Source organism: Simplicispira sp. 125 (genome assembly GCF_003096555.1).
Taxonomy (GTDB): Bacteria; Pseudomonadota; Gammaproteobacteria; order Burkholderiales; family Burkholderiaceae_C; genus Simplicispira.
The window spans coordinates 2,552,474-2,664,700 of sequence record NZ_QEKM01000001.1 but is presented as its reverse complement, the minus strand read 5'-3'; the positions used below and the strand labels follow the sequence as shown (position 1 = coordinate 2,664,700).

General features: G+C 64.6%; 104 protein-coding genes and 2 pseudogenes (2 of these 106 only partly in view). 51 read left to right on the top strand and 55 right to left on the bottom strand.

Features of this window, described 5'->3' with window-relative positions:
* From C8D04_RS12455 to C8D04_RS12440, 4 genes are all read left to right on the top strand, one after another.
* A protein-coding gene (locus C8D04_RS12455; RefSeq protein ID WP_199563002.1) for an alpha/beta hydrolase crosses the window boundary here: on the top strand, positions 1-144 show its 3' portion. It extends 1,116 nt beyond the left edge of the window; the window shows 144 of its 1,260 coding nt (coding positions 1,117-1,260); the start codon falls outside the window, past its left edge; the stop codon is at positions 142-144.
* Positions 145-201: 57 nt separating this feature from the next.
* On the top strand, positions 202-1,137 hold the full coding sequence (locus tag C8D04_RS12450) for an exopolyphosphatase (protein WP_116005140.1): 936 nt from the start codon (positions 202-204) through the stop codon (positions 1,135-1,137).
* Between the two features lie 206 nt (positions 1,138-1,343).
* The gene (gene htpG, locus C8D04_RS12445) at positions 1,344-3,317 is read left to right on the top strand and encodes a molecular chaperone HtpG (protein WP_116005139.1); all 1,974 of its coding nucleotides are present in this window, start codon (positions 1,344-1,346) and stop codon (positions 3,315-3,317) included.
* Between the two features lie 305 nt (positions 3,318-3,622).
* Complete coding sequence (locus tag C8D04_RS12440; protein ID WP_116005138.1) at positions 3,623-3,994, top strand: hypothetical protein; 372 nt, start codon at positions 3,623-3,625, stop codon at positions 3,992-3,994.
* A gap of 110 nt (positions 3,995-4,104) precedes the next feature.
* Here the strand turns inward: C8D04_RS12440 and C8D04_RS12435 are convergent, their stop codons facing one another.
* Positions 4,105-4,416, bottom strand: coding sequence for a hypothetical protein (locus C8D04_RS12435; RefSeq protein WP_116005137.1), 312 nt, complete (start codon positions 4,414-4,416; stop codon positions 4,105-4,107).
* Between the two features lie 154 nt (positions 4,417-4,570).
* Here C8D04_RS12435 and C8D04_RS12430 point away from each other — a divergent pair, with 154 nt between their 5' ends.
* A complete protein-coding gene (locus tag C8D04_RS12430; protein ID WP_116005136.1) occupies positions 4,571-5,365 on the top strand; it encodes a Crp/Fnr family transcriptional regulator in 795 nt (264 codons plus the stop codon).
* On the opposite strand, the gene C8D04_RS19200 is transcribed toward C8D04_RS12430, so the two are convergent.
* From C8D04_RS19200 to C8D04_RS12400, 6 genes are all read right to left on the bottom strand, one after another.
* Positions 5,268-5,516, bottom strand: a complete 249-nt coding sequence (locus C8D04_RS19200) for a hypothetical protein (protein ID WP_347708423.1) — start codon at positions 5,514-5,516, stop codon at positions 5,268-5,270. The genes C8D04_RS12430 and C8D04_RS19200 overlap by 98 nt on opposite strands.
* A gap of 138 nt (positions 5,517-5,654) precedes the next feature.
* Positions 5,655-5,963: a hypothetical protein gene (locus tag C8D04_RS12420; protein ID WP_116005134.1), complete on the bottom strand. Its 309-nt coding sequence runs from the start codon at positions 5,961-5,963 to the stop codon at positions 5,655-5,657.
* A 99-nt stretch (positions 5,964-6,062) separates the two neighbouring features.
* Positions 6,063-8,894: a response regulator gene (locus C8D04_RS12415; protein ID WP_116005133.1), complete on the bottom strand. Its 2,832-nt coding sequence runs from the start codon at positions 8,892-8,894 to the stop codon at positions 6,063-6,065.
* Positions 8,891-10,249, bottom strand: a complete 1,359-nt coding sequence (locus tag C8D04_RS12410) for an ABC transporter substrate-binding protein (RefSeq protein WP_233521167.1) — start codon at positions 10,247-10,249, stop codon at positions 8,891-8,893. Before C8D04_RS12410 ends, C8D04_RS12415 begins: the two co-directional genes overlap by 4 nt.
* On the bottom strand, positions 10,246-10,929 hold the full coding sequence (locus C8D04_RS12405) for a response regulator transcription factor (RefSeq protein WP_116005131.1): 684 nt from the start codon (positions 10,927-10,929) through the stop codon (positions 10,246-10,248). The genes C8D04_RS12410 and C8D04_RS12405 overlap by 4 nt, the downstream gene beginning before the upstream one ends.
* Positions 10,930-11,041: 112 nt before the next feature.
* The gene (locus tag C8D04_RS12400; RefSeq protein WP_116006171.1) at positions 11,042-12,082 is read right to left on the bottom strand and encodes a serine/threonine protein kinase; all 1,041 of its coding nucleotides are present in this window, start codon (positions 12,080-12,082) and stop codon (positions 11,042-11,044) included.
* Between the two features lie 90 nt (positions 12,083-12,172).
* On the opposite strand from C8D04_RS12400, the gene C8D04_RS12395 reads away from it, so the two are divergent.
* Positions 12,173-13,747: a methyl-accepting chemotaxis protein gene (locus tag C8D04_RS12395; RefSeq protein WP_116005130.1), complete on the top strand. Its 1,575-nt coding sequence runs from the start codon at positions 12,173-12,175 to the stop codon at positions 13,745-13,747.
* 37 nt (positions 13,748-13,784) lie between these two features.
* Here the strand turns inward: C8D04_RS12395 and C8D04_RS12390 are convergent, their stop codons facing one another.
* The 4 genes from C8D04_RS12390 to C8D04_RS12375 form a co-directional block, all read right to left on the bottom strand.
* The gene (locus tag C8D04_RS12390) at positions 13,785-14,876 is read right to left on the bottom strand and encodes a DUF2855 family protein (RefSeq protein ID WP_116005129.1); all 1,092 of its coding nucleotides are present in this window, start codon (positions 14,874-14,876) and stop codon (positions 13,785-13,787) included.
* A gap of 65 nt (positions 14,877-14,941) precedes the next feature.
* On the bottom strand, positions 14,942-15,358 hold the full coding sequence (locus tag C8D04_RS12385; protein WP_116005128.1) for an organic hydroperoxide resistance protein: 417 nt from the start codon (positions 15,356-15,358) through the stop codon (positions 14,942-14,944).
* A 49-nt stretch (positions 15,359-15,407) separates the two neighbouring features.
* Positions 15,408-15,866: a MarR family transcriptional regulator gene (locus tag C8D04_RS12380; protein ID WP_116005127.1), complete on the bottom strand. Its 459-nt coding sequence runs from the start codon at positions 15,864-15,866 to the stop codon at positions 15,408-15,410.
* A 210-nt stretch (positions 15,867-16,076) separates the two neighbouring features.
* Complete coding sequence (locus C8D04_RS12375) at positions 16,077-16,925, bottom strand: 3-hydroxybutyryl-CoA dehydrogenase (RefSeq protein WP_116005126.1); 849 nt, start codon at positions 16,923-16,925, stop codon at positions 16,077-16,079.
* A gap of 114 nt (positions 16,926-17,039) precedes the next feature.
* On the opposite strand from C8D04_RS12375, the gene C8D04_RS12370 reads away from it, so the two are divergent.
* Positions 17,040-18,635: a choline dehydrogenase gene (locus C8D04_RS12370; RefSeq protein ID WP_116005125.1), complete on the top strand. Its 1,596-nt coding sequence runs from the start codon at positions 17,040-17,042 to the stop codon at positions 18,633-18,635.
* Positions 18,636-18,701: 66 nt separating this feature from the next.
* Here C8D04_RS12370 and C8D04_RS12365 read toward each other — a convergent pair whose 3' ends face one another.
* Positions 18,702-19,538: an ABC transporter permease gene (locus C8D04_RS12365; protein WP_116005124.1), complete on the bottom strand. Its 837-nt coding sequence runs from the start codon at positions 19,536-19,538 to the stop codon at positions 18,702-18,704.
* Positions 19,539-19,660: 122 nt separating this feature from the next.
* Here C8D04_RS12365 and purT point away from each other — a divergent pair, with 122 nt between their 5' ends.
* The gene (gene purT / locus C8D04_RS12360) at positions 19,661-20,878 is read left to right on the top strand and encodes a formate-dependent phosphoribosylglycinamide formyltransferase (RefSeq protein ID WP_116005123.1); all 1,218 of its coding nucleotides are present in this window, start codon (positions 19,661-19,663) and stop codon (positions 20,876-20,878) included.
* Between the two features lie 21 nt (positions 20,879-20,899).
* On the opposite strand, the pseudogene C8D04_RS12355 reads toward purT, so the two are convergent.
* A pseudogene (locus C8D04_RS12355) lies at positions 20,900-21,425 on the bottom strand (transposase); the annotation flags it as partial.
* Positions 21,426-21,646: 221 nt separating this feature from the next.
* Between C8D04_RS12355 and C8D04_RS12350 the strand changes: the two are divergent.
* Positions 21,647-22,051, top strand: coding sequence for a carboxylesterase family protein (locus tag C8D04_RS12350; RefSeq protein WP_133243635.1), 405 nt, complete (start codon positions 21,647-21,649; stop codon positions 22,049-22,051).
* Between the two features lie 75 nt (positions 22,052-22,126).
* On the opposite strand, the gene C8D04_RS12345 is transcribed toward C8D04_RS12350, so the two are convergent.
* A complete protein-coding gene (locus tag C8D04_RS12345; protein ID WP_116005121.1) occupies positions 22,127-24,064 on the bottom strand; it encodes a GAF domain-containing protein in 1,938 nt (645 codons plus the stop codon).
* Between the two features lie 172 nt (positions 24,065-24,236).
* On the opposite strand from C8D04_RS12345, the gene C8D04_RS12340 reads away from it, so the two are divergent.
* From C8D04_RS12340 to C8D04_RS12295, 10 genes are read left to right on the top strand one after another with little or no spacing between them, the layout of a single operon-like run.
* Entirely contained in the window at positions 24,237-25,028 is a 792-nt protein-coding gene (locus C8D04_RS12340) for an SDR family oxidoreductase (RefSeq protein ID WP_116005120.1), read from the top strand.
* A 27-nt stretch (positions 25,029-25,055) separates the two neighbouring features.
* On the top strand, positions 25,056-26,291 hold the full coding sequence (locus C8D04_RS12335) for a branched-chain amino acid ABC transporter substrate-binding protein (protein WP_116005119.1): 1,236 nt from the start codon (positions 25,056-25,058) through the stop codon (positions 26,289-26,291).
* 3 nt (positions 26,292-26,294) lie between these two features.
* Positions 26,295-27,236: a branched-chain amino acid ABC transporter permease gene (locus tag C8D04_RS12330; protein WP_116005118.1), complete on the top strand. Its 942-nt coding sequence runs from the start codon at positions 26,295-26,297 to the stop codon at positions 27,234-27,236.
* A 9-nt stretch (positions 27,237-27,245) separates the two neighbouring features.
* Positions 27,246-28,472 carry a branched-chain amino acid ABC transporter permease gene (locus tag C8D04_RS12325; RefSeq protein ID WP_116005117.1) on the top strand — a complete coding sequence of 409 codons (1,227 nt, stop codon included), beginning with the start codon at positions 27,246-27,248 and terminating at the stop codon, positions 28,470-28,472.
* Positions 28,469-29,224, top strand: coding sequence for an ABC transporter ATP-binding protein (locus C8D04_RS12320; RefSeq protein ID WP_116005116.1), 756 nt, complete (start codon positions 28,469-28,471; stop codon positions 29,222-29,224). Before C8D04_RS12325 ends, C8D04_RS12320 begins: the two co-directional genes overlap by 4 nt.
* Positions 29,221-29,931: an ABC transporter ATP-binding protein gene (locus C8D04_RS12315; RefSeq protein WP_116005115.1), complete on the top strand. Its 711-nt coding sequence runs from the start codon at positions 29,221-29,223 to the stop codon at positions 29,929-29,931. Before C8D04_RS12320 ends, C8D04_RS12315 begins: the two co-directional genes overlap by 4 nt.
* Positions 29,932-29,942: 11 nt before the next feature.
* Positions 29,943-30,875, top strand: a complete 933-nt coding sequence (locus C8D04_RS12310; protein WP_116005114.1) for a 3-keto-5-aminohexanoate cleavage protein — start codon at positions 29,943-29,945, stop codon at positions 30,873-30,875.
* 20 nt (positions 30,876-30,895) lie between these two features.
* Positions 30,896-31,801, top strand: a complete 906-nt coding sequence (locus C8D04_RS12305; protein WP_116005113.1) for an SDR family NAD(P)-dependent oxidoreductase — start codon at positions 30,896-30,898, stop codon at positions 31,799-31,801.
* On the top strand, positions 31,798-32,553 hold the full coding sequence (locus tag C8D04_RS12300; RefSeq protein WP_116005112.1) for an SDR family oxidoreductase: 756 nt from the start codon (positions 31,798-31,800) through the stop codon (positions 32,551-32,553). Before C8D04_RS12305 ends, C8D04_RS12300 begins: the two co-directional genes overlap by 4 nt.
* A gap of 42 nt (positions 32,554-32,595) precedes the next feature.
* A complete protein-coding gene (locus tag C8D04_RS12295; protein WP_116005111.1) occupies positions 32,596-34,278 on the top strand; it encodes a tannase/feruloyl esterase family alpha/beta hydrolase in 1,683 nt (560 codons plus the stop codon).
* A gap of 215 nt (positions 34,279-34,493) precedes the next feature.
* Here the strand turns inward: C8D04_RS12295 and C8D04_RS12290 are convergent, their stop codons facing one another.
* From C8D04_RS12290 to C8D04_RS12280, 3 genes are all read right to left on the bottom strand, one after another.
* Entirely contained in the window at positions 34,494-35,450 is a 957-nt protein-coding gene (locus C8D04_RS12290) for an ATP-binding cassette domain-containing protein (protein WP_233521166.1), read from the bottom strand.
* A 65-nt stretch (positions 35,451-35,515) separates the two neighbouring features.
* Complete coding sequence (locus C8D04_RS12285) at positions 35,516-36,997, bottom strand: AMP nucleosidase (RefSeq protein ID WP_116005110.1); 1,482 nt, start codon at positions 36,995-36,997, stop codon at positions 35,516-35,518.
* A gap of 4 nt (positions 36,998-37,001) precedes the next feature.
* The gene (locus tag C8D04_RS12280) at positions 37,002-39,089 is read right to left on the bottom strand and encodes a bifunctional diguanylate cyclase/phosphodiesterase (RefSeq protein WP_116005109.1); all 2,088 of its coding nucleotides are present in this window, start codon (positions 39,087-39,089) and stop codon (positions 37,002-37,004) included.
* A gap of 156 nt (positions 39,090-39,245) precedes the next feature.
* On the opposite strand from C8D04_RS12280, the gene C8D04_RS12275 reads away from it, so the two are divergent.
* Together C8D04_RS12275 and dbpA are read left to right on the top strand one after the other, a co-directional pair.
* Complete coding sequence (locus tag C8D04_RS12275; RefSeq protein ID WP_116005108.1) at positions 39,246-40,517, top strand: DUF4010 domain-containing protein; 1,272 nt, start codon at positions 39,246-39,248, stop codon at positions 40,515-40,517.
* A 146-nt stretch (positions 40,518-40,663) separates the two neighbouring features.
* Complete coding sequence (gene dbpA / locus C8D04_RS12270; RefSeq protein WP_116005107.1) at positions 40,664-42,082, top strand: ATP-dependent RNA helicase DbpA; 1,419 nt, start codon at positions 40,664-40,666, stop codon at positions 42,080-42,082.
* A 65-nt stretch (positions 42,083-42,147) separates the two neighbouring features.
* Here dbpA and C8D04_RS12265 read toward each other — a convergent pair whose 3' ends face one another.
* The 4 genes from C8D04_RS12265 to C8D04_RS12250 all read right to left on the bottom strand — a co-directional run bounded on the left by C8D04_RS12265 (position 42,148) and on the right by C8D04_RS12250 (position 45,738).
* Entirely contained in the window at positions 42,148-42,825 is a 678-nt protein-coding gene (locus C8D04_RS12265; RefSeq protein ID WP_199563057.1) for an ankyrin repeat domain-containing protein, read from the bottom strand.
* 200 nt (positions 42,826-43,025) lie between these two features.
* Complete coding sequence (locus C8D04_RS12260) at positions 43,026-43,517, bottom strand: heme-binding protein (RefSeq protein WP_116005105.1); 492 nt, start codon at positions 43,515-43,517, stop codon at positions 43,026-43,028.
* Positions 43,518-43,657: 140 nt separating this feature from the next.
* Positions 43,658-44,251, bottom strand: coding sequence for a response regulator (locus C8D04_RS12255; protein ID WP_116005104.1), 594 nt, complete (start codon positions 44,249-44,251; stop codon positions 43,658-43,660).
* A complete protein-coding gene (locus tag C8D04_RS12250) occupies positions 44,248-45,738 on the bottom strand; it encodes an ATP-binding protein (RefSeq protein ID WP_116005103.1) in 1,491 nt (496 codons plus the stop codon). Before C8D04_RS12250 ends, C8D04_RS12255 begins: the two co-directional genes overlap by 4 nt.
* A gap of 340 nt (positions 45,739-46,078) precedes the next feature.
* Here C8D04_RS12250 and dtd point away from each other — a divergent pair, with 340 nt between their 5' ends.
* On the top strand, positions 46,079-46,531 hold the full coding sequence (gene dtd, locus C8D04_RS12240) for a D-aminoacyl-tRNA deacylase (protein ID WP_116005101.1): 453 nt from the start codon (positions 46,079-46,081) through the stop codon (positions 46,529-46,531).
* 61 nt (positions 46,532-46,592) lie between these two features.
* Here dtd and C8D04_RS12235 read toward each other — a convergent pair whose 3' ends face one another.
* From C8D04_RS12235 to C8D04_RS12220, 3 genes are all read right to left on the bottom strand, one after another.
* Positions 46,593-47,333 (bottom strand): sulfite exporter TauE/SafE family protein, encoded by a 741-nt coding sequence (locus tag C8D04_RS12235; protein WP_116005100.1) that lies wholly within the window; start codon positions 47,331-47,333, stop codon positions 46,593-46,595.
* 404 nt (positions 47,334-47,737) lie between these two features.
* Positions 47,738-48,196: an rRNA maturation RNase YbeY gene (gene ybeY / locus C8D04_RS12225; RefSeq protein ID WP_116005099.1), complete on the bottom strand. Its 459-nt coding sequence runs from the start codon at positions 48,194-48,196 to the stop codon at positions 47,738-47,740.
* 60 nt (positions 48,197-48,256) lie between these two features.
* Positions 48,257-49,210 carry a PhoH family protein gene (locus tag C8D04_RS12220; RefSeq protein WP_116005098.1) on the bottom strand — a complete coding sequence of 318 codons (954 nt, stop codon included), beginning with the start codon at positions 49,208-49,210 and terminating at the stop codon, positions 48,257-48,259.
* Positions 49,211-49,256: 46 nt separating this feature from the next.
* Here C8D04_RS12220 and ruvA point away from each other — a divergent pair, with 46 nt between their 5' ends.
* Together ruvA and C8D04_RS12210 are read left to right on the top strand one after the other, a co-directional pair.
* Positions 49,257-49,832, top strand: a complete 576-nt coding sequence (gene ruvA / locus C8D04_RS12215) for a Holliday junction branch migration protein RuvA (RefSeq protein ID WP_116005097.1) — start codon at positions 49,257-49,259, stop codon at positions 49,830-49,832.
* 23 nt (positions 49,833-49,855) lie between these two features.
* Entirely contained in the window at positions 49,856-51,376 is a 1,521-nt protein-coding gene (locus C8D04_RS12210; RefSeq protein ID WP_233521165.1) for a trypsin-like peptidase domain-containing protein, read from the top strand.
* A 55-nt stretch (positions 51,377-51,431) separates the two neighbouring features.
* On the opposite strand, the gene C8D04_RS18595 is transcribed toward C8D04_RS12210, so the two are convergent.
* The gene (locus tag C8D04_RS18595; RefSeq protein WP_133243634.1) at positions 51,432-52,001 is read right to left on the bottom strand and encodes a hypothetical protein; all 570 of its coding nucleotides are present in this window, start codon (positions 51,999-52,001) and stop codon (positions 51,432-51,434) included.
* A 194-nt stretch (positions 52,002-52,195) separates the two neighbouring features.
* Between C8D04_RS18595 and ruvB the strand changes: the two genes are divergently transcribed.
* From ruvB to C8D04_RS12190, 4 genes are read left to right on the top strand one after another with little or no spacing between them, the layout of a single operon-like run.
* Positions 52,196-53,266, top strand: coding sequence for a Holliday junction branch migration DNA helicase RuvB (ruvB, locus tag C8D04_RS12205; protein WP_116005095.1), 1,071 nt, complete (start codon positions 52,196-52,198; stop codon positions 53,264-53,266).
* Entirely contained in the window at positions 53,263-54,546 is a 1,284-nt protein-coding gene (locus C8D04_RS12200) for an efflux RND transporter periplasmic adaptor subunit (protein ID WP_116005094.1), read from the top strand. Before ruvB ends, C8D04_RS12200 begins: the two co-directional genes overlap by 4 nt.
* Positions 54,547-54,551: 5 nt before the next feature.
* Positions 54,552-55,778, top strand: a complete 1,227-nt coding sequence (locus C8D04_RS12195; RefSeq protein ID WP_116005093.1) for an FtsX-like permease family protein — start codon at positions 54,552-54,554, stop codon at positions 55,776-55,778.
* 8 nt (positions 55,779-55,786) lie between these two features.
* Complete coding sequence (locus C8D04_RS12190) at positions 55,787-56,557, top strand: ABC transporter ATP-binding protein (RefSeq protein WP_116005092.1); 771 nt, start codon at positions 55,787-55,789, stop codon at positions 56,555-56,557.
* 87 nt (positions 56,558-56,644) lie between these two features.
* Here the strand turns inward: C8D04_RS12190 and mgtA are convergent.
* The 8 genes and pseudogenes from mgtA to C8D04_RS12145 all read right to left on the bottom strand — a co-directional run bounded on the left by mgtA (position 56,645) and on the right by C8D04_RS12145 (position 66,212).
* Positions 56,645-59,378 (bottom strand): annotated as a pseudogene (mgtA, locus tag C8D04_RS12185) (magnesium-translocating P-type ATPase).
* A 336-nt stretch (positions 59,379-59,714) separates the two neighbouring features.
* On the bottom strand, positions 59,715-61,268 hold the full coding sequence (locus C8D04_RS12175; RefSeq protein ID WP_233521258.1) for a nitrite reductase: 1,554 nt from the start codon (positions 61,266-61,268) through the stop codon (positions 59,715-59,717).
* Between the two features lie 61 nt (positions 61,269-61,329).
* Complete coding sequence (nirJ, locus tag C8D04_RS12170; RefSeq protein WP_116005088.1) at positions 61,330-62,589, bottom strand: heme d1 biosynthesis radical SAM protein NirJ; 1,260 nt, start codon at positions 62,587-62,589, stop codon at positions 61,330-61,332.
* A 3-nt stretch (positions 62,590-62,592) separates the two neighbouring features.
* On the bottom strand, positions 62,593-63,156 hold the full coding sequence (locus C8D04_RS12165) for an AsnC family transcriptional regulator (RefSeq protein WP_116005087.1): 564 nt from the start codon (positions 63,154-63,156) through the stop codon (positions 62,593-62,595).
* Positions 63,146-63,616 carry an Lrp/AsnC family transcriptional regulator gene (locus C8D04_RS12160; RefSeq protein ID WP_116005086.1) on the bottom strand — a complete coding sequence of 157 codons (471 nt, stop codon included), beginning with the start codon at positions 63,614-63,616 and terminating at the stop codon, positions 63,146-63,148. The genes C8D04_RS12165 and C8D04_RS12160 overlap by 11 nt, the downstream gene beginning before the upstream one ends.
* Positions 63,600-64,631: an Lrp/AsnC family transcriptional regulator gene (locus C8D04_RS12155; RefSeq protein ID WP_116005085.1), complete on the bottom strand. Its 1,032-nt coding sequence runs from the start codon at positions 64,629-64,631 to the stop codon at positions 63,600-63,602. Before C8D04_RS12155 ends, C8D04_RS12160 begins: the two co-directional genes overlap by 17 nt.
* A 1-nt stretch (position 64,632) precedes the next feature.
* Positions 64,633-65,811, bottom strand: a complete 1,179-nt coding sequence (locus C8D04_RS12150) for a cytochrome D1 domain-containing protein (RefSeq protein WP_116005084.1) — start codon at positions 65,809-65,811, stop codon at positions 64,633-64,635.
* Positions 65,808-66,212, bottom strand: coding sequence for a cytochrome c (locus C8D04_RS12145; RefSeq protein ID WP_116006169.1), 405 nt, complete (start codon positions 66,210-66,212; stop codon positions 65,808-65,810). Before C8D04_RS12145 ends, C8D04_RS12150 begins: the two co-directional genes overlap by 4 nt.
* 115 nt (positions 66,213-66,327) lie before the next feature.
* On the opposite strand from C8D04_RS12145, the gene cobA reads away from it, so the two are divergent.
* On the top strand, positions 66,328-67,182 hold the full coding sequence (gene cobA, locus C8D04_RS12140; protein ID WP_116005083.1) for a uroporphyrinogen-III C-methyltransferase: 855 nt from the start codon (positions 66,328-66,330) through the stop codon (positions 67,180-67,182).
* Here the strand turns inward: cobA and C8D04_RS12135 are convergent.
* Entirely contained in the window at positions 67,179-68,102 is a 924-nt protein-coding gene (locus tag C8D04_RS12135) for a LysR family transcriptional regulator (RefSeq protein WP_116005082.1), read from the bottom strand. The two genes, cobA and C8D04_RS12135, sit on opposite strands and share 4 nt — an antisense overlap.
* Before the next feature lie 182 nt (positions 68,103-68,284).
* Between C8D04_RS12135 and C8D04_RS12130 the strand changes: the two genes are divergently transcribed.
* The 6 genes from C8D04_RS12130 (at position 68,285) to maiA (ending at position 73,645) form a co-directional block, all read left to right on the top strand.
* Complete coding sequence (locus tag C8D04_RS12130; protein ID WP_116005081.1) at positions 68,285-68,821, top strand: VOC family protein; 537 nt, start codon at positions 68,285-68,287, stop codon at positions 68,819-68,821.
* A gap of 40 nt (positions 68,822-68,861) precedes the next feature.
* Positions 68,862-69,419, top strand: a complete 558-nt coding sequence (locus C8D04_RS12125) for a TRAP transporter small permease (RefSeq protein WP_116005080.1) — start codon at positions 68,862-68,864, stop codon at positions 69,417-69,419.
* Positions 69,416-70,693: a TRAP transporter large permease subunit gene (locus C8D04_RS12120; protein ID WP_116005079.1), complete on the top strand. Its 1,278-nt coding sequence runs from the start codon at positions 69,416-69,418 to the stop codon at positions 70,691-70,693. Before C8D04_RS12125 ends, C8D04_RS12120 begins: the two co-directional genes overlap by 4 nt.
* Before the next feature lie 42 nt (positions 70,694-70,735).
* Positions 70,736-71,734, top strand: a complete 999-nt coding sequence (locus C8D04_RS12115) for a TRAP transporter substrate-binding protein (protein ID WP_116005078.1) — start codon at positions 70,736-70,738, stop codon at positions 71,732-71,734.
* 226 nt (positions 71,735-71,960) lie between these two features.
* On the top strand, positions 71,961-72,983 hold the full coding sequence (locus C8D04_RS12110) for a fumarylacetoacetate hydrolase family protein (RefSeq protein WP_116005077.1): 1,023 nt from the start codon (positions 71,961-71,963) through the stop codon (positions 72,981-72,983).
* Between the two features lie 14 nt (positions 72,984-72,997).
* Positions 72,998-73,645, top strand: a complete 648-nt coding sequence (gene maiA / locus C8D04_RS12105) for a maleylacetoacetate isomerase (protein WP_116005076.1) — start codon at positions 72,998-73,000, stop codon at positions 73,643-73,645.
* A gap of 9 nt (positions 73,646-73,654) precedes the next feature.
* On the opposite strand, the gene C8D04_RS12100 is transcribed toward maiA, so the two are convergent.
* From C8D04_RS12100 to C8D04_RS12065, 8 genes are read right to left on the bottom strand one after another with little or no spacing between them, the layout of a single operon-like run.
* On the bottom strand, positions 73,655-74,524 hold the full coding sequence (locus tag C8D04_RS12100) for a lysoplasmalogenase (protein WP_116005075.1): 870 nt from the start codon (positions 74,522-74,524) through the stop codon (positions 73,655-73,657).
* Between the two features lie 49 nt (positions 74,525-74,573).
* Entirely contained in the window at positions 74,574-75,743 is a 1,170-nt protein-coding gene (locus C8D04_RS12095; protein WP_116005074.1) for a DSD1 family PLP-dependent enzyme, read from the bottom strand.
* On the bottom strand, positions 75,727-76,365 hold the full coding sequence (locus tag C8D04_RS12090) for a histidine phosphatase family protein (RefSeq protein ID WP_116005073.1): 639 nt from the start codon (positions 76,363-76,365) through the stop codon (positions 75,727-75,729). Before C8D04_RS12090 ends, C8D04_RS12095 begins: the two co-directional genes overlap by 17 nt.
* A 1-nt stretch (position 76,366) precedes the next feature.
* Positions 76,367-76,966, bottom strand: coding sequence for a DUF4136 domain-containing protein (locus C8D04_RS12085; RefSeq protein ID WP_116005072.1), 600 nt, complete (start codon positions 76,964-76,966; stop codon positions 76,367-76,369).
* 53 nt (positions 76,967-77,019) lie between these two features.
* Positions 77,020-77,928, bottom strand: a complete 909-nt coding sequence (gene ttcA / locus C8D04_RS12080) for a tRNA 2-thiocytidine(32) synthetase TtcA (protein WP_116006168.1) — start codon at positions 77,926-77,928, stop codon at positions 77,020-77,022.
* A gap of 47 nt (positions 77,929-77,975) precedes the next feature.
* Positions 77,976-78,350 carry a dihydroneopterin aldolase gene (locus C8D04_RS12075; protein WP_116005071.1) on the bottom strand — a complete coding sequence of 125 codons (375 nt, stop codon included), beginning with the start codon at positions 78,348-78,350 and terminating at the stop codon, positions 77,976-77,978.
* On the bottom strand, positions 78,347-78,775 hold the full coding sequence (locus tag C8D04_RS12070) for a dihydroneopterin aldolase (protein ID WP_116005070.1): 429 nt from the start codon (positions 78,773-78,775) through the stop codon (positions 78,347-78,349). Before C8D04_RS12070 ends, C8D04_RS12075 begins: the two co-directional genes overlap by 4 nt.
* The gene (locus C8D04_RS12065; protein ID WP_116005069.1) at positions 78,772-79,590 is read right to left on the bottom strand and encodes an SDR family NAD(P)-dependent oxidoreductase; all 819 of its coding nucleotides are present in this window, start codon (positions 79,588-79,590) and stop codon (positions 78,772-78,774) included. The genes C8D04_RS12070 and C8D04_RS12065 overlap by 4 nt, the downstream gene beginning before the upstream one ends.
* A gap of 9 nt (positions 79,591-79,599) precedes the next feature.
* Between C8D04_RS12065 and C8D04_RS12060 the strand changes: the two genes are divergently transcribed.
* From C8D04_RS12060 to trxC, 3 genes are all read left to right on the top strand, one after another.
* A complete protein-coding gene (locus C8D04_RS12060) occupies positions 79,600-80,733 on the top strand; it encodes an SAM-dependent methyltransferase (RefSeq protein ID WP_116005068.1) in 1,134 nt (377 codons plus the stop codon).
* Positions 80,734-80,751: 18 nt separating this feature from the next.
* On the top strand, positions 80,752-80,946 hold the full coding sequence (locus tag C8D04_RS12055) for a DUF2905 domain-containing protein (RefSeq protein ID WP_024813073.1): 195 nt from the start codon (positions 80,752-80,754) through the stop codon (positions 80,944-80,946).
* Positions 80,947-81,019: 73 nt separating this feature from the next.
* Positions 81,020-81,454: a thioredoxin TrxC gene (gene trxC, locus C8D04_RS12050; RefSeq protein WP_116005067.1), complete on the top strand. Its 435-nt coding sequence runs from the start codon at positions 81,020-81,022 to the stop codon at positions 81,452-81,454.
* A gap of 97 nt (positions 81,455-81,551) precedes the next feature.
* Here trxC and C8D04_RS12045 read toward each other — a convergent pair whose 3' ends face one another.
* The 3 genes from C8D04_RS12045 to C8D04_RS12035 form a co-directional block, all read right to left on the bottom strand.
* Entirely contained in the window at positions 81,552-82,676 is a 1,125-nt protein-coding gene (locus C8D04_RS12045; protein ID WP_233521256.1) for a YncE family protein, read from the bottom strand.
* A gap of 155 nt (positions 82,677-82,831) precedes the next feature.
* A complete protein-coding gene (locus tag C8D04_RS12040) occupies positions 82,832-83,662 on the bottom strand; it encodes a creatininase family protein (protein ID WP_233521164.1) in 831 nt (276 codons plus the stop codon).
* Between the two features lie 213 nt (positions 83,663-83,875).
* Entirely contained in the window at positions 83,876-85,114 is a 1,239-nt protein-coding gene (locus C8D04_RS12035) for a multifunctional CCA addition/repair protein (RefSeq protein ID WP_116005065.1), read from the bottom strand.
* Between the two features lie 61 nt (positions 85,115-85,175).
* Here C8D04_RS12035 and C8D04_RS12030 point away from each other — a divergent pair, with 61 nt between their 5' ends.
* Complete coding sequence (locus tag C8D04_RS12030; protein WP_116005064.1) at positions 85,176-85,634, top strand: hypothetical protein; 459 nt, start codon at positions 85,176-85,178, stop codon at positions 85,632-85,634.
* A gap of 8 nt (positions 85,635-85,642) precedes the next feature.
* Here the strand turns inward: C8D04_RS12030 and C8D04_RS12025 are convergent, their stop codons facing one another.
* The 3 genes from C8D04_RS12025 to C8D04_RS12015 form a co-directional block, all read right to left on the bottom strand.
* Complete coding sequence (locus C8D04_RS12025) at positions 85,643-86,326, bottom strand: glutathione S-transferase family protein (RefSeq protein WP_116005063.1); 684 nt, start codon at positions 86,324-86,326, stop codon at positions 85,643-85,645.
* 109 nt (positions 86,327-86,435) lie between these two features.
* Entirely contained in the window at positions 86,436-88,118 is a 1,683-nt protein-coding gene (locus C8D04_RS12020; protein WP_116005062.1) for an isovaleryl-CoA dehydrogenase, read from the bottom strand.
* A complete protein-coding gene (locus C8D04_RS12015; RefSeq protein ID WP_116005061.1) occupies positions 88,115-89,014 on the bottom strand; it encodes a PaaX family transcriptional regulator C-terminal domain-containing protein in 900 nt (299 codons plus the stop codon). The genes C8D04_RS12020 and C8D04_RS12015 overlap by 4 nt, the downstream gene beginning before the upstream one ends.
* Before the next feature lie 373 nt (positions 89,015-89,387).
* Between C8D04_RS12015 and C8D04_RS12010 the strand changes: the two genes are divergently transcribed.
* Positions 89,388-89,921, top strand: coding sequence for a DUF924 family protein (locus tag C8D04_RS12010; protein ID WP_116005060.1), 534 nt, complete (start codon positions 89,388-89,390; stop codon positions 89,919-89,921).
* A gap of 59 nt (positions 89,922-89,980) precedes the next feature.
* Here the strand turns inward: C8D04_RS12010 and C8D04_RS12005 are convergent, their stop codons facing one another.
* Positions 89,981-90,553 carry a 5-formyltetrahydrofolate cyclo-ligase gene (locus C8D04_RS12005; RefSeq protein ID WP_116005059.1) on the bottom strand — a complete coding sequence of 191 codons (573 nt, stop codon included), beginning with the start codon at positions 90,551-90,553 and terminating at the stop codon, positions 89,981-89,983.
* A gap of 14 nt (positions 90,554-90,567) precedes the next feature.
* Here C8D04_RS12005 and C8D04_RS12000 point away from each other — a divergent pair, with 14 nt between their 5' ends.
* Together C8D04_RS12000 and C8D04_RS11995 are read left to right on the top strand one after the other, a co-directional pair.
* The gene (locus C8D04_RS12000; protein WP_116005058.1) at positions 90,568-92,550 is read left to right on the top strand and encodes a lytic transglycosylase domain-containing protein; all 1,983 of its coding nucleotides are present in this window, start codon (positions 90,568-90,570) and stop codon (positions 92,548-92,550) included.
* A 120-nt stretch (positions 92,551-92,670) separates the two neighbouring features.
* Positions 92,671-93,360: a glutathione S-transferase gene (locus C8D04_RS11995; RefSeq protein WP_199563000.1), complete on the top strand. Its 690-nt coding sequence runs from the start codon at positions 92,671-92,673 to the stop codon at positions 93,358-93,360.
* 31 nt (positions 93,361-93,391) lie between these two features.
* On the opposite strand, the gene C8D04_RS11990 is transcribed toward C8D04_RS11995, so the two are convergent.
* The 3 genes from C8D04_RS11990 to C8D04_RS11980 all read right to left on the bottom strand — a co-directional run bounded on the left by C8D04_RS11990 (position 93,392) and on the right by C8D04_RS11980 (position 96,905).
* Positions 93,392-94,321, bottom strand: a complete 930-nt coding sequence (locus C8D04_RS11990; RefSeq protein WP_116005056.1) for an MBL fold metallo-hydrolase — start codon at positions 94,319-94,321, stop codon at positions 93,392-93,394.
* Between the two features lie 91 nt (positions 94,322-94,412).
* Complete coding sequence (locus C8D04_RS11985) at positions 94,413-96,098, bottom strand: AMP-binding protein (RefSeq protein ID WP_116005055.1); 1,686 nt, start codon at positions 96,096-96,098, stop codon at positions 94,413-94,415.
* A gap of 69 nt (positions 96,099-96,167) precedes the next feature.
* Positions 96,168-96,905: a hypothetical protein gene (locus tag C8D04_RS11980; RefSeq protein WP_116005054.1), complete on the bottom strand. Its 738-nt coding sequence runs from the start codon at positions 96,903-96,905 to the stop codon at positions 96,168-96,170.
* Between the two features lie 53 nt (positions 96,906-96,958).
* Between C8D04_RS11980 and C8D04_RS11975 the strand changes: the two genes are divergently transcribed.
* Positions 96,959-97,849, top strand: coding sequence for an alpha/beta fold hydrolase (locus C8D04_RS11975; RefSeq protein WP_116005053.1), 891 nt, complete (start codon positions 96,959-96,961; stop codon positions 97,847-97,849).
* Positions 97,850-97,871: 22 nt separating this feature from the next.
* Here C8D04_RS11975 and C8D04_RS11970 read toward each other — a convergent pair whose 3' ends face one another.
* The 3 genes from C8D04_RS11970 to C8D04_RS11960 are packed head-to-tail and all read right to left on the bottom strand — an operon-like array spanning position 97,872 to position 100,525.
* Positions 97,872-98,756: a LysR substrate-binding domain-containing protein gene (locus C8D04_RS11970; RefSeq protein ID WP_116005052.1), complete on the bottom strand. Its 885-nt coding sequence runs from the start codon at positions 98,754-98,756 to the stop codon at positions 97,872-97,874.
* A 29-nt stretch (positions 98,757-98,785) separates the two neighbouring features.
* Positions 98,786-99,637: a formyltetrahydrofolate deformylase gene (gene purU, locus C8D04_RS11965; RefSeq protein WP_116005051.1), complete on the bottom strand. Its 852-nt coding sequence runs from the start codon at positions 99,635-99,637 to the stop codon at positions 98,786-98,788.
* Positions 99,638-99,676: 39 nt separating this feature from the next.
* Entirely contained in the window at positions 99,677-100,525 is an 849-nt protein-coding gene (locus C8D04_RS11960; RefSeq protein ID WP_116006166.1) for a ChaN family lipoprotein, read from the bottom strand.
* 66 nt (positions 100,526-100,591) lie between these two features.
* Here C8D04_RS11960 and C8D04_RS11955 point away from each other — a divergent pair, with 66 nt between their 5' ends.
* The 8 genes from C8D04_RS11955 to narI form a co-directional block, all read left to right on the top strand.
* On the top strand, positions 100,592-102,511 hold the full coding sequence (locus tag C8D04_RS11955; RefSeq protein ID WP_116005050.1) for a type IV pili methyl-accepting chemotaxis transducer N-terminal domain-containing protein: 1,920 nt from the start codon (positions 100,592-100,594) through the stop codon (positions 102,509-102,511).
* A 1-nt stretch (position 102,512) separates the two neighbouring features.
* The gene (locus C8D04_RS11950) at positions 102,513-103,187 is read left to right on the top strand and encodes a response regulator transcription factor (protein ID WP_116006165.1); all 675 of its coding nucleotides are present in this window, start codon (positions 102,513-102,515) and stop codon (positions 103,185-103,187) included.
* 148 nt (positions 103,188-103,335) lie between these two features.
* On the top strand, positions 103,336-104,628 hold the full coding sequence (locus C8D04_RS11945) for a nitrate/nitrite transporter (protein WP_116005049.1): 1,293 nt from the start codon (positions 103,336-103,338) through the stop codon (positions 104,626-104,628).
* A gap of 22 nt (positions 104,629-104,650) precedes the next feature.
* Positions 104,651-106,063, top strand: coding sequence for an MFS transporter (locus tag C8D04_RS11940; protein WP_116005048.1), 1,413 nt, complete (start codon positions 104,651-104,653; stop codon positions 106,061-106,063).
* A 34-nt stretch (positions 106,064-106,097) separates the two neighbouring features.
* Positions 106,098-109,889, top strand: coding sequence for a nitrate reductase subunit alpha (locus C8D04_RS11935; RefSeq protein ID WP_116005047.1), 3,792 nt, complete (start codon positions 106,098-106,100; stop codon positions 109,887-109,889).
* A 25-nt stretch (positions 109,890-109,914) separates the two neighbouring features.
* Entirely contained in the window at positions 109,915-111,438 is a 1,524-nt protein-coding gene (gene narH, locus C8D04_RS11930; protein ID WP_116005046.1) for a nitrate reductase subunit beta, read from the top strand.
* A gap of 9 nt (positions 111,439-111,447) precedes the next feature.
* A complete protein-coding gene (gene narJ, locus C8D04_RS11925; protein WP_116005045.1) occupies positions 111,448-112,140 on the top strand; it encodes a nitrate reductase molybdenum cofactor assembly chaperone in 693 nt (230 codons plus the stop codon).
* Positions 112,137-112,227 carry the 5' end (the start) of a respiratory nitrate reductase subunit gamma gene (narI, locus tag C8D04_RS11920; RefSeq protein WP_116005044.1) on the top strand. It continues 635 nt past the right edge of the window, so the window shows 91 of its 726 coding nt (coding positions 1-91); its start codon is at positions 112,137-112,139; the stop codon falls past the right edge of the window. Before narJ ends, narI begins: the two co-directional genes overlap by 4 nt.

Sequence of the window (112,227 nt, the reverse complement as noted above, 5' to 3'; positions counted from 1 at the left end):
CGCAGTGCGCTGGGCCAGCACGATCAGGCCGAGCGCACGCTGGAGTTTCCCAAAACCCACCAGCACGTGGTGTATGGCGTAGGCCATATGGCGCTGTTAGAGGATGCCCAGGTAGCGCAGCAGCTGGTGCGCTGGTTCAGTTGATGCGCCGTGCGGCAGCGTTACCATGTGTGTCTGTCGAATGTGCAACAAGGAGATAGCGTGGGTAACAATAAATACCGTCTGGTGACGCGCAGCGACTTTGATGGCCTGGTGTGCGCCGTGTTGTTGAACGAACTGGACCTGATCGACGAGATCACCTTCGTGCACCCGAAGGACATGCAGGACGGCAAGATCGCCATCACCGAGCGCGACATCACCACCAACCTGCCCTACGTGCCGGGCGCGCACCTGGTGTTTGACCACCACGAATCCGAGACGGTGCGCAACGCGGGGCGCCGCGATGTGAACCACATCATTGAAGCGCATGCGCCGTCGGCGGCGCGCGTGGTCTACAACCACTACGGCGGCAAGGCGGCTTTTCCGCGCATCACCGACGAGATGATGGCGGCTGTCGACCAGGCTGATTCGGCCCAGTATTCGCGGGACGACATCCTCGACCCGCAGGGCTGGGTGCTGCTGAACTACCTGATGGATTCGCGCACTGGCCTGGGGCGTTTTAGGGAGTTCCGCATCAGCAACTACGCGCTGATGATGGACCTGATCCAATACTGCCGCGACCACACGATTGCGCAAATTTTGCAGCTACCCGACGTGCAGGAGCGCGTAGCGCTGTACCGCGACCATGCGGCCCGGGCCAAGGAGCAAATCCTGCAATGCGCCACGCAGATTGGCAACCTGGTGGTGCTGGACTTGCGGCCCGAGGAGACCATTTGGGCGACCAACCGCTTCATGATCTACGCGCTGTTCCCCACGGCCAACATCTCTATCCACGTGATGTGGGGCCTGCAAAAGCAAAATACGGTACTGGCCGTAGGCAAATCCATTCTGGACCGCAGCAGCAAGACGCACGTCGGTAACCTGATGCTCGAGTTTGGCGGCGGGGGCCATGCTGCGGCAGGCACCTGCCAGTTGGCCAACGACAGGGCCGATGGCATGCTGCAAATGCTGGTCCGGCGCATCAACATGGATGGTTAAGAATAGTAGGAAAATTGGGCGCTAACGCTTATCCAGCAAGCGCAAGCAGCTATCAAATTTGTTTTTCTATTGCGTGGTGCCCAGCGCACAGCCACCGCTTGAAACCCGGCCTGCCCGCCCATAAATACAGGCCTGCAGGCACATCTCCTTTGCGGGGGGCTGTGCCTTCGTCCTCTTTTTCATCGTCGTTTCGTCAACAAATCCGTATGAGCAAACAAACCCTGTCCTTCCAGGCCGAAGTGGCCCAACTGCTGCACCTGGTCACGCATTCGTTGTATTCGAACCCCGAAATCTTCGTGCGCGAGTTGATCTCCAATGCGTCCGATGCCTGCGACAAGTTGCGCTTTGAGGCACTGGACAAGCCCGCGCTGTACGAAGACGCGCCCAATCTGGAAGTGCGCGTGTCTTTCGACAAAGATGCCAAGACACTCACCATCCAGGACAACGGCATTGGCATGAGCGCGCAGGAGGCCATTGACCACCTGGGCACTATTGCCAAGAGCGGCACCAAGGATTTCATGGGCAAGCTCACCGGCGACCAAAAAGCAGACGCGCAGCTCATCGGCCAGTTCGGCGTGGGTTTCTATTCGGGCTTCATCGTCGCCGACAAGATCACCGTGGAGTCACGCCGTGCCGGTTTGCCTGCCAATGAAGGCGTGCGCTGGGTCAGCGGCGGCAGCGGCGATTTCGAGGTCGAGTCAATGGACCGGCCCGCACGCGGCACCAGCGTCATCCTGCATTTGCGGGACGACGCCGAGGAATACCTCAACGCCTGGAAGCTCAAGAGCGTCATCGCCAAGTATTCCGACCACATCAGCCTGCCCATCCTGATGGAAAAGGAAGAGTGGAAAGACGGTGAGCTCCTCATCCCCGGTGACGAAAACGGCGGCCGCCAGCCCGGCGCCATGGTCAAGACCGGCGAGTGGGAGGCCGTCAACAAGGCCAGCGCGTTGTGGACGCGGCCCAAGAAGGACATCACGGACGAGCAGTACCAGGACTTCTACAAGGCCATCTCGCACGACTTCGAGAACCCGCTGACCTGGGCGCACAACCGCGTCGAGGGCAACACCGAATACACGCAACTGCTCTACATCCCGGCCAAGGCGCCATTCGACCTGTGGAACCGCGACAAGAAGGCCGGTATCAAGCTCTACGTCAAGCGCGTCTTCATCATGGACGACGCCGAGGCGCTGATGCCCAGCTACCTGCGCTTCGTCAAGGGCGTGATCGATTCGAGCGACCTGCCGCTCAACGTCAGCCGCGAGCTGCTGCAGGAAAGCCGCGACGTGCGCGCCATCCGCGAAGGCAGCACCAAGCGCGTGCTCTCCATGCTGGAAGACCTGGCCAAGCACGACAAGCACGAAGCCGCAACGGGTGACGATGCCGTCACCGACGTGGTGGACGCCGACGACAAGGCCAAGGAAGGCAAGTACACCGCGTTCTACGCCGAGTTCGGCGCCGTGCTCAAGGAAGGCCTGGGTGAAGACTTCGGCAACCGCGAGCGCCTGGCCAAGCTGCTGCGCTTTGCCAGCACCACCAGCGACAGCGTGAGCGTGGGCTTTGCCGACTACAAGGCGCGCATGAAGGAAGGCCAGGAGGCCATCTACTACATCACCGCCGACAGCCTGGCTGCCGCCAAGAACAGCCCGCAGCTCGAAGTCTTCAAGAAGAAGGGCATCGAAGTGCTCCTGATGACCGACCGCGTGGACGAGTGGGCGCTGAACTACCTGCACGACTTTGACGGCACGCCGCTGCAAAGCGTGGCCAAGGGCGCGGTCGACCTCGGCAAGCTGCAGGACGAAGCCGAGAAGAAGGCAGCCGAGGAAGCCGCCGAGCAGTTCAAGCCCATGCTCGCCAAGCTCAAGGAAGCCCTGAAAGACAAGGCCGAAGACGTGCGCGTGACCACCCGCCTCGTCGACTCGCCCGCCTGCCTGGTGGTGCAGGACGACGGCATGAGCACGCAGCTCGCCCGCATGCTCAAGCAGGCCGGCCAGAAGGCCCCCGAAACCAAACCGGTGCTGGAGGTGAACGCCGAGCACCCGCTGGTGAAGAAGCTCGATGGCAGCGTGCACTTCCACGACCTGGCCCACATCCTGTTCGACCAGGCCCTGCTGGCCGAAGGTGGCTTGCCGGAAGACCCGGCGGCTTACGTCAAGCGGGTGAATGCGCTGCTGGTGTGATGGTGGCGAAAATAGCTTGAAGCGATTGTCAGGCAAGCGCTAAGCGCTATTGAATAGATAGCAAAAAAATCCCGGTAGAGCCTTGGCTTTGCCGGGATTTTTGTTGCGGCGGTGACGCCGCTGCATCCGGGGCGACCCGTTGATCCCTGCCTGGACCGGCATCCATGAGCGGCTTGGCGATGTCTTCGTTTGCTGCGCGTGGGGGGATGCCGGGTGTGGATACCAGCGCGCTCCCGACCGGGGTTGGGCGATGATGCGTACATTGCGTCACACACGGTCTTGCCTGACGGGCCAGCCCGAACCCTATGCGCCTTGTTCTCTGGATGGGTGTCGTCTACAACGCCGCCATCGCACTCATGCTCATGTTCCCATCGACGCTGGGCGCCATGGCAGCGCTTCCACCGATCGGGTCCGATTTCTATCGCTGGATGCTGACGTACTTCGTTGTGCTCTTCTGCGCAACGTACGCCTGGCTGGCGCTGTCTCCCACGATTTCTCGGTCCCTTATCGCGCTGGCCGCCATCGGAAAGACGGGCGCGTTCCTCATTGCATTGCTGTGCCTGCTTCGTGGGGATATTCCGCTCAAAGCCTTCGGCGTCTCCGTCGGAGATCTGGGCTTTGCCATCTACTTCCTCTACTGGCTTCGCTCAACTGCAAAGGTGCCGCTCAAGGCATAGGCAGCCGGGGAATCGGCGAAATGGGTCGACTTTGCGCGGCAGCCCAAGCCCGTCCGCAAGCCAGGTTTTCCATCGGTGTTCAGCGGCCTCGTCAGCGTGCCAGCGGATGTTCAGGCGCGCTGTTCGCGGGCCTGGGGCAGGATGCGGGCATGCACCATGTCGCGCTCGGTCGGGTGGGCGCTGATGAGTTCCAGCAGGGCGCCTGCGGGCAACTCCAGGGACTTGCGCCGGTCTTTCTTGACCGGAATGGTGCGCCAGCCTGAAAGCACCATCCAGTTCCACAGATCGCGCGGAATCGGCTGGTTGACCGCCATCTTCACATCTTTGCGGATGATGAACGCGCCCACGGGCGGCACAGGACCGGCCGACGGCGCGCGGCGTTGCTGGCGGATGGAAAAGACGGTGCGCAGAAGATCTTTCATGGGCGGATGCCGACCGTTGCAGCGCCGGTGAAAAAGCGCCCCACGGTCAGTTATGTTAAACAGTGGTATTCACATACCAATCCGATGTACTGGGCGATACTACCGCCGTGGGCCATGGGTTGTCCCCCTCCATCGAATGTCAAAACCCTTCCCCATGGTCCGTTCCAAAAGCGCCTCGGTGCCCGCCAAACCAGAGCCGCAGCACAATCATCTTCTGGCGGCCTTGTCGCCGGACGTTCAAGGCCGTCTGTTTCCGCACCTGGAACTGGTTCCGCTGCCGTTGCGCGCGGTTTTGTATGAATCGCGGCGCGCGATGCGCCATGTCTACTTTCCCACCGATTCGATCGTCTCCATGCAGTATCTGATGGAGAACGGGGCGTCCACCGCAATCTCGGTGGTGGGCAACGAGGGCCTGCTCGGCATCACCCTGTTTCTGGGCGGCGAGAGCACACCGAGCCGCTCGGTGGTGCAGAGCGCCGGGTACGCCTACCGACTTCCCAGGACGCGGGTGAAGGAAGAGTTCAACCGCCATGGCCAGCTGCTCATGCTGATGCTGCGATACACGCAGGCGCTGATCACGCAAATCTCGCAGACCGCCGTGTGCAACCGGCACCATTCGATCGACCAGCAGCTCTGCCGGTGGCTCCTGCTGTCGATGGATCGCCTGTCCCACAACCACCTGACAATGACACAGGAGTTCATCGGCAACATGCTCGGCGTGCGCCGCGAAGGCGTCACCCAGGCCGCGCTGAAACTGCAGCAGCTCGGCGTGATCTCTTATTCGCGCGGATTGATCAAGGTGCTGGACCGGCCGAAACTGGAAAAGCTGAGCTGCGAGTGCTACAGCGTGGTCAAGAAAGAAACCGAACTGCTGCTGAACTACATGCCGCAGCGCCAGGTGATAAAAAATGCCGACGCCATCCCCACGGCGACGCTGGAAACCGCATAGGCGGCGTGAGGGGGTGCGCGCGCATCGGCATGCCCCAGCGCTGGCCGCCCGACAGCAGCACCGACAGGTTCTGCACGGCCGGGCCGATGCGGGCGTTATCCAGATCTACACCCTGCGGGCCGCCGCGCCCCATGCATTGAGCGGCGTCCACTGGGTTGTTGCCTGGGTGGCAGTCTCCGTGCAGGCGCAGCAGCGAGGTATTTTTAGATGGCTGCTTTCGCTTATTGTGCAAGCGTTGGTAGCTATTAAAAATATAGCTATGTATTGCTGGGCATTGGAGAGCTGCGTTTCAGGATGCCGGTGTGGTGGTGCGCAGTATGCGAGCGTGCAGCGCTTCGCGCTCGCTTGGTGCTGCGTCGAGCAGCTCCTTCATCGTGCGTGCTGGCAGCTCTATGCTCTGGCGTCGATCGTTGGCCACAGGCACGTTGCGCCAGCCCGACAACACCATCCAATCCCACAGTTCGCGCGGCATTGGGTGGGTGATTTGCATTTTGAGGCCGCGGCACATGATGGACGACCCCACCGGCGGCAAAGGGCCAACGGGCGGCGCCTGTCGCTTGGTGCGGATGGAAAACAACGTGCGCAGCTTGTCTTTCATGGGGCATCGTCCTGTTTCGGTGTCGTGGTTGCTTCGCTGTGCCGTGCTACAGCACTGTCTGCGGCCTCGCGCCTGGACACAAATGATTTGGAAACAGAATCAGGTGTTCACTGCGGGCCGATGACTGAAAACTTGCTTTTCATTGTGGACTTTTAGGGCGGCCAAGTCCATACGTGCGTGCTTCAAGAACGCTGTGATGGCGATCCGCGCACCCGCTTCATCGCGTTGCTCGGCAAGTGTGCTCAGTTGGTGTGCGAGATCCCCCAATTGAGTCAGGCCGAAGCTGCCTGCGCTGCCACTCAGGTCATGGGCGTCTTGGGCGAGAGACCCCCATTCGAGGGAATGCGCGTGCGTGGTCAGCGCTTCGATGCGTGCAAGACGCCGTTCGCAATCCTGCAAGAAATCTACCATGAGTGTGTTCGTACGAACCGGGCCCAAAGTTTCGTGCAATTCAACGAGCCTGTCGACATCAACGCGAACGAGCGGGGCTGGAGCAGGCGATTTCGGGAGCTGTACCCAGCGCCGCATGCAGCACCACAAGGTTTCCTCAAGCAAAGGTTTAGACAGATGGTCTTGCATTCCTGCAGCGCGGGTACGTGCAATGTCGTCGTCGCTGACATTGGCGGTTAATGCAATGATGGGCAGTTGCGCAAAGCGCGGGTTCTGACGCAGCGCGGTGGTTGCCGTCAAGCCATCCATGATGGGCATTTGCATGTCCATCAACACCAGGGCATACGTGTCCTCCGATGCGGCCTCCAGCATGGCGATTGCCTGCGTACCATCGCAGGCTTCATCGACCAAAATGCCGCCCACTTCTAGCATGCCATGGGCAACGGCCCGATTGAGCTCGTTGTCGTCCACTAGAAGTACGCGGGCGCCTCGCGCGAATTGCGTGCTGCGGTAGGGGCTGTGCATCGGCCGGTCGACCACTTCAGTGCCTGCATTTGCTGGTGCGGGCGTGTGCGCTGGCATTACATCAACGCGCGCCGTGAACCAGAAAGTGCTGCCAGTGCCGACGGTGCTGCTCACGCCTGCCGCGCCGCCCATCAGCTCAGCGAGCTGTCGGGAAATGAACAGGCCCAATCCGGAGCCCCCGAAGCGGCGCGTGATCGACGAGTCGCCCTGTTCGAACGCAGTGAACAACGACGCTTGATCGCGCTCGTCAATACCCATGCCGGTGTCAGTGACCTGGCAGCGCAGGAAGACACCTGAGGCACTATTTTCCACCGTGTCCAGCAGAAGGGTGATGTCACCGGTCTGGGTGAACTTGATAGCGTTGTTCAAGTAATTTATCGCTATCTGGCTCATACGCTGCGGGTCGCCACGCACACGTTCAGGCGTCGTTGGTGCAAGGTGCACTTGCAGGTTCAGGCCTTTCGCCTGCGCCTCGGGGCAGAACAATTCCTCGAGATCGGTCAGCCATTCACGCGGTGCGAAAGCTTCCGCTTCCAGAGCCATCTTGCCAGCCTCGATCTTCGAGATATCGAGCACGTCGTTGACGATGCTCAGCAGATGCCGACCTGCGCGCAAGGTTTTCTTGATGCGCTCGCGCTGCGGCTCTTCGGACTCATAGCGAAGCGCAAGCTGGGTCATGCCCAGCATGGCATTGAGAGGGGTTCGGATTTCGTGGCTCATCGTCGCTAGAAAGCGCGCTTTGTCTTCTGCGGCTTTCTCTGCAATGTTTTTGGCGCGCGTCAGCGCTTGCCCATGCTCTTTTTGTTCGGTCACGTCCAGCCAGACGCCGTTGAAGAGTGCTCCGCCATTGGGCGTACGGCGCGCCGTGGCAAGCGTCTGGAGCCACCGTGTCTTGCCGTCGTGCGTGGTTTGTGTGTCGAAATTGAGCGGTACGAGCGTGTTCACGCTGTGTACAAAAGCTGCATGGGCTTTGCGCACTTCGGGGCCACTGGCGTACAAGAATTCATGCCCCGCAGGTTCCTCTGTCTGCGTTAACTCAGCGGTGGTTCTACCGTGCAGCTGCGCGGCCTTTTCGCTGGCAAAAAGAATTCGACGCAAACCATCCGGGGCCATTTGCATCTGAAACACCGCCCCCGGTATCGCACTGATTAAATCGACCAGTTGCTCCGAGAGCCGCCGCGCTTGTGCGCTGGCAGCGACCTCGATAGTCAGTCGGTCCTCTCGTTGCATTGAGCGCTGGAAAACTTGCAGCGCCTTGGCCATCTGGCCTACCTCGTCGTCTCGGTCGTGAAAGGCGATGGTGTCGTCGTAGTGGCGCTGGCTCATTCTCTCCATCGTGTGCGTTAGCTTTGAAATGGGCCGCGACATCTGTGTGATCGCCATATGCAAGGCCAAGGGGATGACCAGCACAAGAGAGCCCAAAATCGCAAGCGCGGTAACCACGATAGTGCGCGCGGTCTGTTCGCTGGATTGAGCAGCGGCCGTCTCGAAATCAGAGATGGCGCCTTCCCGTAAGTCGTCCATATTGGCGCGTATGGTGCCTAGTGCGGGTTCGAATTCACGGTGGATGATCTGCAGCGCCCGGTCGCCGCGCCAGCGGGCAGCGGCCGAGATGACCTCTGCTGCGGACTCGAAAAGTCGTTGCGATTGCGCTGCAATGCTACGGATGTCTTCAATTTTGGTAGGTAGCACCTCTTCCAGAAGGAGCAGCTGTGCATCGTATTGACTCTGGGTGGCATGCAATTGCCTCAGCGAGGCCAGCATGCGGAGTTCGTCTGGTTCGGTGAGTACCTTGTAGGCAAGGCGGCTCGCACTGTCCAGATGCCGCGCCGCTTCAGCGATGGTCAAAGCACCTTGCGCTTCGTGCGCTATCAGACTCCGATAGCGCTGGTTCACGGCCTGCATGTTGTACAGCGCATAGGCGGTAGCGAGCACTGCGATGAGTCCCATGAGGCCCATCAGTACAAGGATTTTGCTGGCGAAGTGGAGGTCGGAAAATCGAAGGCGGCGTTTCATGGAATCCCCCTTTTCGCGCTGGCCGCTGGCGTTTCATAAAGCGCCTTGCGCAGTGCGACAGCTGCAGACTCATCACTCAGTGCGCCGCGCAGGTGCTTTGTCACCACCTGGTAAATCGCAGTTTTGACGGCTGCAGGGTTGGCATTGCCCATGGCGATTGAGCCTAGTACTGTGCGTCGCATATTCGAAGCGCGCAAGCCTGCTATGGCACGCTTGCCACAGGCATTGAATGGCTCTGGCGACACGTCGACACGGGCGGGTGCCGCACCGGAGCGCACATTGACCTGTTCTTGCAAGTCAGGCGACATCAACAAGGAGGCCAGCGCTTCCACGCCATTTTTTCCAGCGGTGGGTTCACGGAAAAAAATGTATTGATCGGCGTTGAAAAGGAACATGCCTTGCGTGTCTGGAAAGCGCCAGCAAGCATATTCGCGTCCAGGCACCATTCCGCGCGCTGTGAATTCCCCATTCACCCATGTGCCCTGTGCTTGCATCAGAGCCTTGCCGGTGCGCACCATTTCGCTGGCTTCGTCCCAGCTTCTGCGTTGAGAGCCAGGGTCGACATAGCGCGAAAGCGTGCGAATCCGCGCGAAGACCAAGGTGGCTTGCTCCTGTGTCAGGGTTTCGGGGATCAGTTCCACAAATGCTTTTCGGTATGTGGATGCACCCAGAGCGCCCGCGGCCACCAGCTCAAAAAGCAGCGTGTGCTCCCACTGCTCGCGGCCAATCGCAAGCGGCACGACGCCCGCACGACGTGCTTTTTCAAGGAGCACCACCAGGTCGGAGAAGGTGTCCGGGGGCGTGGTGACGCCCAAACTTGTGGCCAATGGCTGGTTCACCCACAGCCAGTTGGTGGAATGGGTATTAAAGGGCGCAGCCACCCAGTGCCCGCCGTACTTGGAGAGGTGCTGGATTTCCATCGGCACCACAGCATCCCATTCTTCCCGGCGAGCGATGTCGTTCAGATTGGCCAGCAGGCCGCGGGCAGCCCATGCGTGGATGTCATGGCCAATCATTTGCGCGGCAGTGGGTGTTTTCCCTGAGCGAACGCGCTGATCGAGCACCTTGGTGTACCTGTCGGTGCCGCTGCCAGCGGTTGATGACTCCGTCCATCCGAGTCCCTTGGATTGCGCGGTGTCGCGGATGACATCCAGGCTGGCGCGCTCGCCGCCGGACACCCACCAGTGAAACAAGTCGACCTGGGGTCGGGCAGGTTGAGCTGATACAGCACTTCCCCAGAGGAGCAGCAAGGACATCCCGAAAAAGCGTGCCAGGGAAATCTGGATTGCAACGGTAACGCCTGCTTGCCCTGGTACACGCAGGCAAGGCAAGGTCTGCTCGACAGGGGATTTCATTCGTTTTTTTCGAGCCGGTAACCCACGCCGTAGACGGCCATTAGTTGGTAACCCGTCTCATCGCCCATTTTCAGTTTGCTGCGCAGGCGCGAGACATGCGTATCGATGGTGCGTGAAGGCACATCGTGAATCTGGCCCCAGACGAGCTCGCGCAAATGGTCGCGCGAAAGCAGACGCCCGCAGTTCTGAAACAGTACCAGTGCCAGTGCATATTCGCGATCGGTCAATTCGATCGGCGTGTCATTGAGCGAAGCGATGCGCAAGGTCTCGTTGAAACCGTAGCAGCCGAACACCAGTCCGGCTTGTGAAGACTCTGGGTAGGCGCGCCGCAGCAGTGCTTTGATACGGGCGGAAAATTCGCCGACACGGATCGGCTTGCTCATGAAGTCGTCCGCGCCACTGGCCAGTGCTTCCACGATGTCTTGCTCATCATTGCGCCTGGTGACGAACAGGATGGGCATCGCTGGGCCGGTGAGCAGTCGTGCAGCGCGCACGACTTCCGGTCCGTCCAGGTCTGGGAGGTGCCAATCCACCACCAGCAGATCATAGGTTTCACGCCGGAGCGCTTGGAGCAATTGTTCACCGGTTTCAAACGGATGACACAAGTGCCCCATTCCGTCCGTGAGGGCCTTCATTAAGTCCCGAACGAGGAAGTCGTCGTCGACTATCGCAATGCGCATGAGAAAGGAAAGGTAAGGGAATGGGTTAGCAACGGTCTAAGCACACAATCAAAAGTTGTCGCAGCTGCGTGGACTGGATTCTGGCAGACCGCTACTGCGGTACGAGGGGGCGTCATGCTGCCAGCGGCGCCTCTTGCATCGCCTCGATCTGCTCGTGCAGCATGTCGACCTGTCCGCGCCAGTAGTCGCTGGAGCCAAACCAGGGAAAGTTGATGGGGAAGATCGGGTCTTGCCAGCGCCGGGCCAGCCAGGCGCTGTAGTGGATCAGACGGAGGGTGCGCAGGGGTTCGATCAGGGCCAGCTCGCGCCGGTCGAAAGGGCGGAACTGTTCGTAGCCGTCGAGCAGAGCGCCGAGCTGGTGGGTACGCTGGCGCCGGTCGCCTGACAGCAGCATCCACAGGTCTTGCACGGCCGGGCCCATGCGGGCGTCGTCCAGGTCTACAAAATGCGGGCCGCCACGGCCCCATTCGTCGAGCGGCGTCCACAGAATGTTGCCGGGGTGGCAGTCGCCGTGCAGGCGCAGCAGCGTGGCTTTATTTAGATCAAATTGGCCTGCAGCGCTTTCTGGTTGGGCGCTAACAGCTATTAAATCAAGAGCGGTATTGCAGGCGTCGCGCCAGGCCGACTGCACGTCCAGCGGGATCAGGTTGTGCTCCAGCAGCCAGTCGCGCGGCTCGGTGCCGAACTGTGGCAGATCGAGCGTGGGCCGTGCGGCGAAGGGACGGGCGGCGCCCACGGTATGGATGCGCGCCAGAAAGCGGCCGATCCATTCGAGCACTTCAAAGTCGTCCAGCTCGGGCTGGCGTCCGCCGCGCCAGGGGCTGACCGAGAACTGGAAGCCGCCATGCGGGTGCAGCGTGCGGCCGCCCAGCACCAGGGGGCCCACGGCGGGCACCTCGGCGGCCATCAGTTCGGCGGCGAAGGCGTGCTCTTCCAGGATTTGCGCCTCGCTCCAGCGGCCCGGGCGGTAGAACTTGGCCACGACGCGGCTACCGTCCTCCAGCGTGACCTGGTACACACGGTTCTCGTAGGACGACAGCGCCATCAGCCGCCCGTCGCCGTACAGGCCCACGCTGGCCAGCGCGTCGAGCACCACGTCGGGGGTGAGGGTGGCAAAGGGGTGGAGAGGCGCGGCGTCGGTGGTGGGGTGCATCAGGAGATTGTCGCTGGCCCACAGCATCTCAAGCCATGCCATACTTTTGACATGTGGTTACAAGTTTTGTCCTGACACAAGGGGGCCTGTATGGCATTGAGCATCAAAACCAAAATATGGCTGCCGGCCATTGCAGTGAGTATCGGTTTGGTACTCATGGCCACCGCTTCGGCGCTGCGCACGGTGCAGTCGCAGGCCATCACGGTCAAAGAGCAGTCCGACCAGCAAAGCAAGCTGGAGCTTGCGTCGCGCTGGCGCGGTCTGGTCGAGGCGCAGGCGCTGCGCACGCTGGGGGCGGCGCTGGCGGCCGATGAAACCTCGGCCGCCCTGCTGCAGGGCGGGCAGGAGCAGGCGCAGCAGGAACTCACCCAGGTGCAGTCGGCATTGGGCGCTTTGCTCACCGACACAAACGAGCGTGCGGCACTGGAAGCCGCAAACACCCAGGCGCAGGCGCTGAAGGCTTCCCTGGAGGCCGCGCAAAAGCTCAAGGCCGGGGGCGATGTGGTCGCGTTGCAGGCGCACATTCGTGACGACACCCAGGGCAAGCTCAAGGCCCTGCAGGGCGCACAACAAGACATGGTGCGCCTGACCGAGCGCGGCGCCACAGAGCTGCGCGACAAGGCGGGCAACGAGCGGCTGAAAACCGTGTGGGGCGTGGCGGGCATCATGGCCATCATCGTCCTGGCCGTGTGCATCGGCACACGGTTGGTGCAGCGCAGTGTGACCGAACCCCTGGCCGATATCGTGCAGGTGGCACGCGCCATTGGCGAGGGTGATTTGACGGCGCACATTGGCGCCGACCGCCAGGACGAAATGGGCGAGGTGCTGCGCGCGCTGGCGCAGATGTCGCATTCGCTGGCAGAGCTGGTGGGTCAGGTGCAGCGTTCGGCGGGCAGCATCGGCGCTGCCAGCGTGGAAATTGCCCATGGGAACCACGACCTGTCCGACCGCACGGAGGCCACGGCGTCCCACCTGCAGCGCGCATCGTCCACGCTGGACCACCTCAGCGGTGTGGTGGGCCAGTCGGCTGCGTCGGCCCGCGAGGCCAATGCGCTGGCGGCTTCGGCCTACTCGGTGGCGCAAAGCGGGGGGCAATCGGTGAGCGAAGTGGTGCAGACCATGCACCGCATCGACAGCTCGTCCAAGAAAATCGTGGACATCATTGCCGTCATCGACGGCATTGCGTTCCAGACCAACATCCTGGCGCTGAATGCGGCCGTGGAAGCGGCCCGCGCCGGTGAGCAGGGGCGGGGGTTTGCCGTGGTGGCCAGCGAAGTGCGCTCGCTGGCCGGGCGCTCGGCAGAGGCCGCGCGCGAGGTCAAGGCACTGATCTCCGCCTCGGTCGAAAACGTGGAAGCCGGTACGGCCCTGGTGGACCGCGCGGGGCAGACCATGCAGGAGATCGTGCAATCGGTGCAGCGCGTCAGCGGCATCATTGGGGAAATCACCGCCAGCACCGCCGAGCAAAGCAGTGACATGCAGCTGGTGAACTCCGCCGTGGGCGAACTGGAGCAGATGACCCAGCAGAACGCCGCCCTGGTGGAGCAAAGCGCCGCGGCTGCCGGTGCCATGAGCGAACAGGCGGCGGTGCTTGAACGCCTGGTGGGGCGCTTCAAGCTGGCCGATGCGCCATTGGCGTCACGGCCACGTTTAACGGCGGGCTAGGCCCTCCGTATCCGTGCCGCAGCGCAGCGGCGGCGGATCAGGGCTGCATGCTGGCGATGTGGCCCGTGCGCGGGTCGCTCTGCCCGCGCAGCAGTTCCAGGAACAGCGCCTGCGTGGCCTGCGGCCCCTGGTGCTGCTGCACGGTGATCCAGGGTTGGGGCGGTGCCTGCACGGCGCTGCTGAAGGATTGCCAGGCGGCCACCAGCCGGTCGTTCAGGCCCTGCACGCCCCATTCGCCCGTGCGCTTCTTCACCTGCGCGGGGGCGAAAAACATCACCGGGCGTGGGCCGGGCAGTTGCCCGGCGCCACCCAGGTCGCCCACATGGCTGGCGCCCACGGCGCAGCTGTAGGCGAGCTGGGTGAAGTGCTGGTGGATGCGCTGGCGCAGCGCCACGCTGCCCGCAAAGTCGATGTAGACGCAAGGAGCGTCGGCGGCGAGCTGCTCCAGGTCTTCGTAGGCCACCACGCGGTGGTAGCAGCCCAGGCTTTCACAAAACGCCTGGTTGGCTTGGGACGTGAGGCCGATCACCTGCACGCCTGCGCGCTGCGCGAGCTGGAAGGCCGTGCCGTAAGCGGTCTTGCTCGAGGCGCTCGACAGCAGCAGCGTGCCCGCGCCGTAGAAGTCCTGGTCGGCCAGAAAGTCGTCGATCAGCCAAGAGGTGATGAACAGCGGGCGCAGCAGGGCCTGGATGTCTTCGGTGTCGGGGCGGTAAAACGGGTCGGCGCCGCAGCGCAGGTAATGGTTGTAGACGGCGTGCAGCCCGGCGCGGTGTGTGGCGCCGTCGCTGAACCCCGTGCTAGACGCCTTGTGGGGTTGAAGCACCGCCTCGGTTGCCATCGGCCAGTAGCCGTAGAGCCGCTCGCCCACGGCCACCTCGGGGTGCAAGGATTCGGCCACCGTGCCAAAGCCCCACACCGGCACGATGCCCCAGCCCGGCTCGCCGGAGGGGAAGAACTGCCAGTACTGCAGCATTTCGCCCATGGCAGCGTAGGTGATGTTGTTGGCGGTCAGCGCAAAGCGCTCGACCTGCACGCGCACCTGGCCGTCGGCCAGCGGGGCGTGTTCGGTGCTGCGCAGGGTGGTGGTGGCCAGGGCGTCCTGGCGCACGAGGAGGGTGGTGGTATTCATGCGGGGACGGTAGAGCAAGCGGCCCGCAGGCTCAAGCCCGGCGGGCCGCCTGCGCGACACCAGGGTCAGGCCAGGGTCAGCGTCACGTCGATGTTGCCGCGCGTGGCGTTGGAGTAGGGGCAGACCTTGTGGGCGGCGTCTACCAGCGCCTGGGCTGCGGCGCGTTCCATGCCCGGCAGGTTCACGGTCATGCGCACGGCGATGCCATAGCCGCCGGTGATGGGGCCGAGGTCCACTTCGGCGTCCACGGCCACGTCTTGCGGAATCGTGATTTTCTGCATGCCGCCCACCGCCTTGAGCGCGCCGATGAAGCAGGCCGAGTAGCCGGCGGCAAACAACTGCTCAGGGTTGGTGCCGGTGCCCGCAGTGCCGGGCGAGGACAGCTTCACATCCAGGCGCCCGTCGTCGGTGCGCGAGGCGCCGTCGCGGCCTCCGGTGGTGTGGGCGCGGGCGGTGTACAGAACTTTGTCGAGGGTGGTCATGGTGCTTGCCTTTCGGGTGGGTGCCCCGGACTGGGGCGGGAGGAAAACTTCAGGGTTGGAGGCTGTCGCGCAGTGTCTGGAGCTGGTGCGTGAGCGCCTGCACCTCGCTCAGCGGCAGGTGGCTGTGCGCCAGGATGCAGGCCGGGATGGACTCGGCCTGCGCACGCAGGGCCTGCCCGGCACTGGTGAGGGCGATGCGCACCCGGCGCTCGTCCTGCGGGTCGCGCTGGCGTTGCACCAGGCCAGCGGCCTCCATGCGTTTGAGCAGCGGGGTGAGGGTGCCCGAGTCCAGGCTCAGGCGCTCGCCCAGTTCCGACACGGTGGGGCTGTCCTGCTCCCACAGCACCAGCATCGCCAGGTATTGCGGATATGTCAGGCCGATGGCGTCGAGCAGCGGCTTGTAAAGCTTGGTCATGGCCAGCGAGGCCGAATACAGCGCAAAGCACAACTGGTGGTCCAGTTGCAGGGCGGCCGGGCTGGGGCTGGCGGGGGGTGCTGGCGACATCATGGGTAGAATTATTGTGCACAATTAAATTGTGTGCATTTAAATGGTCTAATTCCCTGCTATGGCCAGGGAATTGGGCGAAAAAAAGCGCCCCGTGAGGCGCTCTGCTTGCAAGTGAGGTTATGAAACTGGGTTATCCAGTGTGCCCATGCGGCTCCCGCGACGCATCAAACTGGCGCGTTCCAGGCGAGGCCTGCAGGGCCTCAGGGGGTGTCAGTACCGATAAACGCCCTGGCCCGTCTTGCGGCCCAGGCGGCCCGCGGCGACCATTTCACGCAGCAGCGGACAAGCGCGGTACTTGCTGTCGCCAAACTCCTGCAGGTACACATCCATCACGGCCAGGCACACGTCCAGGCCCACCATGTCGGCCAGGGCCAGCGGGCCGATGGGCTGGTTGCAGCCCAGCTTCATGCCGGCGTCGATGTCTTCGGGCGTGGCCAGACCTTCGGCCAGCACGAAGAAGGCCTCGTTGATCATGGGCACCAGAATGCGGTTGACCACGAAGCCGGGGGCGTTCTTCACGGTGATGGGGCTCTTGCCCAGCGCCAGGGCCATGGCCTTCACCGCGTCGTGCGTGGCGTCGCTGGTCTGCAGGCCGCGGATGATTTCCACCAGCGCCATCATGGGCACGGGGTTGAAGAAGTGCATGCCGATGAACTTGTCGGCGCGGCTGGTGGCGGCGGCCAGCTTGGTGATGGAGATCGACGAGGTGTTCGACGCAATGATCACGTCGGGGCCAACGATGCCGTCTACCTGCTTGAGGATCTTGAGCTTGAGTTCGTAGTTCTCGGTGGCTGCCTCGATGACAAGCTGCGCGGCCTTGAGGTCGTCGTAGCTGGTGGAGGTCTTGATGCGCGCCAGGGCCGTGTCCTTGTCGGCCTGGGTCATCTTTTCCTTCTTGATCAGGCGGTCCAGGCTGCCGGAGACGGTGGCCAGGCCCTTCTGGACTGCGGCGTCTGAAATATCGACCATGACGACGTTGATGCCCGAGACCGCGCAGGCCTGCGCAATGCCGTTGCCCATGGTGCCTGCGCCGATGATGCCTATTGTCTTGATATCCATATAGTGAAACCTCTTCAAAGTGAAACAGACCCGGGAATCGTATCGGTATTTGCCCGCAGCTTCGAGTAAGGTGGTGACAGGGCAGCCAACCAAGGCGGCCAGGGGAAGACAGGCATGTTTGATTACATCGTTGTAGGGGGGGGCTCGGCCGGCAGCGTGCTGGCAGGGCGTTTGAGCGAAGACCCGGCGGTGCGCGTCTGCCTGCTGGAGGCGGGCCCTGCCGACAAAAGCGTGCTCATCCACTGCCCGGCAGGTCTGGCCGTGATGGCCAAGTACGAACTCAACGGCTGGGGCCAGAACACCACGCCGCAGCCCGGCCTGAACGGGCGCCGGGGCTACCAGCCGCGCGGCAAGGTGCTGGGCGGGTCGAGCTCGATCAACGCGATGATTTATGCGCGCGGCCAGAGCGCCGACTATGACTTCTGGGCCGCGCAGGGCAACCCCGGCTGGGGTTGGAGCGATGTGCTGCCGTATTTCAAGCGGGCCGAAAACAACGAGCGCGGCGCCGACGCCTGGCACGGCACGGGCGGCCCGCTGAATGTGGCCGACCTGCGCTCCCCCAACCCGTTCAGCCAGGTCTTTGTCGATGCCGGGGTGCAGGCCGGACACGCGCACAACCCCGACTTCAACGGCGCCTCGCAAGAAGGCGTAGGGCTGTACCAGGTTACCCACCGCAATGGCGAGCGCTTCAGCGCTGCCAAGGCCTACCTCACGCCGCACCTGGCGCGCCCCAATCTGCAGGTGATCACGGGGGCGCATGCCACGCGCATCCTGGTGGAAAACCGCCGCGCCGTAGGCGTGGAATACCGCCAGGGCGGCGCCGTGCAACAGCTGCGCTGCAACCGCGAGGTGCTGCTCAGTGCCGGTGCGCTGCTCTCGCCCCAACTGCTCATGCTCTCGGGTATTGGCCCGGGCGACGAACTGCGGCGCCACGGCGTCGAAGTGCTGCACGATCTGCCCGGCGTGGGAGCGCACCTGCACGACCACCCCGACGTGGTGCAGGTGATGGATGCGCCCCGCCTGACCGATCTGTTCGGTCTGTCGCTGCCGGGCCTGGGTCATCTGTGGAACGGTGTGCGCGAATGGCGCAGCCGCCGCACCGGCATGCTGACCACCAACTTTGCCGAAGCTGGGGGCTTCATCCGCAGCCAGCCGTCCGAGCCCGCGCCCGATGTGCAACTGCACTTTGTGATTGGCAAGCTGGTGGACCATGGGCGCAAGACCGTGCTGGGCCATGGCTACTCGTGCCATGTCTGCCTGCTGCAACCCGTGAGCCGGGGCCGCGTGGGCCTGGCCAGCAACAACCCGCTGGACCTGCCGTTGGTCGATCCCAACTTTCTGGGCGAGCGGGCCGACATGGATCGCATGGTGCATGGCTTTCGGCGCATGCGCGAGATCCTGGCGCAACCTGCGCTGGCGCAGTTTGGTGCGCGTGAATTGCCCTCATCGGCTGCCGCGCAGACGGATGTCGAGATCGAGCAGTTCATTCGCCGCTATGCCGACACCATCTACCACCCCGTGGGCAGCTGCCGCATGGGGCCCGGGCCCATGGATGTGGTGGATGCGGCGCTGCGTGTGCACGGCATGCAGGGGCTGCGGGTGGTCGATGCATCCATCATGCCGCGCATCGTCAGCGGCAACACCAACGCGCCGACCATCATGCTGGCCGAGAAGGCCGTGGACATGCTGCGGGCCGCCAGCAGAAAATAATGATGAAATCAGGCTGAAGCGCTTTACTGGTAAGCGCTGAAAGCTATATTTTTAATAGCGTCCCGGTCAAGCACGAAAGCGCTTGCGCGTCAAGGCCAGCGCCACCCAGTAGGCCGCCACGGTGGTGCCCAGCATCACCAGGCTGTGGCGCAGCGGCTGCTGGGGCCACTGGTCCATGAAGAGCGGGCGCACCAGCTCCACGGCGTTGGTCAGCGGTAGCCAGTCGGAGATGGCGCGCACCAGCGGCGGGAGCTGCTCACGCGGGAAGAAAACGCCCGAGAGGAACATCATCGGCGTGAGAACCAGCGTGAAGTAATAGGTGAAGAAGTCGTAGCCCTTGGCCAGCGCATTGAAGATCAGCGCAATGCTGGAGAACATGATGCCCACGCACAGCAGCACGGGCCAGGCCACCAGCAGCTTGGGCGAGTGGCTGATGCCCAGCGCCAGCATCACGCCCAGGATGGCCGTGACGGTGAACAGCGCCTTGAACGCCGCCCACAGCATCTCGGCCAGCAGCACGTCGTCCAGCCCCACGGGGGTGTTCATGATGCCTTCCCAGGTTTTTTGCACATGCATGCGCGAGAAGGCCGAGTACAGCGCCTCGAAGCTCGCGGCATTCATGGCACTCATGCAAATGGAACCGCTGGCCAGGAACAGGATGTAGGGCACCTGCGTGCCGTTGACCGACAGCTCCCCGACCAGCGCGCCCATACCGTAGCCAAAGGCCACCAGCCACATCAGCGGCTCGGCAATGTTGCCCACCAAGCTGGGAATGGCCAGCTTGCGCCAGACCAGCAGGTTGCGCAGGAACACCGGCCAGCAGCGGCTGGAAAGGCTGGGTGCGCGCCATACAGAGGGAGGGGGAGCCGCAGTGTGGGGTGCTTGTGGAAGTGCGGTGGGCATGTGCATATTGTGCGGTGTCGGCGGGTCGCCGGACAGCCCTCGGCACCCTCCAGCGACCATGGCTTACAGTCACTGTCAGCCCGTCATTTCCATTTTCATCCTCTTTTCTGAATAGCCCTGCCATGACCATCCTTGGAACCCCCCTGTCGCCCCACGCCACCAAAGTCATGCTGCTGGGCTCGGGCGAGCTGGGCAAGGAAGTGCTGATCGCGCTGCAGCGCCTGGGCGTGGAAACCATTGCCGTGGACCGCTACGAGCACGCGCCCGGCCAGCAGGTGGCGCACCACAGCCGCACCATCACCATGAGTGACCCGGCACAGCTCAAGGCCCTGATCGAGGCCGAGCGCCCCCACCTCGTGGTGCCCGAGATCGAGGCCATCGCCACACCCATGCTCGAAGAGCTGGAGGCCGCGGGCACGGTGCGCGTGATCCCCACGGCCCGCGCCGCGCGACTGACGATGGACCGCGAAGGCATCCGCGTGCTGGCTGGCGAAACGCTGGGCCTGCCCACCAGCCCCTACCAATTTTGTGATTCGCTGGCCGAACTGCAAGCCGCCATTGATGGTGTGGGCGGGGCCGCAGGCATCGGTTACCCCTGCATCGTCAAGCCCGTGATGAGCAGCTCGGGCAAAGGCCAGAGCAAGATCGACAGCCCGGCCGACATTCAGAAAGCTTGGGACTTCGCCATGGCCGGCGGCCGCGTAAGCCATGGCCGTGTGATCGTCGAGGGCTTCATCGACTTCGACTATGAAATCACGCTGCTCACCGTGCGTTCCCTCGGGGCCGATGGCCAGGTGGAAACGCATTTCTGCGCACCCATCGGCCACCTGCAGGTCAGCGGCGACTATGTCGAAAGCTGGCAGCCCCACCCCATGCACCCCGCCGCGCTGGAGAAGTCGCGCCAGATCGCCAAGGCCGTCACCGAGAACCTGGGCGGCCAGGGGTTGTTTGGCGTGGAGTTGTTCGTGAAGGGCGAGCAGGTCTGGTTCAGCGAGGTCAGCCCGCGCCCGCACGACACCGGCCTGGTCACGCTGTGCACGCAGCATCAGAGCGAATTTGAATTGCACGCCCGCGCCATTCTGGGTCTGCCGGTGGACACCAGCCTGCGCAACCCCGGCGCCAGCGCCGTCATCTACGGCGGCGTGGAGGCCGTGGGCATCGTTTTCGACGGCGTGGATGAAGCCCTGCGCGTGCCCGGCACCGACCTGCGCCTGTTTGGCAAACCCGAGAGCTTCACCCAACGCCGCATGGGCGTGGCGCTGGCGCGGGCGGGTGACGTGGAGACGGCGCGGGGCAACGCCAAGCGGGCGGCCGGCAAGGTCAAGCCGCGCCGGGCGTGATCTGAGAATTTGCGTTCAATCGGCCTTGATCTTTTCCACTTGATCTATCAGCGCGTCAACGGGGTTGTTTTGCTTGTCCAGCTCTTTGCTCTTGCCCGGGCACATCGCTGTGTGCCACGTCACGCACGCCCTGGCATCTGGGCGCTTGTTCACGCCTTGATGGCCCGCATCACACAACCCGTCTTTTTCCTCTCCGCGCAGCAAGCTGTTGCCCTCTACAACGTCCGCTACGTTGCCCGAAGTACCGATAACGGTGTGCACCAATCCCGAGTCTGTATCCACACCAATGTGGACCTCCATGCCAAAGTGCCATTCATTGCCCTTTTGGCTGGAGTGCATCTCTGGGTCGCGCTTTCTGTCCTTGTTCTTGGTGGAACTGGGCGCTGCAATCAAGGTGGCGTCCACCGCAGTGCCTGCCTTGAGTAGCAAGCCCTGGGCTGCCAGCAGATCGTTGACGGTGGCAGAGAATCTGCTCGGCCAACTCCCGGTAGATCGGGGTGTCAAAGAAGGCCGCTTCTATCGCCAGATCTGACACGATGAACCGCTGCTACTGAGATGGACCGCTGCTACTGAGATGGACCCGATGCCACCTTCGCAGGAAACTGAGCGTCTTTCACCATCTGTGAAAATGGATGGTTCATCATGGAAATCGACATTCTGGGCATCGATCTGGCTAAGCGGATATTCCAGCTGCACCTCTGGACCTAGTGGCTGCCAACCCGATTCCCGATGGGTGCATGGCGCCTGCGGATCCCATCGGCGCCACCCGTGCTGGCCGATACGTCAAAGTGCCGGTGTTGGCGGGCAGCACGCGCGACGAAAGCAAACTTTTCCCTGGCCTGCTGGCGATGCGGCCAGCCCGATGTCTGCACTACCAGTTTCGACTGGGATGAGCTGCCGTCGTCTTTTGACAATGCCTATGGCGCGGCTCACAGTTTTGACTTGCCGTCCATCTTCGGCAATTTCGGGCCTTCGCTCTACTCGACCATCCCGTTCAGCCGGGTGAACAGGGCGGGCCGACTCGACCTGTCGGCACAGATGATGCAAAGCATCGGCAGCTTCGCGCGCGACGGAGACCCCAACAGCGCCAGCCTGGGTTCTGTCTGGCCCGCATGGCCACGTTCGCTGGTCTTTGATTCGAACCTTGAAGCGGCACGGCTGGCGGTGGAATGAACCTGGACATGTGCAGTGGGGCATCACGGCCTCGGAGACCACTGCTCACGAACGCGTCGTTGCGGGAACGACCGTTCATGAACGGAGGCTCCAGAGCCGCAAAGCAACATGGATCTCCAGGGCGCGGGTCGCATGGCCCAGGTGCCCTAGCAAGCCTTCGATGGTGGCCAGCCGCTGGCGCACCGTGTTGACGTGGATGTCCAGGCGCTGCGCGGTGGTCCTGGCGTTCTGGTTGCAGTCGAAGAAGCACAGCAGAGTGGCGGCCAGTGCCGTGTGGCGCTTGCGATCGTGCTGGATCAATGGACCGATGCTGGCCTCGAGAAACTGTTCCAGGCTGCTGGCGTCGTGGGTCTCGAACAGCGTGGAGTACAAGGCCAGCTCGTTCTGGCTGATGAACTGTTCCTGTAGACCCAGGCGACGCAGAATGCCCATCGATCGCTTGATCGTCGCAAACACTGCGGGCAGTTCGGCCGGCGACGTCATAGGCCGCGAGACCACGCCGCGGTATGCCTTGCCCACTTCGCGGTGTATCCACTGCGACAGCACCTGCCGCAGTTCCAGTGCGCGGGTGGTGCAACACAGAACGACCACGATGCCATCGATGTCGTCGATCAGGCAGGGCCGGCTCTCCGGCATCTGGAGCAACCGCCGAGAGACGAAACCGGCACTCGGCCCATTGAGCTCGATCATCATGAGTGAGAGGGGTTGCGTGAGATCCAGACCGAACCGTTCGGCCCGGTTGCGCAATACGGCCAGCTCATCTTGTCGCGGTGAGACCAGTGCACGCATCAAGGCCGACATGTCGCGGTGGTTGCTGGCCTCCTGGCGTTCCTGGGACAGCAGCACGATACCGATCACGCTCGAACTGCGCTCGAAAGTGCGCTCGGCCACCTCTTCCAGCGGCTTCTGGTGGAACAGCACGATGGCGCCCAGCGCATCGTCGCCGCCGATCACCGGCATGACGCGGCAGATTTCCCCATCGGCTTCGTAGGCCTGGGCAGAACGCCCGGTCAGGCGCGCCTGGCGCAGGGCGCGCGCCAGGTCGGCGCTGCGCTCGCCATGAGGTTGGTAGCGTTGCGCGGCGGTGCCGTCATAACCTTCGGCCACGCCCTGGCTGATGACCTGGTTGACTTCGTCCAGCACCAGCAGGCTGCCGCCCAGCAGGCCTGCCACCGCCTGACACAGGGTAGCCAGCGAGGCACCGCGTGCCAGCAGCAGGGTGATTTCCTCGTGCGCGTCGGCTGCGGCCTGGACTCCCCGCACATGGCGTTCCAGTTCAGAACGCGCCTCGTCTGCCTTGCCCAGCGCCATGTTGATGCGCTCGAAGTCGCGTGCGTTTTTCAGCGCCACAGCGCCGTGGGTGGCCAGCGTACGCAGGATGGCGATGTTTTGTGTGGTGTGGACGCGGGGGTAGCGGTCGGCCGCGAACAGCAGACCGATCACTTCGTCCTGCCAGATCACTGGCACCCCTACCAGCGCGCAAATGCCCTCGACGCGAAAAACGTCGTCGAACCGGGGATCGTGGTTGAAGCGCGTGTCATGCAGGTAGTCGGGTGTGGTGAACGGCATGCGGGTGGACATCACCACACTGGCAACGCCTCTGTCGCTGCGTATGGACATCGCCATCGAACTGCGCGTCAGCCCCCCCTCGGAGGTCAATGCTTGGAAAACGCCACGGGTATCGTCCAGTTCGGAGATCCAAGCCATGTCGGAGCCCAGCAGCCGACGTGTTCGGTCCACGATGGCCGCGAGCAGGCTGGCCAGTTCCAGCTGTTCAGAGAGATCCTGCGCCGACTCCATCAACGCCACCATGCCCTGCTCGCGTTGCTGCAGCACCTCCATGCGGTTGCGCACGGCCATGGCCATGCGCACCGTTTCGATCAGGCTTGCCTTGTCGGGACGACCCGCCGGCAAGGCTTCGGCTTGGGCCAACTGTTGAGCGAAGTCTTCCGCAGGGGCGGCCCGGTGCAACAGCTCAATCAAGGTGTTCGCGATCAAAGGTGTGGGTTTCAAGGCGACTCCTGTGCCGAAGGCCAAGGGTATCAGAGCTAGGCCTTGCTGATGTGCCCGCGGTATGTGATGTCGCTACATAACAATGGGCCTTCTTGTGTGTGCATAACACATGGTTCGCGGCGGATCGATTGCGGACACTGCCTTCAGTTCCCTGATTGCTCATCGATTCCCCATGGCCCTTCACGACTCTCTTCGCCCCGTTCCCGACCTGCGCGTACTGGTGACCGCCGGGGCCAATGGCATTGGCGCCGCCGTCGCACGTGCCTTCCATGCCGCGGGGGCGCAGGTACACGTCTGCGACATCGATCGCGCCGCGTTGGATCGCTTGTTGAAGGAGACGCCCGGTCTCACCGGGACGCCCGCAGACGCTTCCGTGTCTTCCGACGTGGACACCGTGTTCGAAGGCGTCCGTAATCACCTGGGCGGTCTGGACGTGCTGGTGAGCAACGCCGGGATTGCAGGCCCCACCGCGCCCATCGATGAGATCGAGCCCGCACACTGGGCGCGGACCCTGGCGGTCAACCTGGACAGCCAGTTCCACTTTGCCCGCCGCGCGGTGCCCCTGCTCAAAGCGTCCAGCGCGAACCCGTGCCTCATCGCCATGGGCTCGGTCGCGGGCCGTTTGGGCTATGCCTACCGTACGCCTTATGCGGCCAGCAAGTGGGCCATCGTGGGTATGACCAAATCGCTGGCCATTGAACTCGGACCACAAGGCGTCCGGGTTAACGCCATCCTGCCTGGCGTTGTCGAGGGCGCCCGCATGGACAGCGTGATCGCGGCGCGCGCCTCGTCCCTCGGCATCAGCGCCGAAGCGATGCGCCAACAGTACCTGGACAAGATTTCACTGCGCCGCATGGTCACCGCCGACGACGTCGCGGCGACAGCGCTGTTCCTGAGTTCGCCGGGCGCGCGCAACCTGACGGGTCAGGTGATCAGCGTGGACGGCAACGTCGAGTACCTCTAGCCCCCCAACCACAACAGGAGACAAACCATGACTTCTTTTCGCCTTGCCGCTGTTCCTGCGGCCCTGCTGATCGCCTCGGCTGCGCAAGCCACCACGGTCAAGATCGGCATGCTGGAAACCCTCTCGGGTCCGCAGGCATCGACGGGACAGACGTTCCGTGCAGGCGTGCGCTTCGCCATCGACAAGATGAATGCGGCTGGCGGCTGGAACGGTCAGCCGGTGCAACTGGTCGAGTACGACAACCAAGGGGGGCCCGCCGGTGCCTCGGACAAGCTCAAGGCCGCCATCGCCGACGGCGTGCAGATCGTGGTGCAGGGCGCGTCTTCCGCGATTGGCGGACAGATCACCGAAGACGTGCGCAAGCACAACCTGCGCAATCCCGGCAAGGAAATCGTCTACATCAACGTCGGCGCAGAGGCCCTGGAGCTGACGGGAGAAAAGTGCAACTTCCACCACTTCCGCGTGGCCCCCAACGCCCAGGTGCGCACCAAGGTGCTGGTGAAGGGCATGAAGGAGGCCAATGCACTGGGCAAGAAGGTCTACGCCATCAACCAGAACTACTCCTGGGGCCAGGACATGGAGGCCGCCATCGTCGATAACGCTGCGGCGGGTGGCTACCAGGTGGTGGAGAAGGCCCTGCACGACACCAACAAGATCCAGGACTTTGCACCTTACATTGCCAAGATCAGCAGCTCGGGCGCCGAGACGGTGATCACCGGCAACTGGTCCAACGATCTGCTGTTGATGATGAAGGCGGCCAAGGGCGCGGGCCTCAAGGCCGCGTTCGGCACGGTGTTCCTGGATCAGCCGGGCAACATCAGCAACGCGGGTGACACAGCCCTGGGCCACTTCATCGTGCACGCCTTCAATGGGGAGGCGGGCGGTGCCGACGGTGAGCGCTTCGTGGCGGACTTCTCCGCCAAGATGGGCCGCCCGCCCGTGTTCGTCGAACCGCAGACCGTGTTCGGCATGGACATGGTGGCCGATGCCTTGCGGCGCACCAAGCCCGAGGGGGGCAAGCTCAACGTGAATGCCTTCGCCCGCGCGATGGAGACGGTGCGAATCAAGACCCCGATGGGCGAGGCCAGCATGCGCGCCGCGGACCACCAGATCCTGATGCCGCTGGTGGTGTCCACCGTGTCGAAGGATGCCCGCTTCAAGGTGGACGGCACGGACATGGGCTTCAAGCCGGTGAAGGTCTTCAGTGCCGAAGAAGCCGCCATGCCCGTGCAGCCCAGCTGCAAGATGCAACGGCCGTCCTGAACCATGGATACTTTGCTGTTCTCACTGCTCAACGGCGTCGTCTACGGGCTGCTGCTGTTCATGGTGTCGGCCGGGCTGACGCTGGTGTTCGGAATGATGGGGGTGCTCAACTTCGCCCATGCGTCGTTCTACATGCTCGGCGCGTACTTTGCCTACACGCTGCAAGGACTGCTGGGCTTTGGCCTAGCGGTCGTGGTGGCCACATTGCTGGCCGGCGGCGTCGGCGCGGTGGTGGAGCGATTCTTCCTGCGGCGTGTCCATCACCACGGCCACGCGCATGAGCTGCTGCTCACCTTCGGACTGTCGTTCATCGTGGCCGAGACGATCAAGCTCCTGTTCGGCAACTTCCCGGTCAACTACCAGGTTCCCGCAGTGCTCGACGGCCCGGCCTTCTCACTCGGCGGGCAGCAGTACCCTCTTTACCGGCTGTTGATGGGCGGCGTGGCGCTGGTGATGTTTGCGCTGCTCTACCTGCTGCTGACACGAACCCGCGTGGGCATCATCGTGCGTTCGGCCATCTACCGGCCGCGCATGGTCGAGGCGCTGGGGCACAACGTGCAGTTCGTGTTCATGGGGGTCTTCGGCGTGGGGGCGGCATTGGCGGGGCTGGCTGGTGCGATTGCCGGCGCGTTCTACACCACCAACCCGAACATGGCGCTGGAGATCGGCGTGATGGTCTTCGTCGTCGTCGTCGTCGGTGGCCTGGGCTCGCTCGGCGGCGCCATGGTGGCCTCCTTGCTGATCGGCTTGCTCACCTCCCTGGCTGTCGGCATCGACCGCAGTCTCGCCGACCTGTTGGCTTTCGTGGGCGTGGGAGGCTGGGCCCAAGGGGTAGGTGGTCTGCTCACGCTCAAGTTGTCCAGCCTGGCATCCACGCTGCCATTTGCCTTGATGTTGCTCGTCCTGTTGCTGCGGCCGCAGGGTTTGATGGGCTACAAAACCTGATCGTTCGTAATGCGTACCTCAACCTCTTTCTTGTTGGGCGGCGTGGCCTTGCTCGCGGCTTTGCCGGTCCTGTTGTCGGCAGGGCTGCTCAATGCCGCCGTGCAGATGTTGATCGCCGCCCTGTTCGCCAGCGCCTACAGCCTGTTGGCAGGCCGCGCCGGGATGCTTTCCTTCGGACACGCGGCCTACTTCGGCGTGGGCGCTTTTGCCACCGTCCATGCCATGAACGCGCTCGGCGGCACTGGCTTGCTACCCACGCCGTTGATGCCGTTGGTCGGAGCCGTTGCGGGGCTTGCGTTCGGCGTGGTGGCGGGGTGGTTCGCCACCCAGCGCAGCGGCACGGCGTTTGCCATGATCACGCTGGCCATCGCCGAGTTGCTGCACTCGCTCGCCCCGCAGCTCAAAGGCCTCTTCGGCGGTGAATCGGGTATCTCTGCCATGCGGATGCCAGCATGGGGCTTCACCTTTGGGTCCACCACCCAGGTGTATTACCTCACGCTGGTCTGGGTCCTGATCTCCCTCTTGCTCTTGCATTTCCACACGCGGACACCGGCAGGCCGTCTGACGCTGGGGCTGCGCGAGAACAGCCACCGCCTGCGCTTCCTGGGCTATGACGTGCACCTGCTCAGCGTGTCGGCCTTCGCCATCTCCGGCCTTTTCTCCGGGGTGGCAGGCGGTCTGCAGGTGCTGGCCAACGAAGCCGCCAACTATGTGGTCTTCGATCCGAGCGTGTCGGCCAGCGTGGTGCTCAACAGCTATATCGGTGGCGTCGGCGTGTTCCTGGGGCCTGCGCTGGGCGCCGCGCTCATGAGCTTCTTCGGATATGCCGTGTCGGACAAAACCCAGGCGTGGCTGCTCTACCAAGGCGTGCTTTTTGTGCTGGTCATGATGTTCATGCCGCAAGGCCTGGTCGGCCTGTGGGACGCCGCGGCAGCCCGCGTGCGCCGGCTTGGCGCGGCGCGCGCGGTGCCCTTGCTATTCGCCTGGCTCGTCGCGGCCCTGCTGTTGACTGCTGGTGCAGTATTCCTGATCGAACTGCTGCAGCGCCTGTGCTCGCAGGAGTATCGCGCGCTCGCCGCGCAAGCGGCGGCGCTGCCTCCCGTGACCATGTTGAAGGAAACGTGGGAAGTGACCCGCGTCACCACCTGGGCCTGGCCATTGGGCTTGCTGACCCTGGGCGGCGGCTTGCTGGCTTTCGCAAACAAGCGACTGAAAACCACGGAGGAACACACATGAACGCGCCCATCCTCCAGCTTCGAGGGCTGTGCAAGTCGTTTGGCGACACCGAGATCATTCGAGGCGTGGACCTCGACGTGGCAAGCGGCGAGCGCCGCGCCTTGATCGGTCCCAATGGCGCTGGAAAATCGACCTTGTTCCATCTGATCTCGGGCAACCTCGGCGCCACCGCCGGAACGGTCGCCTTTGAGGGGTGCGACATCACCGGCTGGGCGCCACAGCGCGTGAACCGGCTGGGGCTCGCGCGATCCTTCCAGATCACCAACATCTTTCCCAAGCTGACGGTGTTCGAAAACGTCCGCCTGGCGGTGATGCGTCAGCATCCGCAGCCGACCGCCTTTTGGCGCCGGGTCGACCGGTTGCCCGCAGTGCGCGAGGCCACGGAGCGATTGCTCGAGCAGGTGCGCCTGCACACCCGCTCCGCCACCCTCGCAGGCGGCCTCAGCTATTCCGAACAGCGGTCGTTGGAGATCGCCATGACAGTGGCGTCGGACCCCCAGCTCATCCTGCTCGACGAGCCCATGGCGGGCATGTCGAGCGAAGAGACCGACTACACGCTGCATCTGATCCGCGAGGTCACCGCCGGCCGAGCGCTGCTGATCGTAGAACACGACATGGACGTTGTCTTCAAGCTGGCCGACCGCATCAGCGTGCTCGTGTATGGCCAGGTGATTGCTACCGGAACTCCTGAGGAGATCCGTCAGCACCGGGGCGTGCGGGAGGCCTATCTGGGCGAGGAGGTCGCCGCATGAACAGCTTGCTTCAGGTGGAAGACCTGCACGCCTATTACGGCAAGAGCCACATCCTGCAGGGCGTGGGCTTTGGGGTGGGCGAAGGGGAGGTGCTGAGCCTGTTGGGCCGCAACGGGTCGGGGCGGTCCACCACGCTCAAGGCCCTGATGGGCCTGGTTCCGCCCAGCCGGGGCAGCGTGCGCCTGGCGGGTCAGGAGATGGCCGGATCCCCGCCCAGCCGGATCTGCCGCGCGGGCCTGGCTTACGTGCCCGAGGAGCGCGAGGTGTTCGCCAATCTCACGGTGGACGAGAACCTGCGGATGGGTGAGCAACCTGCTGTCCCCGGCGCGCCGCGCTGGACGGTGCAGCAGATGTTCGACTACTTCCCCCGGCTCAAGGAGCGGCGCCACACGCGCGCCGGAAGCTTGTCGGGCGGCGAGCAGCAGATGCTCACCATCTGCCGCTCCCTCCTGGGCAACCCACGGGTCATCCTCATCGATGAACCGACCGAAGGGCTCGCGCCCATGATCGTGGCCCAGGTCGGCGAGTGCATCCGCGACATGCGGGCCCAGGGAGTTTCCGTGGTCCTGGTGGAGCAAAAGCTCGCCATCGCGCTCAAGGTGTCCGACCGCGTTTGCGTGATGGGCCATGGCCGCATCGTGTTCGAGGGCACGCCCGCCCAACTGCAATCCGACCCAGGCCTGCTCGCGCAGTGGCTGGCCGTCTAAGGAATTCCCGCATGTCCGACAAAGTCATCATCTCCTGCGCGGTCACCGGCTCGGTGCATACGCCCACCATGTCGCCCTACCTGGCGATCACGCCCGAACAGATCGCCGAGCAGGCCATCGAGGCATCCGAAGCCGGCGCCGCCATCCTGCACCTGCACGCACGCGATCCCGGTGACGGGCGGCCCACCCCGGACCCGACGATCTTTGACCGGTTCGTGCCGCGCATCAAGGCCGCCACCGACGCCATCATCAACATCACCACGGGCGGCAGCACCCGCATGACGCTGGCCGAGCGGCTTGCCTACCCGTTGCAGGCGGCGCCCGAGATGTGCTCGCTCAACATGGGGTCCATGAATTTCTCCATTCACCCCGTCGTGCGCAAGATCTCGCAGTGGCAGCACGCATGGGAGCAGCCCTACGTGGAAGGCATGGAGGACCTGATCTTTCGCAACACCTTCGCCGACATCAAGCACATCTTGCAGGTGCTGGGCCGCGAGCGCGGGACGCGGTTCGAGTTCGAGTGCTACGACATGGGTCATCTCTACACCCTGGCCCATTTCCGCGACGAGGGGTTGATCGATGGCCCCATCTTCCTGCAGTGCATCTTCGGAATCCTGGGTGGCCTGGGCGCCGATCCGGAGAACCTCGTCGCCATGCGCACCACGGCCGATCGCCTGTTCGGTCGGGACGGCTACCGCTTCTCTGTGCTGGGAGCCGGGCGCCACCAGATGCCGCTGCTGACCATGGCCGCGGTGATGGGCGGCAACGTGCGTGTCGGGCTGGAAGACAGCCTCTATCTGGGCAAAGGCCAGCTGGCGACCAGTTGCGCCGAGCAGGTGCGCAAGATCCGCCGCATTCTTGATGAACTGTCCCTCGACGTCGCGTCACCCGCCGAGGTCCGAACCATGCTGGCGCTCAAAGGCGCCAATGCCGTCAACTTCTGACCCACCCACCCACACCCACTATGAAAAAACTTCTTCTTCAAGATCGCGTCGCCATCGTCACAGGCGCGGGCGGGGGCCTCGGCCGTGCGCATGCGCTGGAATTGGCCCGCCAGGGTGCGCGCGTTGTCGTCAATGACCTGGATGGTTCCGACCATGGCGCCGCTGCGCAGACCGTCGTGGCCGAGATTCGTGCGCTGGGAGGCGAAGCGCTCGTGCACCTCGGTGACGTCACGCAGCCTGATGAGATGGAGCAGATGGCGGCACAGGCCCTCAACGCGTGGGGGCGCATCGACATCCTCATCAACAATGCCGGCATCCTGCGCGACAGGACCTTTGCCAAGATGGCGCTGGAAGACTTCCGCCGGGTGCTGGAGGTGCACGTGATGGGGGCGGTCCATGCCACCCGGGCGGTTTGGGCGCAGATGCAGGAGCAGCACTACGGCCGCATCGTGATGACCACCTCGTCCTCGGGGCTCTACGGCAATTTCGGCCAGGCCAACTACGGTGCCGCCAAGATGGCGCTGGTCGGTCTCATGCAGACCCTTGCACTCGAGGGTGCCAAGCGAAACATCCGCGTCAATTGCCTGGCCCCATCGGCCGCGACCGGAATGACCGACGGCGTGTTGCCGCCCGACGCGCTCGCCCGGCTCACGCCAGAACAGGTCAGCCCGGCACTGATTCCCCTGGTCTGCGAAGATGCTCCCAGCCGCACCATCCTGCTGGCCGGTGCGGGGAGCTTCGAGGCCGCACACATCACCATGACGCGCGGCATCCACATCGCTGGCCAGGCGGGTGTAGCCGAGCAGTTACACAGGCGTCTGTCGGAGGTCCAGAACCGCATCGGGGAACGTGTGCCAGAGTCAGGCTGGGAGCAGTACCAGCATGAGCTGAGCAAGGGCCAGTTCGTCTTGGAGGGTGTGGCATGACTGGCGCGCTGCAAGGGCAGGTAGCCTGGATCACTGGGGCCGGTTCCGGCATTGGCTTGGCCGCGGCCCGTGCGCTCGCTAGCGCGGGTGCCACGGTGGTGCTGTCCGGCCGGCGGCCGGACCCACTGGAGGCCGCTGCTGCGCACATCCGCGCCACGGGCGGGGTGGCCGAGGTCGCCGCGCTGGACGTGACGGACGCCGAGGCCGTGGCGGCGACGGCCTCGCAGATTCTGCAGCGGCATGGCAATCGCATGGATGTGCTGGTGAACTGCGCGGGTACCAACACCCCTGAACGGTTCTGGCGTGACCAGTCTGCCAAGGGCTGGCGCCAAGTCATCGCGACCAACATGGACAGCATTTTCTACACCACATACGCGGTGCTGCCCGCGATGCGCGCGCGCCGCAGTGGGCTGGTGATCAATGTGTCGTCGTGGGCCGGCGTCCATCACCCCAAGCTCACCGGGCCGGCCTACAACGGCAGCAAGCACGCCGTGGTCGCGATGACCGAGACCATCAACATGGAAGACGGCGTGCATGGCATACGCGCCTGCAGCCTGTGCCCTGCCGAGGTGGCCACCCCCATTCTCGACACGCGGCCCACGCCGCCAACGGCGGAGGAGAGGGCCCGCATGCTGCAGCCGGACGATGTGGGGCGCGCCATCCGCTTCATGGCCGAGCTGCCTGCCGGTGTGTGCATCAACCAGCTTGTCATCAGCCCCACCTGGAACCGCTTCTACATCAACGACCTGTGAGGCCTGTTCCGTTCGCGAATTCCCAACCCAGGAGACGATGTGATGCCAAAGAAGAAGATATTGTTCGCAACAGGCTACCTGGCGGTTCTGTTGGCGACCGCTGACCGGGCCCATGCACAGCCGCAGGCATGCGCAGAGATGCTGGCGGCGGCCATTCCGTCGACCGCCATCGGCCTGCCGAGCGGCGACGGAAAGGTGACCGAAGTGGCGGTCGTTCCGGCCGCCGGATCGAATGCGTCTGCCACGCCCGCGCACTGCCGTGTCACAGGTACCCTGGCGCCGGTCAACCCGCAGGCGCCGGCGATCACTTTTCGCTTGGCATTGCCCGTCGCTTGGAACGGAAAGGTGATGATGTTCGGTGGCGGCGGCTTCGATGGCATGCTTCCCAACGTGGCGGGCAACGTGCCGGCGGGGCCGACGGACCAGCCCACACCCCTGGGGCGCGGCTACGCGACGTTCGGCAGCGATGCGGGCCATCAGGCCAACGCTTCCGGCTCGCTGGACGGGCGGTTCCTCCAAAATGACGAAGCGGTGCGCAACTTCGGCGGCGAGGCGCTCAAGAAGACGCGCGACGCGGCCCTGTTCCTGATCAGCCGACACTACGCGCAAGGCAAGCCGCAAAAGGCTTATTTCGCTGGCGGGTCCACCGGCGGGCGGGAAGCGCTCTCGCTGGCGCAGCGCTGGCCGGACGACTGGGACGGCATCATCGCCTGGTATCCCGCATGGAATCAACTGTCCGCCATGCTGGGCGGACACCGTGTCAGCCGTGCCCTGGCGCAAAAGGGGGCCTACCCCAACCCCGCCAAGCGCGCAGTGCTGCACCGTGCTGTCCTGGAGACCTGCGACTTGCTGGATGGTGTGGCCGACGGCGTGGTCAGCAACCAGACGCGTTGCAACGCACGCTTTGATCCAACGGTGGCGCGCGTCGCGGGTTCTCCCTTGCGCTGCCCCAACGGCATCGACGCCGGTGACACCTGCCTTTCCGATGCGCAGATCGCCGCGCTGACCACCATGAACACCGCTGCGCGGTTCAACTTTTTCCTGGCCAGCGGCTCGACGAGCTATCCCGGCTACAACGTCTGGGGCGCGTCACTCGGCGCTGCGGGCGGGTCGTCGCCCGTGCATCCCATCGAGACCTTCCTCAACCTGGGAACCGAGCAGCCAGCGATGCCCGTGCCTTCCGGGGCACCCTACATCACCAAGCAACTGGACCAGATGATCAAGCTGGGCGTCACACGGGACCTGGCATTCGACTCGCTGACGTTGGACCCGGAGAACCCTGGCCCCTGGGCTTCCCGCCTCAGCGCTTTCAGCACCATGCTGGATGTCGGTTCGGACCTCACGGCCTTTGCCGCTCGGGGAGGTAAGTTGCTGCTCGCGCATGGGGTATCGGACGTGCTGGTGAGCGCCCGGGCGACCGCGCAGTATTACCAGCGCCTGCAGGCGCAGATGGGAGCTTCCCGGGTGGATTCGTTTGCACGCTATTACGAAGTGCCTGGTTACGGCCACGCGGTCAGTACTGTGTTCAACGCCACCTGGGATTCATTGAGCGCGTTGGAAAACTGGGTGGAGAAAGGCATTGCGCCCAAGGACCAGGTAACCACCGATACGGTCGGCGTTCCCGGTCGCAAGCGCCCCCTGTGCGAATATCCCACGTGGCCCCGGTACCGTGGCGCGGGGGACGTGAATGCTGCGGAGTCTTACGGCTGTTCCACGGACTTCTGAGCCGGGGGCCAAAGAAAAATGGACCTGCCAAATGTCGTTCAAGTATTCCTTCGACAACCGAGTCCAAGGTCTTGAACTCAGTAGGCCACCTCGCGGGTCTCCACGATAATAGTGACTTTAGACTTGAATTTACCCTTGCCCTGTATGCGCTATCAGCTATAAATTGAGGAGCGTTTGCAGGCCCGGTGCACAACGCTCCCTCCCCTTGCACGCCCTCACTCCCGGATCTGCCGCCCCGTGAGCTTGAGGAACAGGTCCTCCAGATTGGCCGGCCGGTGCAATGTGCGCAGGTGGCCGTGCTGGCCCAGCGCCTGCAGCAGCGGCTGGGCGTTCTGGGTGTAGAAAAACACGGTCTCGCCACTGACTTCCACGCGCGCGGCCAGGGCGCGCAGCGCGGGGTCTTCGGCCATCTGGACGGCGCCCACGCCAAACACTTCCACCACATCGGGCTCCAGGTGCTGGGCGATCAGCGCGCGCGGGGCGCCTTCGGCGATCTTGCGGCCGTGGTCCAGCACCAGCAGGCGCGAGCACAGGCGCTCGGCCTCGTCCATGAAGTGGGTGGTCAGCAAAATCGACGTGCCCTGCTGCAGCAGCAGTTGCAGCCGCTCCCACATCAGGTGGCGCGCCTGCGGGTCTAGGCCGGTGGTGGGTTCATCGAGCAGCAGCAAGCGCGGGTTGTTGACGAGGGCCCGTGCCAGCGACAGGCGCCGCTTCATGCCGCCCGACAGCTCGCCGGGCTTGGCATCGGCCTTGGCGGTGAGGGCGGCAAACTCCAGCAACTGGGGCACGCGCTCGTCCATCACCTTGCCATTGAGGCCAAAGTAGCGGCCGAACACGCGCAGGTTTTCGGCACAGGTGAAGTCCGGGTCCAGGGTGTCGAACTGCGTGACCACGCCCCACCGGGCCTTGATGGCCAGCGCATCGCGCGGCATCTGCAGGGGCGCGGCGCCTGGCTGCGGCGTGAAGTGCACCGTGCCGCCATCGGGGGCCGTGAGGCCCAGGCACATGCGGATGGTGGTGGTCTTGCCCGCGCCGTTGGGGCCGATGACGCCCAGGCATTCGCCAGGGGCGATGGCAAACGACACGTTGTCCACCACCGGGGTGTCGCCATACGATTTGCGCAGGCCGATCACGTCGAGCAGGGGCGTCTGCGGGGGAGAAGTTTCAGGCAAAAAAAGGCCTCTCACGCTCGATTGGTCTACGGGTTTAGCTCTAAAAACAGGAGCAAATGCGGCGCCTACTGGAAAGCCACTTCGGCAAAACTGCGCAGCTTGCGGCTGTGCAGACGCTGCACGCCACCCTCGCGCAAAATTTCGATGGCGCGCATGCCGATACGCAGGTGCTGATCGACCCGCTCGCGGTAGAAGTGGTTGGCCATGCCGGGCAGCTTGATCTCACCGTGCAGGGGCTTGTCGCTCACGCACAGCAGCGTGCCGTAGGGCACCCGAAAGCGAAAGCCGTTGGCTGCGATGGTGGCGCTTTCCATGTCCAGCGCCACGGCGCGGCTTTGGCTGAAGCGCCGCTGGGGCAGGTTGTCGGGCAGCAGCTCCCAGTTGCGGTTGTCGGTGCTGGCCACGGTGCCGGTGCGCATGATGTGCTTGAGTTCGCTGCGGCCCAGTTGCGTGACGTCGGCCACGGCTTGCTCCAGGGCCACCTGGATTTCGGCCAGTGCGGGAATGGGCACCCACAGCGGTAGTTCTTCATCCAGCACATGGTCTTCGCGCACATAGGCGTGGGCCAGCACGTAGTCGCCCAACTGCTGGCTGTTGCGCAGGCCGGCGCAGTGGCCCAGCATCATCCAGGCGTGCGGGCGCAGCACGGCGATGTGGTCGGTGATGGTCTTGGCGTTGGACGGGCCGACCCCGATGTTGACCATGGTGATGCCGCTGCGGTCGGCCCGCATGAGGTGGTAGGCGGGCATTTGCGGCAGGCGCGGCAGTGGTGCGCCCAGCGCGTCGCCTGGCTGCTCGGGCAGGCCCACGCGGCGCGTGACCACGTTGCCGGGTTCCACAAAGGCGACGTATTCGCTGTCCGGGCGCGCCATCTCGGCGTGGCCCAGGCGCACGAATTCATCAATGTAGAACTGGTAATTGGTGAACAGCACGAAGTTCTGGAACCACTCGGGCGCCGTGCCCGTGTAGTGGCGCAGGCGGTGCAGCGAATAGTCCACGCGCGGCGCGGTGAAAAGCGCCAGGGGCTGCGCTTCGCCGGGGCGGTGCTGGTAGGTGCCATTGGCGATGCCGTCGTCCATGGCGGCCAGGTCGGGCAGGTCGAACAGGTCACGCATCAGCATGCGCCGCTCGGGTGAGAGCTGGCCCTCGACATGGTCGTGCTCGGCAAACGAGAAGTGGATGGGAATAGGGTGGGCGCTGGTGCCCACTTCCAGCTCTACGCCATGGCTCTGGCGCAGCAGGCGGAACTGCTCGTGGTAATAGTCGCCAAACAGGTCGGGCCGCGTGAGCGTGGTTTCGAAATGGCCCGGTCCCTCGACAAACCCATAAGCCAGCTTGCTGGCCGACCGAGCCACCGTGGTGGTGTGCACGCGCACAAAGGGGTAGAAGGCGCGTACCGGGGCTGGTGGTGTCTGCCCGGCTACAAACTCCTGCATGGTGCTGCGCAGATGGTCTATTTGCTGCTGGTAGATGCGCTGCACCTGGGACAGTGCGCTGGCAGGATCGGTGTGGCGGGTGGGTGCAATGAAATGGGGGGTTTGGGGCATGTGCCTATTGTCCATGTCCTGGATGGCTTTTTTGTTGCAGCCAGGCGTGCGTGGCGGCGGCATCCAGTGCGGCAGACACCACGTAGCCCTGGATCAGGTCGCAGCCCAAGCTGCGCAGCATGTCGCTTTGTGCAGGGGTTTCCACGCCCTCGGCCACTGTTTTGAGTTGCAGGCTGCGGGCCATCTGGATGATGGCGGTAATGATGGCTTCGTCGTCGGTGTTGCCGGGCGTGTCGACGACAAATGAGCGGTCGATCTTGAGTTTGTCGATCGGGTAGCGCTTGAGGTAGGCCAGCGAGGAATAGCCGGTGCCGAAGTCGTCGATGGAAATCCCCACGCCCAGGGCCTTGATGGCTTTGAGGGTGTCCAGTATTTGGCCGGCCTGGTGCATCAGCACCGATTCGGTCAGCTCGATTTCCAGGAAGCGTGGGGGCAGGCCTGTGGCCTGCAGCGCGGCGGCGATGTCGGCCGCCATGTCGCGCTGGCGGAATTCGAGCGCCGACAGATTCACGGCCATGGGCACCAGGGCCAGGCCTTCGTCTTGCCAGGCCTTGAGCTGGCGGCAGGCCTCGTGCATGACCCAGTGGCCGATCGGGGCGATGAGCCCGCGCGATTCAGCGAAGGCAATGAACTCGACCGGACTGACCAGGCCGCGCACCGGGTGTTGCCAGCGCACCAGGGCCTCTATGCCCTGGAGGCTGCCGTCGGCCAGGCTGACCTGGGGCTGGTAATGCAGCACAAAAGCGTTGTGGGCGATGGCCTCGCGCAACATGCGCTCTTGCTGCAGTACCTCCATGGCCCGGCTTTCCATGCCTGGCTGGTAGCGCTGGCGGTTGCCGCGCCCGCTTTCTTTGGCGTGGTACATGGCGGCGTCGGCATTGCGTAGCAGGGCGTCGCCCGTTTCGCCATCGTCCGGGTACAGGCTGACGCCGATGGATGGCGACATGGTGACGAGCTGCTGGTTCAGCGTGAAGGCGCCGTGCATGCTTTCGAGCAACCGGTCGGCCATGCGCAGGGCGCTGTCAGCATCGAGTGCGTTGGCCAGCACCACAACGAATTCGTCGCCGCTGAGCCGTGCCACCATGCCAGCCTCTCCTACGCATTGGCTCAGGCGCTGGGCCACCTCGCGCAGCAACTGGTCGCCTGCGTGGTGGCCCAGCGAGTCGTTCACTGTCTTGAAATGGTCCAGGTCGACAAACAGCACGGCGGCGTGGCCCTGGCGCTGGCGGGCCTGGTCAACAACCCTGCCCAACTGCTCCATCAGGTGGCGCCGGTTGGGCAGCTCGGTGAGGGTGTCGTGCAGGGCCAGGAAGGCCTCGCGCTCCTGTGCCCGTTTGCGTGCCGTGATGTCGCGCAGGATGACGATGCGGTAGTCCCCGTGCAGTTCCGGCATGGTTTTGCCCACGGCTTCGACCGGGATCGTGCGGCCGTCTTTATGGCGAAAACTCACTTCGTAAGGGTCCTCGCGTCCGCTGCGGGTGTATTCCAGCGCCACGGGGCGATATTCCGGGCTGATGAAATGGAAGATCGACAGGCCCAGAACCTCGTGCAGCGCATAGCCGGTCAAACGGGTCAGGGCTTCGTTGCCGTCGGAGATGAGGCCGTCGCGGTGGAAGACGATGGCTTCGTGCGTGGCATCGGAAAACTTGCGCATGCGCTCTTCGGTCTGCCGCATCGCCTGGTCGGCGCGCCAGCGCTCGGTGATGTCGGTGATCAGCACGAAACAGCCCACCGGCTCGGGCGTGCTGGCCATGTGCGGGATCAGGTGCACCTCAATCATGCGTATTTCGCCGTTGGGCAGCGTCTGCTCGCGGGTGTACTTCACGCGCTCGCCGCGCTTGCTGCGCTCTACATAGGGCGCAATGGCCAGCCATGCGCGGGTGCCAATGGCTTCCTCCACGGACCGGTTCAGCATCGATTCGGGGGTTTGGCCGTGGTATGCGGCATAGCCCTGGTTGGCGAATCGGCAGAGCAGGCTGGGCAGCTCGAAATAAGCCATCAATGCCGGCACGGAATCCGCGATCAGGCGCAGCAGCGAATCGCTGGGTTCAGCCTGGGTGGCGGAGGGTGCATCGATGGATGGGGAGTGCATAAGAGCCGCTGGTTACAAAGGTTTATAGCCGATTGCCCGCAGGAGTGGATAGGTGCAAATCAGGAGAGTGCGGTTTTCAGACGGGCCCTGCGGCCGCGTCGGTCGAGGTTTCTGGCAGCATCGGGGTGCAACAACAACCAGGGGAGGAAGGCGCGCATGCTGGGAGCCGAGAACTTATTCGCCGCCATGGCCACGCTGGCCAGTGCGCTGGGTTGCGGATTGTTGATGGGGGTTGAGCGTGAGCGCCGCAAGGGAGAGGAGCCGTTTCGCGCCCTGGCCGGGGTGCGTTCGTTTGCCCTGGCCTCGCTGGCCGGGGCGGTTGCGGCGCTCATGGACTCCATGGCGCTGGTGGTTGTTGGGGCGGCCTTCATTGCGGCCCTGGGCTTGGCGGCCTATGCCCGCGACCGCTCGGAGTTCCCCGGTGTGACCACGGAAATCGCCCTGTTTCTGGCCTACCTGATTGGCGTGTTGTGCGTGCACAACCCGGTGCTGGCTGCCGGGCTGGCGGTGGTGGTGACCGGCTTGCTGGCGGCGCGCGAAGGCTTGCACCAGTTTGCCCGCCACTGGCTGCAGCCCGGTGAGGTGCGCAGCGGCCTGGTGCTGGCGGCGCTGGTGTTGTTGGTCGCCCCGCTGGTGCCCGATGGGCCACTGTGGCAGGGCCTGCTGCATCCGCAAGCGGTGGTGCGCCTGCTGCTGGTGCTGCTGGTGATCCAGTCGCTGGCGCATGTGGGCCGGCGCTTGCTGCAGGCCCGCCAGGCGATGGCCTTGTCGGCGCTGGCGTCGGGTTTTGTGTCCAGCACGGCCACCATCGGCAGCTTGGGCATGGAGGTGCGCGCAGGGCGGGTTCAGGCGCGTGACCAGGCCGGTGCCGCCGTGCTGTCGTGCGCGGCGACCATGGCACAGATGGTGGTGGTGGCGGCGACCGTGCAGCCCGACTGGCTGGCGCTGCTGTGGTTGCCGGCCCTGGCCGGTGCGGTGACCGCCGTTGCCTGGAGTTGGTGGTGGGCACGCAACAACACAACGCGCACCGATGCGGGCGAGAGCGCGGCGGGGCTTCCCCAGTTGCCTCCCGATACGGCCATGTTCAAGCTGCGCGATGCGGCCATGATCGTGCTGCTGCTCACCACCATGCAGATGGCGGTGCAGTGGCTGACACAGTGGCTGGGCGATACCGGCATGCTGTTGGGCACCTTGCTGGCGGCGTTGGCCGATGTGCGTGCCGCGACCGCAGCGGTACTGCTGCGCGGTGGGCCGGAGAGTGCAGCGGCTACCGCTATTCAAACGGCACTGATGGCCGCCTTGCTGCTGCATGCCTGCAGCAAATGCGTGGTGGCGCTGGTCAGTGGTGGCCGCCAATACGCTCTGGCCGTGGCGCCGGGCATCGTGGCCCATACCTTGGCGTTTGTGGGTGTGCTGGCGGTTGTCTGATTCCATTTCTAAATCATCCGTGTCGTTGTTGCTTCGCCTTGCCGTGCTACAGCACTGTCTGCGGCTTCGCGCCTAGACACGAATGATTTGGAAACAGAATGACGTTTTGCGCAGGTGTTGGAAGGGCCGCACCGGATAATCGGGGCATGACGTCCCCCTCCCCCCAAGCCAGTGCGGCATTCAGCACCCTGGCCCTGAACCCCGCCACCCTCGAAAACTTGCAGCAACTGGGGTACACCCGGATGACCCCCATCCAGGCGGCCAGCCTGCCGCCCGCGCTGCTGGGCAAAGACCTGATCGCCCAGGCCAGCACCGGCAGCGGCAAGACCGCCGCCTTCGGCCTGGCCCTGCTGACGCGGCTGAACCCGCGCCGCTTTGCCGTGCAGGCGCTGGTGCTGTGCCCCACGCGCGAGCTGGCCGACCAGGTGGCCACCGAAATCCGCCGCCTGGCACGCGCCGAGGAAAACATCAAGGTCGTGACCCTGTGCGGCGGCGTGCCGCTGCGCGGCCAGATGTTGAGCCTGGAGCATGGCGCGCACATTGTGGTGGGTACGCCCGGCCGCGTGATGGACCACCTGGAGCGTGGCCACCTGACGCTCGAAGCCCTCAACACCCTGGTGCTCGACGAAGCCGACCGCATGCTCGACATGGGCTTCTTCGACGACATCGCCACCGTGGCGCGCCAGTGCCCGAAAGAGCGCCAGACCCTGCTGTTCTCGGCCACTTACCCGGAAGGCATCGCCAAGCTGAGCCAGCAGTTCATGAAGAGCCCGCAGCAGATCACGGTGCAGGCGCAGCACAGCGCGACCAAAATTGAGCAGCGCTGGTACGAAGTGAAGGAGAGCGAGCGCCTGCACGCGGTGTCGCTGCTGCTGGGCCATTTCCGGCCCGAGTCGTCCATCGCGTTCTGCAACACCAAGCAGCAGTGCCGCGACCTCGTTGGCGTGCTGCAGGCGCAGGGCTACAGCGCGCTGGCCTTGTTTGGTGAACTGGAGCAGCGCGAGCGCGACCAGGTGCTGGTGCGCTTTTCCAACCGCAGCTGCTCGGTGCTGGTGGCCACCGACGTGGCGGCGCGCGGGCTCGATATTGCCGACCTGGCCGCCGTCATCAACGTGGACGTGACGCCCGACCCTGAGGTGCACATCCACCGCATCGGCCGCACTGGCCGGGGCGACGCCGAGGGCCTGGCGCTGAATCTGGCCAGCATGGACGAGATGGGCAGCGTGGGCAAGATCGAGCAGCTGCAGGGCCGCGAATCGCGCTGGTACCCGCTGGCCGAACTCACGCCCACCGGCAGCGGCCCGCTGCTGCCGCCCATGGCCACGCTGCAGATCATCGGCGGGCGCAAGGAGAAGATCCGCGCGGGCGATGTGCTGGGCGCGCTCACCGGCGACATGGGCTTCACGCGCGAGCAGGTCGGCAAGATCAACGTGAACGACTTTTCCACCTACGTGGCGGTGGACCGCGCCATCGCGGCCCAGGCCGTGCAGCGCCTCAACAGCGGCCGCGTGAAGGGCAAGAGCGTCAAGGCGCGGTGGGTAACCGAGGGCGAAAATTTTGAATGAAATCGGCCTTTGGCGCTTTCCCATCAAGCGCTAGCAGCTATTGATTCAGTAGCGTCTTCGTGCCATCACGGGCGCGCGCTGGCCGCTTCCAGCATCTTCACCATGGCCGCGTAGCCGCGCTGGCGCGCGAGCTGCAGCGGCGTGTTGCCGTGGCGGTCGGCGAGCCGGGTGCTGGCGCCCGCGTCCAGCAGCGCCTGGAGCGTGGCCTGGTGGCGCGCGCCGCCGTCGCCGAGCACGATGGACTCGATCAGCGCCGTCCAGTGCAGGTTGTTCACATGGTCCAGCGGCGCGCCGGCCGCGATGAGCTGGCGCACCACGCCCACATGCCCCAGGTGGGCGGCGGCGATCAGCGCCGTGCCGTCGTAGCGGCTGGTCACTTGCCTGGCGCTGGCGCCCAGCTGCAGCAGCAGGCGCAGCGTGTCCTCGTCATCGGCCACGGCGGCGATGGTGACCGCGTCGTAGCGGTCGTTTTCCAGCAGGTCGAGCGCCGCGCCGGCCTGGGCCAGCAGGCGCACCGCCTCGCGCTGGCGCGCGAAGGTGGCCACGTGCAGCGGCGTGCGCCCGTAGGCATCGCGTGCGTTCACGTCAGGCCGACCGGCCAGCAGCCGCTGCAGTGCGGCCGTGTCGCCACGCGCGGCGGCGGCGTGCAGGCCCTGGTAGGCGGCGATCTCGCTGGCCGTGGGCGGCACCTGGGCTTGTGCCAGCGGCGTCAGCAGCAGTGCGGCGGTCAGTGCCAGCGGCAAGGTAGGGCATCGAAACACGGCATATTCCTCTCAATTCATCATCCCTGTGCTGCACAGGATTTGCGGCCTTGGCTACTGGCGCTGCCCAGGCCAGTGGCCACCGCGCAAGGGCCGCCCCGCCGCGCTGGTGGCGTCCCCCTTCCGCATCGCGCAGCGATGCCAGAGAAGGGGGAAGGCGCGTAGCGCCACAGGGGGTTGTTTCACTTCAGTTGGTCCTGGACCTTGGCAATGGCCGCCATGGCGCACTGCTCGTCCAGGTGGCCGCCGGGCGCGCCGCCCACGCCCACGGCGCCGATGACCTCGTTGCCCACCTTCACCGGCACGCCGCCGCCCAGCAGCAGGTAGCCGGGGATCTGGCCCAGGTTGGCCGCGGCGGGGTTCTTCTGCGCACCTTCCATGATGGCCTGCGTGGTGTTCTTGGCCGAGGCCGAGGTATAGGCCTTGAGGCGGCTGGCCTCCAGCGTGTGCGGGCCGGCGTTGTCGGCGCGCTGCACGGCGCGCACGGTACCGGCGCGGTCGACCACGGTGGCCGTCACGTTGTAGCCGCCGGCGGTGCAGGCGGCCACGGTGTGCGCGGCGATCTGGTTGGCCAGGTCGAGCGACATGTTGCGCTCGGTGCGCACGCCTTCGGCGCTGGCGACCGTGGCGATGAAGGCGAGGGCGATGGCGGTGGTCTTGAAGGCGTGGTGCATGGCGTTCTCCGGTGTGTGTGCTTCGGCGCCACCCGTTGCGGCGCCGTGGGAGCACTGTAGAAAAAGCCGCCACGCCGCGCCATGCGGACGGCTACGCGCGCGGCTCCGTAGAACTACGGAGCCCGCGCTGGGCGGGTGCCTTATTCCACCAGCGCGGCGTAGCGCCGGATGAGCTGGGCCAGCGAGTCCACGCCGAGCTTGGCGAACAGGTTGGCGCGGTGCGTCTCCACCGTGCGCGGCGAGAGGGTGAGCGCGCGGCCGATCTCCTTGTTCGTCAGCCCCTCGACGATCAGGCCCAGCACCTCGCGTTCGCGCGCCGAGAGCTGGGCGTGGCGCTCGCGCGAGCGCACATGCTGGCGCACGGCGTTCTGCAGGGCCTCGATGAGCACTTCGTCGTGCACCGGCTTTTCGAGGAACTCGGCCGCCCCGGCCTTGAAGGCGCGGCGGCACATATCCACCGTGCCGTGGCCGGTGAGCAGGACCACGGGCTGGTCCGCGCCCTGGGCCTGCAATTGCTCCAGCACGGTCAGGCCGCTGGTGCCGGGCATGCGTACATCAAGCACGATGGCGCCGATGCTGGCGCGGTCGAACCCGGCCAGGAAGGCCTGCGGGTCGGCCCAGGCCTGCACGCGCAGGCCCACGGTGGCGATGAGCAGGCCCAGGCCCTCGCGCACGGCGGCATCGTCGTCCACGAGGTGGATGAGGGGCGAGAGGGAGGAGGCGCTGTCGTTCATGGCATGGGCGTGGCGGCGGGCAGTAGGAGCACGAAGGCCGCGCCCCGGCCGTTGCCGGGGGCGAGCTGGAGGCTGGCGCCCATGGCCTGGGCCAGGCTTTCGCACAGCGGCAGGCCCAGGCCGAGGCCGCCCGCGCGCGTGGTGTAGAAAGGTTCGAACAGGTGCTCGCGCACCTCGGGTGGGATGCCGGGACCGTGGTCGCGCACCGTGAGCTGCACCTGGCTGGGGGTGGGTGTGCTCAGGTGCAGTTCCAGTCGGCGCTCGGCGGCAGGCACCTGCTCCAGCGCCTGCAGCGCGTTCACCACGAGGTTGTGCACGATCTGCTGCAGCGCCACGGTCTCGGCGAGTACGGCGGGCAGGTTGGGCTCGGCGTGCACCTCGGGCACCACGGCGCGGGCGCGGCATTCGGGCTCCAGCAGGTGCAGCGCGTCGTGCACGGCGGCGGGCAGCTGCAGCTGCAGCGGCTGCGCCTGGCCGGCGAGGTCGGGGCGCTCGACCATGCGGCGCAGCCGGCCCACCACGTCGGAGGCGCGGCGGGCCTGTTCCACCGCGCGGGCCATGGCGGTGCGGGCGGTGTCCAGGTCGGGCGGGTCGTCGCCCAGCAGGCGCTGTGCGGCCTGCGTGCCTGACAGCAGCGCGGTGAGGGGCTGATTGAGTTCGTGCGCCATGCCGGCGGCGAGTTCGCCCAGGGTGTTCAGGCGCGCTACCTGGCCCAGGCGCAGCAGTTCCTCGGCGCGCCGGCGTGCCACGCGGTGGCGCCACAGCGCGCGCCCGGCCACGGCGGCGGCGGCCGTCGCCGCGCACCAGCCCAGCATGGCGAGCCAGGGCAGTTCGCCCCAGCCGACCACGCGCAGCGCCACCACGTCGAGCGGCTGGCTCGGCGAGGCCAGGGTCTTGCGGAATCCGTAGACCCAGCCGTGCTCCGGCGTGCGGCCGGGCTGCACGGTGAAGGCCTGGCCGGCGTGCTCCAGCGTCACGCGCACGGGGCTGGCGGCGCGGTCCATGGGCCACTCGTCGCGGGGCACGGTGGCCTGCAGGTCGATGTGCAGCGCGTAACTCGCGGGTGTGCTGGCCAGCACCAGGTGGTAGCGCCCGGCGGCCAGATCGGGGCGGGCCAGCGCGGCGTGGCCGGTGGCGCGCGAGGCGGCCTCGGCGGCGTCCAGCCCGGGCGTGGCGGCGGGCCAGGCGCCGTTGGCCGGTCTGCGCAGAACATCGAGGATCTGCGGGTACACCGAGGGCAGGCGTGGCAGCGCGGCGTCGGCGCCACCCTGCTCGGGCGCGGGCGGCTGCAGCAGCGCCAGGGTGGAGAGGATGGCGTCGTGCTGCACCGCACGCTGGCTCAGCAGGCGGTGGACGATGCGTGCGTCCGTCTCGAACGCCGCCTGCAGTTGCTGCAGCCGCGCATGCGCCAGCCACCCGGCGCCCACAGCGGCGACCAGGATGCAGGCCAGCGCGGCGGCGGTGCGGCGGTGCCATGCCTTGTTCATGGCGGTGATTCTGGCACGGGGTGGGGTTGCGGGTCTGGTGTAATCCGGGGCCATGTCTTCCACAGAATCTTCCACGCGCCCCTGGCTCACGCAGGCCCATCTGCTGCGCGCCACCATTGAGCTGCTGCCCACCGATGTGGAAGCCCATTTCGACGACCTGAAGGATGTGTGATGCGACGCCCCCTGAGGCGCTGCGCGCCTTCCCCCCGCTCTCGTATCGCTGCGCGATACGGGCAGGGGAATGCTCCCAGCGCGGCGGGGCGGCCCTTGCGCGGGAGCCCTGGCCTGGGCCGCGCCGGTGTCATCCGCCGGGTGACACACTGAACGATGGAGCACTGAAATGATCGCTGTTTTGCAAAGGGTGCGCGAGGCGCGCGTGGACGTGGCGGGCGAGACCGTGGGCGCCATCGGTGCGGGCCTGCTGGCGCTGGTGTGCGCCGAACGCGGCGATACCGAGGCTGAGGCCGACCGGCTGCTGGCCAAAATGCTCAAACTGCGCATCTTCAGCGACGATGCCGGCAAGATGAACCGCAGCGTGCAGGACATCGGGGGTGGCCTGCTGCTGGTCAGCCAGTTCACCCTGGCAGCGGATACCACCACCGGCAACCGCCCAGGCTTTTCGCAGGCCGCAGCCCCCGAAGACGGGCGCAGGCTGTTCGACTACTTCGTTGCCCAGGCCCGCGCTGCCCACCCCGTGGTGCAGACCGGGCGCTTTGCCACCGAGATGCAGGTGCACCTGGTCAATGACGGGCCGGTGACGATACCGCTGCGCATGGCTCCAGCGGGTGTTTGAATGAAAAAAGATAGCTTCTCACGCTTGTCCTATAAGCGCTAGAAGCTATTTTTGCTGGAAGTTACTGGCGATAAAAAAAGATCGCCGTCATCACCAGCCCGGTGAGCACGATACCCCCGCGCAGCCAGGGCGCGGGGATGCGCCGGGCCACGCGGGCGCCGCCGTAGCCGCCCAGCGTGGCGGCCACCATCATCATCAGCGCCTGGGGCCACAGCACAACGCCGCCTGCGGCGTAAATAGCCACGGCAATGGCGGTGAGCAGGGCCGAGACCCAGTTTTTGAGCCCGTTCATGGCGTTGAGATTGGTTTGCCCCAGCAGCCCGAACAGTGCCAGCAGCAAGATGCCCAGCCCGCCGTTGAAGTAGCCCCCATAGGCGGCGACGATGAGCACGCCAGCCGTGGCCTTGGCGGTGGACGGCTTGCCGCCCGCCGTCCATTCGCGCAGCTTGGGCCCCAGGACAAACAGCAGCGTCGCAGCCAGCAGCAGCCAGGGCACGATGATCGAGAACATGTCGTTGGATGTGACCAGCAGCAGCCCCGCGCCCGCTGCACCCCCGATGAGCGAGAGCAGCACCAGGCGCAGCATGGAGAGTCCCGGCGGCGGCTGCGTGTCTTCCCGAAATCCCCAGGCCCCCGCCGCGTAGCCCGGCAGCAGCGCCACGGTACCGGTGGCGTTGGCCACCACAGGGGGCACGCCGGTGAATACCAGCGCGGGCAGCGTCAGAAAGCTGCCGCCTCCGGCAACGGCATTGAGGGCACCGGCGACGAAGGCGGCGGTGAGGAGCAGAACGGTGTCGTACATGGAGGTTGTGGCGAAAGGGGCCGTCTTGGGTCGTTTGGGTGCATATTAGGTGTAAAACGACACAATATCTCGACCTATTAATAGCAAATAAGGTTGTATTGCTATGTGAGAACGTGTTCAATGTCTTTTGGTAGATCGCATTGGAGTGCAATCGGGATGAGTGGGTGGCCCAGATGCGCCGCATGGGCTCGTGCCCATGCCAGCAGATGGGGCGCCCAATCGCCCGATTTCACTCCAACCCTTGGGGCAAGTGCCTTTTCGGGCGGTCTGCGGCGTTGCAGCGCTTGTCCATAGCCGGGCTATGGACGGCGCACTGCGCCTTGCATCCCATCCCGAAAAGGTACTTGTGCGACTCCAAAAGACATTGAACACGTTCTGAGGGATGGTGCCATTGCCGCGCTGTGTTAGGCGGCATAAGGGTCGGCAAACCCCAGTTCCTGCAGGATGGCTGTCTCGTAGGCCTCCATCTCCTGCGCGTCCTGCTCGCTGGCTTCGTGGTCCCAGCCCTGGGCGTGCAGCGTGCCGTGCACCAGCAGGTGGGCGTAGTGTTCCTCCAGGCTCTTGTTCTGCTCGCGCGCCTCGCGCTCGACCACGGGGGCGCAGAGCACCAGGTCGGCGGTGACCACGGGCTCCTGGGTGTAGTCGAAGGTGAGCACGTTGGTGGCGTAATCCTTGTGCCGGTAGTCGCGGTTGAGCTGGCGGCCTTCCTCCTCATCGACGATGCGCACGGTGATCTCGGCGTCCAGTGCCAGGGCGTGGCGAATCCAGCGCGTGACCTTGTGGCGCGGCAGTGCAGCGCGGTGTGCGGCGACGTCGTCAAAACGGCCGAACTGCAGCGACAGGGTGAGTTGATTAAGTGTCATTCTGGCCTCTGGCGCCCTATATGCAAGCGCATACAGCTATGAAAAATGTAGTAATCGAATTCAGGTGCGTGGCGCTGGGCGGGTGCGCTGGGCATCGTAGGCATCGACAATGCGAGCGACCAGCGGGTGGCGTACCACGTCGGCACTGGTAAAGCGCGTGACGGCAATGCCCTTGACGCGCTTGAGCACGCGCTCGCCGTCGATGAGGCCGCTCATGGCGCCCTTGGGCAGGTCGATCTGGCTCACGTCACCCGTGACCACGGCCTTGGCGCCAAAGCCGAGGCGGGTGAGGAACATCTTCATCTGCTCGGGCGTGGTGTTCTGCGCTTCGTCGAGGATGACGAAAGCGTTGTTCAGCGTGCGCCCGCGCATGAAGGCCAGCGGGGCAATCTCGAGCGCGTTGCGCTCGAATGCCTTTTGCACTTTGTCATAGCCCATCAGGTCGTACAGTGCGTCGTACAGCGGGCGCAGATACGGGTCCACCTTCTGCGCCAGGTCGCCGGGCAGAAAGCCCAGGCGTTCGCCCGCCTCCACGGCGGGGCGGGTGAGCACGATGCGCTGCACGGCGCTGCGCTCCAGTGCATCGACCGCGCAGGCCACGGCCAGATAGGTCTTGCCCGTGCCGGCCGGACCAATACCGAAGGTGATGTCGTGCGTGGCGATGTTGTCCAGGTACAGGGCCTGTGTGGGCGTGCGCGCCCGCAGGTCGGCGCGGCGCGTGGCCAGCGGGGAAGGGGCGGTTTCGCTTTCGGCGGTGATGGCGCCATCGCCTGCCAGCATGAGCTGCAGGTGCTCTTCGGTGATGGGGCGCTCGGCCATCTCGTACACCGCCTGCAGCACCTCCAGGGCCTGCGTAGCGCGGGACTTGGGGCCATCCACCTTGAACTGCTCGTGCCGGTGGGCAATACTGACCTGAAGCGCAGCTTCGATCGTGCGCAAGTGGCTATCGGCAGGCCCGCACAGGTGCGTGAGGCGGGTGTTGTTGTGGGGAGTGAAGGTGTGGCGCAGGATCACGTTGATAATTCCGTCGGAATGCGCCGAACGGCGACAAAGGACTTCAATGATAGGCAAATTGACCGGCACCCTGCTGGAGAAGAACCCGCCCGAGGTGCTGGTGGATTGCGCGGGCGTGGGCTACGAGGTGCAGGTGCCCATGAGCACCTTCTATAACCTGCCTGCCGTGGGGCAGCAGGTGGGCCTGCTTACGCAATTCATCGTGCGCGAGGATGCGCAGTTGCTGTACGGCTTTGGCACCGCTACGGAGCGCGCGGCGTTCCGCGAGCTGATCAAGATATCGGGCGTAGGCCCGCGCACGGCGCTGGCCATTCTGAGCGGCATGGGTGTGCAGGATCTGGCGCAGGCGATCACGCTGCAGGAGGCCGGTCGCCTGGTCAAGGTGCCGGGCATCGGCAAGAAGACCGCAGAGCGCCTGCTGCTCGAGCTCAAGGGCAAGCTGGGGGCTGAGATGGATGGTGTGCGTACGCACGCAGGCACGCAAGCGCAGGCCGATATTCTCCAGGCCTTGCTGGCGCTGGGCTACAACGACAAAGAAGCGGCCGCCGCGCTCAAGGCTTTGCCAGGTGATGTGGGAGTGAGCGAGGGGATCAAGCTGGCGCTGAAGGCGTTGGCGAAATAATGGCAATAACGGGACGAAAAATGATGAATAACTGGAAACGTGCGGGTTCCGCGGCCGTTGCATTTTTGGTGGCCGCACTGGTCGGTTGTGGCGGTAGCTTTGAGGGGGCGGAGCCTCCATCAGCGACGGTGCTGCGGGTCGAGGGGCGGTCAATGTCGGAGCCGGGGGCTGCCTTGCCCTCCATGGTCAAGTCCCGCGAGGCGGTCTTGGTGACGACGACAAGCCGCGTGATGCTGGGGCCGCTGGAAGCGTCTAAAAGCTTGGTGTCGACGGAGTGGGGGCGGCAATTGGTAGGCGTAGGGCGCGATATTGGGGTGACCAGTACGCCGGACCAGACCCTGCAGCATCTGCGCTGGAATAGAACCCCTGCAGGGGGGCAGGTTGCGGCGGTCAGTTTCACCGCACAGGATGCGAAAGGTCTGCGCTTGGGAGTACAGATAGACGCCCTTCCTGGTGCTGCCAAACTGCGCATCTACAGCCAGGAGCGCAACAGCATCGTCTTCCAGATCACGGGGGAGGAGTTGTTGCAGCGTATCCAGGGCAATGTCAATGCAGGAGACAGCAGTAAAGAAGCGCGGACTTGGTGGACTCCCGATTTGGGTTCGGAAGAGGTGACTTTGGAAGTCGAATTACCAGTGAACGTGGATACTTCGGCACTCAAAATTTCTGTGCCGCGCTTGTCGCATATCTTTAGTGAGCTAAATTTGCTTGGCGAGCCGGAAGGGCAGGCCAAAATCAATGAATCTGCTGACTGCCATCTGGATGCGACTTGTGATGACACCTATGCCAATCAGCGAAATGCAGTTGCACGAATGCTGTTCAACAATGGGGGGCGTACTTATTTGTGCACAGGTACGCTGCTTAACGACTTCAAAAATTCAGGGATCCCGTACTTTTTAAGTGCAAGCCATTGCATCTCGAACCAGACAGTGGCATCGACGATCCAAACAGATTGGTTTTATCGCTCGCCAAGCTGTAACAGCCGGTCGCTGTCGAGTGCTAGCAGCAAGCGCTATAACGGTGCTGTGTTGCTGAGTGCCAGCAACAGCACAGATGTATCTTTAATGCGATTGAATGATGCCCCACCGGCGGGCGCCTTTTTTGCCGGCTGGGATGCTTCGCTTGGAGAGTCGGCAACAGGGGCGGCGGTTGCCGGTTTGCACCATCCCCGTGGAGATTTGCTGAAAATCAGCAAGGGGCGTGTGCTTGGCCAGATCGGGTGCACCACGACAGGGGACACCCAGTTCAGTTGCAGTGGTACGAGCGGCAACTTTCAGCGCGTAGCTTGGAGCCAGGGATCAACTGAGGGGGGCAGCAGTGGCTCGGCACTGTTTTCGGGCGACAGGCGCCATGTGATTGGAACGCTGTATGGCGGCGCGGCTTCTTGCACAGCCATGGGTACATCGTTTGATGTGTATGGCCGTTTTGACGTGGCCTACAACGAAAATCTTAGTCAATGGCTTGGTGGTTCTGCCAGTGACAGCAATACGTCCCGAGCACTCGAAAGTATTTTGAAAATACTTCGAGTCTCAAGCATGAGTTAAGATTTTTGTGGAGCGATGGTACAAAATTAGCTTATTAATTTCGCACTGTCGTGAATTATTCTGTAGGTGCTATCTTCTGTTGCATAGAAACTAATTTTTGCAATAAAAATGATTCGCTGGTAGATGTGCTGCGAACTCCCTGTATTTTGGATGTGATATCAGTAATGGAGACACTGACGCCTTTGAGGCTGCTGGAGCTGACTTCTTTAGAATAAGCACACACAGCATCTCCGGGTGAGAAAAGTAACAGCAGCGCAGAGTCTGTGGAACGTCCCGGGGTTCTTCCGAGTGTCCCGGCGTACAGATTTGCGAGATCGGCGCCGTTGGTAACGGGTTCATTATTGAGATACCCTGTGCCTCGCCAATCTCCATTTGAATAGCTAATTCTGGATCTCAATGAATCTACATGCAGTGTTGGGTTGGAATCGGGTCCGGTGGATTCGGAATACGCCACAAGAACCTTGAAACCCTCATAAGTTGGGCCACCATTCGCGATGATGGTGCAGGCGATGGCTTCCTGATTGGTGGATTGCAGTGAAGTGCTGCTGATGTTCAGGAGATCGGCATGTGCTGACATTGTAGAAAATGCAGCGATGCAAGTGTAAAAGATATTTTTATATTTCATAATATAACGTCCTCTCTCTGTTGGGTTTATAAGCGCAGCGGAATTTGTGAATATGATCGATGGTCTTCCGCCAAGGTTATATTACAAAAAATTACGTTCGTACAAGTAGGTGAATTCCCGTACCAAAGTATTTTTCCTTGCGCAGAGACATGTTTTTGCGTAGACGAATATTTCCAATTTAATTTTCTGGCGCCGTGACCATCCAAACCGACGACTTCGCCCCCGCTCCCCCCAAGCGCATGGTGTCTGCAGCGCCCACTTCGCCGCAAGAAGAGGCCATCGAGCGTGCGCTGCGGCCCAAGCTGATGCAGGAATACGTGGGCCAGGCCAAGGCGCGTGAGCAACTGGAGATTTTCATTGGTGCGGCGCGCCACCGGGGTGAGGCGCTGGACCACGTGCTGCTGTTTGGCCCGCCGGGGCTGGGCAAGACGACGCTCTCGCACATCATTGCAGCCGAGCTGGGCGTGAACCTGCGCCAGACCAGCGGGCCGGTGCTTGAAAAGCCCAAGGACCTCGCGGCGTTGCTGACCAACCTGGAGAAGAACGACGTTCTGTTCATTGACGAGATCCACCGGCTCTCGCCCGTGGTCGAGGAAATCCTCTATCCGGCGCTGGAGGACTACCAGATCGACATCATGATCGGCGAAGGCCCGGCGGCGCGCTCCATCAAGCTCGATCTGCAGCCCTTCACCCTGGTGGGCGCTACCACAAGGGCGGGCATGCTGACCAACCCGCTGCGCGACCGTTTTGGCATTGTGGCGCGGCTGGAGTTTTATACGCCCGAGGAGCTGGCCCGCATTGTCACGCGCAGTGCGACCCTGCTGGGCACGCCCATGGACCCCGAAGGGGGCGTCGAGCTGGCGCGTCGCTCCCGGGGCACGCCGCGCATTGCCAACCGGCTGCTGCGCCGCGTGCGGGACTATGCGCAGGTCAAGGGTACCGGGCGCATTACGCTGGACATGGCGAACCGTGCGCTGGCCATGCTCGATGTCGATCCGCAGGGCTTTGACGTGATGGACCGCAAACTCCTGGAGGCCGTGATCCACCGCTTTGACGGCGGCCCCGTGGGGCTGGACAACATTGCCGCCAGCATTGGCGAAGAGGCGGGCACCATCGAAGATGTGATCGAGCCCTACCTGATCCAGCAAGGATTTCTGCAGCGCACGCCCCGCGGGCGTATTGCCACCCTTGCTGCGTACCGGCACCTCGGTGTTGCAGCGCCACAGCGGGCCGACGGTTTGTTCGACGCTGGGGCGGCCAAGTGACGCTGCCTCGGCGTGGACTCTGGCTTGGCGCGGCTTTGCTGCTCGGCGCATCGGTGCTGGCGGGCTCCACCTGGCTGCGCGGACCGCAGGTGGATGTGATCGAGGTGCGGCGTGCGCCATTGGTGCGTACCCTGCAGTTTTCAGCGCGGGTGGCCACGCTATCGCGTGTGGATGTGGGCAGCACCGTCACCGGCCGGGTGGCCGAAGTGCGCGTGTTGGAAGGCGCCGCCGTGCGCGCGGGCGACGTGCTGGTGCAACTGGAAGACCAGGAATGGCGCGCCGCACTGGCGCAGGCGCAGGCGGCGGAAAGTCAGGCGCGGGCGCACCTGACCGGCTTGCGCAGCAGCGCACGCACGGCGACCCGTGCGGCGCTGGCGCAGGCACAGGCCACGCAGCGCGCGGCCCAGGCGGTGCTGGTGCGTGCGCAGCAGCTCGTGGCCCAGGGTTTCTACAGCGCCGCGCAGCTCGACGAAGCAAGCCGCGCAGCCACTGTGGCGCAGGAGCAGGTGCGCAGCGCCAGTGCCCAGGTGCAGGCCAATGCCGAGGGGGGTACCGACATGGCCCAGGCGCAGGCCCAGCTGGATGTGGCCCGGGCCGCCACTGTCGCGGCGCAGGCGCGCCTCGCACAGGCCACGCTGCGCGCCCCTACCGATGCCCGTGTGCTGCAGCGCGAAGTGGAGCCGGGGCAGATCGTGCAGCCCGGCAAAGCGTTGTTGGGTTTGGCGCTGGTCGGTCCGATACAGCTCGTCGCCCAGGTGGATGAACGCTTCCTGGATCAGTTGCGGCCTGGCCAGAGTGCCGCCGTGTTGGCCGACGCCTTTCCTGGGCAACGCTTTGCGGCGCGGGTGCTCAGTCTGGCTCCTGCAGTGGATGCGCAGCGCGGCGCCATCGAGGTGGAATTTGCACTCGCCGGAGAAGCACCGGCGTTTCTGCGTGAAGACATGACGCTTTCCGTCGAGGTGGAAACCGCCCGGATGGACGCCGCGCTGGTGCTGCCGCAATCAGCCCTGCGTGCGCCAGCGCAGGGTGATCGGGCCGAGGTGCTGGTGGCGCAGGACGGCCGTGCGCTTGTGCGCAGTGTGCGCCTGGGTCTGCGCACTTTGGGCGCTTTGGAAGTGCAGGATGGACTGGCCGAGGGCGATGTGGTGCTGCAAAGTGGCGGTACGGCGGCCGGTGCGCGCGTGCGCCCCCATGTGGTTGACTGGCGCCCCGCTGCGGTACCGCTGGCAACCAAGGCCGAAGATGCCGGGGGCGCCATGGCCAACGCCATGGGGCGCTGAAGCCCATGCTGCGCTGGCCCGGTTTCGAGCTCCGCGTAGCGCTGCGCTTTCTGCGCGAGGGCCGCATGCAGACGGTGCTGATCATTGTGGGCGTGGCCGCGGGTGTGGCGGTGATTGCCTATATCTCGGCGCTGATCAATGGCCTGCAGTCCAACACCCTGGCCAAGACGCTGGGCGCGCAGGCGCACATCACGCTCAAGGCCCCCGACGATCTGGTCTTGCCCGCTGCTTTGGCGCCAGCGGGGACCACGGTGCTCAGCGAAACCCAGCCGCGTGCCCAGCGCCTGCGCTCGGTCGCCAACTGGCAGGCGCTGGTACCGCTCCTTGAGAACCTGCCCAATGTGGCCGGGGTTTCGCCCATGGTCTCGGGCGCGGGGTTGGCGCTGCGTGGCGAAGCGGTGCAGGCCATTGCGCTCATGGGCGTAGACCTGGACCGCTATGACCGCGTCGTGGGCCTGCGCAGCAAGGTGGTGAGCGGCACGGCCCGGCTGGAGCCGGGCGAGTCCATCCTGGGCCGCGAGCTGGCGCAGGACTTGGGCGTGCGTGTGGGCGACCGGCTCACGGTGCAGACCGGTCAGCGCAGCGAGTCGCTGCGCGTCACCGCCTTGGTGGACCTGGGCGTGAAGGACTTGAACCGCCGCACCGTCATCGTGCCGCTGCGCGCCGGGCAAAACCTGCTGGCGCTGCCCGGCGGCGCCACCAGCCTCGACCTGACGCTGGGCGACGTTTGGGTGGCGCAGGTGATGGCGCGCAATCTGCGCGCACAGTTCCCCTACAAGATCGAGAGCTGGCAGGAGAGCAATGCCCAGCTTGTCTCTGCGCTCAACGCCCAGTCCATCAGTACCAGCATCATCCGCGGCGTGGTGCTGGCCGTGGTGGTGTTGGGCATCGCCAGCGTGCTGGTGGTTTCCGTCGTGCAAAAGCGCCGTGAAATCGGCATCCTGCGTGCCATGGGCGCAACCCGCGGACAGGTCATGCGGGTGTTTCTGGTGCAGGGCGCCGTGGTAGGCGCAGTCGGCTCTCTGCTGGGGTTGCTGCTCGCCGTGGCGCTCATCTTCGTCTTCACCCGTTTTGTGCGTGGGTCCGACGGTTTGCCGCTGTTTTCCATTGGCCTGCCGCTTGGCACGGCGCTGCAGGTTGCAGTGATTGCCACCGTGTGCGGCGTGGTGGCCGCCATTGCCCCCGCACGCAGCGCCTCCCGGCTGGACCCGGCGCAGGCCATCCGTATCTGAGAGCCCGCATGGCCGCGCCGTCCAAAACCGATGCGCTGATTGCGCTCTCCGGCATCAAGAAGAGCTACAACATCGGCCGTCCGAGCGAAGCCGAGGTGCTGCACGGGCTGGACTTGCAGGTGGCGGTGGGTGAATTTATTGCGTTGATGGGCCCCTCGGGGTCCGGCAAGAGCACGCTGCTGAACATCCTGGGCCTGCTGGAGCCCGCCACCGCAGGCGAGTACCACTTGCAGGGCACAGCAGTGCAAAACCTGCAGGATGCAGAGTTGACCTTGTTGCGGCGGCATACGCTGGGCTTCGTGTTCCAGTTCCACCACCTGCTCCCGGCTTTCTCGGCACTGGAGAATGTGACGCTGCCTGCGCTGATGGGAGAGGGTCGGGTGAGCAAAGAGCAGCGTGAGCGTGCTCGCAGCTTGCTGGACGCCGTGGGCCTGGCCCATGCCATGGACAAGCGGCCAGGAGAACTCTCGGGCGGCATGCAGCAGCGCGTTGCGATTGCCCGTGCCCTGGTGCTCAATCCGCCGCTGGTGCTGGCCGACGAGCCCACCGGCAACCTCGATACCGCATCGTCGGCCGAGGTGTTTGCGCTGCTGCGCCGTATCCATGAAGAGCGCGGCACCACCTTCATCGTGGTCACGCACGACCCGCGTCTGGCGGCGCGCTGCGACCGGTTGGTGGAACTGGTAGACGGCAAGATCGCGCGCGACGAAACCATTGCCGAGGGCGTGGAGCCTGTCCCCAGCGTTCCTCCAGCGTTGCACCCGTCAACGGTTGCTTGAATGGAAATCAAAAAAGTGAGCTAACAGCGCTTGCTGCATAAGCGTTAGAGGCTAATTTGAGTAAATATTTACTTTGCGCGCCGCGCCTCATTGCCAGCCAAAGCGGCGGATGTAAATGCGCTTGAGTGCCGTCGCCAGCACCGCATAGCCCAGCAAGATGGCGACCAGCCAACCAAAGAAAGGCAGCGGCAGCGCCTGCAGCTTGAAGTATTCGGCCAGCGGCCCCATGGGCAGAAAGACGCCCGCGGCCATCACCGCCAGCGTCATGCCCAGCAGCGGCCAGGCGGCGCGGCTCTGGATGAAGGGCAGTTTGGGTGTGCGGATCATGTGCACGATCAGCGTCTGTGTGAGCAACCCGACGACGAACCAGCCCGACTGGAACAGCGTTTGCTGCGCCTGCGTCTGGGCCTGGAACACCCACCACATCAGCGCGAAGGTGAGGATGTCGAACACCGAGCTGATCGGCCCGAAGAACACCATGAAGCGCCCCAGGTCCTGCGGGTTCCAGCGCAGCGGCTGGCGCACCAGCTCATCATCGACGTTGTCGAAGGGAATGGCAATCTGCGAGATGTCGTACAGCAGGTTCTGCACCAGCAACTGCAGCGGCAGCATGGGCAAAAAGGGCAGGAACGCACTGGCCACCAGCACCGAGAACACGTTGCCGAAGTTCGAGCTGGCCGTCATGCGGATGTACTTGAGCATGTTGCTGAAGGTCTTGCGCCCTTCCACCACGCCCTCGTTCAGCACCATCAGGCTTTTCTCCAGCAGGATGATGTCGGCCGCTTCCTTGGCGATGTCGACCGCGCTGTCCACGCTGATGCCGATGTCGGCGGCGCGCAGCGCGGGCGCGTCGTTGATGCCGTCGCCCATGAAGCCGACGATGTGGCCGTTGGCGCGCAGCGCGCGCACGATGCGCTCCTTGTGCAGCGGCGTGAGCTTGGCAAACAGGTGGTGCTGCTCCACCAGCAGGTGCAGGCCAGGTTCGTCCAGGTCTTCGATCTGCGCGCCCAGCACCACGCTATCGACGTTCAAACCCACATCGCGGCAGACCTTGGCGGCCACCCGATCGTTGTCGCCGGTCAGCACCTTCACGGCCACACCGTGTGCGGCCAGCGCCCGCAGGGCGGGGGCGGCCGATTCCTTGGGTGGATCGAGGAAAGCGATGTAGCCGGCCAGGACCAGGTCGGACTCGTCGGCAATGCTGTACACGCTCTTGTGCGGCGGCACCTCTTTCATCGCCACGGCCACCACGCGCAGGCCCTCATGGTTGAGCGCACCGGTCACCTCCTGCACGCGCGCCAGCATGGCTGCGTCCAGTGGCTGCACCTGGCCGTCGGCGTCCTGGATATGGGTGCAGATGGCCAGCATCTCCTCGACGGCACCCTTGCAGATCAGCTCGTGGTGGTGCTCGCGCTCAGACACCACGACCGACATGCGCCGCCGCTCGAAGTCGAATGGAATCTCATCGACCTTGCGGTAGTCCTGCGCCAGGCGCAACTCGGTCTGCAGCTCCACATGGTCGAGCACGGCGCGGTCCAGAAGGTTCTTCAGCCCGGTCTGGTAGTGGCTGTTGAGGAAGGCGAACTTGAGCACTTCGTCGGACGGGGAACCAAACACATTGGTGTGGCGTTCGAGCACGATCTTGTCCTGCGTCAGCGTGCCGGTCTTGTCGGTGCATAGCACATCCATGGCGCCAAAATTCTGGATCGCGTCGAGTCGCTTGACCACCACCTTCTTGCGTGACAGCAGCACGGCGCCCTTGGCCAGGGTCGAGGTGACGATCATCGGCAGCATCTCGGGTGTCAGGCCCACGGCCACCGAGAGCGCAAACAAAAAGGCCTCGGCCCAGTCGCCCTTGGTGTAACCGTTGATGAGAAAAACGATGGGCACCATGACCAACGCGAAACGGATCAGTATCCAGCTGACGCTGTTGACCCCCGCCTGGAAAGCCGTGGGCGCGCGGTCGGTGGCGGAGACGCGCGTGGCGATGGTGCCAAAGTAGGTGTTGTTGCCGGTGGCCAGCACCAACGCTGTTGCCGCCCCCGAGACGATATTGGTACCCATGAACACCAGGTTGGCGGCGTCCAGCACGCCGTCCTCGGGGGTGGCCGCAGCGGCTGCAGTGGCATGTTTCTCGACAGGCAGCGACTCGCCCGTCATGGCGGCCTGGCTGGCGAACAGGTCCTTGGATGCCAGTACACGGCAGTCGGCCGGAATCATGTCGCCGGCCGACAGCACAATCAGGTCGCCCGGTACCAGCTGGGTGATGGGTATCTCGTGCTGTGCGCTGGTGCTGCCTGCGCGGTCGTCGTCGCTGCGGCGCAGCACGGTGGCGGTGTTGCTGACCAGGGCCTTGAGCCGCTCGGCCGCGCGGTGCGAGCGACCCTCTTGCACAAAGCGCATCAGCGTGGACAGCATCACCATGCTGCCGATCACCACCGTGGCCTTCATGTCATCGGTGAGCCAGGAGATCAGGGCCAGCGCTGTCAGTAGCAGGTTGAACGGGTTCTGGTAGCAGTGCCACAGATGCAGCCAGGCGGGCAGGGGCTTTTCATGTTCGACCTCGTTGGGCCCCGCGCGCGCGGATGGTTTCGGCTTCGTCCTGTGTGAGACCGGTGTCGCGGCTGCCCATGCGGGCCAACAGCGTGGCAGCGTCGTCCTCGCTGGCCTGGCGTAGCGAGGACGACAACCCGGGTGGCGCCGGCACGGCTTGGCCGTGCGTCTCCAGCGACTCGAGCATCAGGCGCCGCCGGAAATGCCGTAGCGCGCGACGACTGCGCAGGAAAAGTGCGAACTGGGCTTTGAAGAATTGCGGGGCCATCTTTATCCGTTGCGGAGCAGCAATCGTCGCGGCCGGGCGGGTTCTCGGCTTGCAGGCGTGGCGGCAAAAAGCATGAGCGCTTCAAGCAGAGTATCACCGTGGTGCAAGCAAACGCTGGAATGTTGAAAGCCATGCGCGGCCCCGCAAGCTGCCGACCGCCCGCGCACGAAACGTTATCGGTCAGAAGCTGGTGTGCGGGTCTTCACTGAACGACCGGTCACTGCCTGCGTGGGTCGTTTGAATTCCTGAATAGATAGCTGCTAACGCTTGATGGACGGGCCTTAGAGCCTGTTTTATTGAAATTCTGAGCGGCCGGACGAAGCCCCGGCAAAATGCTCAGTGCGACGTGCCTTCCGAGCGGGTGATCTTGTTCCACACGTTGTATTTGCCCACAGGCTTGTTCATGGGCAGGCGCTTGACCTCTTTGAGCGTTTGCGCGTCGAACACGATGATCGCGCCGTCGCCCTCCCACACACTCACCAGGGCATAGCGGCCATCCTTGGTGAATTCGGTGTGCGCCAGCGTGCGGCCAGGTTCGCGCAGGCTCGCAACGGGCGCCAAAGTTTTCTTGTCGATCAGCGTCAGCGTGTCTTTGGACTTGGGATCCATCATCGAATCTGCCCAGGCATAGGGCGTGTTCTCGTGGCTGCGGATAAAGAAACCGGGGCCGGGCGTGGGAATGGTCTTGACGGTTTTCCAGGTCTTCATGTCGATCACGTCGATGGCGCCGTCCTTCAGGTTGGGGCTGGCCAGCACGGTGGTGCCGTTCCACGCAAACGTGATGCCCGAGCCCAGGTGCGGCATGCCTGCAATCGGCAGCTCGGCGATCTTGCGGCGCACGTCCAGGTTGACAACCTGCGCCGTGGGCGCGCCCCCGGCCGCACCCGGCTTGGGGCGCGTGGAGCCGAGCACGTTTTTGTAGCTCTGGTCGAAGAAGAAGTCGTCCAGCGGCTCGTCCAGCGGTGTGCGGCGCACGTTCTGGTAGCCTGTTTTGGCGATGGCCTCGCCCATCTTGTAGTCGTGCACCAGACCGTCGTAAATCGGGCCGGCCTTGGGGTCGTAGGAGATTTCCCAGACCTCGGGGATGTCCTTGAGCGCCAGCACAAAACTGTGGCGCGGCGCTGCGTCGTACACCGCCGAGACGCGCGAGGCGCTCTTGCCATCGAGCGTGGTGGCGTCGAAGCGCTTGACGAGCTGCAGGTCCGCGTCGAACAGTACGGCGGTGCGCGGCAGATAGTTGGCCGCCATGACCCAGCGCCCGTCGCCGCTGACGGCCACGTTGCGCATGTTCAGCCCGGCGCGCACCTCGGCCACCACGGTAAGGTTCCACAGGTCGTACTTGGTGATCCAGCCGTCGCGCGAGCCAAAAAACACAAAGCGCCCGTCGGGCGTGAATTTGGGGCCGCCGTGCAGCGCGTAGCGGCTGGCAAAGCGGTGGATGACCTCGAAGCGGTCGCCGTCGAGCACCGAGACATGGTGGTCGCCGCCCTCCACCACCAGAAAGATGTTCATCGGGTCGGCCTTCCAGGCCGGCCGGGCCGGAAGATCGCGCGCGCCTGCGGTCTCGGTGCGCGAGGCGCGAATGTCGTTGTCGCTCCAGGCCGGGGCCGGGGTCACGGGTTGGTACACCCAGGCGGCCAGGGCCGTCACTTCGGCGGCGGACAGGGTGTCGGCAAAGCCCGGCATTTGCGTGGCCGGGCGGCCTTGCTGGATCACGCGCAGGGCCTCGGGCTTGCGCAGCCGCTCCAGGCTCTCAGGCAACAGCGCCGGGCCCATGCCACCGGTGCGCTGCGTGCCATGGCAGCTGGCGCAGTGCATGGCGTAGAGCGCAGCGGCGTCCACGGGCGCGGTGGTGGCAGGCGCCTGGGCTTGGGCCATGTCCGCGCCCATCCACAGCAGCCCGGCGCCCAGGGCCATGCGGGCGGCGGTCGCTATCCAGTGGTGCAGGGCCTTACGCATTTTCAGCCTCCACACGGATGTCGATGGTGCGGCGGCGGTGGCCAAAGGGCGTGAGGGTCACGCGCTGTGCATCGCTGCCGGCCTCCAGCCCGATCTCGTCGTCGCGCAGGTAGCAGCCGGGGTCCTCGGCCCAGGCGTCGCCCGTAAGCTGCTGGGCGCGCACGCGGGTGTTCCCGCCGCATACGTCAAAGTAGTGGCACTGCGCGCAGCGCCCGCCCACGGGGCGCGGGTGCGCCTTGAGGCCGGCCATCAGCGGCTCGGAGGTGTCGGGCCAGATGGCCGAGAAGGGCCGCTGGCGCACATTGCCCAGGTCGTGGTGCCACCACATGGTGTCGGGGTGCACGCTGCCCAGGTTGTCGATGTTGGCCACGTTCACGCCGCTGGAGTTGCCGCCCCAGGCGATGAGGCGTTCGCGCAGCGGCGCCTCCCACTGCGGCATGCGCTCGCGCACCCACTGAATCAGATAGGGGCCGTCGGCGTCGTTGTTGCCGGTCACGTAGTCTTCCTCGCGGCCCTCCAGAGCGGACTGCCAGGCGCGCTCGAACAGCAGGTCGAGCGCGTCGCGCGTGGCCTGGAACTGCGCGTCCTTGCCGCGGTGGATGTTGCCGCGCCCGGCGTAGTTGAGGTGCGAAAAATAGAACTTGTCCACGGCCTCCTGGCGCATCAGGTCGAGCAGCGCCGGGAAGTCGTGCGCGTTCATGGCCGTCATGGTGAAGCGCAGGCCCACCTTCACGCCGCGCTGGTGCAGGTAGCGCACAGCAGCCAGGCTGCGGTCGAACGCGCCATCGAGGCGGCGGAAATGGTCGTGTGTCTCGCGCAGTCCATCGAGGCTGATGCCCACGTAGTCGAAGCCCATGGCGGCGATGCGGTTGGCCATGGCTTCGTCGATCAGCGTGCCGTTGGTCGACAGGCCCGTGTAGAACTTCATCGCCTTGGCGCGCTCGGCGATCTCGAAGATGTCGGGCCGCATCAAAGGCTCGCCGCCCGAGAGGATGAGCACCGGCACACGGTAGCCCTTGAGGTCGTCCATCACGCCAAACACCTCCTGCGTGGACAACTCGCCCTCGTAGTCGTGGTCGGCTGAGAGCGCGTAGCAGTGCTTGCAGGTCAGGTTGCAGCGGCGGATCAGGTTCCAAATAACGACCGGGCCGGGGGCACCGCCGCTGCCCCGGCGTGCGTGCACGGCCTGCGGGTACTGGCCGGTTTTTTCGGCTTGCGCGAGCTCGCGCATGTATTGGCTGATGCGGAACATGGTTCAGCTTTCCTTGAGTCGCAATCCGGTTTTTTTCAGGATCGCGGTGGAGTAAAGAATGTCGTGGCCCGTGCAGGCCGCGCCCAGGAGTGCACGCACCTGCTCGGCCTGCTGTTCGACTTCGGCGCGCGTGCGGCCATGCAGCATGGCGAAAAGGTTGTATGGCCAGTAAATGCCCCCTGTCGGTGTGCTTTGCACACCGTCTCCTCCCGAGGGGGACTCGGCATCTTGGGAGCGGCCCGGCGATGCCTTGGGCAGGTGGCGCGGGCGGCGGTAGCAGTGGCTCACGCCGGGCAGCTGGCCGATGCGTTCGCCGAGCTGGTCCACCAGCGCGTCGTCCACGTCCCAGACGCTCATGCCGTTGGCCGTGAAGCCCAGGCGGTAGTGGTTGGGTACGGCGCCGATGCGGCGGATGAGTCCGCTCTCGATCATCTGCGCCAGGCGCTCGCGCACCTGCTGGCCCGAGACGCCGAGCTGTTGCCCCACGGCGTCGTAGGGGCGCGGCACCAGCGGCAGGCCGCCCTGGGTGGCGGCGATCAGCTGGCGGTCGAAATCGTCAAGCGCCATGCTGCACTCCGCTCGTGAGGGGGAGCTTGAGTTCGACGAAGAACTCGCGCTCCTTCGGGAAGTCCAGCACGGGGAGGCCCGTTTCGGCCTCGATGCGTTCAATGGCGGCGGCACACTGCGCCGGGGTTTCGGTGCCGAGCACGAACCACATGTTGAGCGCATGGTCGCGCCGGTAGTTGTGCGCGATCTCGGGGTGGGCGTTGACCTGGGCCGTGACGGCCTCGTAGCGCTCCTCGGGGACGGCCATGGCGGCCAGCACGAACAGGCCGCCCGCGCGCTCGATCTGGAACAGCGGACCGAAGCGCGTGAGCATGCCGCTGTCCAGCAGGGCCGAGAGCCGACCGATCACGTAGTCCTCGGTCCAGCCGAACTCAAACGCCACATCGGCGAAGGGCCGCTCGGTCAGCGGCAGGTCGCCGTGCAGGCGCTCGAGCAGGCGGGCATCATCCGGCGACAGCATCAAGCACCTCCGGTAGGGCGGCGTCCGGTGCCGTGGCGGTGGGCAGGGCGCGGAAGCGCCGGGGGCCGGTCTGCTTGAAGCGGCGGCAGGAGAACAGCACCTCGTGCGGATAGTGCGCCAGGCCTGCGTTGCCCATCGCGCGTGCGATCACCTCCAGCACCGCCGCACGGTCGCGGCCATGCACCATGCAGTACAGGTTGTAGGGCCAGCCCTCGGCGCGCTCGCGTCGGTAGGCCAGCGTCACGCCGGTTTCGCGCGCCAGGGCCTCGCCGCACCGGTCCACTGCGGCGTCGGGAATATCGAACACCGTCATGGCGTTGGCGTCAAAGCCCAGTTCGTGGTGGCGCACGATGGCGCCGATGCGCCGCAGCGTGCCCTGGTCCAGCCATTGCTGCAGCGTCGCCAGCACCGAGGCGGGCGTTCGGCCCAGCGCCTGCGCCCAATCGTCGAAGGGGCGCGGCACCAGCGGTACCCCGGCTTCCAACAAGGCCGCCAGCGGGCGGTCGGCCTCGGCCACTGGCGTGGCTTCGGGGGCGGCCGCCATGGGCGCCGGGGCGGTGCGTTCGCGCAGATCGAAACCCAGGTCAATGCGGTAAGCGCGTTGCATGCGCAGTTGCAAGGCGCTCAATTCCGTGGCTTCTTCGAGCGATGCCATGGCGCTGTGCACAGCGGCATCGTCGTGCCCCGTCATCACGAACCACAGGTTGTTGCGGTGCTCGCGCTGGTAGTTGTGGTTGACGCCTGGGTGGCTGGAAACGAGGGCTGCCACAGCGTCCAGCCGCTCGGGCGGCACGGCCATGGCGGCCAGCAGGGCGGCGCCGCCAGCATTGCCCGCGAACACGCCGCCGATGCGGCTCAGGGCGCCTTCTTTCTGCAGCCGGGCGTAGCTGTCCAGTACCTCCACAGCGGAGAGATTCAGCGTGGCGCCGATGTGCGCAAAAGGCTCGCGCACCAGCGGAAAGCCGCGCTGCCAGGGGTTGAGCAGCGCGAGGCGCTGTGCCGCGTGGGCTTGCATGTCAAAAGCCCAGCCGCGCGGCGCGCGACGTGAAGAAGATGCCGCTGGGCGAATCGATGGTCATGGTCGCCTGGGTGGCGAAGGTCTGCGTGTCGATCACGCTGACGCGGTGGTCGTCGCGCGAGCTGATCCACACCGATTCGCCGCGCGGCGTGAACTCCATGTGCAGCACGGCCTTGCCGGGTTCCAAGGTGCGCACGATTTTTTGCGTGGTGGTGTCGATGACCTGCACACGGTGGTAGTCGGGCACCGAGAAGTTCACCCACACCTGGCGGCCGTCGGGCCGCGCCATTACGAACACGGGCTGGCCCGCCACCGGGATGCGGCCCACCTCCTGCCAGGTGTCGGTGTCCACCACCAGCACCTCGTGGCGGCCGATGGCGGGCAGGTAGGCGCGGCGCCCGGCCACGGCCCAGCCGCGCAGGTGCGGCATCTTGTAGACCGGCAGCGGCTCCTGGCCCCGGCCGTAGCCGCCCAGGATGCGGCGCACCTGGGGCTTTTCCTCCCACAGGTCCACCATGGCGAGGCCGTCTTCGCCAAACAGCCCGGCGATGTAGTGGCGGCCATTGGGGGTGACGAGCGCGTCGTACGGCTGGTGGCCGATGTTGCGCAGCCGCGTGGTGCGCGGCTGCGCGGGGGTAGACAGGTCACTGATCCAGATCTCGTCGGCATCGAACAGGCTGTAGGCAAAGCGGCGCCCTGGCAGGTCCACCAGGCCGACCACGCGCGAGAGCTTGCCCGGTGCATATTCGGCCGGAATGTCTGCCAACAGAGTCAGCGTTGCGGCATCAAACGCCTTGATACCGCCCGGGGTGTAGTTTTGCGCTACGACCATGCTGCCGTCGGCGCTGATGGCGCCGCCAATCGAATTGCCCGCCTGCATCACACGGCCAACGGTGCGGCGGGTGAGCAGATCCACCTTGGTGAGTGCGCCGTCGCGCCCAAACACATAGGCGTAACGGCCGTCGCGAGAGAACACCACCGAGGCGTGCGAGAGGTCGCCCAGCCCTTGTACCTCGGCCAGCACCTTGCGTTCACTGGTGTTGACGATGGCCAGCGTTCCCGTGGCGCGGGCAACGACCACGCCCAGGTCGCCCGTACCGGTGGCGGCAGGCAGACCGGCGCAGCCGGCGAGCAAAGAAGATGCGCCCATCAGGGCAAGGCAGTCGCGGCGTTTCATTGGGGGGCTTTCGAGGGTTCAGGGAAACCGGCGAGCAATTGCCCGGCGATCCACAGGGCATCCGCCTCGCTCAGCATGGCCTTCCAGGGGGCCATGGGCGTACCGGGGCGTCCACCGTAAATGGTGGCAGCCAGAAATTCGAGTGGCTTGTCTGCCAGCGCAGCACGGGTCAGGGCCGGGCCCAGGCCGCCGGTCAGGTACAGGCCATGGCACGAACCGCAGTCCTGGCGCACCATGCGCACCAGTGCGCCCTGGCGGGCGGCATCAGGGGCGGGTGCCTGCGCCTGGGCACTACTGGCAGCCAGCAGCGCCAGACCCAGCAGCGGCTTCCACAGTGCGCTGCGTTTGCGGGGAGCGGGGCCGTGCAGGCGGAAGGGGTGGAGGGACAATAGTGGCACCATGGAGGGATGTTCACCGCATTGGCCGGATGCGTCCTTGATGTGCATCAAGGACACTTGGGCAAGGGCTTTTGACAATGGCCCCACCTACAGTCTGCCTTTTTGTTCCGGAGTTTTGATGGATTTTCCCCACCCCCCAGTCCACAGTACCGTCCCGCGCGGTGCGGACGCACCGTCCGTCGCATTGGCCCCCGTGCCCCGCTCCGCCTGGGGCCGCGTGACGCTGGTCGGCGCCGGGCCGGGCGATGCAGAGCTGTTGACGCTCAAGGCCGCACGGGTACTGGCCAGTGCCAGCCTGGTGCTGTACGACCACCTGGTGTCCAAGGATGTGCTGCAGCACGTACCCGCCAGCGCAGAGCTGATCTATGTAGGCAAGCAAAGCAGTAACCACAGCCTTCCGCAAGAAGGCATCATCGACCTCATGGTGCGACTGGCACAGGCGGGCCGGTCGCTGGTGCGCCTCAAGGGGGGCGACCCCTATATTTTTGGCCGTGGCGGCGAAGAAGCCCAGGCCCTGGCCGCCGTAGGCATCGCCTGTGAAACCGTGCCCGGCATCAGTGCCGCACAAGGTGCTGCGGCTGCTACGGGTATTCCGCTCACCCACCGCGACCATGCAGGCATGCTGGTGTTTGCCACCGGCCATTTGCAGGGCGAAGGCGAGGAGCGCAGTGTCGCCCTGGACTGGGCCGCGCTGGCACGGCCCCGGCAGACCGTCGTGATCTACATGGGTGTGGGTACCTTGCCGCTCATCTGCGCCAAGCTCATCGAGCATGGTTTGCCGCCCGGTACGCCCGCAGCGTTGATCGAACGCGCCACCCTGCCCGACCAGCGCAGCATCATCGGCACGCTGCAAAGCCTGCCGGCCTTGGGCGTGGCACACCAGGTGTGCCCGCCGGCGCTGATCATGATTGGTGAAACCGTCTCGCTGCAGGCACGCATTGGCAGCCAGGCGACGGTGGTGGCAGCTCCCTAATCGGCTTGCTTTTGCGGTGCGTTCCAGCCGTGAGAGGCAACGTAAGCGAACAGAAATTCCATGAACTTTTCCACGGCAGGCGAGGGCGAGGTATTGCTGCGCACATAGACCTGGAAAGTGCGCCGCAGTTCGGGCTCGTGCAAGGGGCGCATCTGCAACTGGTACAGCCGCACCAGTGACGTGGCGTAGGGCAGGCAGGCGGTGATGCCCAGCCGCGCGCTGACCATGCTCAGTGCCGTGGTCATGAAGGCCACCTCGTTGCTCGGCTGCAGCGTCAATTTTTGCAGTGCCACATGCAGATCGAGCGCCAGGCGTTCGGTGAACTGGCCCTGCAGCGCAATGAAGGGGTGCTGCACTACATCGCTCCAGCAGATACGCGGCAGGGCTTCCAGTGCGTGGCCCTGGGGGAAAACCACCATGAAGGGCATCTCGAACAGTGGCTGGGCGGTGATGTCTGCGCTGGTGGCACGTTCGGGGCCAATGCCGAAATCCACTTCGCCAGCGGCCACACGCATCAGCACGTTCTCGACGGCGCAGTCGGTCAGGCGCACCTGCACGCCAGGGTGCTCGGCGCGGTAGGCTGCAATCACATCGGGCAGCAGGGTGCAAGCCATCAACTGGGGCGCGGCGATGCGCACCATGCCTTTGCGCAAGGCTTTGAGATCGTCAATGCTGGCCAGGGCTCCATCGAGGTCCTGCAGGGTTTTTTCCACCAGGGGCACAAAGCTGCGACCCACCTCGGTGAGGCTGATGCTGCGGGTGTTGCGGTCCACCAGGCGCACGCCCAGTCCCAACTCCAGTTCTTTGATCAGGCCGCTGAGCGCCGATTGCGTGATGTGCAAGGAACCCGCCGCCTGGGTAAAACTGCCCGTGCGGGCCAGCGCCACCAAGGCGCGCAACTGGCGCAAGCTGACATTCATTGGGAAATCTTATGAGTAGATCAATTAATACCGTTTGAATGATAGATGGCAAAGGCTTTTAATGGCAAACATCGCCAGACAGCCCAGGCGCGGCTGGCGAACCGCCCCGCAGCACGCAGTGTCCGTGCTGCCGCTGCGGCGGAATCTGGTTCAGGCACTGGTTCACCGACTGGAGACAAGGCATGAAGATCAAGAAGTTTCACCATGTGGCTTATCGCTGCATCGACGCCAAGCAAACCGTGGAGTGGTACGCCAAGTACCTGAACATGGATTTCATCCTCGCGATTGCCGAAGACGAAGTACCTTCGACCAAAGAGCCCGATCCCTACATGCATATCTTCCTGGATGCCGGGGGCGGCAATATCCTGGCATTCTTCGAGCTGCCGACCAAGCCGCCGATGGACCGCGACCGCAATACGCCCACCTGGACGCAGCACCTGGCCATGGAAGTGGGCAGCATGGAAGAGATGATGGAGGCCAAGGCGCGCATGGAGGCCGATGGCATCGAGGTGATTGGCCCGACGGAGCACACCATCTTCAAGTCCATCTACTTCCGCGACCCCAGCGGCCACCGCCTGGAGCTGGCCGTGAACACCGGCACGCCGGAGATGATGAAGAAGCTCGACGATGTGAAGTGGGACATGCTCAACGAATGGGCACAGACCAAGAAAGCACCCAAGCACGCCGCCTGGATGCACGACGGCAGCTACGCCAAGTAACTGCCCCTCCCCCCGACGCAGCACCGAAAAGGACCCAACCATGGCCCAACGCTTTGGGCGCGCCTGCGTGCGTGCACTGGAGATCGTCATCGTCGCCTGCCTGGCGGTGATGGCGGTGCTGGTGTTTGGCAACGTGGTGCTGCGCTACGCCTTCGATTCGGGCATTGCGGTGTCCGAAGAACTCTCGCGCCTGCTCTTTGTCTGGCTGATTTTTTTGGGCGCCATCCTGGCGTCGGTGCAGCGTGCGCACATCGGTTTTGATGCACTGGTGGAGCGCCTGCCGCTGGCCGGACGCAAACTCCTGGTGGTGCTCACGGGCAGCCTGATGTTGTGGGCGTGCGGCATGTTCCTGGTGGGCGGCTGGAAGCAGATGCAGATCAACCTGGGCAACAGCTACCCGGTGCTCGGTATTTCCTACGGCTGGCTGTATGGCGTGGCGATCGTGTTTGGCGGCGGCATGGCGCTGGCCATCGCCAACAACATCTGGCAAACGCTGCGCAGCACTGGCAGCCCGGCACTGACCAAAGACCTGGGCGATCGCATTCTCGAGAAGATGCCCGAGGTAGCCGCCAGTGATAAGAAGGGAGAGCCACGGTGAGCGCCGCCATCTTCTTGGGAGCGCTGCTGTCGCTCATCGCATTGGGCATGCCGATTGCCTTTGCGCTGCTGCTTTCGGGCGTGGCCGTCATGTTCCAGATGGGCCAGTTCGATTCGCAAATCGTGGTGCAGAACGCGATCGGCGGGGCCGATAACTTCGTGCTCATGGCCGTGCCCTTCTTCATCCTGGCCGGTGAATTCATGAACGCCGGCGGGCTGTCGCGTCGCATCGTCGAAATGGCCGGTGCCTTCGTCGGCCACTTGCGCGGCGGGCTGGGCTACGTGGCGATTTTTGCCGCCATCCTGCTCGCCAGTCTCTCGGGCTCGGCCGTGGCAGATACCGCCGCACTCGCCGCCATCCTGGTGCCCATGATGCGCCAGGCCGGCTACGACCCGGCGCGCGCCTGCGGGCTGATGGCGGCGGGCGGCATCATTGCGCCGGTCATTCCGCCGTCCATTGGTTTCCTGCTCTTTGGCGTGGTGGCCAATGTGTCGATCACGCGGCTTTTTCTCGCGGGCATCGTGCCGGGCGTGATGATGGGCGGCGCGCTCGTCGTCGCCTGGTGGCTGGTGTCGCGCCGCACGAGCGTGCTGGTGGCGCCGCGCAAACCCTGGAAAGAGCGCCTCGCGCTGCTGGGCAAAGGCTTCTGGGCGTTGATGCTGCCGGTGATCATCATCGGTGGCCTGAAATTCGGTATCTTCACACCGACCGAGGCGGCTGTGGTGGCGGCTGTCTACGCGCTGTTTGTCGGTGCGGTGATTTACCGCGAACTCACGATGGCCGCCATGTACCACTGCTTGCTGGTGACGGCGCGCACCACGGCCGTGGTGCTGTTGCTCGCTGCTCTGGCCATGGTGGCGTCTTACATGATCACTATTGCCGATGTGCCCGGCCAGGTGGGCGGCTGGCTCGGCGGATTGAGTGAGCATCCACTTGCACTCACTGCGGCAATGATGGCGGTGGTGTTCCTTGCCGGCATGGTGCTCGACTTCATTCCCATCGTGCTCATCTTTACGCCGGTCTTCTTGCCCATCGTGCAGCAGGCCGGTATCGACCCGGTGTACTTCGGCGTCATCTTCATCATCAACTGCTCGCTCGGCATGATCACGCCGCCCGTGGGCGTGGTGCTCAACGTCGTCAGCTCGATTGGCAAGGTGACGCTGGGCCAGGCGGCGCGCGGGGTTTTGCCCTTCCTGATGGCCGAGCTGGCCGTGTTGGTGGCGTTGGTGCTCTGGCCAGCGCTGGTCATGGTGCCCGCCAGCTGGTGGCGCTGATTCTTTGTGTTCTTTCCCTTTTTCAACCCAGGAGACAACCCCATGAAAGCCCTTTCCCAACTGATGGCTCTGACGCTTGCCGGCAGCTTTGCGGTGGTGGCCCCATTGACCGCGGTGGCCCAGGTGACGGCCAAGTTCGCTGTCACGCTGCCTGAAAAATCGCACCAAGGCCAGGGTGTGGCCAAGTTCATTGAACTGGTGGACGCCAAGAGCGGCGGCAAGATCAAGATCAAGGGTTTTTACGCCGGAGCACTGGGCAACGACGTGCAGGTCACCTCGGCGCTGCAGGGCGGCACCATTGAATTTACCGTGCCGCAAACCACCACCCTGACCGGCATGGTCAAGGAATACGAAATCCTCGACTTCCCGTTCCTGTTTGCCAATGTGCAGCAGGCCGAGAAGGTACTCGATGGCCCGGTGGGCGACAAGCTCCTGGCCATGCTGCCCGAGAAGGGCCTGATCGGCCTGGCGTACTGGGAAAACGGTTTCTTCAATGCCACCAACAGCAAGCACCCGATCAACAAGGTAGAAGATTTCGCAGGCCTGAAATTCCGCGCGGTGCAGGCCAAGATTTCGCAGGAAACGGTGAAGGCGCTGGGCGCCAATCCGGTGCCGCTGGCTGTGCCCGAGCTCTACACCGCGCTGGAGACGCGCACCGTCGATGGCCAGGGCACCCCTACCGCCGTGATCGCCGCGCTCAAGCTGGGCGAAGTGCAGAAGTACCTCTCGCTCACCCGCCACAGCTACGGCGCCTTCATTCCGCTGGTGTCGAAGAAGTTCTGGGACAAGCTGAGCGAAGGCGACCGCAAGATCCTGAAGGACGCCGCCATCGAGGCGCGTGCTTTCCAGCGTGGCGTGGCGCGTGAGCAAGAGAAGTCGGCCCAGGCGGCCATGGCCGCCAAGGGTCTGATCGTCAATGACGTGACCGAAGCCGAGCACGCCCGCATGCGCGAGAAGGTGCAGCCCGTGTGGAAGATGTTCATCCCCAGCGTGGGTGAGGGTCTCTACAAGGAAGTAACCGACCAGCTCGCTGCCAAGTAATTCCATTTCTAAACCATCCGTGTCGTTGTTGCTTCGCCTTGCCGTGCTGCAGCACTGATCGTAGGCTTCGCGCCTAGACACGAATGATTTGGAAACGGAATCAACCCCGCTAAACCAGCCCGCGCGCTGCGCGCCTGAACCGGCAGGGTGCTGTGCACCTGCTGGTTGGGCTGCTGCATGTTGGCGTGCACGGTTTCAGCTCCCTGATTTTTCCAAGGTTTGCACCATGAAACTCGCCACCCTTAAAGCTGGAGGCCGCGACGGCACGCTCGTCGTCGTGCGCCGCGATCTTTCCCAATGCGTCGCCGTACCCCAGGTGGCGCCCACGCTGCAGGCCGCGCTGGACGACTGGGACCGCTGCGCACCGCTGTTGCAGGCGGTCTCTGACACCCTGAACGCCGGGAACGCCGCAGGGGCCCAGCCGTTTGACCCGGCGCAATGCCATTCCCCCCTGCCGCGCGCGTACCAGTGGGCCGACGGTTCGGCCTATCTCAACCATGTGGAGCTGGTGCGCAAGGCCCGGGGCAGCGAGGTGCCGCCGTCCTTCTGGACCGACCCGCTGATGTACCAGGGCGGATCGGACTCGTTTGTCGGCCCGCGCGATCCCATTGACGCACTTACCGAGGACTGGGGCATTGACCTGGAGGCCGAGGTCGCCGTCGTCATGGGAGACCTGCCCATGGGGGCCAGTGTGGCGCAGTGCGGCCAGGCCATTCGGCTGGTGATGCTGGTCAATGACGTGTCTCTGCGCAACCTGATTCCGACCGAGCTGGCCAAGGGCTTCGGCTTCTTCCTGTCCAAACCTGCCAGCAGCTTCTCACCCGTGGCCGTCACGCCCGACGAGCTGGGCAACGCCTGGCAAGACGCCAAGCTGCACCTGCCGCTGCGGGTCGCGCTCAACGGCCAGCCCTTCGGCTGTCCCAACGCGGGGGAGGATATGACTTTCAGCTTTGCGCAACTGGTAGCGCATGCGACCAAGACCCGCGCCATGGCGGCGGGCTCCATCGTCGGCTCGGGCACGGTATCGAACAAGCAGGGCGGTCTGCATGGCTCGAGCATTGCCAATGGCGGCGTGGGCTACTGCTGCCTGGCCGAGGTGCGCATGTACGAAGCCATCGAGGGCGGCGCGCCCGCCACGCCTTTCCTGCACTTTGGCGACCGCGTGCACATCGAGATGCTCGACGCCAGCGGTCAGAGCATCTTTGGCGCCATCGACCAAACCGTGCGCCGCGTACAGGCCCCGGTCTGAAGGGGGTTGTGGCCATGCTCCGGCTCTACACCTACTTTCGCAGTTCGGCGGCCTACCGCGTGCGCATTGCGCTGGCCCTCAAGGGGCTGGCGTACGACTCTGTGCCGGTGCACCTGCTGCGCGAGGGTGGCGAACAGCACCAGAGCGCCTACCGTGCCGTGAACCCCGCCGGATTGGTGCCCGCCCTGCAGGACGATGGCGCTACGCTCACGCAATCGCTGGCCATTCTGGAATACTTGGAAGAGAGGCACCCGCAATCCCCGCTGCTGCCACTGGCCGCGCTGGACCGGGCGCGCGTGCGGGCGCTGGCGCTGGCGGTGGCCTGTGACATCCATCCGCTGAACAACCTGCGCGTGCTCAACTACCTCACGGGCCCGCTCGAGGCCAGCGATGCACAGCGCACTGCCTGGATACACCACTGGATGGCCCTGGGGTTGGAGGCCATTGAGCAGCAACTCGCACACAGCCCGCAGACCGGAATGTTCTGCCATGGCGACAACCCTACGCTGGCCGATTGCTGCCTGGTGCCGCAGGTGTTCAATGCGCAGCGTTTCCAGGTGGACATGGCACCGTATCCCACCGTGCAGCGCATTGCGGCGCACTGCGACAGTTTGGCTCCCTTTCAAGCGGCCCATCCGGCCCAGCAGGCCGACGCTGGCTGAGTCAAGCGTTCAAACGCTCTGGCGCCCCGCCAGCAAACCGCGCACCGTGCCATGCACGATGAAGGCCTGGGCGGCGTAATAGGTGACCAGTACGCCCACCTGGGCCAGGGGCAGCGGCAGTACAAAGCGGTTGGTGGCCAGCAGCGCATCGCTCAGCATGAAAATGCAGGCCCCCAGCGCGACCTGGTGCGCTGCACGGTCTCCCAGCGCGCGGGCCCGGCCCAGGGCCTGCGCCGCCATGAGGGCAATCACCAGCACATACACCGCCACCGGCACGCGCAACGCCGGCGGCAGGCCCCCTTGCCAGAGGAACAGATACATTGCGGCGCCCACGCCCACGGTGGCCACCAGCGCGCCGCGGTGGGAAAACCAGGGCACGCCCTGTTTGAACAGGGCGATATAGGCCAAGTGCGCCAGCAGAAAACTCACCAACCCGGGGATGAAGAAACCCTCCACCATGAGAAAGGCGTCGCCCGCCAGCGAACCCACCAACGCCGCCACCAGCAGCCCCCAGGAATTTGAGAGAAATTGGCCTCTAACGCTTATCTGGTGAGCGCTATAAGCTACAAAAATAATAGCAATCACCATGGTCAGTGGTTTGAACAGCCAATGCCAGTGCAGCAGTCCCATGGCGCTGGTGGCCGTGGCCAGCGCCCCGGCCTGCACCATCAGCGCCTGCAGGCAGCCGATGCGCCTGCGCAGTGCCGCCCACAGCGCCCATGCGGACGCCAGCAGCGTGACCGCCCACAGGGTGCTGTGCAGGGGTGGTGCGCTGGAGGCCTGCACGCCCAGGGTCACCAGACCGGCCAGCAGAAGGACGCTTTGCACGGCGGCAAAACCGCGCAGACCGTGAGAAAAGGGTGCAGCGACAAGAGGCATGGCAAGGTGGTTCCAGTAGAAGGAAAAAACGGCCCCGGCACCGAAGCACTCAGGTCAATGCGCCCCGGGCGTCCACGCGGAAGATGCGCTCGACCGTGCCATGCTCCAGCCCGCCGCGCACCCCGATCATGTAGTCGTGCAGATTCACCGTAGGGTCGCAGTGCCCGGGTATCAGCCACAGCATGCGCCCGATGGCAGGCAGCAGCGCCTTGGGGCCTTCGGTGGTCAGCAGCCCGTGCTCGTCGCCCCCATTGCTATAGCGCAGCGCTCGCTCGGGCGGCAGCAGCGCCACGCGGGGCATGCCCGAGTCGATGGCGTGGCTCTTGTGACCGGCGTCGCACACGGCGCGGTCGCCCTGGCGTGAGATCACCTGGGTTTTGATGAACAGCGCGTGCTCGAAGCCTGGTTGCGCGGGTTCGCGCTCGTTTTGCGCATAGCTTTCGTCCATGAACAAAAAGGAGCCAGCCTGCAACTCGCCATACAAGCCGCTGGCAGCTTCGTGCACCAGCGTGCCGGTGCCCGCGCCTGTGACCAGCGGCACCGCCAGGCCCGAGGCCACGATGAGGTCGCGCGTGTGGCGTGCCGCCTGTACCGCGGCGGCAATGGCGTCGCGGCGCCCGGCGGCGCTGCGCAGGTGCTGGGCGCCCCCGTGGTAGGCGTGCAGGCCGGCAAAGTGCAACCGTGGCTGGCGCGCCACCGTGTGGGCCAGGGCCCGTGCGGGTTCGCCGGGTGGTACGCCGCAGCGCCCCTGGCCCACGTCGATTTCCACCAGCACCCCAACATGGGCGTTGGGCGCTGCCTGGGCCATGGCTTCGGCCAGGCGGTGGATGCCGTCGGCGCTGTCCACCGCCAGCGTCAGTTGCCCGCCCTGGGCCTGCAAGCGCTCGGCCAGGCGGGCCACGCGCATCAGTTTGGGCAGGGCAATCACCTGGTTGGTGATGGTGATGTCGTGCACGCCCGCGGCGGCCAGCGCTTCGGCCTCCGCCGTTTTTTGCACGCAGGCGCCCGTGGCACCGGCGCGCTGCAGCCACAGGGCCAGTTCGGCGCACTTGTGTGCCTTGGCGTGCGGGCGCCAGCGCACCTGGTGCTTGCGCGCAAAGTCGGCCATGCGGGTGATGTTGCGCTCCATGGCGTCGAGGTCGATCACCAGTGCGGGCGTGTCGATCTGGTCTACGCGCAGGCCCATGCTGGCGCGCAGCGCTTCAGGCAGAGGTTTCATCGCGGGAGGCTGCGTTCAGGTGCAAAGTGTCGGCCCAGCCGACCAGGGTCAGGCCGTCGGGTGTCCAGAGCAGGCGGTTGATGGCGGTGTTGGTCAGTTGCCAGGTGCGCGGTGCCTGCAGCTCCTGGCCTGTGGCCAGGCGGTAGAGCACGTCGAGCACGCCGCCATGCGCTACCAGCACGATCAGCCCGCCGCTGTGCTGCGCTGCCAGGCGGTGCGTGGTGGCCTGGATGCGTTCGCGCAGCGCGGTCAGCGTTTCGCCGCCCTCGGGGGCAAAGTGCGGGTCGCGCTGGCGCCAGCGGCGCGCCTGCTCGGGCAGCTCGGTTTCGATCTCGGCGAAGGTGCGCCCTTCCAGTTGGCCAAAGCTGCGCTCGCGCAGGCCAGGTTCGACCACCAGGGGCGCGCCGGTGGCATCAGCCACGGCCTGGCCGGTGGCATGGGCGCGCTGCAGGTCGCTGGCGTAGATGATGCTGGGCGGCTCGACGGCCAGCGCGCGTGCCAGCCGGCGCGCCTGCCACTGGCCGGTGCTGTTGAGGGGAATGTCCAGGTGCCCCTGGATGCGGGTGTCCACGTTCCAGGCGGTTTCGCCGTGGCGCACGGCAATGATGCGGGTGGCTTGCATTTCAGCGGGCCGGTGGCACAAGGGGCAAGCGCACCTGGCGCGGTCCACCGGGCGGCTGCGGGAAGCCGCTCAGGGCGGCGTCGAACAGCACGCCAAAAATGGCGGGGTCGTCCGTCCACACTTCTTCGAAAAGGGCCGAGCTTTCATACACCACCTGCTGCGTGGCGGTGTCACGCAGCACCAGGCTGGCTTCGCGGCGCTGCAGCGTGGGCGGCATTTCGCGCAGCATCATCCCGGCGCGCAAGGGGTAACGCCCGCCCCAACCGGGGCCCCAGCCCCACAGGGGCGGGTAGTGGGGCCAGTCGGGCAGGGCCTGGCTGGCGCGCACGCTGACTTGCACCGCCAGGCGCGCGGCGGCATCGTCACGCTGCAAGCCGGCGCGCTGCAATGCCTGGTGCGCCAGTGCCTCGATGGAGGCAAAAGCCTTGTCGGTCGATTGCTGCGATGGAAGCTTTTCCAGCCGGTAGGTGGGGGGCACAGGCAGCGCACGCAGGGTGGACCAGCTTTGCACCTGGCTGTCCACCTCGCGCACCGTGGCGCAGCCCGCCGCCAGCACGGCGGCCAGGCCCAGCACCAGCATCTGAAACCAGCGTGAAACCATGGCGTGTCTCCTGTCTGTAGGGATAGCGGTGTGGGTGCCTTACTGTGCCAGTGTCAGGAGAGGCGCACCACCTGCAGGCCTGGTAGACCGGGCGGGGTGGGGAATTCTTCCTGGTCAAAGGCCTTGTCGCCGTCTTCGCTGGCAACGCCAGTGGCCTGGGCGCCCTTGAAATCGTACAGCGCACCGTCGAGCAGGTGGCTGGGCACCACGTTTTGCAGTGCACTGAACATGCTCTCCACGCGGCCCGGAAACTTCTTTTCCCATTCGCGCAGCATCTCGCCCACCTGTTTGCGCTGCAGGTTTTCCTGGCTGCCGCAGAGGTTGCAGGGAATGATGGGGAAATTGCGCTGCGCGGCCCAGCGCGTCGTGTCTTTCTCGCTCACGAACGCCAGCGGGCGAATGACGACGTGCTTGCCGTCATCGCTGACCAGCTTGGGCGGCATGCTTTTGAGCTTGCCGCCAAAGAACATGTTGAGCAGCAGCGTCTGCAGGATGTCGTCGCGGTGGTGGCCCAGGGCAATTTTGGTTGCGCCCAGCTCGTCGGCCACGCGGTACAAAATGCCGCGGCGCAGGCGGCTGCACAGGCTGCAGGTGGTCTTGCCCTCGGGGATCAGTCGCTTGACGATGCTGTAGGTGTCTTCGTTCTCGATGTGGAAGGGCACGCCCGTGCTCTTCAAATAGTCGGGCAGCACATGCTCTGGAAACCCCGGCTGCTTCTGGTCGAGGTTGACCGCCACCAGGTCGAAGTGGATGGGCGCGCGCGCCTTGAGCTTGATGAGAATGTCGAGCAGGGCATAGCTGTCTTTGCCGCCCGACATGCAGACCATGACCTTGTCGCCTTCCTCGATCATGTTGTATTGCACGATGGCCTTGCCGACCTCGCGGCACAGGCGCTTTTCCAGCTTGTGCGCTTCGCGCTCAATCTTGAAATCGGCCGGGGCGCGGGCTGGCGCCGCCGCCATAGTGTCTTCGCCCGTCCAAGCGCTGGTATCCATTGCATTCATTGCGTTCACCACTGTCCTGTGTCCATGCGGATGGCGACCTCGCAGTCGCCAAAAATTTCGAGTTTGGCAATTTTCACGCGCACGCCCAGCACGCCGGGCAGTTGCATGAGCCGGTGCGAGAGCTTGCCGATCAGCGTCTCCAGCAGATTCACATGCTCGGCCGTGCACTCGTCGATGATGATCTGGCGCACGCGCCGGTAGTCGAGCACATGCAGGATGTCGTCGTCGCGCGGCGCCAGGGGTTGCTCGCCCAGGCTCAGTTCTGCGTCCACCTGGATGGGCTGGGGCGCATTCTTTTCGTGCGCCAGGATGCCGACGTTGGCGTTGAAACGCAAGCCGGTGAGAGAGAGGGTCTGCTGGCCCGATGCCGGAGAAGTCATGGTGCGGGTGTGGTCGGTAAAAAGGGGGGCATGGGCTTGGCCTTGAAGGCCTCGACGCCCACCGCTTCGCAGTCGTCGTACACATCGGGCTTGCGCGTGGACACACGCGCCGCCGAGACTTGTGGGTGCGCCAGCAGGGCGTCGAGCACGGCGTCGCACAGGGTTTCCTGCAGACCAATGTGGCCGCGCTCGATGATGCGGGTGACTTCGCGGCGGACAAAATCGTAGTCCACCACTTCGTCGATCTGGTCGTGCTGTGGGGTGTTGTCGCTCAGAGGCACGTACATATCGATGTCGAACAGGATGCGCTGGGCCGCAGCGCGCTCGAAGTCGTGGATACCGATGCGCACCGTGCGGCACAGGCCACGCAGAAAAATACGCCGGTAGTGTGTGAGCAGCGGGTCGATCAGGAGGGGAGAGGTCATGGCTTGCCTGGGGGCGCAGTTTGCGCCAGTTGCTCGGCCACGAACATGATGTCGCGCTCCAGGGGCACCAGGTGTTGACCCTTGTCCACCGTGATGGTGATGCCGGTCATGGATGCATTTTCAGCCATAAACACCGCGGTGCGCGCCACATCGTCCGGGTCTGTCGGGCTTTGCAGCAGGTTTACGCGGCTGGCGCGATGGAAGTTATCGCCCGTTTGTGGACCGCTCACGTAAACCAGGCCCGGGGCCAGGCCGCAGACCCGCACATGCGGCGCCAGCGCCTGCGCCTGCAGCGCCACGGCGCGCTCCAGCGCCAGTTTGGTGAGCGTGTAGGAAAAATAGTCGGGGTTGAGGTTGAACACCTTTTGGTCCAGCACATGCACCACGATCGGCACCGCGCCCCCTGCAGAGGCCTGCTGCACTGCCCGCGCCAGCAGGCTGCCCAGGTGCAGCGGCGCTGCCAGGTTCACTTGCATCTGCTGCTGTAGCAGGGCGGGTGAAAAATGGACGCCCGTGTCGGCCTCGAACAGCGAGGCGTTGTTCACGATCGCATCGGGCCAGCGGCCCAGGGCTTGCACGGTGCCATCAAAAACGTGCTGCTGCGCGGCGGTATCGGCCAGCGTGCCGCCAATGGCCCAGGCCTGGCGGCCCAACGCCTCGATCTCGGCGCAGGTCTGCAGGGCTTCGTCGCGCGAGTACTGGTAGTGGCAAGCCACATCCCAGCCGGCCCGGGCAAAGGCCAGACTGAAAGCACGGCCCAGGCGCCGGGCGGCGCCGGTGACCAGAACAGTGCGTGGAGGAAGCGGGGAGGACATTCGGGGACAATGCAGGCCGTGACAAAAGAACCCACAAGTTTAACGACCGCCCTGCAAGCCCATATCGCGCAGGCCATTGCATCGGCTGGTGGCTGGATCGGCTTTGACCGCTTCATGGAGCTGGCCCTGTATGCGCCTGGCCTGGGCTATTACGCCGGCCCCTTGCCCAAGTTTGGCACCCTGCCCAGTTCGGGCAGCGATTTTGTGACCGCTCCCGAGATGACGCCGCTGTTTGGCCAGACGCTGGCCGTGCAGGTCGAAGAAGCCCTGGAGCGCACCGGCACTGACGAAGTGTGGGAGTTTGGCGCGGGCTCGGGCGCTTTGGCGCTGCAATTGCTGGACGCCCTGGGCGCGCGCGTGCGCCGCTACACCATCGTCGATCTTTCGGGCAGCTTGCGTGCGCGCCAGCAAGCGCTGTTGGCTGGGCACGCGGAAACGGTGCGCTGGGTCGATGCGCTGCCCCCGTCTTTTGAGGGCGTGGTCGTGGGCAACGAGGTGCTGGATGCCATGCCTGTCAAACTGCTGGCGCGCCATGGCGGGGCGCAGAACGGCGTGTGGCATGAGCGCGGCGTGGTCCTGCACGATGGCGCGTTTGCCTGGGCCGACCAGCCTACGGCGCTGCGCCCACCGGTCGAAATCGAAGGCCCCCACGACTACCTGACCGAGGTGCACCCGCAGGCCGAGGCCTTTCTGCAGACCCTGGGCGACCGCCTGGTGCGCGGTGCGGCCTTCTTTGTTGACTATGGTTTTGGCGAGAGTGAGTACTACCACCCGCAGCGCCACATGGGCACGGTGATGTGCCACCGTGCGCACCAGGCGGACGACAACCCGCTGGTGGACGTGGGCCTCAAGGACATTACCGCGCATGTCAACTTCACGGCCATGGCGCTGGCCGCGCAAGACCAGCTTTTGCCGCCAGGCCAGGGCTGGAGCGTGCTGGGCTACACCACGCAGGCGCACTTTCTTATCAACTGTGGGTTGCTCTCAAAAATGGAGCTGCAACCGCTGGAGGGACGGGTGATTGCGGCCAAATTGATCATGGAGCACGAAATGGGCGAGCTGTTCAAGGTGCTGGCCCTGTGCAAGGGTGAACCGTGGGACGCCCTGGGTTTTGTGCAGGGTGACCGCACGCACCGGCTCTGACAACGATTCTCCATCGCCATGATCCGCTGGCTCATCGTTGTCTTTCTGGCGCTGGTCTTGATCAATGGCCTGTCGCCGTGGCTGCAGCGCATGGGCCTGGGGCGCTTGCCGGGGGATTTTCGGTTCCGGCTGTTCGGGCGGGAATGGTTCATTCCGCTGGCCAGCACGGTGCTGCTCAGCTTTGTGCTGAGCTTGGCCGTCAAGTGGTTGTGATCGGAGCCCGAGCGCTTGAATTTCGCGGCCTGTGGCCCGATGTCGGAATGAGAACGTTCTGAAAGCACCCACCATGACCGAAGCCCTGCACATCGTCTGCCCCCATTGCCACACCACCAACCGCGTGCAAGCCGCGCAACTGGGCAGCGCACCGGATTGCGGCAATTGCCACCAGCCGCTGTTTGCGGGTGCGCCGCTGGAGCTGGATGCCACCAGCTTTGGCAAGCATGTGCAGCGCAGCCATATCCCGGTGCTGGTGGATTTTTGGGCGCCCTGGTGCGGCCCGTGTCGCCAGATGGCGCCGGCCTTTGCCCAGGCAGCGCGTGCGCTGGAGCCGCAGGTGCGCCTGGCCAAGCTCGACACCGAGGCGCATCCGCAGGTGGCGGCGCCCTACAACATCCGCAGCATCCCGACCATGGTGCTGTTCAAGGGCGGGCGCGAGGCGGCACGTATCTCTGGCGCGCTGGGCGCGGCGGACATTGAGCGCTGGGTGCGTTCGGTGCTGTGAAGCAGCGTGAGGGCAATGCTGAACCAGTCCCTCACGCGCCTTGCATCCCATCCCGATGCACGGCGCGCATCATCGCGGTGATTTATTCAGCATCGCCTTAGCGCATATTGCCCGTGTGCCCCAGCGAGTAACGCCCCGGCTGCGGCCAGACGGTCAAGCCGTGGGGCTCGGCGCCCACGCGCACCTTGGTCACTGCGCCGGTCACCGTATCGAACCGGTACACCACATCGTCATACCGACCCGACAGCCAGAGCCACTTGCCGTCGGCACTCACGTTGCCCATGTCGGGGCTGCCGCCCCCGGGGACGGGCCATTGCGCGACGACGGTCTGGGTGGCGAAATCGATCACGCTCACCCCGCCAGGGCCCTTTTTGGTGCCGTGGATCTTGTGCGTTCCGCGGTTCGCCACATACAGGCGCTTGCCGTCGCGGCTCGGGTACAGCCCGTGCGCGCCCAGCCCGGTAGAAATGAAGCCAACTTCCGTGAACGCATCACCATCCAGCACATGCACGCCATCGGCGTCCATGTCGGCCACAAAGAAGCGCTTGCCGTCAGGGGATATGCGGATGTCCTGCGGCATGCCCTTGGTCGAGGTGCAAACCTCGGTTTCCAGAGGGTTGAGCGCGGCCTTCGACTCTGCAAAGCGCACAGCGGGCATCTTCAGCTTCAGGTAGCCCAGCACTACCCGGTTGATGAGGTCGATTTTTGCCACCGTGCCGTCAAACTCACAGGTGAAGAGCGCGAACCGGCCGTCGATCGAGAATTCGCCGTGGTTGATGCCTCCACATCGGGGCGTGCTGATCGAGTACTGCATGGCCAGCGTCTTCGGGTCTCGAAAATCCAGCCTGCGCCGGTCTTCGGCGACGACGATGAGTGAGGCGCCATCGGGCGTGAAATACACGTTGTAGGGGTCGTCCACAGGCACCGGTTTGCCGGCCTGGCCGGTTCGCGGGTCGATGGGTGTCAGGCTGCCCTCGTTGCTGCGCTCGGCGTTGTTGGCCACCCAAAGAGTCGACAAATCCCATGACGGAACAACGTGTTGCGGGCTTTTCTGCACGCGCAGGGTGTCTACCACTTTCATGGTGTGGGGGTCAATCACGGACACGGACTTGGAGCGCAGGTTGGGCACGTAGATCCGCTCAAGGTGGTCTTTCACGGCAGAACCCATGTGGTTCGGCGTGGTTTCGCTGTAGATATTTCTCGCGTCGGGCACTGGCGGCATGCCAGGTACGGTCTTGATGGGGGGCGTCTGTGCAATCGTCGCTGCCGTGCCTTGCGCCTGCGCCGGTGCGCTGGCCTCCTGGCGGGGGGCTGCGCTGGCGCCTAGCACGCTGAACGCAGTTAGAAAAAGGAGCGTGGCTTTCATGGGAGCAAATCTCATTTTTGGGGGATGGTTGGCGAAGGGCCAGAATTGGTAGGCGCCTGCATGAGCGCATGCAAAGCGGCCACGCTGCTGTCCACGATCAGATCCACGCCGATGTGCCCCAGTGCAGCCGTCGCGCGGCGCGGGTCGCCGTAGACGCCGCCTCGCTTGCCGGCCTGCGCTGCGGTGGTCAGTGCACCAGCGCGCACCAGCGCGGGGTCCACCGCCAGCGCCAGCGCCGTGTCGGCCAGGCCGGCATGGGTGCCGATTTCAGCACGGGTGAAGCCTTTGTCCAGCAAACCAGCCACGTAGAGCGATTGCGTGACCTGGTAATACTCGGCCAGCGCATGCACGCGGCAGCTGGGGTCGCTCGCCCACGCGCGGTTGAGGCGGTTGGCCACCCGCGCTTCGAGCGGTTGGTAGCCGCCGTGGTCACCCAGGAACACGACATGGCGAAAGCCGTGCTGTTTGAATGAGCGCGCAGCGCCCTCCAGCACGGCTTCAAAGGCGGCATCGGGAATCGAAATCGTGCCTGCAAAGCGCATGTGTGCCTGTGGCGGGTCAATGGAACCCTCCGGCACATAGGCCAGCACGGGCGCCACCAGCACACCCCCGGCGCGCTGCGCGATCTGCCCGGCCAGGAAGTGGACGCGCGCATTGTGTTTGCCCAGCACCATGTGTGGCCCACTCTGCTCGGTGCCGCCAATCGGCACCAACACGGTGGTGCTGCCCGCGGCGATGCGGCCCTGCAGCTCGGTCCATGTCAGGTCTTCGAGGTAGACGCTGGCCGATGGCACGTCAGCCGCCATCGCAGCACCAACGCCCAGGCTGCTGCAGGCCAGCACGATGAGCCAGGCGGCGTGCCGACATCCTGGCGCAGGCCTATTACCGCCAGTGCGGACCGCTTTGGGGGAACCGAAAGGCAGGCAAAACCGGACAACGCGAAAGAAAAGCTGAGCGAGAAGGCGCATAAGTGCTTGATGGTACAAGCCCGCAGCGTGGGATCAGGCGCCTTTTTTGCCCCCGCCACAGCGGCTGTGGTAGTTTTTTGGAATCGCTCAGGCCGCAAATACGGCGGCGATGGCGCGTACCCGCGCCGCGTGAATTTGCTCCCCTACCTGCGGCCCCTTGAAGCCGCGCGCTGCGGCTTCGGTCGCGATGGGGGCCGTGTCCACCGCGCGTGCTGCGGCCAAAGCGGCTAGCAGCCGTTCGCGCTGGGGGTAGGCCGACTCTTCGAAACCCAGCCGCCCGCGCGCATCGCATTCGCAGGCCAGCAGCACGTCTTCGAAGCGCGCTGGTTTGCGGATGGCATCGCAGCGCTCCAGCAAGCGCAAAAGCGCAGCAGGTGCCAGCTCGCCACTGCGGTGGATGTTGCCGTGCTCGCGCGCCACCACGTCGGCCAGCTCGCGGCAGTCGGTGGGTATGCGCAAGCGTTCGCACAGGCCCTTGAGCAGCTTTGCGCTGCGCTGTTCGTGGCCAATGTGGCGTGGCAGCATGTCCTGGGGCGTGGTGCCCTTGCCCAGGTCGTGCGTCAGGCAGGCAAAGCGCACGGCCAGCGGTGCCTGCAGACGCGCTGCCATGTCCAGCACCATCATCAGGTGGATGCCGGTGTCGATCTCGGGGTGGTATTCAGGGCGCTGGGGAACGCCCCACAGCCGGTCCACCTCGGGCAGTACCACCCTGAGCGCCCCGCAGGCGCGCAGTACGTCGAACATGCGTGAGGGCTTGTCTTCCATCAGCCCGCGCGCCAGCTCTTGCCACACACGCTCGGGCACCAGGTGGTCTGCCTCGCCGTTGTGCACCATGGAGCGCATCAGGGCCAGGGTTTCGGACGCCACGGTGAAGTCGGTGAACCGCGCCGCAAAACGTGCCACGCGCAGGATGCGCACCGGGTCGTCATGGAAGGCGCCGGTCACATGGCGCAGTACCTTGTCGCGCAGGTCGCGTGCACCGTTATAGGGGTCAAAAATGCCTGTAACGCCCGTCCATTCTGCGCTGGAAGCTATTGCATTGATAGTGAGATCGCGCCGCGAGAGGTCCTCTTCGAGCGTGACCTCGGGCGAGCTTTGCACCACAAACCCCCGGTAGCCGCGCCCGCTCTTGCGCTCGGTGCGCGCCAGCGCGTATTCCTCGTGCGTCTCGGGGTGCAGAAAAACCGGAAAGTCGCGCCCCACGGGCAGGTAGCCCAGGTCCAGCATCTGCTGCGGCGTGGCGCCTACCACCACCCAATCGTGGTCGTTCACGGGGCGGCCCAGCAGCCGGTCGCGCACAGCGCCCCCCACCATGTAGATTTGCATGCGGGCAGTGTAGTTACTATTCACGGCCCTTCAAGGCACCCATTGTCTCTGGAGTCTGCCCATGTCCTCATCGCCCCACATCACCATCGTTCAGCCCAACCTGGACGGCAGCCTGCCCATTCCCGTGCCGGCAGCGCCCTCGGCCACCGAGGCGGCTGCCGCGCAACTGCAGCAGCGCGCCGAGGCGCTGCAGGAGCAGCTCGAAGGTTTGCAGGAATTGCTGGCCAAACCCCTGAACGAAATCCTGGCCGACCGGGACAAGGCCCTGGAGGCCGCCAGCGCGTGGGACGCCTTCGGTGCCATGTGGATGCTCTCGCAGCGCGCCATGCGCCGCGTCGCCATGGACCTGGCCGCGCAGCAGGGCGTGAGCGAGGCCGACGTGGTGGCGCGCGCCATGCAGCACGCCAACGCAGTGCTCAACACCGAGGACGAAACCCTGGGCGGCTCCATCGCCCCCGCGCAGCTGGCGCATATCGCGCGGCACAAGCCGTTTTTGCGCAAGCAGTTCCGGCCGGGGTGAGTGGCGTTTCAGCGCTGGAGCCGGTAAGGCTCCTCGAACGCCCGGAAGTCCTGCTCGGCCAGGGCGCCGTCGATCCAGGCCTTGGCACCGGGCAGTTCGCGCACGCGCTGCACGTAATCCTGGATGTGCGCAGGCAAGGGTAGACCGTAGCTGTGCAGGCGCATGCACACCGGGGCGTAGAAGGCGTCGGCGATGGTGAATGCGCCGAACAGCATCGGGCCGCCATGCTCTTCCAGCAGACCACTCCACATGTCGACCAGGCGTTGCACATCGGCGCGCACGGCAGGCTTGTCGCGCCAGATCAGTGCGCCTTGCTGGGTCAGGTCGGCCTCGATGTTCATCGGGCAGGCGCCGCGCAGGGCGGCAAAGCCGCTGTGCATTTCGGCGGTGATGCTGCGGGCCTGGGCGCGGGCCGCCTTGTCCTGGGGCCAGAGCTGTTTTTCGGGATAGGTTTCGGCCAGGTATTCGGCAATGGCCAGGGTGTCCCACACCGTCAGGTCGCCGTCGACCAGTACGGGTACCTTGCCGGTGGGCGAAATACCAGCCAGCGTGGCCTTGAATTGCGAGCTGGCGTCAAAGCTGTCAAAGCGGGCCAGCACTTCCTCGAAAGGGATGCCGGCCTGGCGCAGCAGCACCCAGGGGCGCATGGACCAGGAGGAGTAGTTCTTGTTGCCGATGTAGAGCTTGAGCATGGGGCACCTGCTGAAGAAAAAATGGACCGCGAAGGAGCAGCCCATTGTGCGGCAAGGTAGGCGGGGTGCGGCGCGCAGTGGACGGATGCCGCTGACCCGGCCAGGGTCTTCAGTCCAGCCGTGGCGTGGCGCGCTCGATGATGGCGGCCACATCCACCCCGCGCGGCAATGCGCCGTAGTTGAAGCTGCCTTGCGGCGCCAAGCGCGAGGCGCAGAACGCGTCGGCCACGAAGGCCGGGGCGCTGCGCACCAGCAGGGACGCCTGCAGCGCCAGGGCCATGCGCTCGACGACGTGGCGGGCGCGGTATTGCAGGTCGGCGGTGTCGGCAAATTCCTTGCCCAGATCGCGTACATGTTCGTCCAGCAAGCGGTTCTGGCCCTGGGTGTGGCGCAGTTCGGTGAAGAAGGCCTCCACCACTTCGGGGGTCTTGCCCATGGCGCGCAGCACGTCCAGGCACTGGATGTTGCCGCTGCCTTCCCAGATGGCGTTGACCGGCGATTCGCGGAACAGGCGCGGGAACATGCTGTCTTCCATCACGCCGCTGCCGCCGATGCACTCCATGGCCTCGTAGGCGTGGCCCGGCGTGCGCTTGCAGATCCAGTATTTGCCCACGGCGGTCACCAGGCGCACCAGCAAGTCTTCGTGGCGGTCCTCGCGGTGGTCGAGCGCGCGCGCCACGCGCATGGAGAGCGTCATTGCGGCCTCGCTCTCCAGCGCCAGGTCGGCCAGCACGTTCTGCATCAGCGGCTGTTGGTTGAGGCGCGCGCCAAAGGCGCTGCGGTGCGCGCAGTGGTGCAGCGCCTGCGACAGCGCCATGCGCATGCCCGCGCTCGAACCCACCATGCAGTCAAAGCGCGTCATGGCCACCATTTCGATGATGTTGCGCACGCCACGCCCTTCCTCGCCCACCATCCAGGCCAGCGCGCCGCGCAGTTCGGTTTCGCTCGACGCGTTGGAGGCGTTGCCCATCTTTTTCTTCAGGCGCAGCACCTGCATGGGGTTCTTGCTGCCGTCCGGGCGCCAGCGCGGCAGCAGGAAGCACGACAGGCCCTTGTCGGTGTGCGCCAGCACCAGGAAGGCGTCGCACATGGGGGCCGAGACGAAGTATTTGTGGCCCACCAGCTCATAAGCCTGGCCGGGGCCGCCTTGCGCCACGGGGTAGGCGCGTGTGCTGTTGGCCTGCACGTCCGATCCGCCCTGCTTCTCGGTCATGGCCATGCCAATGGTCACGCCCTGCTTTTGCTCGACCGGAATATTGCGCGGGTCGTACACGCGGGCGGTGATTTTGGGTTCCCACAAGGCAGCCAGATCGGGTTGGAGGCGCAGCGCCGGAATGGCGGCAAAGGTCATGGTGATGGGGCAGCCGTGGCCGGCCTCCACCTGGGCTTGCAGGTAGTTGCCAGCGGCACGCGCCACGTGGGCGCCGCCCTTGGGGTCGGTCCAGGGCGAGGAATGCAAACCGTGCTCGATCGCCGTGCCCATGAACTGGTGGTAGGCCGGGTGGAATTTGACCAGGTCGATGCGGTTGCCAAAGCGGTCGTGTGTTTCCAGCTCGGGTTGGAACTTGTTGGCCAGGTTGCCCTGCTCCAGGTAGTCGGCCGAACCGGTGAGCTGGCCGAACCGGTGCAGCTCGGCGTCGGCCCAGGCCGCGCCCTCGCGCTGCACGGCTTCGCGCAGCGCGGTGTCCTGGGCGTACATGTTGTAGTTGGCGAGCTCGCAGGAGACGTTCTCGACCACATGGGTGTTGGCCAGGTAGCGGGTGTTCAGGGTGGTGTCGTCAAGGGCGTTCATGGTGTTGTCTCCGGAGTGAAATCATGTCGGTTGTCTATCGCGCCGCAAGCCACCCGCAGCCGCGCCTTGCGGGGCGCTGTGTCGGGGGTGGGCAGGGTGTCGTAGAAGCGGTTCCAGATAGCGCGGCCCGCCGCGTCGAAGGCGTGCACGCTGTGGATGAAAGCCTGGCGCAGCGCACCGTCCACCATGGGCTCGGGCAGCAGCGGGTCGTAGACGAGCTGGCGGATGGCCGCACCGCCGAGAAAGAAGGATTCGCGTGCGGCCTGTGGCGTGGGCAGGTGCGCCGCACCGGCCAGCCAGGCCTCGAGGCGCTGTTGCGTGGCGCGGTAGGCGCGGTTGAGGGCGGCGCCGTCCCACAGCAAGTCCACCGCGGCTTCGGTCGCCGCGTCGAGCGAGGTGCAGCCGCAGACCACGGCCTGTGGCTCCAGCCCCAGCGTGTGCAGACGCTCGCGGATGGCGGCGATGTCCTGCTCGATGTTGTCAGGGCGCACATAAAAGTCGCGCTGCAGCTCGGCAAAACCCAGCAGGTGCAGGGCGCGCTCGCGCTGTTGGGTGGCGCTGCGGTCGCTGCGTGCCAGTGCGCCGCAGTGCACGGCCACGTATTGCCCGTTCCAGGGGCGCAGGCGCTGTTCGGCGTGGCGCCAGTTCGCCACATCCCGCGCCAGGCTGCGCGCCGCCGGGCCCAGGCGGTAGGCGCCGCGCTCGGTGGTCAGCACCATGTCCTGCGCGGCCAGCCGCGCCAGGGTTACGCGCACATGGTTTTCGCTGAGACCGAACACCGCGCATGCGGCCACGGCATGGCTGACGGGCAGCGGCTCGTCGTCGCTGGCCAGCAGCAACTCGAGCAGCAGGTGCTTGGGCTGTACCTTGGGTTCGGGTGTGCGGAAGGAAGGCATGGCGGTAAATATTACACAAATAATATGAAATTGCAATTATGTGTAATGAAACGGCGCAAGCCTCAGCGGTCCATCCTCCGGCGCGGTGCTGTCTACTCTGTCCGAAGCAGACGGCAGCCGCGCCAAAACCACCATCACCTGCGTGAACCCATCGGGTGCATGCGGGCTGCAGAAGCTGCAGGCAAACTACTGTCAGCCGCTAGCCAACCGGCCTTCACGGAAGCTGGGATGGTTCCATTGCCGCTTCGCCTGCCATGGCTCTGCTAACTTCAGGCTTTTTTGGCCTCTGGCGCTTTCGCAGTAAGCGTAGCAAGCTATTATTTTGAAAGCGTTGCGCAGCCTCTCTTGCGTAGCGAGAGCGTAGGAATCGGAAATGTTGGAAGAGATACTGACCTTTTGGTTTAAGGAAATTGATCAAGACCAGTGGAGGTGTTTTGATCCGTCCTTCGATGCCTTGTTAAGGAAGCGCTTTGGGGATGTCCTGCAACAAGCCGCTGCTGGCGAGTTGTTCGTCTGGCGTGGAACCGCCAGAGGGCGTTTGGCCGAAATTGTCGTGTTGGACCAGTTCTCACGGAATATTTACCGCGGCACGCCGTTGGCCTTTGCCCAGGACTCGATGGCGCTGGCCTTGGCGCAGGAAGCAGTGTCGGCAGGCCTTCTGTTCAAACTCGATGCAGAGGAATGCGGCTTCCTCCTCATGCCTTACATGCACAGCGAGTCCCGGGTCATTCACGTACAGGCTGAAACTTTGTTCCAACAGCATGCGCCGTCTCGGTACGAACCTGAACTGCGGCACAAGGCCATCGTCGATCGATTTGGGCGCTATCCCCACCGGAACAAGATACTGGGCCGCGTCTCTACGGCAGAAGAAATTGAATTCCTCAAATTACCGGGGTCCAGCTTCTAGCTCTGAATAACCCAAAGCGCAAGACCGTGCCAGCTTGCCGCAGCAGCCCAGCGGGCGCCCTACACAGGCCACACCACCCCGTTGTCGTTGAGGATGCCGTCCAGCGGCAGGTCGTGTGGCTCGGGCTCAAAGTCGTCCAGATAGCCTTGGGTGTAGCCCAGCCCCACCGTAAAAGGGCGGGGCTGCAGCGTGGCCAGGGTGCGGTCGTAGAAGCCACCGCCGTAGCCCAGCCGGTAGCCGCCTGGCCCATAGCCCACGCAGGGCACGAAGAGCAGTGTGGGCACGATCAGCTCGGTGCCCTTGGGTTTGGGGATGCCGTAGGCGTCCTCTTCCATCTCGCAACCAGGGTACCAGGCGTGGAAGGTCAGCGTCTTGTGCTGCTTGTTCACCACCGGCAGGCCAATGCGGCGCAACTGCGATTCATCGAGCAGTTCTCCGTCTTCCTTCCAGCGGTGCAATGCGGGCAGGGGGTCGAATTCGCCCTTGATCGGCCAGTAGGCACCGATCACGGTGTCGGGGCGCCCGATCAGCCAGATGCGCATGGCCTGTTGTAACAAGTCGGCGCGCTGTAGGCGGTCGGGCATGTTCAAGCGTTGTTCCACCAGAGTGCGCCGCAGGGCTGCTTTGTCCATCACATAATCCCCCAATGTATTCACTGAAGATTCTGACACCGCTTCTGGCCTGTGCGTGGCTGGCATTGGGAACGCCCCCGGCGCAGGCACAAAACCGTGCCGATGATGCCGTGCTGGAGATGCAGCAGGCCTTTCGCAAGGGTGACCGCAAAAAGCTCGAACAGCTCCTGCCCACCGTGCGCGGCCATGCGCTGGAGCCCTGGGCGGCCTACTGGACGCTCAAGGCCCGACTGAACGAGGCCACCGACGCCGAGGTGCAGGCCTTTCTGCAGCGCTACGCTGGCTCCTACCAGGAAGACCGCCTGCGCAACGACTGGCTGCTGCTGCTGGGCCAGCGCCGCGATTGGGCGCAGTTTGCCGCTTACCACCCCCAGTACCGCATGCAGGACGACCGCGAGGTGCGCTGCTATGCCTTGCTGGTCGATCAGATCAAAGGCACAGCCCCGGCCAACGCCGGTGACGATGTGCAGAAAGCCTGGTTTGCGCTGCGCGATGCCGACGATGGCTGCACCCATGCGGCCAGCCAGTTCTATACCGACCGCAAGATCAGCGCCCTGGATGTCTGGCGCAAGGCCCGCCTGGCGGTCGAGGCCAACCGCCCCCGCGCCGCGCGCAATGCCGTCGAAATTGTGGCGCCCGAGTCGTTGGACAAGATGCGCGAACTGCTCGATGCGCCGACCAAATACCTGCGCGCCCATTCCACGGCGGGCGGCAAGGTGCGCCAGGAACTGGTGTTGCTCGCGCTCATCAAGCTGGCCACCAGCGATGTCGATGCCGCAGTCGCGCAGCTTGACAGCAAATGGGGCGTGCACCTCTCACCCGAAGAACGCAACTGGGCCTGGGGCGTGATGGGCAAGGCGGCGGCGCAGCGGCTCTCCTCCGACGCGCCCGGCTACTTTGCCAATGTGACCCGTGACACCGACTTGAGCGACGACCAGCTCGCCTGGAAGGTGCGCGCTGCGCTGCGCGCAGGGCAGTGGACCGTGGTGCGCAAGGCAGTCGACGCCATGAGCGAAGAAGCCCGCCAGGACAGCACCTGGGTGTACTGGAAAGCCCGCGCCCTGCTGGCTGGCCGGCCCCAGGAGGCCGAGCGCGCACAGGCGCAGCGGCTGCTGCAGAACATTGCCGGAACGCGTGGTTTTTATGAGCAGCTGGCGCTCGAAGAATTGGGTCAGCGCGTCACGCTGCCCCCCGCGCCCGCGCCCCTGACCGACGAGGAAAAGGCCGCCGCCAAAGCCAACCTGGGCCTGAACCGGGGGCTGTACGCGATCTTGATGGGCTTGCGATCCGAGGGCGTGCGCGAGTGGAACTACACCACCAACCTGCACGACAACGGCGGCATGTCCGACCGCGCCCTGCTGGCCGCCGCCGACTTCGCCTGCCAGCAGCAGGTGTGGGACCGCTGCATCAACACCAGCGAACGCACGCGCAGCCTGATCGACATGCAGCAGCGCTTTCCCATGCCGTTCCAGAGCGCCGTGGTCGAGCGTGCCCAGGCCATCGGGCTGGACCCGGCCTATGTGTACGGCCTGATCCGGCAGGAAAGCCGCTTCATCATGGACGCGCGCTCGCACGTCGGTGCCTCGGGCCTGATGCAGGTGATGCCGGCCACCGCCCGCTGGACCGCCAAAAAGATCGGCCTGACCGATTTCCGGCCCGAGCAGCTCAACCAGCGCGACACCAACATCGCCATCGGCACGGCCTACCTCAAGCTGGCGCTGGACGACTTTGCCGGCTCCATGCCCCTGGCCGCCGCCGCCTACAACGCAGGCCCTGGCCGTCCGCGCAACTGGCGCAACGGCGCCGTGCTCGACGCCGCCATCTGGGCCGAGAACGTGCCCTTTGCCGAGACGCGCGACTACGTGAAGAAGGTGCTGGCCAACACCACCAACTACGCCGCACTCATCACGGGCCAGCCCCAGTCGCTCAAAAGCCGCCTGGGTACCATCGGTCCGCGCAATACGGCGGAGCCCGAGGCGAACAAGGACTTGCCTTGAGGTTTTGATGTTTTTGGCCTCTAGCGCTTACGGGGTAAGCGCTAGCAGCTATTTTTAGCATAGCAAATGCATTGCGGCGCGGGTCAGCGCCTTACCGGGTTTCTGCCTAAGATGGCGACCATGCTCACCGTTCACCACCTTGAAACCTCGCGCTCGCAGCGCATCCTCTGGCTTTTGGAAGAACTGGGCGTGCCCTACGATCTCAAGGTCTATGCGCGCGATCCGCGCACCCGCCTCGCGCCGGCGGCGCTGCGCAAGGTGCACCCGCTGGGCAAGTCGCCCGTCATTACGGACAAGGGCGAGACGATTGCCGAGTCGGGCGCCATCATCGAATACCTGGTGGAAACCTACGGCGCCAGCGCCACGGGCGACATGGCCCACCTGCAGCCCGCGCCCGGCACGCCCGAGCACCGGCGCTGCCGCTTCTGGATGCACTACGCCGAGGGCTCGCTGATGAACTGGCTGGTGATGAAGCTGGTGTTTGTCAGCATTCCGGGCCAGCCCATGCCCTTTTTCGCCAAGCCGATTGCACGGGCCTTGTGCGCCAAAGTGCAGCAGCAGCTCATCGATCCCAATGTTGAAGCGGGCCTGGCCTATATGGAAGACCACCTGGGCCGCCACCGCTGGTTTGCGGGTGAGCACCTGAGCATGGCGGATTTTCAGATGAGTTTTGCCGTCGAGGCAGCGCTCTCACGCGGTGCCAAGGCGGCCGAACGCCCCCATTTGCAGGCCTACTGCGCGCGCATGCAAGCCCGGCCTGCGTACCAGCGCGCCATCCAGAAAGGCGGGCCGGTGGTGATGGCAATGTGAGCCTGGCCTTGGTACCCAGCGACTTGCCGGGTCAGAGGTTGATGAGCAGATCGCCCTCGCGCCGCGCAGCGCCCGATCGCACCAGTTCGTTCATCAGCCCTTCCAGCCATTCGCTCTGGCTGCGATCACTGAAATGCCGTTCGTGCATCGCGCCGAAGTAGGGTGTGGCATCGGTCCAGGCGCGCAGGTCCGTCACCGAGATTTCTTGCCATTCGAGCAGCTTGTACTTGAGCAGCACCTTGGCCGCGTAGAGCGCGTGTTTGAGCGGTTGCTGCACAAAACCATCAAGCCGCTTGCGCGCTACGCCCAGAGCACGCGGGGCGTCGTGGAACACCGGGCCGTGGCCGGGGATGACGGTGCGTGGCGCCAACTTCTCGATCAGGTCGAGGGTGTCCGACACCTCGGCGAAGGCCTGCGCACCCTCCAGTTCAGGGAAGACCACGCCAAAGCCGTTTTCCCACAGCGCATCGGCCGAGATCAGGATGCGGTCTTGCGGCTCGAACAACACGACCGAATGCGGGTCGTGCCCCGGGGCGGCATGCACCTGCCAGGGTGTGTCGCCCAGCAGCACCTCGGTGTCCGGCTCCAGCACCGCGTCGCAGCGGAACTGCGGGCATTCCTGTCCCGTGGGGGTGTAGCTCAGAGCGTAGGGGTCCCAATGGCGCACATGCTCGGCCTGCCCGGGAGGGATGGCGGTCTGCACACCAGGCCAGGCCGCCTGCAGTGCGGCGTTGCCGCCGCAGTGGTCGCTGTGCAGGTGCGTGTTGAGGATGCGCGAGAGCGGTTGCTCGCCCAGGGCCGAACGCACCAGTGCCACGGTTTGCGCAGCATGGCTGCAGTAGCCCGTATCCACCAGCGCATTGCCCGAACGTTTTCCCATGAACAGGATGTTGTTGGACGACAGCCAGCCGCGTTCAAAAACAGTGATTTCGGGCGGTAGCGTAGGAACAGTATGCGTCATAGGCTATTGAATAGAGAGTGGATCCATGGGCGCGGCCCAGGCCAGCGACCGCCGCGCAAGGGCCGCCAAGCCGTTCAAGCGGCGCAGCCGCTTAGGGGGTTGTCCTCAATTCGCGCCGCAGGATTTTGCCGACATTGGTCTTGGGCAGGTCGTCGCGGAACTCGATGTACTTGGGCCGCTTGTAGCCGGTGAGGTTGTCGTGGCAGTAGCGCACCACATCGTCCTCGGTCAGTGCCGGGTCGCTGCGCACCACAAACACCTTCACGGCCTCGCCCTGCTTCTCATCGGCGATGCCCACGGCAGCGCATTCGAGCACGCCGGGGCAGGTAGAGATGACGTTCTCAATTTCGTTCGGGAAGACGTTGAAACCGCTGACCAGAATCATGTCCTTCTTGCGGTCGATGATGCGTGTGAAGCCCTCGGCGTCCATGATGCCGATGTCTCCCGTGCGCATGAAGCCGTCTTGCGTGAAGGCCTTGGCATTCTCTTCGGGCTGGTTGTAATAGCCTGGGGTGACGTTGGGGCCGCGGATGCAGATTTCGCCCGATTCGCCCTGGGGCACGCTGTTGCCAGCGTCGTCCTTGATGGCGATGTCGATGCCAGGCAGCGGCAAGCCAATGTTGCCGCTGAACTCGGTGTTGTTCACCGGGTTGTTGGTGCCGATGGCGCAGGTCTCGCTCATGCCCCAGCCTTCGATCATGGTGTGGCCGGTCACTTTTTGCCACTGCTGCGCCGTGCCCTCGGACGCTGCCATGCCACCGGCCTGCGAGACGCACAGGTGCGAGAAGTCGAGCGCCCGGAACTGCGCGTTCTGCAGCAGCGCGTTGAACAGCGTGTTCACTGCGGGCAGCATGTGGAAGGGACGTTTCTTGAGCACCTCGACAAACTTGGGGATGTCGCGCGGGTTGGGGATCAGTGTCAGGTGGGAGCCCTGGCGGATGGCCAGCAGGCACAGCGTGAGCGCGAAGATGTGGTACAGCGGCAGCGCCGCGATATTGTTGGCCTTGGACAGGTCGCCCATCTTTGCCAGCGCCGGGGTGAACCAGGCCTCGGCCTGCAGTGTGGCGGCAACGATGTTGCGGTGCGTGAGCACCGCGCCCTTGGACAGGCCCGTGGTGCCGCCGGTGTATTGCAAAAATGCGATGGAGTCGAGGTTGGCCGGGCTGGGCTGCAGGCTGCGGCGCGCGCCCAGGGCCAGCGCCTTCTTGAAGCTGACCACCTGGCGCCCCTGGGACAGGGGCAGGCCGTAGGCCGGGACCATCTTGGCCAGGTGGCGCACGGCAAAGGTGATCCATTGGCCATACCAAAAGCCCAGCAGGTCGCCCATGGAGGCCATGACCACATGCTGCACGCCGGTGCGCTCGATGACCTCGGACAGCGTGTGGGCGAAGTTCTCCAGGATGACGATGGCAGTGGAGCCCGAGTCCTTGAGCTGGTGCTCCAGCTCGCGCGCGGTGTAGAGCGGGTTGACGTTGACGCAGGTGTAGCCCGCGCGCAGCACGGCGGCCATGGTCACGGCGAACTGCGGGATATTGGGCAGCATGATGGCCACGCGCGCACCGGGCTCCAGCCCCTGGCCTTGCAGCCAGGCCCCCAGCGCGGCGCTGAGGCGGTCGAGCTCGCGGTACGACATCCAGCGCTCCATGCACACCGAGAAGGGGTTGGCTGCATGCGTACGCATCGCCTCTTCCAGCAGGTGTGCGGCCGAGCGGTACTGCTCGGGTTGCACGTCGTGGGGTACGCCTGCGGGGTAATTCTTCAGCCAGATCTTGTCCATGCGTGGTTCAACCGTCAAAAAGGGTGAGAGAGGTGGGGCACCATTGTTCAAGCAAGCGGATGCTTGCCGTTATCGGGCTTGTCCTAGGGTGGTGGCCAGTTCGGTCGCGCAGGCGACAGCGGGGGCGTCGAACATGGTCTGCATCAGTTGTGCCTCGCGCTCGTGCACCGTGGACAAAAATTGCTCGACCGCGCCGCGCTGGCGTGCCAGGGCGCCAAAGGTGTCAAAGCCTGTTTCCAGAAAATGCTGCAGCGCGCCCAGGCCCGCCGCCTGCGCGGGCTTGCGCATCATGCGCAGCATGGTGCGCAGGCCGGGCATGCGCGTGAGGCGTGTCAGGTCTTTGCCGATGGCGAGCACGCTATCGAGTTGCTGGTGGCGCGCATGGCGCTCGCCCACGGCGCGCCAGGCTGCCACATAGCGTGCGGCATCGGGCGTACTGGCAAGGGTGAGCCAGACGCGCCCCATGGCCTGGTCGAGATGCTCCGTTTGAGCATGCAGCACGCCCAGCGAGACGGCGGTCTGCACCACGGGCTTGGGGAACACCGTCTGCAGCGTGCCCGCGATGCGGCCAAACTGGTCGTCGCGGGCGGTGAAGTCGCCCGGGCTGTACAGCTCATCGAGAAAAAAGCGCGTGGCCGGCTCCACCATGGGGTTGGCCATGAGGTCGGCATAGGTGCCCATGAAGCGGCGGGACTGCAGTTGCTTGACCTCCAGCACCGCCTGGGCGAGTGCCGGGTCGCTCTGGCGGCTCAGGCGCAGGGCGGTCACGTCGGCGATGCAATTGCGGATGGTTTCAGCAGCGTCCATGGGCTCGGGTCAGGTTGCACAATGTGTCTTTCATTAGACCACTGCGCCACGCCATGATTGCCCGCCTGCAAACCCTTCTGACCCTGGGCATCGTGCTCGGCAACCTGGCCTGGCTGCTTGTCGTCTGGCCGCATTCGCCCGCATGGGCCTTGGGCGGCTTGGCGCTGGGCTGGCTGTTCTTTGGCCTGGTGATGGGCCTGCAGTTCATGTTGATGCACCACACCAACCGCGACGACCCGGCCCCGCGCGCCCGTGTGGCCCAGGTCTGGCGCGCCTGGTGGCGCGAGCTGGGTGTGGCGCTGGTGGTGTTCTGCTGGCGCCAGCCGTTTCGCAGCCAGTCGGTGCCCGACTGGCTGCCGGGCGCGCCCACCGGGCGGCGTGGCGTGGTGCTGGTGCACGGCTTTGTGTGCAACCGGGGCCTGTGGCTGCCGTGGATGGAGCGCCTGCGCGCCAGCGGCCACGCTTACGTGGCCGTCAACCTGGAGCCGGTATTCGGCTCGATCGACGACTATGCGCCCCTGGTGGAGGACGCTGTGCGCCGCGTGACCGCAGCCACCGGCATGGCGCCGCTGCTCATCGGGCACAGCATGGGGGGCTTGGCCATCCGTGCCTGGCTGCGCACGTACCAGTCCGACACACGCATGCACCACGCCATCACCCTGGGTACGCCGCATGGGGGCACCTGGGCCGGACGCTTCTCGCGTGCGGTCAATGGCCGGCAGATGGCGCTGCATGGCGATTGGGTGGGTGCGCTGGGCGGCGCCGAGCCTCCGGGGCGTGCGGCGCTGTTTACCTGCTGGTATTCCAACTGCGACAACATCGTCTTCCCGACCAGCACAGCAGCGCTGCCGGGTGCCAGCCACCGCTTGATCGAGGGTGTGCCCCATGTAGAAATGGCCTGCCATCCCACGGTGGTGCAGGCTTGCCTGGAGGCGCTGGCGTAGCTGGAGACGAAGATTGTGAGGATCAAATCACAGTTTTGTGCAGCCACTCGGCAAAGGCAGCGCATTCCCAGCGGTCCATGGTGCCGGTGCGCCAGCACAGGTAGTGCGCGTGGGGGCTGGGCACGTCGGTGTCGAACAGGCGCACCAGGGTGCCGTTCTCGATCCAGGGCGCACCCAGCTTGAGCCGTACCAGGGCCACGCCCATGCCGGCGGCGGCGGCGTCGCACATCAGGCCTACGTCGTTGAACTGCGAGCCCTCGCGCGGTTCGGGCCAGTCCAGGCCCACGGCCGAAAACCAGGTGCGCCAGGGCTCCAGGGGGCTGCGCAGCAGGGTGCCCACATCCAGTTCATCGGGCCGCTCGAACGGGCCGTGCTCGCGCAGCCACGCTGGCGATGCGAGGGGCGTGACCACATCGCGTGCGATTTCGGCGTGCTCCAGGTCGGCGTAGTGGCCGGTGCCAAAGCGCACGGTCAGGTCGGCATCTTCGGCGACCACGTCCAGCAGGGGGATGGAGATCTGCAGCGCCAGGTCGATCTCGGGGTACACCTCGGTGAACTGGCGCAGCCGGGGGATCAGGATGACGCGCGCAAACGTGGGCGTCACGGCCAGCTTCAGGCGCCGTTTGCCGGGGGTGCCGGTCATGCCTGGAAACCGCTGCAGCGCGCCCAGGCCTTCGCGCACATGGGCCAGGTAGGCAATGCCGTCGGTGGTGAGGGAGAAATCAGCCCGGCCAAACAGCTGCGTGCCCAGGATTTGCTCCAGCTGCTTGACACGGTGGCTGACCGCGCTGGGCGTGACGCACAACTCGTCGGCTGTGAGCGTGACGCTGCGCAGACGGGCCAGGGCCTCGAAGGTCAGCAGGCACTGGATGGGCGGAATGCGCCGTGCCCCGCTGCTGGTTGTCATGGGAGAAGAGCCCACGGTGGCAGACGGCCTTAGCGGAAGACCACGGTCTTGTGGCCGTTGAGCAGCACGCGGTGCTCGCTGTGCCACTTCACGGCGCGGGCCAGCACCTGGCTTTCGGTGTCGCGGCCCCGGGCGGTCAGGTCCTCCACGGTGTCGGTGTGGTCGGCGCGGGCTACGTCTTGCTCAATGATCGGGCCTTCGTCCAGGTCGGCGGTCACGTAGTGCGCTGTGGCGCCGATCAGTTTGACGCCCCGGTCATGCGCCTGGTAGTAGGGCTTGGCGCCCTTGAAGCTGGGCAGAAAGCTGTGGTGGATGTTGATGGCACGACCCGCCAATTTGGTGCACAGGTCATTGGACAGCACCTGCATGTAGCGCGCCAGCACCACCAGTCCGGCATCCTCGGCTTCGATGATGTCGTACTGCCGTGCCTCGGCCTGGGCCTTGGTGGCTGCCGTCACGGGGATGTGGTGGAAGGGGATGTTGTAGCTGGCAGCAAGCTGGTAGAAGTCGCGGTGGTTGCTGACGATGGCGCGAATGTCCACCGGCAGCAGGCCTGACTTCCAGCGGAACAGCAGGTCGTTGAGGCAATGGCCTTCGCGGCTGACCATGATCACGGTGCGCAGCGGTTCGGCTGTGGCGTGCAGGTTCCAGCGCATCTGGTGTGGTTCGGCAAAGGCCTGCAGGCGCTCGCGCAGCGTGGCCTGGTCGTGGCGGTCGCAGGCAAATTGCACGCGCATGAAGAACAGGCCAGTGTCGTGGTCGTTGAACTGGGCGGCTTCTTCGATGTTGCCGCCGTGCTCCAGCAAAAAGCCGGAAACAGCGTGCACCAGGCCCAGTCGGTCGGGGCAGGAGAGGGTGAGAACGTAGGCGGGGAGTTTCATAGCAGCGCCATTGTCGCAGCACCGCCCGAGCGTGCGTGCTCAGCGTGCGGGCGCGGGTTGCCAGCGCTCGCGCAGGGTGGCGCAGGCATCGTCGGGCGGCAGGCTGGGCGTCTGCTGTACCAGATGCGCTGCGTTTTTGATAGCTGGTTCCGCTGATCCAGCATGCGCTATGACCACTTTTTGCTTGATATTTTCAGGCAGGTGCAGCGGCACACCCAGGCCGCGCTCGACATGGCCTGCGCCCGCCACCAGCAGCACCACTTGGCCGCTGTGCAGGGCAGATGCGACGGTGCGGGCCATGTGCAGGTCGCGTGCCACTTGTACGCGCACCATGCCCGGGATACGGCTCTCGGGCAGCAGGCCGCAGTGGCCGTCGCGCACGGCCTGCTGCTGGCGTGCCCGCTGGGCGGGGGTGAGCAAGGCGTCGAGTGGGGTCTGGTCCAGCGTGGCGCGCAATGCGCTGCGGGGCAGGTTGCCGCCCAGCACGTGCACTCCGGCGCGTACGGCTGCCATGACCACGGGGCCATACGCAGACCAGGGCCAGGCGTTTGTGTCCCAGGCGAGGGCCGTTTGCACCTGCGCTTCGTCAGCGCCGGACGCCAGCGCACGGGTGTCGTGGCCTTGTTCGGCCATCTCGATGACCAGGGCGGCCAGCAGCCCGCGTTCGGTCAGCCAGGTGACGGCCTGCCGCTCCAATTGCTGGTGCTGCGGAGCATCGTGTTTTTCGCCCAGCAGCAGCACATCTGTGGGCAGCAGGGTCTGCAGAACGCCGGGCCAGGGGGGTGTGGGCGGCGAAGTCGTGCGCAGTGCGCAGCCGGAGGCCAACACCAGCAGCGCCAGGAGGGCGGTGTGGCGGCGCCAGCGAGGGAGAAGCGGAAGAGACGGCATGGCTGCGCATGCTACGCGCACCGCGCCGGGCCTGGCGTTTAAAACCCCATCTCTTACACTGCGCCCATGCGCGCGAAAACCACCCTCACCACCAAGCTGCTGGCGACCGGGTGCGGTTTTTTGCTGTTGGCGCTGACGTCCATCGGCCTGACGCTGTGGATCACCTGGAAGCTCGAAGGGGGCGCCGCCGCAGTGAACGAGGCGGGACGCCTGCGCATGCTCACGGTGCGCATGGCGTTGGCCATACAGACGAACGTCCCCGACGAACTGCGCGTGCTGGCGCAGCGCTTTGACACCAGTCTGGAACTGCTGCGCACAGGTGACTCGTCGCGCCCGCTCTTCGTGCCCTGGAGCGACGATGCGCGTGGGCACTTTGCAGAGATTAACGATGACTGGCAACTCACGCGGGCGCAGTGGTTGGGTGCGACGCTCCCGCCTGCGGCCGAGGCCGTAACGCACGCTGACGCAGTCGTTTCGCGCATGGACCGGTTCGTGGAGGCGATTGAAGTGCAGATCGCCCGCTGGACAGCGGCGCTGCATGTGTTTCAGCTGTTCATGATGGGGTTGGCCATTTTTGCCGCTGTGGCTTTCATGGCGGTGAGTTTTTTGGTGGTGCTGATACCGGTGGCACGGCTGCAGCAGGCATTGGCAATGGTGCGCCAGGGTGACCTGGGCACCCGCCTGCCGGTGGACACTGAAGACGAGTTTGGCCAGCTGGCTGCCGGGTTCAATTTGATGGCGCATGCCCTGCAAACCTCGCACGACGACCTGGAGGGCAAGGTGCGCGAGAAGACGGCCAGCGTTGAAATCAAGAACCAGCGGCTGGCCGCGTTGTACGAGGTGAGCGCCCAGGCTGCTGAGGCGGGCAGCCTGTCCGTGCTGGCCAATGGTTTTGTGCAGCAGGTGCGCCGTGTGGTAGGCGCTGATGCGGCGGTGGTGCGCTGGTCCGACGAGGGCAATGAGCGTTATGTGATTTTGGCGGCGGACGGCATGCCCGAGTCCATGGTGGAGCAGGAGCATTGCCTGCACGCGGGCAACTGCCTGTGCGGGCCTACGGCCGAACGGGCGCACACCCGGGTCATTCCCATCACCCCTCAGCAGACCATGGTGCTGCCGCATTGCCAGGAGGCTGGCTACCAGACCATGGTGGCCATCCCCGTGGTGCTGCAGCACCGCTTGTTGGGCGAGATCAACCTGTTCTTCCGTACGGCCGTGGAATTGACGACAGAGATGCGCGAATTGGTGGAAGCCATGGTGCGCCACCTGGCCAGCTCCATGGAGAGCTTGCGCGCCGCCGCGCTGGAGCGTGAGGCCGCCGTGTCCGAGGAGCGCAGCCTGCTGGCACGCGAACTGCATGATTCGATTGCCCAGTCGCTGGCTTTTCTCAAAATACAGACCCAGCTGCTGCGCGATGCCGTGGCCAAGGGCAACATCCAGGCGCGTGACCGCAGCATGGCCGAGCTGGACGTGGGGGTGCGTGAATGCTATTCCGACGTGCGCGAACTCCTGGTGCACTTTCGCACCCGCACCAGCGAGGAAGATATCGAGGCGGCCCTGCGCTCAACGCTGTCCAAGTTCGAGCACCAGACCGGCGTGGCCACGTCACTGAGCATGTCGGGCCATGGCCTGCCACTGGCGCCGGATGTACAGATCCAAGTGCTGCACATGCTGCAGGAATCGCTCTCCAACGTGCGCAAGCACTCGGGCGCCAGCCGCGTTGAGCTGCGCGTGTACAGGCACCCCCGTTGGCGCTTCGAGGTGCAGGACAACGGCACAGGTTTCGAGGTAGCCGAGCACTCGCCCGACTCCTTGCACGTCGGCCTGGGCATCATGCGTGAGCGCGCCCAGGGTATTGGCGCCCAGGTGCAGGTTCGGTCTGCCGTGGGCGACGGAACCACCGTGGTCATCGAATTGCCCGAGATGCCGGGCCACACCCGCCCGGTGGTGGCGCCGCTCGCCATGCCCAACCCCGAAGCCCATGCCTGACATGCAGAATGTTTCCATTTTGGTGGTGGATGACCACACCCTTTTCCGCCGCGGTCTCATTGCCCTGCTGGAGCAGTACCCGGGCCTGCAGGTGGTGGGCGAGGCGGGAGATGCCGCGCAGGCACTGCGGCTGGCACCCGCGCTGCAGCCCGACATCATCTTGCTGGACAACCATCTGCCCGGGGTGGCCGGGATCGATGCGGTGCAGGATCTGCGCAAACTCGCGCCCGCTGCCCGCGTGCTGATGCTCACGGTGAGCGAGGACGCGCAGGATCTGGCGACGGCCCTGCGCAATGGCGCGCAGGGTTATCTGCTCAAGACCATCGATGGCGACCTGCTGGCGCAGGCGATCCGCCGCGCCGCGTGCGGCGAGCCGGTGGTCAGCCCGGAGCTCATGGGCAAGCTCGTGGCGGCCTTCCAGTCCCAGGGTGAGCCGGTGCCAACGCTGCCTGCCGTGCAGGTGCCCGCGCCCGAGGATTCCACGCCGCTGTCGCCGCGTGAGGAAGAGGTGCTGCGCGAAATCGCCCGGGGCGCCAGCAACAAGGAAATTGCCCGCACACTGGACATCGCCGAGACCACCGTCAAGATCCATGTGCAGCACATCCTGCGCAAATTGGGCTTGTCGTCGCGTGTCCAAGCGGCGGTGTATGCGTCGGATCGGGGGCGTGTCGAATAACCCACTGGTGCGGCCATAGTTCTTTCGAACGATGGTCTTGGGTATCCCCTAGTTCTTTTGCCCTGCCTGAACCTCCCAGGCGAAGGATAGGCAAGCACTGGGCGATGCATCACGATACAAGCACTCACATTTGAGAGGTATCGTGCACATGGCAAACACACCGCTTCCCGCGGGCGACAGTCCGCAAAGAACCCGCCAGGCGTGGTCCGTGCTGATCGTCAGCACCCTGTCCTTCACAGTCTGCTTCATGGTCTGGATGATGTTTGGCGTGATCGGCATTCCGATCAAGAAAATGCTGGACCTCAATGCCACCCAATTCGGTTTGCTGATGTCCATGCCGGTGCTCACCGGCTCGCTGTCGCGTGTGCCCCTGGGCATCTGGACCGACCGTTACGGTGGTCGTATTGTCATGGCGGGTGTGATGGCCGCCACCATTCCGGCCATCTGGCTCATGAGCTATGCCACCCAGTACTGGCACTTTCTCACCATTGGCCTGTTCGTCGGCTTGGCCGGAGGGTCTTTCTCGGTGGGCACTCCCTATGTGGCCCGCTGGTTTCCTAAAAATCGCCAGGGCACGGCCATGGGCGTGTATGGCGCGGGCAATTCGGGTGCTGCTGTGAACAAGTTCGTGGCCCCTGTTTTGCTGGTGGCCTTTGGCTGGACCATGGTGCCGCAGGTGTACGCTGCCATCATGCTGGGCGCGCTCGTGCTGTTCTGGATGTTCAGCTACAGCGATCCTGCCCACCTGGTACCCAGCAACGTCAAGTTCACTGACCAGCTCAAGGCCCTCAAGGACCCCAAGGTGCTCAAGTACTGCCAGTACTACAGCATCGTTTTCGGTGGCTATGTGGCGCTGTCGCTGTGGATGGTGCAGTACTACGTGGGTGAATACGGGCTCGACATCCGTGTCGCGGCCTTGCTGGCCGCATGCTTCTCGCTGCCTGGTGGTGTGCTGCGTGCCATTGGCGGCGTGCTGAGCGATAAATTCGGCGCGCACAGCGTGACCTGGTGGGTGATGTGGGTGAGCTGGATCTGCCTGTTCCTGCTGAGCTATCCGCAAACCGATTTCACCATCCTCACGGTCAACGGTGCCAAGACCTTCCATCTGGGTCTGAATGTGTATGCCTTCACCGCGCTGATGTTCATCCTGGGTATTGCCTGGGCCTTCGGCAAGGCCAGCGTGTTCAAGTACATCAGTGACGACTATCCATCCAATATTGGCGCCATCAGCGGCATCGTGGGGCTCGCCGGAGGCCTGGGGGGCTTTGTGCTTCCCATTGTCTTTGGCGCCCTGATGGACCTGACCGGCGTGCGCTCCAGCGCTTTCATGCTGATGTACGGCGTGGTCTGGGTCTCGCTGATCTGGATGTACTTCACCGAGGTGCGTCGCACCAACCTGCTTGGCAATGCCCCATCGCCCCAAGCGCGCTCGGCGACCTGATCTTTAACCTAAGGACAACACCATGTCTGCTTCCACGACTCCCGCAGCGCGCCCCGGAGGTACGCTGCACTTATGGACCCCGGAAGACAAAAACTTCTGGGAGCGCGAGGGCGAGGCGGTTGCCAAGCTCAACCTCTGGATTTCGGTGCCGGCACTTTTCTTGGCCTTCGCCATCTGGCAGGTCTGGAGCGTGGTTGCCGTGAGTCTGCCCGGCCTGGGCTTCAAGTACTCCACCAATCAGCTGTTCTGGCTGGCTGCGGCACCGGCGCTCAGTGGTGCCACGTTGCGCATCTTTTATTCGTTCATGGTGCCTGTGTTCGGTGGACGCCGGTGGACGTCGATCTCGACCGCCACGCTGCTGATCCCCGCCATCGGTATCGGCTACGCGGTGCAGGACAACTCCACCAGCTACCCCACCATGCTGGTGCTGGCGCTGCTGTGCGGCTTGGGCGGGGGTAATTTCAGCTCCAGCATGGCCAATATCAGCTTCTTCTTTCCGAAGGAGCGCAAGGGCTCGGCGCTGGGTGTGAATGCTGGCCTGGGTAACCTGGGTGTGTCGGTGGTGCAGTTTCTGAGTCCCCTCGTAGTGACCGCTGGCATCTTCGGCATCTTTGGTGGCGAAGCCCAGACGATCGTCAAGAACGGCAACACCATCCAGGTGTGGACGCAGAACGCTGCGTTCATCTGGGTGCCATGGATTGCACTGGCGTCGCTGGCCGCGTGGTTTGGCATGAATGACATTGCCGATGCCAAGGCCTCTTTTGCCACACAGGCCGCTATCTTCCGCCGTAAGCACAACTGGCTGATGTGCCTTTTGTATCTTGGCACCTTCGGCTCGTTCATTGGTTATGCCGCCGGTTTTCCTCTGCTGATCAAGAGCCAGTTTCCGGGCGTCAACCCCCTGGCTTATGCCTGGCTGGGCCCGCTGGTGGGTGCTGTCGTGCGCCCCTTTGGTGGCTGGCTGGCCGACAAATTTGGCGGTGCGCGCGTGACTCTGTGGAACTTCGTCGTCATGGCCCTGGCTGTGGTCGGTGTGATCGTGTTCCTGCCCCAGGGCGGCGTGGGCGGCAGCTTTGGTGGCTTCTTTGTCTGCTTCCTGTTCCTCTTCTTGACCACAGGCATTGGCAACGGTTCGACCTTCCGCATGATCCCCGTGATCTTCCTGACGGAAGCCATGCGCGGTGTGAATGCCCATGATGCGCAGGCTGTGGCTAACGCTACCAAGGAGGGTAATACCCTGGGCGCGGCCACGCTGGGCTTCACCGCAGCTTTCGCTGCCTATGGTGGATTTTTCATTCCGAAGAGCTATGGCAGTTCCATTGCCTTGACGGGCGGGCCAGAACTGGCACTATGGACCTTTGCTGTTTTTTACGTTGTGTGCATCGCAGTGACCTGGTGGTACTACGCACGCAAGCACGCCGAAATGCCGTGCTGATTCTTGATTACCAGATTAGAAACAGGAGCCCCCGATGAGTCATTTTCTTGACCGCCTGACGTATTTTTCCCAGCCCAAAGAGTCGTTTTCCGACGGCCATGGCCAGGCCAACGGTGAGGACCGTACCTGGGAAGATGCTTACCGCGACCGGTGGGCGCACGACAAGATCGTGCGCTCCACGCACGGTGTCAACTGCACTGGCTCCTGCTCCTGGAAAATTTATGTCAAGGGCGGTATCGTTACGTGGGAAACGCAGCAGACCGACTACCCGCGTACGCGCCCCGATCTGCCCAACCACGAGCCCCGTGGCTGTGCCCGTGGCGCAAGCTACAGCTGGTACCTGTACAGCGCCAACCGCGTCAAGTACCCCATGGTGCGTGGCCGTCTGCTCAAGCACTGGCGCGCCGCACTGGCCGTGGCCAAAGGCCCGGTAGAAGCCTGGACCAGCATCGTCGAAAATGACGCTGCACGCCGCGAATGGCAAAAGCAGCGGGGCCTGGGAGGTTTCGTGCGCAGCACCTGGGACGAGGTCAACCAGATGATCGCGGCGGCCAACGTCTACACCATCAAGAAGCACGGCCCGGACCGCATCATCGGGTTCTCGCCGATCCCGGCCATGTCCATGATCAGCTACGCCGCAGGCAGTCGCTATCTGAGCCTGATTGGCGGTGTGTGCATGAGCTTCTACGACTGGTATTGCGACTTGCCGCCGTCCAGCCCACAGGTGTGGGGCGAGCAGACGGATGTGCCCGAGTCGGCCGACTGGTACAACTCCACATTCATCATCGCCTGGGGCTCGAACGTGCCGCAGACGCGCACCCCCGATGCCCACTTCTTTACTGAAGTGCGCTACAAGGGCGCCAAAACCGTGGCGGTCACGCCCGACTATTCCGAGGTAGCCAAGCTGGCTGACCTGTGGATGCACCCCAAGCAGGGTACGGATGCCGCCGTGGCCATGGCCATGGGCCATGTGATCCTCAAGGAGTTCTATTTCAACAAGCGTTCGGCGTACTTTGACGACTACGTCCGCCGCTACACCGACCTGCCTCTGCTGGTCGTGTTGAACGAAAAGACCCTGCCCGACGGCCGCAAGGTCTTGGTGCCCGGCCGCTATGTGCGCGCCAGCGACTTCCCGGACCAACTCGGCCAAACCAACAACCCCGACTGGAAGACCGTGGCCTATGGGCTGGACGGCAAGGTGGCCCTGCCCACCGGCTCCATCGGCTTCCGCTGGGGTGACAACGAGCGGCCTGACCTGGGACAGTGGAACCTGGAGAGCAAGGACGCCCGTACGGCCAACGAGACACCCCTCAAGCTATCGGTGATCGAGGATGGTGCACAGGCGCACGAGATTGTCGACGTGGCGTTCCCGTATTTTGGTGGCGTGGCCACGCCCAACTTCACTGCCAATGAACAGCTCGGCGGCGATATCATGCTGCGCCGCGTGCCGGTCTCGCGCCTGGCGCTCGACGGCGACGGTGTTTCGGGCGAGGTCATGGTGGCAACCGTGTTCGACCTGCAGGTGGCCAACTACGGCGTAAACCGTGGTCTGGCGGGCGAAGCGGTGGACGGCGGCTACGACGCCGATGCGCCCTACACCCCGGCCTGGCAGGAAAAAATCACTGGTGTGCCACGTGACCAGATCATCACGATTGCACGCCAGTTTGGCGACAACGCTGACAAGACCCGTGGCAAGAGCATGGTGATCATCGGCGCGGCCATGAACCACTGGTACCACTGCGACATGAACTACCGCGGCATCATCAACATGCTGATGATGTGTGGTTGTATCGGCCAGAGTGGTGGTGGCTGGGCGCACTACGTGGGCCAGGAAAAGCTGCGTCCGCAAACCGGCTGGACGGCATTGGCCTTCGCGCTGGACTGGATTCGTCCTTCGCGCCAGATGAACAGCACCAGTTTCTTCTATGCGCACACCGACCAGTGGCGCTATGAAAAACTGGGCATGGAAGAAATCCTCTCGCCCCTGGCGGATGCCAGTGCGTACCACGGTGCCCAGATCGACTACAACGTGCGCGCCGAGCGCATGGGCTGGTTGCCATCGGCGCCGCAACTGGAGGTCAGCTCCTTGCAGGTCTTCAAGGATGCGCAGGCCCGGGGCATGGACGCCAAGGACTACGTAGCCAAGTCCCTGCAGGATGGGTCGCTCAAGATGAGCTGCGAAGACCCGGATAACCCGGCCAACTGGCCGCGCAACATGTTCGTTTGGCGCTCGAACATCCTGGGTTCCTCGGGCAAGGGACACGAGTACTTCCTCAAGCACCTGCTAGGCACCACCAACGGTGTGCAAGGCAAGGACCTGGGTACGCAGGATGCCAAGCCGGAAGAGGTGCGCTGGCACGCCCAGGCCCCCGAAGGCAAGCTGGATTTGCTGGTCACGTTGGATTTCCGCATGAGTACGACCTGCCTGTATTCGGACATCGTGCTGCCCACGGCCACCTGGTACGAGAAGAACGACCTCAACACCAGCGATATGCACCCCTTCATCCACCCGCTGTCCACGGCGGTGGAGCCCGCCTGGCAGGCGCGCAGCGACTGGGAAATCTATAAGGGCTTTGCCAAGGCCGTGAGCGAAGTCAGCGTGGGCCACCTGGGCGTGGAGAAGGATGTGGTTCTCACACCCATCATGCATGACACGCCTGCGGAAATGGCGCAGCCCTATGGCGTGCGCGACTGGAAGAAGGGCGAAGTCGCCTTTATTCCAGGCAAGACCGCCCCGCAAATCACGGTTGTCGAGCGTGACTATCCGAACCTGTTCAAGCGCTTCACGGCCCTGGGCCCGCTGATGGACAAGGTGGGTAATGGCGGCAAGGGCATTTCCTGGAACACGCAGACAGAGGTGGGCCAGTTGGGCGATCTCAATGGCCGGGTACGCGACGAAGGTGTCACACAGGGTATGCCACGCATCGTGACCGACATCGATGCGACCGAAGTGGTGATGATGCTGGCGCCGGAAACCAACGGCCACGTGGCCTGCAAGGCCTGGGAGGCCCTGGGCAAGCAGACCGGGCGCGACCACGTTCACCTGGCGCTGCACCGCGAGGACGAAAAAATCCGTTTCCGCGACATCCAGGCGCAGCCGCGCAAGATCATCAGCTCACCGACCTGGAGCGGCCTGGAGAGCGAGAAGGTCAGCTACAACGCCGGCTATACCAACGTGCATGAGCTGATTCCATGGCGCACCCTGACGGGCCGTCAGCAGTTCTACCAGGATCACCCATGGATGCGTGACTTTGGCGAGGGTTTCTGCAGCTACCGTCCGCCGGTCAACCTCAAGGCAATGCACGAGGTGCAGGGCAAGATGTCCAACGGCAACACCGAGATTGCCCTGAACTTCATCACGCCGCACCAGAAGTGGGGTATCCACTCAACCTATAGCGACAACCTGCACATGCTCACGCTCAATCGTGGTGGGCCGGTGATCTGGTTGAGCGAGGACGATGCCCGCAGCGCAGGAATCGTGGACAACGACTGGGTGGAGCTGTTCAATTCTAACGGTGCCATTGCAGCACGTGCCGTGGTCAGCCAGCGCGTGAAAAACGGCATGGTGATGATGTACCACGCACAGGAAAAAATCATCAACACCCCCGGTTCGGAAATCACCGGAACCCGTGGTGGTATCCACAACTCGGTGACCCGTATCGTGCTCAAGCCCACGCACATGATCGGCGGCTATGCGCAGTACAGCTACGGTTTCAACTATTACGGAACCATTGGTACCAACCGTGATGAGTTCGTGGTGGTGCGCAAGATGAATCGCGTGGACTGGATGGACGAACCGGCCGAAGCCGCAACGTCCCACGCTTAAGCAGCCCCGCAAGAAGGAGAACACGATGAAAATTCGCGCACAAATCGGCATGGTGCTGAACCTGGACAAGTGCATCGGCTGCCACACCTGCTCGGTCACCTGCAAGAACGTCTGGACCAGCCGACCCGGTGTGGAGTACGCCTGGTTCAACAACGTCGAGACCAAACCCGGTATTGGTTACCCCAAGGAGTGGGAGAACCAGGACAAGTGGAACGGCGGCTGGAACCGCAATGCTGACGGCAGTATCGTGCCGCGCCAGGGGGGCAAGTGGAAGATGCTCATGCGCATCTTTGCCAACCCCAACCTGCCGCAGATTGATGATTACTACGAGCCTTTCACGTTCGACTACGACCACCTGCAGTCGGCGCCCGAGATGAAGGCGCCGCCGACGGCCCGCCCGCGCAGCCTGATCACCGGCCAGCGCATGGAAAAGATCGAATGGGGCCCGAACTGGGAGGAACTGCTGGGCGGCGAGTTCAGCAAGCGCAACATCGATCGCAACTTCGACAATGTGCAAAAGGACATCTACGGGCAGTTCGAAAACACCTTCATGATGTACCTGCCGCGTCTGTGCGAGCACTGCCTGAACCCGGCCTGCGTGGCGTCGTGCCCTTCCGGCTCGATTTACAAGCGCGAGGAAGACGGCATCGTCCTGATCGACCAGGACAAATGCCGCGGCTGGCGCATGTGCATCTCAGGCTGCCCCTACAAGAAGATTTACTACAACTGGCAAACCGGCAAGGCCGAGAAGTGCATCTTCTGCTACCCGCGCATCGAAGCCGGTCAGCCCACGGTGTGCTCGGAAACCTGCGTGGGCCGTATCCGCTACCTGGGCGTGCTGCTGTACGACGCAGACCGTATCCAGGAAGCCGCCAGTGTGGAGCGCGACCGCGATCTGTACCAGGCCCAACTCGACATTTTCCTCGACCCCAACGACCCCGAAGTCATCAAGCAGGCCCGGATCGACGGCATCCCCGACAACTGGATGGACGCCGCACGCAACAGCCCGGTCTACAAGATGGCGGTGGAATGGAAGGTCGCCCTGCCGCTGCACCCGGAGTACCGCACGCTGCCCATGGTCTGGTATGTCCCGCCGCTCTCGCCGATTACAGCGGCGGCCAATGCGGGGCAGGTCAGCACCAATGGCGAAATTCCGGACGTGTCGCAACTGCGCATTCCCGTGCAGTACCTCGCCAACCTGCTCACCGCGGGCGATACCGCTCCTGTGGTGCGCGCGCTGGAGCGCATGTTGGCCATGCGGACCTACCAGCGCGAAAAGCATGTGGAGCAGCGCCAGAACCTGTCGGTGCTCAAACAGGTCGGTCTGACGCTGCACGAAGCCGAAGACATGTACCAGATCATGGCGATTGCGAATTATGAAGACCGTTTCGTCATCCCCACGACGCACCGCGAGTATGCGGAAAACGCCTTCGATATTCGGGGTGGTTGCGGTTTTTCGTTCGGCAATGGCTGCTCGGACGGCGCCAGCGAAGTCAGTCTGTTTGGCGGCAAGAAGCCGCGCACCATCCCGATCAAGGCCACCGTCTGAGGAGCCGCCATGTTCAAGAAAAAACCGGAGTCCTTGCGTCTGACGCTGCGGGCGCTGGCGCATTTGCTGAGTTACCCCGACGCAGAGTTGCGCGCGGAAATGCAGCAACTGGCCGATGCCTTGCAGGTGGAACAGGCGCTCAAGACGGACCGCCTGGCCGAGTTGGTGGCCCTGTGCCGCCAGCTCGCTACATCCGACCCGATGGAGGCAGAGTCCCGCTATGTCGAGACCTTCGACCGTGGGCGCTCGTCATCACTGCACTTGTTTGAACACGTGCATGGCGACTCGCGCGACCGGGGCCCAGCCCTCATCGATCTGCTGCAAACCTATGAGCGCGCCGGCCTGCAGTTCAGTGCCCCTGAGCTGCCCGACCACCTTCCGGTGGTGCTGGAGTTTGCTTCGACGCAGCCGCCCGAGGTGGCATGCGGATTCTTGGGCGAAATGGCCCATATCCTGACCTCGCTTTTTAGTGCACTGGTGGCGCGTGGGAGTCCCTACGCCAGCGTGATTGGCGCCATCCTCGAGATCGCCGGGCAGCCGGCGCAGGCCGTGCCCGTTCCGGAAGAGCCCGAGATCGATGATTCCTGGGATGAGCCCGTCGCCTTTGACGGTTGCAGCACCCGTGGCCAAGCCAAGCCTGGTCAGCCGCAACCCCTGCATTTTGTCCGTAATCCCCGTGCACCAGAAGGAGCGCCCCTATGACCGCCTGGCTTGATACCCTGCTGTTTGGCATCTATCCCTATATTTGCCTGGCTGTGTTCTTCATTGGCAGCCTGATCCGTTTTGACC

Excerpts from the sequence above, each read along its gene's own strand:
- htpG (WP_116005139.1), top strand. The coding sequence starts at position 1,344 with ATGAGCAAACAAACCCTGTCCTTCCAGGCCGAAGTGGCCCAACTGCTG.
- C8D04_RS12440 (WP_116005138.1), top strand. The coding sequence starts at position 3,623 with ATGCGCCTTGTTCTCTGGATGGGTGTCGTCTACAACGCCGCCATCGCA.
- C8D04_RS12435 (WP_116005137.1), bottom strand. The coding sequence starts at position 4,416 with ATGAAAGATCTTCTGCGCACCGTCTTTTCCATCCGCCAGCAACGCCGC.
- C8D04_RS12430 (WP_116005136.1), top strand. The coding sequence starts at position 4,571 with ATGGTCCGTTCCAAAAGCGCCTCGGTGCCCGCCAAACCAGAGCCGCAG.
- C8D04_RS12420 (WP_116005134.1), bottom strand. The coding sequence starts at position 5,963 with ATGAAAGACAAGCTGCGCACGTTGTTTTCCATCCGCACCAAGCGACAG.
- C8D04_RS12415 (WP_116005133.1), bottom strand. The coding sequence starts at position 8,894 with ATGAAACGCCGCCTTCGATTTTCCGACCTCCACTTCGCCAGCAAAATC.
- C8D04_RS12410 (WP_233521167.1), bottom strand. The coding sequence starts at position 10,249 with ATGAAATCCCCTGTCGAGCAGACCTTGCCTTGCCTGCGTGTACCAGGG.
- C8D04_RS12405 (WP_116005131.1), bottom strand. The coding sequence starts at position 10,929 with ATGCGCATTGCGATAGTCGACGACGACTTCCTCGTTCGGGACTTAATG.
- C8D04_RS12400 (WP_116006171.1), bottom strand. The coding sequence starts at position 12,082 with ATGCACCCCACCACCGACGCCGCGCCTCTCCACCCCTTTGCCACCCTC.
- C8D04_RS12395 (WP_116005130.1), top strand. The coding sequence starts at position 12,173 with ATGGCATTGAGCATCAAAACCAAAATATGGCTGCCGGCCATTGCAGTG.
- C8D04_RS12390 (WP_116005129.1), bottom strand. The coding sequence starts at position 14,876 with ATGAATACCACCACCCTCCTCGTGCGCCAGGACGCCCTGGCCACCACC.
- C8D04_RS12385 (WP_116005128.1), bottom strand. The coding sequence starts at position 15,358 with ATGACCACCCTCGACAAAGTTCTGTACACCGCCCGCGCCCACACCACC.
- C8D04_RS12380 (WP_116005127.1), bottom strand. The coding sequence starts at position 15,866 with ATGATGTCGCCAGCACCCCCCGCCAGCCCCAGCCCGGCCGCCCTGCAA.
- C8D04_RS12375 (WP_116005126.1), bottom strand. The coding sequence starts at position 16,925 with ATGGATATCAAGACAATAGGCATCATCGGCGCAGGCACCATGGGCAAC.
- C8D04_RS12370 (WP_116005125.1), top strand. The coding sequence starts at position 17,040 with ATGTTTGATTACATCGTTGTAGGGGGGGGCTCGGCCGGCAGCGTGCTG.
- C8D04_RS12365 (WP_116005124.1), bottom strand. The coding sequence starts at position 19,538 with ATGCCCACCGCACTTCCACAAGCACCCCACACTGCGGCTCCCCCTCCC.
- purT (WP_116005123.1), top strand. The coding sequence starts at position 19,661 with ATGACCATCCTTGGAACCCCCCTGTCGCCCCACGCCACCAAAGTCATG.
- C8D04_RS12340 (WP_116005120.1), top strand. The coding sequence starts at position 24,237 with ATGGCCCTTCACGACTCTCTTCGCCCCGTTCCCGACCTGCGCGTACTG.
- C8D04_RS12335 (WP_116005119.1), top strand. The coding sequence starts at position 25,056 with ATGACTTCTTTTCGCCTTGCCGCTGTTCCTGCGGCCCTGCTGATCGCC.
- C8D04_RS12330 (WP_116005118.1), top strand. The coding sequence starts at position 26,295 with ATGGATACTTTGCTGTTCTCACTGCTCAACGGCGTCGTCTACGGGCTG.
- C8D04_RS12325 (WP_116005117.1), top strand. The coding sequence starts at position 27,246 with ATGCGTACCTCAACCTCTTTCTTGTTGGGCGGCGTGGCCTTGCTCGCG.
- C8D04_RS12320 (WP_116005116.1), top strand. The coding sequence starts at position 28,469 with ATGAACGCGCCCATCCTCCAGCTTCGAGGGCTGTGCAAGTCGTTTGGC.
- C8D04_RS12315 (WP_116005115.1), top strand. The coding sequence starts at position 29,221 with ATGAACAGCTTGCTTCAGGTGGAAGACCTGCACGCCTATTACGGCAAG.
- C8D04_RS12310 (WP_116005114.1), top strand. The coding sequence starts at position 29,943 with ATGTCCGACAAAGTCATCATCTCCTGCGCGGTCACCGGCTCGGTGCAT.
- C8D04_RS12305 (WP_116005113.1), top strand. The coding sequence starts at position 30,896 with ATGAAAAAACTTCTTCTTCAAGATCGCGTCGCCATCGTCACAGGCGCG.
- C8D04_RS12300 (WP_116005112.1), top strand. The coding sequence starts at position 31,798 with ATGACTGGCGCGCTGCAAGGGCAGGTAGCCTGGATCACTGGGGCCGGT.
- C8D04_RS12295 (WP_116005111.1), top strand. The coding sequence starts at position 32,596 with ATGCCAAAGAAGAAGATATTGTTCGCAACAGGCTACCTGGCGGTTCTG.
- C8D04_RS12285 (WP_116005110.1), bottom strand. The coding sequence starts at position 36,997 with ATGCCCCAAACCCCCCATTTCATTGCACCCACCCGCCACACCGATCCT.
- C8D04_RS12280 (WP_116005109.1), bottom strand. The coding sequence starts at position 39,089 with ATGCACTCCCCATCCATCGATGCACCCTCCGCCACCCAGGCTGAACCC.
- C8D04_RS12275 (WP_116005108.1), top strand. The coding sequence starts at position 39,246 with ATGCTGGGAGCCGAGAACTTATTCGCCGCCATGGCCACGCTGGCCAGT.
- dbpA (WP_116005107.1), top strand. The coding sequence starts at position 40,664 with ATGACGTCCCCCTCCCCCCAAGCCAGTGCGGCATTCAGCACCCTGGCC.
- C8D04_RS12260 (WP_116005105.1), bottom strand. The coding sequence starts at position 43,517 with ATGCACCACGCCTTCAAGACCACCGCCATCGCCCTCGCCTTCATCGCC.
- C8D04_RS12255 (WP_116005104.1), bottom strand. The coding sequence starts at position 44,251 with ATGAACGACAGCGCCTCCTCCCTCTCGCCCCTCATCCACCTCGTGGAC.
- C8D04_RS12250 (WP_116005103.1), bottom strand. The coding sequence starts at position 45,738 with ATGAACAAGGCATGGCACCGCCGCACCGCCGCCGCGCTGGCCTGCATC.
- dtd (WP_116005101.1), top strand. The coding sequence starts at position 46,079 with ATGATCGCTGTTTTGCAAAGGGTGCGCGAGGCGCGCGTGGACGTGGCG.
- C8D04_RS12235 (WP_116005100.1), bottom strand. The coding sequence starts at position 47,333 with ATGTACGACACCGTTCTGCTCCTCACCGCCGCCTTCGTCGCCGGTGCC.
- ybeY (WP_116005099.1), bottom strand. The coding sequence starts at position 48,196 with ATGACACTTAATCAACTCACCCTGTCGCTGCAGTTCGGCCGTTTTGAC.
- ruvA (WP_116005097.1), top strand. The coding sequence starts at position 49,257 with ATGATAGGCAAATTGACCGGCACCCTGCTGGAGAAGAACCCGCCCGAG.
- C8D04_RS12210 (WP_233521165.1), top strand. The coding sequence starts at position 49,856 with ATGAATAACTGGAAACGTGCGGGTTCCGCGGCCGTTGCATTTTTGGTG.
- C8D04_RS18595 (WP_133243634.1), bottom strand. The coding sequence starts at position 52,001 with ATGAAATATAAAAATATCTTTTACACTTGCATCGCTGCATTTTCTACA.
- C8D04_RS12195 (WP_116005093.1), top strand. The coding sequence starts at position 54,552 with ATGCTGCGCTGGCCCGGTTTCGAGCTCCGCGTAGCGCTGCGCTTTCTG.
- C8D04_RS12190 (WP_116005092.1), top strand. The coding sequence starts at position 55,787 with ATGGCCGCGCCGTCCAAAACCGATGCGCTGATTGCGCTCTCCGGCATC.
- C8D04_RS12175 (WP_233521258.1), bottom strand. The coding sequence starts at position 61,268 with ATGGGCGCGGACATGGCCCAAGCCCAGGCGCCTGCCACCACCGCGCCC.
- nirJ (WP_116005088.1), bottom strand. The coding sequence starts at position 62,589 with ATGTTCCGCATCAGCCAATACATGCGCGAGCTCGCGCAAGCCGAAAAA.
- C8D04_RS12165 (WP_116005087.1), bottom strand. The coding sequence starts at position 63,156 with ATGGCGCTTGACGATTTCGACCGCCAGCTGATCGCCGCCACCCAGGGC.
- C8D04_RS12160 (WP_116005086.1), bottom strand. The coding sequence starts at position 63,616 with ATGCTGTCGCCGGATGATGCCCGCCTGCTCGAGCGCCTGCACGGCGAC.
- C8D04_RS12155 (WP_116005085.1), bottom strand. The coding sequence starts at position 64,631 with ATGCAAGCCCACGCGGCACAGCGCCTCGCGCTGCTCAACCCCTGGCAG.
- C8D04_RS12150 (WP_116005084.1), bottom strand. The coding sequence starts at position 65,811 with ATGAAACGCCGCGACTGCCTTGCCCTGATGGGCGCATCTTCTTTGCTC.
- C8D04_RS12145 (WP_116006169.1), bottom strand. The coding sequence starts at position 66,212 with ATGGTGCCACTATTGTCCCTCCACCCCTTCCGCCTGCACGGCCCCGCT.
- cobA (WP_116005083.1), top strand. The coding sequence starts at position 66,328 with ATGGATTTTCCCCACCCCCCAGTCCACAGTACCGTCCCGCGCGGTGCG.
- C8D04_RS12135 (WP_116005082.1), bottom strand. The coding sequence starts at position 68,102 with ATGAATGTCAGCTTGCGCCAGTTGCGCGCCTTGGTGGCGCTGGCCCGC.
- C8D04_RS12130 (WP_116005081.1), top strand. The coding sequence starts at position 68,285 with ATGAAGATCAAGAAGTTTCACCATGTGGCTTATCGCTGCATCGACGCC.
- C8D04_RS12125 (WP_116005080.1), top strand. The coding sequence starts at position 68,862 with ATGGCCCAACGCTTTGGGCGCGCCTGCGTGCGTGCACTGGAGATCGTC.
- C8D04_RS12115 (WP_116005078.1), top strand. The coding sequence starts at position 70,736 with ATGAAAGCCCTTTCCCAACTGATGGCTCTGACGCTTGCCGGCAGCTTT.
- C8D04_RS12110 (WP_116005077.1), top strand. The coding sequence starts at position 71,961 with ATGAAACTCGCCACCCTTAAAGCTGGAGGCCGCGACGGCACGCTCGTC.
- maiA (WP_116005076.1), top strand. The coding sequence starts at position 72,998 with ATGCTCCGGCTCTACACCTACTTTCGCAGTTCGGCGGCCTACCGCGTG.
- C8D04_RS12100 (WP_116005075.1), bottom strand. The coding sequence starts at position 74,524 with ATGCCTCTTGTCGCTGCACCCTTTTCTCACGGTCTGCGCGGTTTTGCC.
- C8D04_RS12095 (WP_116005074.1), bottom strand. The coding sequence starts at position 75,743 with ATGAAACCTCTGCCTGAAGCGCTGCGCGCCAGCATGGGCCTGCGCGTA.
- C8D04_RS12090 (WP_116005073.1), bottom strand. The coding sequence starts at position 76,365 with ATGCAAGCCACCCGCATCATTGCCGTGCGCCACGGCGAAACCGCCTGG.
- C8D04_RS12085 (WP_116005072.1), bottom strand. The coding sequence starts at position 76,966 with ATGGTTTCACGCTGGTTTCAGATGCTGGTGCTGGGCCTGGCCGCCGTG.
- ttcA (WP_116006168.1), bottom strand. The coding sequence starts at position 77,928 with ATGGCGGCGGCGCCAGCCCGCGCCCCGGCCGATTTCAAGATTGAGCGC.
- C8D04_RS12075 (WP_116005071.1), bottom strand. The coding sequence starts at position 78,350 with ATGACTTCTCCGGCATCGGGCCAGCAGACCCTCTCTCTCACCGGCTTG.
- C8D04_RS12070 (WP_116005070.1), bottom strand. The coding sequence starts at position 78,775 with ATGACCTCTCCCCTCCTGATCGACCCGCTGCTCACACACTACCGGCGT.
- C8D04_RS12065 (WP_116005069.1), bottom strand. The coding sequence starts at position 79,590 with ATGTCCTCCCCGCTTCCTCCACGCACTGTTCTGGTCACCGGCGCCGCC.
- C8D04_RS12060 (WP_116005068.1), top strand. The coding sequence starts at position 79,600 with ATGCAGGCCGTGACAAAAGAACCCACAAGTTTAACGACCGCCCTGCAA.
- C8D04_RS12055 (WP_024813073.1), top strand. The coding sequence starts at position 80,752 with ATGATCCGCTGGCTCATCGTTGTCTTTCTGGCGCTGGTCTTGATCAAT.
- trxC (WP_116005067.1), top strand. The coding sequence starts at position 81,020 with ATGACCGAAGCCCTGCACATCGTCTGCCCCCATTGCCACACCACCAAC.
- C8D04_RS12045 (WP_233521256.1), bottom strand. The coding sequence starts at position 82,676 with ATGCCGCCAGTGCCCGACGCGAGAAATATCTACAGCGAAACCACGCCG.
- C8D04_RS12035 (WP_116005065.1), bottom strand. The coding sequence starts at position 85,114 with ATGCAAATCTACATGGTGGGGGGCGCTGTGCGCGACCGGCTGCTGGGC.
- C8D04_RS12030 (WP_116005064.1), top strand. The coding sequence starts at position 85,176 with ATGTCCTCATCGCCCCACATCACCATCGTTCAGCCCAACCTGGACGGC.
- C8D04_RS12025 (WP_116005063.1), bottom strand. The coding sequence starts at position 86,326 with ATGCTCAAGCTCTACATCGGCAACAAGAACTACTCCTCCTGGTCCATG.
- C8D04_RS12020 (WP_116005062.1), bottom strand. The coding sequence starts at position 88,118 with ATGAACGCCCTTGACGACACCACCCTGAACACCCGCTACCTGGCCAAC.
- C8D04_RS12015 (WP_116005061.1), bottom strand. The coding sequence starts at position 89,014 with ATGCCTTCCTTCCGCACACCCGAACCCAAGGTACAGCCCAAGCACCTG.
- C8D04_RS12010 (WP_116005060.1), top strand. The coding sequence starts at position 89,388 with ATGTTGGAAGAGATACTGACCTTTTGGTTTAAGGAAATTGATCAAGAC.
- C8D04_RS12005 (WP_116005059.1), bottom strand. The coding sequence starts at position 90,553 with ATGGACAAAGCAGCCCTGCGGCGCACTCTGGTGGAACAACGCTTGAAC.
- C8D04_RS12000 (WP_116005058.1), top strand. The coding sequence starts at position 90,568 with ATGTATTCACTGAAGATTCTGACACCGCTTCTGGCCTGTGCGTGGCTG.
- C8D04_RS11995 (WP_199563000.1), top strand. The coding sequence starts at position 92,671 with ATGCTCACCGTTCACCACCTTGAAACCTCGCGCTCGCAGCGCATCCTC.
- C8D04_RS11990 (WP_116005056.1), bottom strand. The coding sequence starts at position 94,321 with ATGACGCATACTGTTCCTACGCTACCGCCCGAAATCACTGTTTTTGAA.
- C8D04_RS11985 (WP_116005055.1), bottom strand. The coding sequence starts at position 96,098 with ATGGACAAGATCTGGCTGAAGAATTACCCCGCAGGCGTACCCCACGAC.
- C8D04_RS11980 (WP_116005054.1), bottom strand. The coding sequence starts at position 96,905 with ATGGACGCTGCTGAAACCATCCGCAATTGCATCGCCGACGTGACCGCC.
- C8D04_RS11975 (WP_116005053.1), top strand. The coding sequence starts at position 96,959 with ATGATTGCCCGCCTGCAAACCCTTCTGACCCTGGGCATCGTGCTCGGC.
- C8D04_RS11970 (WP_116005052.1), bottom strand. The coding sequence starts at position 98,756 with ATGACAACCAGCAGCGGGGCACGGCGCATTCCGCCCATCCAGTGCCTG.
- purU (WP_116005051.1), bottom strand. The coding sequence starts at position 99,637 with ATGAAACTCCCCGCCTACGTTCTCACCCTCTCCTGCCCCGACCGACTG.
- C8D04_RS11960 (WP_116006166.1), bottom strand. The coding sequence starts at position 100,525 with ATGCCGTCTCTTCCGCTTCTCCCTCGCTGGCGCCGCCACACCGCCCTC.
- C8D04_RS11955 (WP_116005050.1), top strand. The coding sequence starts at position 100,592 with ATGCGCGCGAAAACCACCCTCACCACCAAGCTGCTGGCGACCGGGTGC.
- C8D04_RS11950 (WP_116006165.1), top strand. The coding sequence starts at position 102,513 with ATGCAGAATGTTTCCATTTTGGTGGTGGATGACCACACCCTTTTCCGC.
- C8D04_RS11945 (WP_116005049.1), top strand. The coding sequence starts at position 103,336 with ATGGCAAACACACCGCTTCCCGCGGGCGACAGTCCGCAAAGAACCCGC.
- C8D04_RS11940 (WP_116005048.1), top strand. The coding sequence starts at position 104,651 with ATGTCTGCTTCCACGACTCCCGCAGCGCGCCCCGGAGGTACGCTGCAC.
- C8D04_RS11935 (WP_116005047.1), top strand. The coding sequence starts at position 106,098 with ATGAGTCATTTTCTTGACCGCCTGACGTATTTTTCCCAGCCCAAAGAG.
- narH (WP_116005046.1), top strand. The coding sequence starts at position 109,915 with ATGAAAATTCGCGCACAAATCGGCATGGTGCTGAACCTGGACAAGTGC.
- narJ (WP_116005045.1), top strand. The coding sequence starts at position 111,448 with ATGTTCAAGAAAAAACCGGAGTCCTTGCGTCTGACGCTGCGGGCGCTG.